At 65.2% G+C, this 113914-nt stretch carries 111 protein-coding genes (1 of these 111 cut by a window edge); 68 read left to right on the forward strand and 43 right to left on the reverse strand.

The window, feature by feature from the left end:
• The 15 genes from ISP25_RS08610 to tilS all read left to right on the forward strand — a co-directional run.
• A protein-coding gene (locus ISP25_RS08610) for a 1-deoxy-D-xylulose-5-phosphate reductoisomerase (protein ID WP_404613205.1) crosses the window boundary here: on the forward strand, positions 1 to 1038 show its 3' portion. It extends 138 nt beyond the left edge of the window; the window shows 1038 of its 1176 coding nt (coding positions 139–1176); its start codon lies beyond the left edge, outside the window; the stop codon is at positions 1036 to 1038.
• Between the two features lie 36 nt (positions 1039 to 1074).
• Positions 1075 to 2421, forward strand: a complete 1347-nt coding sequence (rseP, locus tag ISP25_RS08615; protein ID WP_404613207.1) for an RIP metalloprotease RseP — start codon at positions 1075 to 1077, stop codon at positions 2419 to 2421.
• Between the two features lie 143 nt (positions 2422 to 2564).
• A complete protein-coding gene (gene bamA / locus ISP25_RS08620; protein ID WP_404613209.1) occupies positions 2565 to 5003 on the forward strand; it encodes an outer membrane protein assembly factor BamA in 2439 nt (812 codons plus the stop codon).
• 100 nt (positions 5004 to 5103) lie between these two features.
• Complete coding sequence (gene lpxD / locus ISP25_RS08625; RefSeq protein WP_404613211.1) at positions 5104 to 6135, forward strand: UDP-3-O-(3-hydroxymyristoyl)glucosamine N-acyltransferase; 1032 nt, start codon at positions 5104 to 5106, stop codon at positions 6133 to 6135.
• Positions 6128 to 6601: a 3-hydroxyacyl-ACP dehydratase FabZ gene (gene fabZ / locus ISP25_RS08630; protein WP_192154312.1), complete on the forward strand. Its 474-nt coding sequence runs from the start codon at positions 6128 to 6130 to the stop codon at positions 6599 to 6601. Before lpxD ends, fabZ begins: the two co-directional genes overlap by 8 nt.
• Entirely contained in the window at positions 6598 to 7371 is a 774-nt protein-coding gene (gene lpxA / locus ISP25_RS08635) for an acyl-ACP--UDP-N-acetylglucosamine O-acyltransferase (RefSeq protein ID WP_192154310.1), read from the forward strand. Before fabZ ends, lpxA begins: the two co-directional genes overlap by 4 nt.
• Positions 7372 to 7422: 51 nt before the next feature.
• Complete coding sequence (gene lpxB / locus ISP25_RS08640) at positions 7423 to 8652, forward strand: lipid-A-disaccharide synthase (RefSeq protein ID WP_404613213.1); 1230 nt, start codon at positions 7423 to 7425, stop codon at positions 8650 to 8652.
• Between the two features lie 147 nt (positions 8653 to 8799).
• Positions 8800 to 9426, forward strand: a complete 627-nt coding sequence (gene rnhB / locus ISP25_RS08645; protein ID WP_404613215.1) for a ribonuclease HII — start codon at positions 8800 to 8802, stop codon at positions 9424 to 9426.
• A 193-nt stretch (positions 9427 to 9619) separates the two neighbouring features.
• Entirely contained in the window at positions 9620 to 9826 is a 207-nt protein-coding gene (locus ISP25_RS08650; RefSeq protein WP_404613217.1) for a hypothetical protein, read from the forward strand.
• A 67-nt stretch (positions 9827 to 9893) separates the two neighbouring features.
• Positions 9894 to 10412: a TlpA family protein disulfide reductase gene (locus ISP25_RS08655; protein ID WP_404613219.1), complete on the forward strand. Its 519-nt coding sequence runs from the start codon at positions 9894 to 9896 to the stop codon at positions 10410 to 10412.
• 145 nt (positions 10413 to 10557) lie between these two features.
• Positions 10558 to 14106: a DNA polymerase III subunit alpha gene (dnaE, locus tag ISP25_RS08660; RefSeq protein ID WP_404616290.1), complete on the forward strand. Its 3549-nt coding sequence runs from the start codon at positions 10558 to 10560 to the stop codon at positions 14104 to 14106.
• 301 nt (positions 14107 to 14407) lie between these two features.
• Positions 14408 to 15364 carry an acetyl-CoA carboxylase carboxyltransferase subunit alpha gene (locus ISP25_RS08665; RefSeq protein ID WP_404613220.1) on the forward strand — a complete coding sequence of 319 codons (957 nt, stop codon included), beginning with the start codon at positions 14408 to 14410 and terminating at the stop codon, positions 15362 to 15364.
• A gap of 32 nt (positions 15365 to 15396) precedes the next feature.
• Positions 15397 to 16680 (forward strand): hypothetical protein, encoded by a 1284-nt coding sequence (locus ISP25_RS08670; RefSeq protein ID WP_404613221.1) that lies wholly within the window; start codon positions 15397 to 15399, stop codon positions 16678 to 16680.
• Positions 16681 to 16722: 42 nt separating this feature from the next.
• Positions 16723 to 17457: an NYN domain-containing protein gene (locus ISP25_RS08675; RefSeq protein WP_192154297.1), complete on the forward strand. Its 735-nt coding sequence runs from the start codon at positions 16723 to 16725 to the stop codon at positions 17455 to 17457.
• 62 nt (positions 17458 to 17519) lie between these two features.
• Entirely contained in the window at positions 17520 to 18755 is a 1236-nt protein-coding gene (gene tilS / locus ISP25_RS08680) for a tRNA lysidine(34) synthetase TilS (RefSeq protein ID WP_404613223.1), read from the forward strand.
• Positions 18756 to 18801: 46 nt separating this feature from the next.
• Here the strand turns inward: tilS and ISP25_RS08685 are convergent, their stop codons facing one another.
• Entirely contained in the window at positions 18802 to 20094 is a 1293-nt protein-coding gene (locus tag ISP25_RS08685) for an MFS transporter (RefSeq protein WP_404613224.1), read from the reverse strand.
• 198 nt (positions 20095 to 20292) lie between these two features.
• Between ISP25_RS08685 and ISP25_RS08690 the strand changes: the two genes are divergently transcribed.
• A complete protein-coding gene (locus ISP25_RS08690; protein ID WP_404613226.1) occupies positions 20293 to 20550 on the forward strand; it encodes an exodeoxyribonuclease VII small subunit in 258 nt (85 codons plus the stop codon).
• A complete protein-coding gene (locus tag ISP25_RS08695; RefSeq protein ID WP_404613228.1) occupies positions 20534 to 21430 on the forward strand; it encodes a polyprenyl synthetase family protein in 897 nt (298 codons plus the stop codon). Before ISP25_RS08690 ends, ISP25_RS08695 begins: the two co-directional genes overlap by 17 nt.
• 57 nt (positions 21431 to 21487) lie before the next feature.
• On the opposite strand, the gene ISP25_RS08700 is transcribed toward ISP25_RS08695, so the two are convergent.
• Together ISP25_RS08700 and pmbA are read right to left on the reverse strand one after the other, a co-directional pair.
• A complete protein-coding gene (locus ISP25_RS08700) occupies positions 21488 to 21865 on the reverse strand; it encodes a DUF4870 domain-containing protein (RefSeq protein ID WP_192154289.1) in 378 nt (125 codons plus the stop codon).
• Between the two features lie 71 nt (positions 21866 to 21936).
• Positions 21937 to 23304: a metalloprotease PmbA gene (gene pmbA / locus ISP25_RS08705; RefSeq protein ID WP_404613230.1), complete on the reverse strand. Its 1368-nt coding sequence runs from the start codon at positions 23302 to 23304 to the stop codon at positions 21937 to 21939.
• Positions 23305 to 23425: 121 nt separating this feature from the next.
• Between pmbA and ISP25_RS08710 the strand changes: the two genes are divergently transcribed.
• Complete coding sequence (locus ISP25_RS08710) at positions 23426 to 23680, forward strand: DUF1653 domain-containing protein (protein WP_404613232.1); 255 nt, start codon at positions 23426 to 23428, stop codon at positions 23678 to 23680.
• A complete protein-coding gene (gene yjgA / locus ISP25_RS08715) occupies positions 23677 to 24210 on the forward strand; it encodes a ribosome biogenesis factor YjgA (protein ID WP_192154283.1) in 534 nt (177 codons plus the stop codon). Before ISP25_RS08710 ends, yjgA begins: the two co-directional genes overlap by 4 nt.
• 43 nt (positions 24211 to 24253) lie before the next feature.
• On the opposite strand, the gene ISP25_RS08720 is transcribed toward yjgA, so the two are convergent.
• From ISP25_RS08720 to ISP25_RS08745, 6 genes are all read right to left on the reverse strand, one after another.
• The gene (locus ISP25_RS08720; RefSeq protein WP_404613234.1) at positions 24254 to 25912 is read right to left on the reverse strand and encodes a sensor domain-containing diguanylate cyclase; all 1659 of its coding nucleotides are present in this window, start codon (positions 25910 to 25912) and stop codon (positions 24254 to 24256) included.
• A gap of 129 nt (positions 25913 to 26041) precedes the next feature.
• A complete protein-coding gene (locus ISP25_RS08725; protein WP_404613236.1) occupies positions 26042 to 26344 on the reverse strand; it encodes a hypothetical protein in 303 nt (100 codons plus the stop codon).
• Positions 26345 to 26686: 342 nt separating this feature from the next.
• Positions 26687 to 28447, reverse strand: coding sequence for a tetratricopeptide repeat-containing diguanylate cyclase (locus ISP25_RS08730; RefSeq protein WP_404613238.1), 1761 nt, complete (start codon positions 28445 to 28447; stop codon positions 26687 to 26689).
• A gap of 19 nt (positions 28448 to 28466) precedes the next feature.
• The gene (locus ISP25_RS08735) at positions 28467 to 28775 is read right to left on the reverse strand and encodes a hypothetical protein (protein WP_404613240.1); all 309 of its coding nucleotides are present in this window, start codon (positions 28773 to 28775) and stop codon (positions 28467 to 28469) included.
• A 55-nt stretch (positions 28776 to 28830) separates the two neighbouring features.
• Positions 28831 to 29667, reverse strand: coding sequence for an SAM-dependent methyltransferase (locus ISP25_RS08740; protein ID WP_404613242.1), 837 nt, complete (start codon positions 29665 to 29667; stop codon positions 28831 to 28833).
• A gap of 78 nt (positions 29668 to 29745) precedes the next feature.
• Positions 29746 to 31515 (reverse strand): GGDEF domain-containing protein, encoded by a 1770-nt coding sequence (locus tag ISP25_RS08745; protein WP_404613244.1) that lies wholly within the window; start codon positions 31513 to 31515, stop codon positions 29746 to 29748.
• Positions 31516 to 31735: 220 nt separating this feature from the next.
• Between ISP25_RS08745 and ISP25_RS08750 the strand changes: the two genes are divergently transcribed.
• Together ISP25_RS08750 and ISP25_RS08755 are read left to right on the forward strand one after the other, a co-directional pair.
• Positions 31736 to 33238, forward strand: coding sequence for a S10 family serine carboxypeptidase-like protein (locus tag ISP25_RS08750; RefSeq protein WP_192154271.1), 1503 nt, complete (start codon positions 31736 to 31738; stop codon positions 33236 to 33238).
• Positions 33239 to 33345: 107 nt separating this feature from the next.
• On the forward strand, positions 33346 to 33795 hold the full coding sequence (locus ISP25_RS08755) for a DUF6491 family protein (protein ID WP_404613246.1): 450 nt from the start codon (positions 33346 to 33348) through the stop codon (positions 33793 to 33795).
• A gap of 60 nt (positions 33796 to 33855) precedes the next feature.
• On the opposite strand, the gene ISP25_RS08760 is transcribed toward ISP25_RS08755, so the two are convergent.
• From ISP25_RS08760 to ISP25_RS08770, 3 genes are all read right to left on the reverse strand, one after another.
• A complete protein-coding gene (locus tag ISP25_RS08760; RefSeq protein ID WP_192154267.1) occupies positions 33856 to 34236 on the reverse strand; it encodes a hypothetical protein in 381 nt (126 codons plus the stop codon).
• A gap of 69 nt (positions 34237 to 34305) precedes the next feature.
• Complete coding sequence (rlmKL, locus tag ISP25_RS08765) at positions 34306 to 36492, reverse strand: bifunctional 23S rRNA (guanine(2069)-N(7))-methyltransferase RlmK/23S rRNA (guanine(2445)-N(2))-methyltransferase RlmL (protein WP_404613248.1); 2187 nt, start codon at positions 36490 to 36492, stop codon at positions 34306 to 34308.
• Positions 36489 to 37007 carry an alpha/beta hydrolase gene (locus tag ISP25_RS08770; RefSeq protein ID WP_404613250.1) on the reverse strand — a complete coding sequence of 173 codons (519 nt, stop codon included), beginning with the start codon at positions 37005 to 37007 and terminating at the stop codon, positions 36489 to 36491. The genes rlmKL and ISP25_RS08770 overlap by 4 nt, the downstream gene beginning before the upstream one ends.
• A gap of 63 nt (positions 37008 to 37070) precedes the next feature.
• On the opposite strand from ISP25_RS08770, the gene ISP25_RS08775 reads away from it, so the two are divergent.
• From ISP25_RS08775 to ISP25_RS08815, 9 genes are all read left to right on the forward strand, one after another.
• Positions 37071 to 37655: an N-acetylmuramoyl-L-alanine amidase gene (locus ISP25_RS08775; RefSeq protein WP_404613252.1), complete on the forward strand. Its 585-nt coding sequence runs from the start codon at positions 37071 to 37073 to the stop codon at positions 37653 to 37655.
• Between the two features lie 2 nt (positions 37656 to 37657).
• Positions 37658 to 38494: a helix-turn-helix domain-containing protein gene (locus ISP25_RS08780; RefSeq protein WP_404613254.1), complete on the forward strand. Its 837-nt coding sequence runs from the start codon at positions 37658 to 37660 to the stop codon at positions 38492 to 38494.
• Between the two features lie 84 nt (positions 38495 to 38578).
• Positions 38579 to 38716 (forward strand): hypothetical protein, encoded by a 138-nt coding sequence (locus tag ISP25_RS08785; RefSeq protein WP_404613256.1) that lies wholly within the window; start codon positions 38579 to 38581, stop codon positions 38714 to 38716.
• Entirely contained in the window at positions 38713 to 39750 is a 1038-nt protein-coding gene (locus ISP25_RS08790; RefSeq protein WP_404613258.1) for an alpha/beta fold hydrolase, read from the forward strand. Before ISP25_RS08785 ends, ISP25_RS08790 begins: the two co-directional genes overlap by 4 nt.
• Positions 39747 to 40787: a saccharopine dehydrogenase NADP-binding domain-containing protein gene (locus tag ISP25_RS08795; protein ID WP_404613260.1), complete on the forward strand. Its 1041-nt coding sequence runs from the start codon at positions 39747 to 39749 to the stop codon at positions 40785 to 40787. The genes ISP25_RS08790 and ISP25_RS08795 overlap by 4 nt, the downstream gene beginning before the upstream one ends.
• A gap of 65 nt (positions 40788 to 40852) precedes the next feature.
• The gene (locus ISP25_RS08800; protein ID WP_192154256.1) at positions 40853 to 41719 is read left to right on the forward strand and encodes an acyl-CoA thioesterase; all 867 of its coding nucleotides are present in this window, start codon (positions 40853 to 40855) and stop codon (positions 41717 to 41719) included.
• A gap of 274 nt (positions 41720 to 41993) precedes the next feature.
• On the forward strand, positions 41994 to 42386 hold the full coding sequence (locus ISP25_RS08805; protein WP_192154255.1) for a putative signal transducing protein: 393 nt from the start codon (positions 41994 to 41996) through the stop codon (positions 42384 to 42386).
• Positions 42387 to 42445: 59 nt separating this feature from the next.
• Positions 42446 to 43150 carry an arginyltransferase gene (locus ISP25_RS08810; protein WP_192154254.1) on the forward strand — a complete coding sequence of 235 codons (705 nt, stop codon included), beginning with the start codon at positions 42446 to 42448 and terminating at the stop codon, positions 43148 to 43150.
• A 51-nt stretch (positions 43151 to 43201) separates the two neighbouring features.
• A complete protein-coding gene (locus ISP25_RS08815; RefSeq protein ID WP_404613263.1) occupies positions 43202 to 44083 on the forward strand; it encodes a diguanylate cyclase in 882 nt (293 codons plus the stop codon).
• Here ISP25_RS08815 and ISP25_RS08820 read toward each other — a convergent pair.
• The 4 genes from ISP25_RS08820 to ISP25_RS08835 form a co-directional block, all read right to left on the reverse strand.
• Positions 44073 to 45599: an FMN-binding glutamate synthase family protein gene (locus ISP25_RS08820; RefSeq protein ID WP_404613265.1), complete on the reverse strand. Its 1527-nt coding sequence runs from the start codon at positions 45597 to 45599 to the stop codon at positions 44073 to 44075. The genes ISP25_RS08815 and ISP25_RS08820 overlap by 11 nt on opposite strands.
• A gap of 59 nt (positions 45600 to 45658) precedes the next feature.
• Entirely contained in the window at positions 45659 to 46840 is a 1182-nt protein-coding gene (gene purT, locus ISP25_RS08825; protein ID WP_404613267.1) for a formate-dependent phosphoribosylglycinamide formyltransferase, read from the reverse strand.
• Positions 46841 to 46963: 123 nt separating this feature from the next.
• Positions 46964 to 47290: a PQQ-binding-like beta-propeller repeat protein gene (locus ISP25_RS08830; RefSeq protein ID WP_192154243.1), complete on the reverse strand. Its 327-nt coding sequence runs from the start codon at positions 47288 to 47290 to the stop codon at positions 46964 to 46966.
• Positions 47291 to 47339: 49 nt separating this feature from the next.
• Positions 47340 to 47720: a DUF423 domain-containing protein gene (locus ISP25_RS08835; protein ID WP_404613269.1), complete on the reverse strand. Its 381-nt coding sequence runs from the start codon at positions 47718 to 47720 to the stop codon at positions 47340 to 47342.
• A 151-nt stretch (positions 47721 to 47871) separates the two neighbouring features.
• Between ISP25_RS08835 and ISP25_RS08840 the strand changes: the two genes are divergently transcribed.
• Together ISP25_RS08840 and ISP25_RS08845 are read left to right on the forward strand one after the other, a co-directional pair.
• Entirely contained in the window at positions 47872 to 48486 is a 615-nt protein-coding gene (locus ISP25_RS08840) for an SCO family protein (RefSeq protein WP_404613271.1), read from the forward strand.
• Complete coding sequence (locus ISP25_RS08845) at positions 48483 to 48926, forward strand: copper chaperone PCu(A)C (protein WP_192154239.1); 444 nt, start codon at positions 48483 to 48485, stop codon at positions 48924 to 48926. Before ISP25_RS08840 ends, ISP25_RS08845 begins: the two co-directional genes overlap by 4 nt.
• A 78-nt stretch (positions 48927 to 49004) precedes the next feature.
• Here ISP25_RS08845 and ISP25_RS08850 read toward each other — a convergent pair whose 3' ends face one another.
• The 7 genes from ISP25_RS08850 to ISP25_RS08880 form a co-directional block, all read right to left on the reverse strand.
• Positions 49005 to 49859 (reverse strand): cytochrome c oxidase assembly protein, encoded by an 855-nt coding sequence (locus ISP25_RS08850; protein WP_404616291.1) that lies wholly within the window; start codon positions 49857 to 49859, stop codon positions 49005 to 49007.
• Between the two features lie 64 nt (positions 49860 to 49923).
• Positions 49924 to 51843, reverse strand: coding sequence for a GldG family protein (locus ISP25_RS08855; protein ID WP_404613273.1), 1920 nt, complete (start codon positions 51841 to 51843; stop codon positions 49924 to 49926).
• 1 nt (position 51844) lies between these two features.
• Positions 51845 to 52579 (reverse strand): ABC transporter permease subunit, encoded by a 735-nt coding sequence (locus ISP25_RS08860; protein ID WP_404613275.1) that lies wholly within the window; start codon positions 52577 to 52579, stop codon positions 51845 to 51847.
• Complete coding sequence (locus ISP25_RS08865; RefSeq protein WP_192154233.1) at positions 52576 to 53511, reverse strand: ABC transporter ATP-binding protein; 936 nt, start codon at positions 53509 to 53511, stop codon at positions 52576 to 52578. Before ISP25_RS08865 ends, ISP25_RS08860 begins: the two co-directional genes overlap by 4 nt.
• 194 nt (positions 53512 to 53705) lie before the next feature.
• On the reverse strand, positions 53706 to 55061 hold the full coding sequence (locus ISP25_RS08870) for an SRPBCC family protein (RefSeq protein ID WP_225578097.1): 1356 nt from the start codon (positions 55059 to 55061) through the stop codon (positions 53706 to 53708).
• A gap of 243 nt (positions 55062 to 55304) precedes the next feature.
• Positions 55305 to 55946: a response regulator gene (locus ISP25_RS08875; protein ID WP_192154231.1), complete on the reverse strand. Its 642-nt coding sequence runs from the start codon at positions 55944 to 55946 to the stop codon at positions 55305 to 55307.
• A 121-nt stretch (positions 55947 to 56067) separates the two neighbouring features.
• Complete coding sequence (locus ISP25_RS08880) at positions 56068 to 57297, reverse strand: sensor histidine kinase (protein WP_404613278.1); 1230 nt, start codon at positions 57295 to 57297, stop codon at positions 56068 to 56070.
• A gap of 187 nt (positions 57298 to 57484) precedes the next feature.
• On the opposite strand from ISP25_RS08880, the gene ISP25_RS08885 reads away from it, so the two are divergent.
• The 20 genes from ISP25_RS08885 to parC all read left to right on the forward strand — a co-directional run bounded on the left by ISP25_RS08885 (position 57485) and on the right by parC (position 74431).
• Positions 57485 to 58102 (forward strand): GNAT family N-acetyltransferase, encoded by a 618-nt coding sequence (locus ISP25_RS08885; protein WP_192154227.1) that lies wholly within the window; start codon positions 57485 to 57487, stop codon positions 58100 to 58102.
• A gap of 8 nt (positions 58103 to 58110) precedes the next feature.
• The gene (gene minC, locus ISP25_RS08890; RefSeq protein WP_404613280.1) at positions 58111 to 58866 is read left to right on the forward strand and encodes a septum site-determining protein MinC; all 756 of its coding nucleotides are present in this window, start codon (positions 58111 to 58113) and stop codon (positions 58864 to 58866) included.
• 55 nt (positions 58867 to 58921) lie between these two features.
• On the forward strand, positions 58922 to 59740 hold the full coding sequence (minD, locus tag ISP25_RS08895; protein WP_192154223.1) for a septum site-determining protein MinD: 819 nt from the start codon (positions 58922 to 58924) through the stop codon (positions 59738 to 59740).
• A gap of 4 nt (positions 59741 to 59744) precedes the next feature.
• Entirely contained in the window at positions 59745 to 60020 is a 276-nt protein-coding gene (gene minE / locus ISP25_RS08900; protein ID WP_192154221.1) for a cell division topological specificity factor MinE, read from the forward strand.
• Positions 60021 to 60057: 37 nt separating this feature from the next.
• A complete protein-coding gene (locus tag ISP25_RS08905) occupies positions 60058 to 60585 on the forward strand; it encodes a hypothetical protein (RefSeq protein ID WP_404613283.1) in 528 nt (175 codons plus the stop codon).
• 24 nt (positions 60586 to 60609) lie between these two features.
• Positions 60610 to 61689, forward strand: a complete 1080-nt coding sequence (locus tag ISP25_RS08910; protein ID WP_404613285.1) for a glycosyltransferase family 9 protein — start codon at positions 60610 to 60612, stop codon at positions 61687 to 61689.
• A 93-nt stretch (positions 61690 to 61782) separates the two neighbouring features.
• The gene (locus ISP25_RS08915) at positions 61783 to 63555 is read left to right on the forward strand and encodes a DUF885 domain-containing protein (RefSeq protein ID WP_404613287.1); all 1773 of its coding nucleotides are present in this window, start codon (positions 61783 to 61785) and stop codon (positions 63553 to 63555) included.
• A 37-nt stretch (positions 63556 to 63592) separates the two neighbouring features.
• Entirely contained in the window at positions 63593 to 64696 is a 1104-nt protein-coding gene (locus tag ISP25_RS08920) for a DUF2235 domain-containing protein (RefSeq protein WP_404613289.1), read from the forward strand.
• A 193-nt stretch (positions 64697 to 64889) separates the two neighbouring features.
• Entirely contained in the window at positions 64890 to 65282 is a 393-nt protein-coding gene (gene crcB / locus ISP25_RS08925) for a fluoride efflux transporter CrcB (RefSeq protein ID WP_404613291.1), read from the forward strand.
• Positions 65283 to 65309: 27 nt separating this feature from the next.
• Positions 65310 to 65711: a fluoride efflux transporter CrcB gene (gene crcB / locus ISP25_RS08930; RefSeq protein ID WP_404613293.1), complete on the forward strand. Its 402-nt coding sequence runs from the start codon at positions 65310 to 65312 to the stop codon at positions 65709 to 65711.
• A 15-nt stretch (positions 65712 to 65726) separates the two neighbouring features.
• A complete protein-coding gene (locus tag ISP25_RS08935; RefSeq protein WP_404613295.1) occupies positions 65727 to 66074 on the forward strand; it encodes a DUF190 domain-containing protein in 348 nt (115 codons plus the stop codon).
• On the forward strand, positions 66071 to 67189 hold the full coding sequence (gene cfa / locus ISP25_RS08940) for a cyclopropane fatty acyl phospholipid synthase (protein WP_404613297.1): 1119 nt from the start codon (positions 66071 to 66073) through the stop codon (positions 67187 to 67189). Before ISP25_RS08935 ends, cfa begins: the two co-directional genes overlap by 4 nt.
• Positions 67190 to 67694: 505 nt before the next feature.
• Positions 67695 to 68129: a hypothetical protein gene (locus ISP25_RS08945; RefSeq protein ID WP_404613299.1), complete on the forward strand. Its 435-nt coding sequence runs from the start codon at positions 67695 to 67697 to the stop codon at positions 68127 to 68129.
• Positions 68130 to 68557: 428 nt separating this feature from the next.
• On the forward strand, positions 68558 to 68785 hold the full coding sequence (locus ISP25_RS08950; RefSeq protein WP_404613301.1) for a hypothetical protein: 228 nt from the start codon (positions 68558 to 68560) through the stop codon (positions 68783 to 68785).
• A gap of 432 nt (positions 68786 to 69217) precedes the next feature.
• Positions 69218 to 69646 carry a hypothetical protein gene (locus tag ISP25_RS08955; protein WP_404613303.1) on the forward strand — a complete coding sequence of 143 codons (429 nt, stop codon included), beginning with the start codon at positions 69218 to 69220 and terminating at the stop codon, positions 69644 to 69646.
• Positions 69647 to 69720: 74 nt separating this feature from the next.
• Entirely contained in the window at positions 69721 to 69948 is a 228-nt protein-coding gene (locus ISP25_RS08960) for a hypothetical protein (protein WP_404613305.1), read from the forward strand.
• 206 nt (positions 69949 to 70154) lie between these two features.
• The gene (locus ISP25_RS08965; protein ID WP_404613307.1) at positions 70155 to 70316 is read left to right on the forward strand and encodes a hypothetical protein; all 162 of its coding nucleotides are present in this window, start codon (positions 70155 to 70157) and stop codon (positions 70314 to 70316) included.
• Positions 70317 to 70391: 75 nt separating this feature from the next.
• On the forward strand, positions 70392 to 70823 hold the full coding sequence (locus tag ISP25_RS08970; RefSeq protein WP_404613309.1) for a WapI family immunity protein: 432 nt from the start codon (positions 70392 to 70394) through the stop codon (positions 70821 to 70823).
• Between the two features lie 477 nt (positions 70824 to 71300).
• Positions 71301 to 71825: a hypothetical protein gene (locus ISP25_RS08975; protein ID WP_404613311.1), complete on the forward strand. Its 525-nt coding sequence runs from the start codon at positions 71301 to 71303 to the stop codon at positions 71823 to 71825.
• A gap of 368 nt (positions 71826 to 72193) precedes the next feature.
• Positions 72194 to 74431, forward strand: coding sequence for a DNA topoisomerase IV subunit A (gene parC / locus ISP25_RS08980; RefSeq protein WP_404613313.1), 2238 nt, complete (start codon positions 72194 to 72196; stop codon positions 74429 to 74431).
• Positions 74432 to 74516: 85 nt separating this feature from the next.
• Here the strand turns inward: parC and ISP25_RS08985 are convergent, their stop codons facing one another.
• The gene (locus ISP25_RS08985) at positions 74517 to 75470 is read right to left on the reverse strand and encodes a Nudix family hydrolase (RefSeq protein ID WP_404613315.1); all 954 of its coding nucleotides are present in this window, start codon (positions 75468 to 75470) and stop codon (positions 74517 to 74519) included.
• A gap of 27 nt (positions 75471 to 75497) precedes the next feature.
• Positions 75498 to 75986, reverse strand: a complete 489-nt coding sequence (locus ISP25_RS08990) for a dihydrofolate reductase (RefSeq protein ID WP_192154193.1) — start codon at positions 75984 to 75986, stop codon at positions 75498 to 75500.
• A 102-nt stretch (positions 75987 to 76088) separates the two neighbouring features.
• On the opposite strand from ISP25_RS08990, the gene ISP25_RS08995 reads away from it, so the two are divergent.
• Positions 76089 to 77114, forward strand: a complete 1026-nt coding sequence (locus ISP25_RS08995; RefSeq protein WP_404613317.1) for a hypothetical protein — start codon at positions 76089 to 76091, stop codon at positions 77112 to 77114.
• Here ISP25_RS08995 and ISP25_RS09000 read toward each other — a convergent pair.
• Positions 77092 to 77886, reverse strand: a complete 795-nt coding sequence (locus tag ISP25_RS09000; RefSeq protein WP_404613319.1) for a thymidylate synthase — start codon at positions 77884 to 77886, stop codon at positions 77092 to 77094. The two genes, ISP25_RS08995 and ISP25_RS09000, sit on opposite strands and share 23 nt — an antisense overlap.
• A complete protein-coding gene (gene lgt / locus ISP25_RS09005; RefSeq protein ID WP_404616292.1) occupies positions 77883 to 78785 on the reverse strand; it encodes a prolipoprotein diacylglyceryl transferase in 903 nt (300 codons plus the stop codon). The genes ISP25_RS09000 and lgt overlap by 4 nt, the downstream gene beginning before the upstream one ends.
• A 151-nt stretch (positions 78786 to 78936) precedes the next feature.
• Here lgt and ISP25_RS09010 point away from each other — a divergent pair, with 151 nt between their 5' ends.
• Both ISP25_RS09010 and ISP25_RS09015 read left to right on the forward strand, forming a co-directional pair.
• Positions 78937 to 80886, forward strand: a complete 1950-nt coding sequence (locus tag ISP25_RS09010; protein ID WP_404613321.1) for an alpha/beta hydrolase family protein — start codon at positions 78937 to 78939, stop codon at positions 80884 to 80886.
• Positions 80887 to 81165: 279 nt separating this feature from the next.
• Positions 81166 to 84153: a TonB-dependent receptor gene (locus ISP25_RS09015; protein WP_404613323.1), complete on the forward strand. Its 2988-nt coding sequence runs from the start codon at positions 81166 to 81168 to the stop codon at positions 84151 to 84153.
• Between the two features lie 155 nt (positions 84154 to 84308).
• Here the strand turns inward: ISP25_RS09015 and ISP25_RS09020 are convergent, their stop codons facing one another.
• From ISP25_RS09020 to ISP25_RS09035, 4 genes are all read right to left on the reverse strand, one after another.
• The gene (locus ISP25_RS09020) at positions 84309 to 84812 is read right to left on the reverse strand and encodes a TPM domain-containing protein (RefSeq protein ID WP_192154185.1); all 504 of its coding nucleotides are present in this window, start codon (positions 84810 to 84812) and stop codon (positions 84309 to 84311) included.
• Position 84813: 1 nt separating this feature from the next.
• Positions 84814 to 85698, reverse strand: a complete 885-nt coding sequence (locus ISP25_RS09025; RefSeq protein ID WP_192155359.1) for a TPM domain-containing protein — start codon at positions 85696 to 85698, stop codon at positions 84814 to 84816.
• 7 nt (positions 85699 to 85705) lie between these two features.
• Positions 85706 to 86326, reverse strand: a complete 621-nt coding sequence (locus ISP25_RS09030; protein ID WP_192154184.1) for a LemA family protein — start codon at positions 86324 to 86326, stop codon at positions 85706 to 85708.
• 61 nt (positions 86327 to 86387) lie between these two features.
• Positions 86388 to 86756 (reverse strand): diacylglycerol kinase, encoded by a 369-nt coding sequence (locus tag ISP25_RS09035; RefSeq protein ID WP_192154182.1) that lies wholly within the window; start codon positions 86754 to 86756, stop codon positions 86388 to 86390.
• A gap of 208 nt (positions 86757 to 86964) precedes the next feature.
• Here ISP25_RS09035 and ISP25_RS09040 point away from each other — a divergent pair, with 208 nt between their 5' ends.
• From ISP25_RS09040 to ISP25_RS09065, 6 genes are all read left to right on the forward strand, one after another.
• A complete protein-coding gene (locus ISP25_RS09040; protein WP_192154180.1) occupies positions 86965 to 88515 on the forward strand; it encodes a peptide MFS transporter in 1551 nt (516 codons plus the stop codon).
• Between the two features lie 54 nt (positions 88516 to 88569).
• Complete coding sequence (locus ISP25_RS09045; RefSeq protein ID WP_404613326.1) at positions 88570 to 89844, forward strand: ATP-binding protein; 1275 nt, start codon at positions 88570 to 88572, stop codon at positions 89842 to 89844.
• 51 nt (positions 89845 to 89895) lie between these two features.
• Positions 89896 to 90486, forward strand: a complete 591-nt coding sequence (locus tag ISP25_RS09050) for a response regulator transcription factor (protein ID WP_192154176.1) — start codon at positions 89896 to 89898, stop codon at positions 90484 to 90486.
• A gap of 109 nt (positions 90487 to 90595) precedes the next feature.
• Positions 90596 to 92842, forward strand: coding sequence for a TonB-dependent receptor (locus ISP25_RS09055; protein WP_404613328.1), 2247 nt, complete (start codon positions 90596 to 90598; stop codon positions 92840 to 92842).
• Positions 92843 to 92882: 40 nt separating this feature from the next.
• Positions 92883 to 94052: a sialidase family protein gene (locus tag ISP25_RS09060; protein ID WP_404613330.1), complete on the forward strand. Its 1170-nt coding sequence runs from the start codon at positions 92883 to 92885 to the stop codon at positions 94050 to 94052.
• The gene (locus ISP25_RS09065) at positions 94052 to 94516 is read left to right on the forward strand and encodes a thioredoxin domain-containing protein (protein ID WP_192154171.1); all 465 of its coding nucleotides are present in this window, start codon (positions 94052 to 94054) and stop codon (positions 94514 to 94516) included. Before ISP25_RS09060 ends, ISP25_RS09065 begins: the two co-directional genes overlap by 1 nt.
• 612 nt (positions 94517 to 95128) lie before the next feature.
• Here the strand turns inward: ISP25_RS09065 and ISP25_RS09070 are convergent.
• Genes ISP25_RS09070 through ISP25_RS09080 form a run of 3 tightly spaced genes read right to left on the reverse strand, consistent with a single transcriptional unit; the run spans position 95129 to position 98154 of the window.
• Complete coding sequence (locus tag ISP25_RS09070; protein WP_404613332.1) at positions 95129 to 96193, reverse strand: isoaspartyl peptidase/L-asparaginase family protein; 1065 nt, start codon at positions 96191 to 96193, stop codon at positions 95129 to 95131.
• A gap of 49 nt (positions 96194 to 96242) precedes the next feature.
• Complete coding sequence (locus ISP25_RS09075; protein ID WP_404613334.1) at positions 96243 to 97796, reverse strand: M56 family metallopeptidase; 1554 nt, start codon at positions 97794 to 97796, stop codon at positions 96243 to 96245.
• Positions 97789 to 98154: a BlaI/MecI/CopY family transcriptional regulator gene (locus ISP25_RS09080; protein ID WP_367855803.1), complete on the reverse strand. Its 366-nt coding sequence runs from the start codon at positions 98152 to 98154 to the stop codon at positions 97789 to 97791. The genes ISP25_RS09075 and ISP25_RS09080 overlap by 8 nt, the downstream gene beginning before the upstream one ends.
• Before the next feature lie 143 nt (positions 98155 to 98297).
• Here ISP25_RS09080 and ISP25_RS09085 point away from each other — a divergent pair, with 143 nt between their 5' ends.
• Positions 98298 to 99656, forward strand: coding sequence for a 3-oxoacid CoA-transferase (locus tag ISP25_RS09085; protein WP_192154165.1), 1359 nt, complete (start codon positions 98298 to 98300; stop codon positions 99654 to 99656).
• A gap of 42 nt (positions 99657 to 99698) precedes the next feature.
• Here ISP25_RS09085 and ISP25_RS09090 read toward each other — a convergent pair whose 3' ends face one another.
• Together ISP25_RS09090 and ISP25_RS09095 are read right to left on the reverse strand one after the other, a co-directional pair.
• A complete protein-coding gene (locus tag ISP25_RS09090) occupies positions 99699 to 100427 on the reverse strand; it encodes a response regulator transcription factor (protein WP_192154164.1) in 729 nt (242 codons plus the stop codon).
• A gap of 75 nt (positions 100428 to 100502) precedes the next feature.
• The gene (locus ISP25_RS09095; protein WP_404613336.1) at positions 100503 to 101120 is read right to left on the reverse strand and encodes an arylesterase; all 618 of its coding nucleotides are present in this window, start codon (positions 101118 to 101120) and stop codon (positions 100503 to 100505) included.
• On the opposite strand from ISP25_RS09095, the gene ISP25_RS09100 reads away from it, so the two are divergent.
• The 5 genes from ISP25_RS09100 to ISP25_RS09120 all read left to right on the forward strand — a co-directional run bounded on the left by ISP25_RS09100 (position 101119) and on the right by ISP25_RS09120 (position 106609).
• Positions 101119 to 101811, forward strand: coding sequence for an ABC transporter ATP-binding protein (locus tag ISP25_RS09100; protein ID WP_192154160.1), 693 nt, complete (start codon positions 101119 to 101121; stop codon positions 101809 to 101811). The two genes, ISP25_RS09095 and ISP25_RS09100, sit on opposite strands and share 2 nt — an antisense overlap.
• A complete protein-coding gene (locus tag ISP25_RS09105; RefSeq protein WP_404613338.1) occupies positions 101808 to 104288 on the forward strand; it encodes an ABC transporter permease in 2481 nt (826 codons plus the stop codon). The genes ISP25_RS09100 and ISP25_RS09105 overlap by 4 nt, the downstream gene beginning before the upstream one ends.
• 301 nt (positions 104289 to 104589) lie before the next feature.
• Complete coding sequence (locus tag ISP25_RS09110) at positions 104590 to 105219, forward strand: glutathione S-transferase family protein (protein ID WP_404613340.1); 630 nt, start codon at positions 104590 to 104592, stop codon at positions 105217 to 105219.
• A 62-nt stretch (positions 105220 to 105281) separates the two neighbouring features.
• Positions 105282 to 105482, forward strand: a complete 201-nt coding sequence (locus tag ISP25_RS09115) for a hypothetical protein (RefSeq protein WP_404613342.1) — start codon at positions 105282 to 105284, stop codon at positions 105480 to 105482.
• The gene (locus ISP25_RS09120; RefSeq protein WP_404613344.1) at positions 105479 to 106609 is read left to right on the forward strand and encodes an SLC13 family permease; all 1131 of its coding nucleotides are present in this window, start codon (positions 105479 to 105481) and stop codon (positions 106607 to 106609) included. The genes ISP25_RS09115 and ISP25_RS09120 overlap by 4 nt, the downstream gene beginning before the upstream one ends.
• A 693-nt stretch (positions 106610 to 107302) precedes the next feature.
• Here the strand turns inward: ISP25_RS09120 and ISP25_RS09125 are convergent.
• From ISP25_RS09125 to ISP25_RS09155, 7 genes are all read right to left on the reverse strand, one after another.
• Entirely contained in the window at positions 107303 to 108076 is a 774-nt protein-coding gene (locus ISP25_RS09125; protein ID WP_192154152.1) for a DUF4097 family beta strand repeat-containing protein, read from the reverse strand.
• Positions 108077 to 108237: 161 nt separating this feature from the next.
• Entirely contained in the window at positions 108238 to 109044 is an 807-nt protein-coding gene (mazG, locus tag ISP25_RS09130) for a nucleoside triphosphate pyrophosphohydrolase (protein ID WP_192154150.1), read from the reverse strand.
• A complete protein-coding gene (gene cysQ / locus ISP25_RS09135) occupies positions 109041 to 109862 on the reverse strand; it encodes a 3'(2'),5'-bisphosphate nucleotidase CysQ (protein WP_404613346.1) in 822 nt (273 codons plus the stop codon). Before cysQ ends, mazG begins: the two co-directional genes overlap by 4 nt.
• On the reverse strand, positions 109859 to 110416 hold the full coding sequence (nudE, locus tag ISP25_RS09140; protein ID WP_192154146.1) for an ADP compounds hydrolase NudE: 558 nt from the start codon (positions 110414 to 110416) through the stop codon (positions 109859 to 109861). Before nudE ends, cysQ begins: the two co-directional genes overlap by 4 nt.
• Before the next feature lie 19 nt (positions 110417 to 110435).
• Positions 110436 to 110774: a hypothetical protein gene (locus ISP25_RS09145; protein ID WP_404613348.1), complete on the reverse strand. Its 339-nt coding sequence runs from the start codon at positions 110772 to 110774 to the stop codon at positions 110436 to 110438.
• Positions 110775 to 110788: 14 nt separating this feature from the next.
• On the reverse strand, positions 110789 to 111583 hold the full coding sequence (locus tag ISP25_RS09150) for an inositol monophosphatase family protein (protein ID WP_404613350.1): 795 nt from the start codon (positions 111581 to 111583) through the stop codon (positions 110789 to 110791).
• Complete coding sequence (locus tag ISP25_RS09155; RefSeq protein WP_404613352.1) at positions 111580 to 112368, reverse strand: type II secretion system protein N; 789 nt, start codon at positions 112366 to 112368, stop codon at positions 111580 to 111582. Before ISP25_RS09155 ends, ISP25_RS09150 begins: the two co-directional genes overlap by 4 nt.
• A 65-nt stretch (positions 112369 to 112433) precedes the next feature.
• Here ISP25_RS09155 and ISP25_RS09160 point away from each other — a divergent pair, with 65 nt between their 5' ends.
• A complete protein-coding gene (locus ISP25_RS09160; protein ID WP_404613354.1) occupies positions 112434 to 113810 on the forward strand; it encodes an adenosylmethionine--8-amino-7-oxononanoate transaminase in 1377 nt (458 codons plus the stop codon).
• The last annotated feature ends 104 nt before the right edge of the window (positions 113811 to 113914 follow it).

A 113914-nucleotide genomic window follows, 5' to 3' on the forward strand; every position in this document is an offset into this window, starting at 1 on the left:
GAACGCTTCCGCCCCGATCTGGCCGTGATCGCCGACTCCACGCTGGAGGGCGAACTGGCGCGCAGACTCGCTGCTGCAGGCGTGCGCTGCACGGTGGCCAGCGGCCACCATGCGCTCACAGCCGCCACCGCAGGCACGTCGTGTGACATCGTCGTGGCCGCCATCGTCGGCGCCGCAGGATTGGATTCCACCCTCGCCGCGGCGCGAGCCGGCAAGCGCCTGCTGCTGGCGAACAAGGAATCCATCGTGCTTGGCGGTCCACTGCTGCTGGAAGCATTGCGCGCGGGCGGCGGGGAACTGATCCCGGTCGATTCGGAACACAACGCGATCTTCCAATGCCTGCCCGGCGGTCGCCCCGACCTGGCGAAAAGCGGCGTGCGCCGGCTGGTCCTCACCGCCTCCGGCGGCCCGTTCCGCGGTCGTTCGCGGGCCGAGCTGGCCGCAGTGACGCCCGACCAGGCCTGCAAGCATCCGAAATGGTCGATGGGCCGCAAGATTTCGGTGGACTCGGCCACGTTGATGAACAAAGGCCTCGAAGTGATCGAGGCGCATCACCTGTTCGGCGCGCCGCCGGACGCGATCGACGTACTGGTGCACCCGCAGAGCCTGGTGCATTCGCTGGTGGAGTACGTGGACGGCTCGGTGCTGGCCCAGCTCGGCAACCCCGACATGCGTACCGCCATCGCCCACGCCTTGGCATGGCCGGAACGCATTGAGGCAGGCGTGCCCCGGCTGGACCTCGCCGATGGCGGTGCCCTGCAGTTCGAGGCACCGGACCTGGACACCTTCCGCTGCCTCGCCCTCGCCTTTCAGGCGCTGCGCGCCGGTGGCGATGCACCCGCGATCCTGAATGCGGCAAACGAGGTGGCGGTGGAGGCCTTCCTGGCCGGCACCCTGCCCTTCCTCGCCATCGCCGAGGTGGTGGAGGCCGTGCTCACGGAACTGCCGGCGCAAGCCGTGGTCGATGTGGAGTCCCTTGTCGCGCGCGACGGCGAGGCGCGGGCTGCGGCCCGGCGCCTGCTGCGGCGGCCTTGCTGATATCCTTCCCAGATAGATTCCTGTCCTCGGCGTTTGATGACTTCCTTCTTCGGCTCGGTGTTCTGGTTGCTGGTCACGCTGGGCGTGCTGGTGACTTTCCATGAGTTCGGCCACTACTGGGTCGCGCGCCGCTGTGGTGTGCGGGTACTGCGCTTCTCTGTGGGCTTCGGCAAGGCGTTGTGGAAACGCACCGGCCGCGATGGCTGCGAGTACCAGATCGCCGCGATCCCGCTGGGCGGCTACGTAAAGATGCTGGACGCGCGCGAAGGCGCCGTGCCACCGCAGTTCCGCGACCAGGAATTCACCACCCAGCCGGTGTGGAAGCGCATCCTGATCGTGCTGGCCGGGCCGGGCTTCAACCTGATCTTCACCGTGGCCGCGCTGTGGCTGATGTTCATGCTGGGCCTGCCCGACAGCGCCCCCATCATCACCGCCAAGCCGCAAAGTATGGCGGCTGTGGCGGGTATACGGCCGGGCGATCGCATCCTCAGCATCGACGGTCGCAACGTTGACACTCTGGGCGATTCCCTGGACGCGATGGCCAATGCCTTGCTCGGCCGCACGCCACTGCCGCTGACCGTGCGCGACCCCGACGGCACGCAAAGGCAGTTGCTGCTGCCGCTGGACAAATTGCCGCCTGGCCAGACCATTGACGACTACTTCACGACCCTGGGCTTGCAGCCGATGCCTCCGCCGCCGGTAGCCGCCACCGTGATGCCTGGTCAGCCTGCCGCACTGGGCGGCATGCAGGGTGGCGACCGCATCGTCAGCATCAACGGCAGTCCGGTGCCGGATTTCGATACGGTAGGGAAGCTGATACGGCAGGATGCCGATGTCTCGCCGAAACTTGCCATCATGGTCGAACGCAACGGCAAGACCATGCCGTTGCAGGTCGTCGCACGCCATGAGTCGCTGCAAGGCCAGCCAATGGCATGGGTGGTCGGCATTACCCCGCCGGCACCGGAAGCTGCCACGTTGCGCTACGGTCCGCTGCGTGCCCTGCATGAGGCACTGGTCGGCACCTGGCGCAACGTCGCGCAAACCTTCGGCATGATCGGCAAGATGCTGCGCGGCGAGGCCTCGCCAAAGAACCTATCCAGCGTGATCGGCATCGCGCAGGTGGCCAGCGCCAGTGCCCAATTGGGCGTTGCCCGGTTTCTGCAATTCCTCGCCATGGTGTCGCTGAGCCTGGCGGTACTGAACCTTCTGCCCATCCCCGTCTTGGATGGAGGGCACCTGCTGTATTACCTTATCGAGTTGCTCAAGGGCAGCCCGCTCAGCGAACAGGCCATGGCTATCGGCCAGTACATTGGATTGGTGCTGCTGTTCAGCCTGATGGGTTTGGTGTTCTACAACGACATCCATCGCCTGTTGCTGTCGTGACGTCGACGATCCACCCCCATGGTTCGCCGGCGCCACATTCGGTGCCCTCGCGGGCCCCTGTTTTTTCTCGCGGCGGGGCCCAACCCTGCCGCGTGCCTTGATCGGGCCGACGGCCTGATCGAAACCACCCACCGGAACCGACGATGAAGCGTATCGCCGCCCTGCTGCTGCTTGCCTCCCTCTCTGCCAAGGCGCTCGCCTTCGACCCGTTCGTCATCTCGGACATCCGCATCGACGGCCTCACCCGCATCTCCGCGGGCACCGTGTTCAACTACCTGCCGGTCAGCCGCGGCGACCAGATGACCGATGCTATGGCGCAGCGGGCGGTTCGCGCGCTGTACCAGACCAAGTTCTTCAGCGACGTGGAACTGGAGCGCGACGGCAACATCCTCGTCATCAAGGTGGTGGAGCGTCCCTCGATCGCCAAGCTCACCATCCGCGGCAACAAGGACATCAAGACCGAAGACCTGCAGAAGGGCCTGAAGTCCATCGGACTGGCGGAAGGCGAGACCTTCGACCGGCTGGCGCTGGACAACGTGCAGCAGGAGCTGATCCACCAGTACTACAACCGCGGCAAGTACAGCGTCACGGTGCTCCCGCACGTGGTGAAGCTGGACCGCAACCGCGTGGCCATCGACATCGAGATCCGCGAAGGCCAGGTGGCGAAGATCAAGGAGATCAACATCGTCGGCAACCACGCGTTCACCGACAAGGCGATCCGCGACGACTTCGAACTGGGCACGCCGAACTGGATGTCCTGGTACTCCAAGAACGACCAGTACTCGCAGGAAAAGCTCTCCGGCGACCTGGAGAAACTGCAGTCCTACTACATGAACCGCGGTTACGCCGACTTCGGCGTCGATTCCACCCAGGTGACGATCGCTCCCGACAAGCAGTCGATGTACATCGCCGCCGACGTGAAGGAAGGCGAGATCTACAAGATTTCCGACGTGAAGCTGCTCGGCACCCTGGTGCTGCCGGAAACCACGCTGCGCCAGCTGGTGTTCGTCAAGCCGGGCGACGTGTTCAACCGCGGCCTCATCGAAACCAGCACCAAGACGATCAAGGCGCTGCTGGCCAACATCGGCTATGCCTTCGCCAAGGTCACGCCGTACCCGAAGCTGGACAAGGAAAAGCGTACCGTCGATCTCACGCTCTACATCGAGCCGGGTCCGCGCGTGTACGTGCGCCGCGTGATCTTCGAGGGCAACACGCTCACCGAGGACAACGTGCTGCGCCGCGAGATGCGCCAGCTCGAAGGCGCCTGGTACTCGCAGGGCATCATCGACCGCTCCAAGAACCGCCTGCAGCAGCTGGGCTACTTCAAGAAGGTCGACATCGACAAGAAGAAGGTGCCGGGCTCCGACGATCAGGTGGACGTCACCGTCAAGGTCGAGGAGCAGTCCGCGGGCAGCCTGCAGTTCGGCATCGGCTACTCGCAGTATTCGGGCATCATCCTGTCCGCCTCGGTCTCGGAGCGCAACCTGTTCGGCAGCGGCGACACCGTGTCGGTGGGCGGCGAGCGCAGCGCCTACTACACGCGCTACAACGCCAACTACTACAACCCCTACCTCACCGACAACGGCGTGGGCATCGGCTACAACCTGACCTACTCCAAGACCGACTACAACAACGTCGACAACGGCGAGTTCGCCGACTACTCCACCAGTCAGCGTGCGTTCTCCACCTACCTCGGCTTCCCGATCACCGACTTCCAGAGCCTGCGCGCCGGCATCGGCCTCAGCAGCAACAAGGTCAACTCCATCCCCGGCTATACGCCGCAGCAGCTGATCGACTACCAGGACGAGATCGGCCACTACACGATCCATTCGACGATCGGCACCTTCGGCTGGAACATGAACACCCAGAACGGCTACTGGGCCCCCACCCGCGGCGGCCAGCTGTCGTTGAACACCGAAGTGGGCCTGCCCGGCTCCACCGTGAAATACTGGAAGGCGACCGGTCAGGCCGACCATTACTGGCCGGTCGGCGGCGGCTTCGTGCTCTACCTCAAGGGCGTCCTCGGCTATGGCAAGACCTACGGCCAGAACGGCATCAGCGACACCGCTCTCGACGCGCTGCAGAAGGCCAGCCTCGCGGCCGACCCCACCCATGTCGTCACCGACATGCGCAACGACTTTCCGTTCTGGGACAACTTCTACTCCGGCGGCGTGAGCGACGTGCGCGGCTTCCAGGACAACACCCTGGGTCCGCGCCTCTGCGGCGGCACCGGCACAGTCGCTGCGAACACCGGCAGCTACTGCAACAACAGCTACTACAACTATGCGCAGCCCGTCGGCGGCGCGATGAAGGTGCTGGGCACGGCCGAGCTGTACCTGCCGCTGCCTTTCCTCAAGGACATCAACACCGCGCGCGTCTCCTGGTTCGTGGACACCGGCAACGCCTACGCGAACTGGAACAGCTTCTCCGCCAGCACGCTGCGTGCCTCCACCGGCCTGTCGCTGCACTGGCAGTCGCCGATGGGGCCGATGATCATCAACTTCGCGCTGCCCTTCCGCACCCAGCCGGGCGACGGCTATTACGAGGAGCGCATCCAGTTCACCTTCGGCTCTACCTTCTGACCGGAAGCGAATCTGCGGCATGACGAAAAGCGCGGCTTGCCGCGCTTTTCGCGTTTTGGCGCCTGGCCGATACAATGGCCGACCCGCCGAGGAGCACCGCTTGAGCCAGCCACCCAGCCATACGCTTGCCGAACTGGCCGAAAGCTTCGGCCTGCGCCTGCGCGGCGACGGCAATCGCCGCATCGAAGGCATCGCCACGCTGGCGAACGCCGGCAACAGCCAGCTGGCCTTCCTTTCCAACAGCAAGTACGGCGCGCAACTGGCCGCAACCGCCGCCGGCGCGGTGATCCTGCGCGAAGAAAACCTCGCCGATTGCAAGGTCGATGCCCTCGTCGCCGCCGATCCCTACGTGGCTTACGCGAAGGTCGCCGCCCTGTTCGAACGCCTGCCGGCCGCCGCACCCGGCATCCATCCCACCGCCGTGGTGGACAGCGGTGCGAAGGTCAGCGCAAGCGCAAGCATCGGGCCGTGCTGCGTGATCGGCAACGATGCTGTGGTCGAGGATGGCGTCGTGCTCGGTCCGCACTGCATCGTGGGCGAAGGCTGCTCGGTTGGCGCGCAATCGCGTCTGGTGGCACGGGTGACGCTGGTCACGCGCGTGATGCTGGGCAAGCGCGTGCTGGTGCATCCCGGCGCGGTGATCGGCTCGGACGGCTTCGGCCTCGCCTTCGAGCGCGATCACTGGGTGAAGATCCCCCAGCTCGGCGGCGTACGCATCGGCGACGACTGCGAGATCGGCGCCAACACCACCATCGACCGCGGCGCGCTGGACGACACCGTGCTGGAAGAAGACGTGCGGCTGGACAACCAGATCCAGATCGCCCACAACGTACGCATCGGCGCGCACTCTGCGCTTGCCGGCTGCTCCGCCGTGGCAGGCAGCGCCAGGATCGGCCGTTACTGCATGATCGGCGGCAACGCCGGCGTGCTGGGCCATCTGGAACTGGCGGACCGGGTTACCATTACCGCCAAGAGCCTGGTAACGCATTCGATACGCGAGCCGGGCGAGTATTCCTCCGGCACGCCGCTGCAGGAGAACCGCAGCTGGCGCAAGAGCGCCGCCCGCTTCAAGCACCTGGATGATTTCGTGCGCCGCCTCGCGGCGCTGGAGAAGGACAAGAACGATGAGTGACGCCCCCGCCCCTGTGACCTTCCCGGTGACCGTGGAGCAGATCCAGCAGCTGCTGCCGCACCGCTATCCGTTCCTGCTGGTCGACCGCGTGATCGAACTGGTGCCCGACCAGAGTGCCGTGGCGATCAAGAACGTCACCATCAATGAGCCGTTCTTCAACGGCCACTTCCCCGGCCATCCGGTGATGCCGGGCGTGCTGATCGTGGAAGCCATGGCGCAGGCCGCCGGCTTGCTTACCCAGCTCAGCAATCGCATCAAGGGCAACACCGGCAGTCCGCTGTTCTATCTGGTCAAAGTGGACAATGCGCGCTTCAGCGCACCGGTGGTGCCGGGCGACCAGTTGCGACTGGAAGTTTCGGTGAAGCGCGTGATGCGCGGCATGGGCCTGTTCGCCGCGCGCACCCTGGTGGACGGCAAGGAAGTGGCCAGTTGCGAGTTGATGTGCGCGGCGAGGTCGGAGAAATGATCCACGCCACCGCGCAGATCGACCCGTCGGCAAGGATCGGCGCCAATGTCAGCATCGGCGCCTACAGCGTGGTCGGTGCCGACGTGGAAATCGGCGACGGCACCGTGATCGGTCCCCATGTAGTGATCGAGGGACCCACCAGGATCGGCCGCGACAACCGCATCTCCCAGTTCGCCTCGATCGGCGGCGATCCGCAGGACAAGAAGTGGCAAGGCGAGCGCACCGAACTGGTGATCGGCGACCGCAACCTGATCCGCGAATTCGTCACCATCAACCGCGGCACCGGCGACGGCGGCGGCATCACTCGCATCGGCGATGACAACTGGTTGCTCGCCTACGTGCACATCGCGCACGACTGTCAGGTCGGCAACCACGTGGTGTTCTCCAACTATTCGGCGCTGGCCGGGCATGTGGAAATCGGCGACTGGGTGATCATCTCCGGCTACGCCGGCGTGCACCAGTTCGGCAAGGTGGGAGCGCACGCCTTCATCGCGATGGGCTGCCTGGTAGGTGCCGACGTACCCCCGTTCCTGATGATGGCGAACGAGCAGACCGGCCGGCCGCGCGGCATCAACAGCGAAGGCCTGAAACGCCGCGGCTTCGACGGCGCGCGGGTCGCCGCGATCAAGCGCGCTTACCGCACGCTGTACATGGCAGGCCTGTCGCAGGCCGAGGCGCGCGAGCAACTCGCCACGCAGGCACAGGACAGCGCCGACGTACGCGCGATGCTGGAGTTCATCGAACGCAGCGAGAGGTCGCTCGCCAGATAAGCGCCCCGCTTGTCTGGCAATCAGGCACGAGCTCTTGCTCCCGCTCTCCACATGAACGAAGCACAGTACCCAACCATTGCCCTCCTTGCCGGCGAGGACTCCGGCGACCAGCTCGGCGCCGACCTGATCGACGCGTTGCGCGCCCGCTACCCGCAGGCACGCTTCGTCGGCATCGGCGGCAAGCGCATGCAGACACAGGGCTTCGAGTCCTGGTACGACATCCACGAACTGTCGCTGTTCGGCTTCGCCGAAGTGGTGACGCATCTGCCTCGCCTGCTCAGACTGCGCAAGGAACTGGTCGCGCGCCTGGTCGCCGCACAGCCGGCGCTGGTAGTCGGCATCGACGCACCGGATTTCAACCTCGGCGTGGAGGAGCGACTGCGACAGGCCGGCTTGCGCACCGTCCACTACGTCAGTCCTTCGGTGTGGGCGTGGCGCGAAAAGCGCGCTGAAAAAATCGGCCGCTCGGCCGACCGGGTGCTGTGCCTGTTCCCGATGGAACCGGCGATCTACTCGAAGCACGGTGTCGACGCGCGTTTCACCGGCCACCCGCTGGCCGACCGCTTCCCGCTGGTGTCCGACCGCGCCGCGGCGCGCGAGGCCCTGCAACTGCCGCAGGACGCACCGGTGCTGGCCGTGCTGCCCGGCAGCCGCGGCAGCGAACTGGCGCGCCTGGGCGAACCTTTCCTCGATGCCGCGCGGCGTGTCGCCGCTGCCTTGCCCGGCCTGCGCGTGGTGATACCGGCTGCCAATCCGCGCATGCTGGAACAGTTGCGCAGCTTGCTCGCCAAGGCGCCGCAAGGCGTCGCCACGCTGCAGTTGCTGGATGGTCACGCGCATGAAGCCATGCAGGCCGCCGACGTGGTGCTGCTTGCTTCCGGCACCGCCACGCTGGAAGCGATGCTGGCCAAGCGCCCGATGGTGGTGGGCTACCGCGTTTCGCCCGTGAGCTACCGTATCGCGAAGCTGCTGCGCATGCTCAAGACCGACGTCTATGCCCTGCCCAACATCCTCGCCCGTGCCTGCGGCTTGGGCGAGCACGTCGTGCTGGCACCCGAGCTGATGCAGGATGACTGTACCGCCGCGAAGCTCGCCGACGCCGTACTCGCCCTGTTCAACGACAGCGAACGCCGCGGCGCCATCGTGGCGGCGTTCGAGCAATTGCACCGGGCCTTGCGCGCCGACCTGGATGGCAGCGCGGCGGATGCGGCGGCAGGAGCGATCGCGGAGTTGCTGGAGCCGCCTTTCTCCCTCCCCGTCCGCGGAGAGGGCCGCGGGTGAGGGACAAATGCTCGCGCTGAGGCTGAATCGAAGCACCCTCTGAACAACGTGACCGCAAGTCTTGGCCCTCACCTCAATCCTCTCCTCGGAGGGAGAGGAGGCGAACGTGCCGTGCGGATCAGTACTCATCGAGATTTTCTGGCGCACATGAATAATTCGACTTCGGCCAGCGCAGTTTATTTAAAAGCGGGCGTTGACGAAGCCGGTCGCGGCCCGCTCGCCGGCCCGGTGGTGGTGGCCGCCGTGATCCTCGACCCGGCACGCCCCATCCCCGGCCTCGACGACTCCAAGAAACTCAGCGAGAAGAAGCGCGAAGCGCTGTACCCGCAGATCGTCGAGCGCGCGCTGGCGCATTGCATCGTGGTGGTGGAAGCGGAAGAAATCGACCGCCTCAACATTTTCCAGGCCACCATGGCCGGCATGAGCCGCGCAGTGGCCGGCCTCGCACCTGCCGCGCACGAGGCCCTGGTGGACGGCAACAAGCTGCCGAAGGACTTGCCCTGTCCCGGACGCGCCATCGTGGGCGGCGACGCGCTGGAACCGGCGATCAGCGCCGCCTCTATCCTCGCCAAGGTGACCCGCGACCGCCTGATGGTGGCGCTGGATGCCAGCCATCCCGGCTACGGCTTCGCCGTGCACAAGGGTTACCCCACGCCCGCTCACCTGGCCGCGCTGCAGCAGCTGGGACCTTGTGCGCAGCATCGGCGCAGCTTCGCCCCAGTGCGCCTTGCGCTGGATCAGGTGGCGCCGCTCCGGGAAGGTCACGATTGCTGATTGCCCCCCGGCAAGGCTGCCGGCATGGGCCATCGGTCTATGCAACTTTTTCCCGCGCGGGAGCATCATTCACTACAGGAAACCATGTCCGCATGGACGCGTCCGCAGCAGCGGCGACGTCCCGCCAGACCGGCCCAGCCGGCCGCTGCCACCGTTGCGCATAGCGCGCATCGCCGATCGCAGGAGCCGTGCCATGATGCCCACGTCCAACCCTCCAAGCATTCCCCCCGTACCGGCCGACATGTCTCCGCCGATGCGAACCGAACCTGCCGCCGGCAGCGTCGAAAAAAGCGCCCTGCCGCATGCCGACTACAACCTCCTCCCGCTGAAAGTGGACAGCCTCGGCCATTACCTGTCGCCCAGCGAGGAACAGGAGGAAGGACGCTTCCACGTGCGTTGAATGACGATGCTTCCCTCGCCCTGCTCCGCTCGATACGCTGGCGGCACTTCATGGGGGGAGGGACAGCATGCGCCGCATCGCCGCCGTATTGCCCGGGCTGCTGTTCTGCCTGGTGGTCCACGCTCACGTGCAACCGGGCGACACGCCGCCGGATGCGCTGGGCACGACCCAGGAAGGCAAGGAGGTCACGGTTTCGTCGTTGCGCGGCAAGGTCGTGGTGGTCAGTTTATGGGCCACCTGGTGCGGCTACTGCATGAAGGAGATGCCGGTGCTGGCAAAGTTCCAGTCATTGGCCACGCAGCGCGGCCTGCCATTGCAGGTAGTCTCCATCAACTATCGCGAAGATCGGCACGTCTTCGTGAACACCGTGCGCGTCTTACGCCCGCTGCTGCCCGGCTTGCTGATGACCTGGGACCGCGACGGCACACTCGGCAAGCCCTATGGCACCGCCCGAGGCATCCCGGTGATGGTGATGCTGCATCGCGACGGCACGATAGCGCACGTCCACGTCGGCTACGGCGAAGACATGCTCGACAGAGATCAACGAGCTGCTGGCCTAGAAGCAGTCCCCTTCCGTCACCGATAACGCAAGCGGCCTGTAAGAACTCCTCCGACGGCGTTCGACGACCAGAATCCAGCTGCGCGCCCGTTCCGGGCGGAGCACGCGGAAGTCAATCTTGCCGCTGAATCGGGTGCCGGTTAGCCTGCATGGATTCACCGCATCCATCCGCATGCCCGCACGCTTCGTCCACACCCACCTGCACAGCGAGTATTCGCTGGTCGATTCGACCATCCGCATCAAGGCGATGGTCGCCGCGTGCGCGCAAGCCGGCATGCCTGCCGTGGCGCTCACCGATGAAAGCAACATGTTCGCGCTGGTGAAGTTCTACAAGGCGTGCAGCGCAGCAGGCATCAAGCCGATCTGCGGCGGCGACGTATGGATCGGCGCACCTGACGACCCGCGCCCATGGCGGCTCACCTTGCTATGCCAGCACCGAGAGGGTTACCTCAACCTGTCGCGTCTCGTCTCGCGCGCATGGCAGGAAGGCCAGCACGGCGGTCGCGCCCTGGTCGAGACGGCCTGGCTCACCGCCGTCGCGACGGATGGCCTGATCGCCCTGCTCGGCCGCGAGAGCGAAACGGCGCGCACCGCATTGACGCAGGGCCACGACGCCGCACTGGCGAAGCTGCGCCCGCTGATGCGACTGTTCCCGGATCAGCTGTATCTCGAACTCACCCGCTGCGGCCGCGAAGGCGAGGAAACCTGGAACTCGGCCGCACTGGCACTGGCCGCCGAACTCGAACTGCCGGTGGTCGCCAGCAACGACGTGCGCTTTCTCAAGCGCGACGACTTCGAGGCGCACGAGGCGCGCGTGTGCATCCACCAGGGCCGCGTACTGGCCGACCCCAAGCGCCCGCGCGACTACAGCGACCAGCAGTACCTGAAATCCCCCGAGGAAATGCTCGAGCTTTTTGCGGATATTCCAGAAGCGCTGGAAAACACCGTCGAGCTGGCGAAGCGCTGCAACCTCGAACTGAAGTTCGGTGAGTATTTCCTGCCCGACTTCCCGGTGCCGGACGGCTACGACCTCAACAGCCACATCCGCGAACTGTCGCGGCACGGCCTGGAAGAGCGCCTCGCCGCCGCGCCGCTGGCCGAGGGCTACAGCCGCGCCGACTACGAGACACGGCTGGAACGCGAGCTGGACGTCATCATCAAGATGGGTTTCCCCGGCTACTTCCTGATCGTGGCGGACTTCATCAACTGGGGCAAACAGAACGGCATCCCGGTGGGCCCGGGCCGCGGCTCGGGCGCGGGCTCGCTGGTGGCGTGGGTGCTGAAGATCACCGATCTCGATCCGCTGCAGTTCAACCTGCTGTTCGAGCGCTTCCTCAACCCCGAACGCGTGTCGATGCCCGACTTCGACATCGACTTCTGCATGGATCGCCGCGACGAGGTGATCGACTACGTGGCGCGCAAGTACGGCCGCGACCACGTCAGCCAGATCATCACCTACGGCTCGATGGCGGCGAAGGCGGTGCTGCGCGATTCCGGCCGCGTACTGGGCATGGGCTACGGCGCGGTCGACAAGATCGCCAAGCTGATCCCGCCGCGCCCACTCGACCTCACGCTGTCCGATGCACTGGGCCGCACGGAGAAGTCGAAGAAGGAGCCCGAGCGCGTCGTCAAGGAATTCTGCGAGCTGTACGAGCAGGACGAGGACGAGGCGCGTCCGCTGATCGACCTCGCGCTGAAACTGGAAAGCCTCACCCGCAACGTCGGCAAGCACGCGGGCGGCGTGGTGATCGGCCAGAAGACGCTCACCGAATACGCGCCGCTGTACTGCGAAGCGGGCGGCGGGGGCGTGGTCACCCAGTACGACAAGGACGACGTGGAAGCCGTCGGCCTGGTGAAATTCGACTTCCTCGGCCTGCGCACGCTCACCATCATCGACTGGGCGGTGAAGGCGATCAACGTGCGCCGCGCGCAGAGCGGCGAGGAGCCGCTGGACATCGCCAAGCTGCCGCTGGACGACGCCGCCACCTACGCCGAGGTCTTCGCCAAGGCGAAGACGGTCGCCATCTTCCAGTTCGAATCGTCAGGCATGCAGCGCATGCTCAAGGACGCGAAGCCCGACCGCTTCGACGACCTCATCGCGCTGGGCGCGCTGTACCGACCCGGCCCGATGGACCTGATCCCCAACTTCGTGGCGCGCAAGCACGGCCGCGAGGAAGTGATCTACCCCGACCCGCGCGTCGAGCCTGTCCTGAAAGAGACCTACGGCATCATGGTCTATCAGGAGCAGGTGATGCAGATGGCGCAGATCGTGGGCGGCTACACGCTCGGCGGCGCCGACCTGCTGCGCCGCGCGATGGGCAAGAAGAAAGTGGAGGAGATGGCGAAGGAGCGCGCCAAGTTCCGCGAGGGCGCGGCCAAGGACGGCGTGGGCGGCGACAAGGCCGACGAAATCTTCGACGTGATGGAGAAGTTCGCCGGCTACGGCTTCAACAAGTCGCACGCCGCCGCCTACGCGCTGGTCTCCTATCAGACCGCGTGGCTGAAGGCGCACTACCCTGCCGAGTTCATGGCTGCGACGATCTCGTCGGACATGGACAACACCGACAAGGCGGTGACCTTCATCGACGAGTCCAAGGCGATCGGCCTCGACGTGCTGGCGCCGGACGTGAACGCCTCGGACTTCATGTTCGTCGCCGTCGAACCCAAGGTGATCCGCTACGGTCTCGGCGCGATCAAGGGCGTAGGCCAGGGCGCCTGCGAGTCCATCGTCGCGGAACGCCAGCGCAGCGGCGTTTACAAGGATCTCGCCGACTTCTGCCGCCGCGTCGACCCTACCAAGCTCAACCGGCGCGTGCTCGAGGCACTGATCCTCTCCGGATCGCTCGACGCGCTGGCGCCGAACCGCGCCAGCCTGATGCTGCAGCTTCCCGACGCGATCAAGGCCGCTGAACAGCACCTGCGCGATCGCCAGTCCGGCCAGAACGACATGTTCGGCGCCGCCATGGGCACGGCCGCGACGGTGGTGCAGATCGACCTGCCCACTGCGCCCGACTGGCCGCTGGAGCAGACGCTGCAGGGCGAGCGCGACACGCTGGGCCACTACCTCTCCGGCCACCCCGTCGACCCCTGGCGCGAGGAACTGGCCCAGCTCGCCACCTGCCCCCTGGGCGAGATCGTCGACCGCTACCAGCCGCCCAAGCCGCGCAAGAGCGACGGCGACGACGGCAACCGCTTCCGTCGCGGCCCCGACACGCCGTGGACGGCCGCGGGCATGGTGGTGGCCGTGCGCAAGCGCGGCGACAGCGATGCCTTCGTACGGCTGGATGACGGCACCGGCGCGATCGAGGTGAGCTTCTTCGGCGAGCTGTACCAGCAGGTCGCGCCGCTGCTGGTACGCGATGAAATGCTCATCGTCGAGGGCGGTCTGCGCATCGACGAATTCTCCGGCGGCGGTTTCCAGATCCGTGCCCGTAGCGCCATGACCCTGGCCGATGCCTGCCGTCGCCACGCGCGGCTGCTGCAGTTGAAATTGAACGGCATCGACGCCGGTTTCGCCGCGCAACTGCGCCAGACGCTGGCCGGCTTCCGTGGCGGCAGGGCCAGCGTCACCTTGCACGGCTACCACAATGCCAATGCCCAGGCCGACCTGGAACTGGGCGAGGAATGGCGTGTGGAGGCCATTCCCGACCTGCTGCGCGCAGTGCGCGCGTTGCCGGGGGTGCAGGCCGCCAGAGTACGGCTGGTGCGCAGCGAGGGCTGAAGATGCTCAGCCCGTGGTTCCTGCGCAGGCAGGAGCCCACCGACTTCGCTGAGGCACGCCAGAATCGAAGCCTTTACTGATCTCCAAAACCGCCTTCCTGGCGGTCCTGGAGTCGGCTTGACCGGTCACAGACCGGCCAACCCTCCGCTGCGCAGGCGCAAAGCGCCTGCACACGGGCGGCGCATCCCTGCGCCGCGTATGGCCGCCGCACCACACATGGTGCGCCCGCCATACGCCCCCGTTCTCCCGTTTTCCCCGCGCCAGCTATACTTCCGCGCTTCCATGCCATGAACCTCGGCGAATGAATCCCAACTTCCTCGAATTCGAACAACCCATCGCCGAACTCGAAGCGAAGATCGAAGAGTTGCGCCATACCAGCCACGGTCAGGCGCTCAACATCGACGAGGAAGTCGGTCGGCTGCGCGAAAAGCTCAAGCTCAAGACCAACGACATCTTCAAGAACCTCAGCCCGTGGCAGATCGCGCAGATGTCGCGCCATCCCGCGCGGCCTTACACGCTCGATTACATCGGCGTGATGTGCGAGGAGTTCCACGAGCTGGCCGGCGACCGCATGTACGCCGACGACGGCGCCATCGTGGGCGGCCTCGGCCGCATCAACGGCCGCCCGGTGATGATCGTCGGCCACCAGAAGGCGCGCGATACCAAGGGCAAGCTCAGGCGCAACTTCGGCATGCCGCGCCCCGAGGGTTACCGCAAGGCGCTGCGCCTGATGAAGATGGCCGAGCGCTTCGGCCTGCCCGTGCTCACCCTGATCGACACCATGGGCGCCTACCCCGGCATCGGCGCCGAGGAGCGCGGCCAGAGCGAGGCCATCGCCCGCAACCTGCTGGAAATGGCCGATCTCAAGACGCCTATCATCTGCACCGTGATCGGCGAAGGCGGCTCCGGCGGCGCGCTGGCGATCGGCGTGGGCGACCGCGTCAACATGCTGCAGTACTCCACCTACTCCGTGATCACCCCGGAAGGTTGCGCCACCATCCTCTGGCGCAGCGCCGAGCGCGCCAAGGACGCCGCCGAGGCGCTGGGCCTCACCGCGCCGCGCCTGCTTGAGCTGGGCCTGATCGACAAGATGATCCGCGAACCGCTGGGCGGCGCCCATCGCAATCCGCGCTCGATGGCGATCCGCCTGAAGGCCGTGCTGATGAACCAGCTCGACGAGCTCGCGCCATTGCCGGTCGATGCCCTGCTTGAGCAGCGCTACCGGCGCCTGCGCAGCTACGGGGCATATCAGGAATAATTTCGCGCCCGGCCAGCGCGTGGGAGGTTTGAATGAAAGCCCTCTTGTTCCATGCGTTGTTGATGTTGCCTGTCGCTGCGGGAGCGGCCGTCATGGCTGCGCCAACGGGTACCCATCCGGGCCAGACGACCGCTAACTCGTTGCTCCCGATAAAGTCCAAGGCGGAGCTGACGCATTACCTGCGTGACACACCAGCCGGGACCTCGCCGCTGGACAAACTGTCACCGTGGGCGCGCAGGCGATTTCTTGCCCAGTTGGAATTTGGCCAGCGGGGAGTAACGACCATCAATTTCGGCGAACCCATGGCCGAATTGACCCACCCGCAAATCGTCCAGCTCTTCGCACTGTTTGGTGCCGAACAGGAAAAACTGGCTCAAGGCCTAGATATCGGACTGACGCCAACCGAACAATCCCGTATCGAGCGGGAGCATATCGAAGATGCCAAAGCGCGCGGCTGCGCCCCGGAAGATTGTCCTGAGAGTGAGATCGAGCGACGTTATGACGAGCTGATCCTGCAGGAGCCCCCTCTTTCCATACCGGCTGCAAAACGGCTCGCTCTTGATCGCCAGCGCTATGGTCGTCTGTTCGCCGATTACCAAGTGCCGGGACGGTTGAGCACTACCAGCAAGCCGGATCTGAGATTACTTGTGCGCGCGGTCAACGAAGTATTGCGATCGCCTTCCGCTATGAGCGGAACGTACATTGCCCAGTTGCGAATGGATCTAACCGAAATGCAACGGCGCGGCATGACCGAAGACAAGGATTACGCGCAACTGTACGAATTGTTGCTCTCAGCCCGTCAATTCGCGGAGGCAACGGCCCTGTTGCATCAGCACCCAGGCCTGGGTGAAAGCGCAATGCCGACTGTGCGTGACAGCACTGCCAACTCTTCACATGGAACACCCAGCGCGCTTGTTGTCGACACGCAGGGCAGTCTGATCCGCGAATCAGTCGACCTTTCGCGCGAGGTTCAAATCGTGGCACTTAGCGGCGATGGGTGTCATTTCTGCGACGAAGCCGCGCAGGCCATCGAAACGGATGCACAGCTGCGACCGCTGTTTACCCATCGCGCAATCTGGCTGGCCAGCCAGGGAGACGATTTCGCATATGCCAAGACGTGGAATCGCCTGTTCCCCGATCAGCCCATGCATATCGCCTGGCAGAACTCGGAATGGTCGATGCTCGGCAATGACGCATGGGCGGCACTGCCAGCGTTTTATGTCTACCAGAACGGAAAGTTGACCAAGAAATTTCTTGGCTGGGACGGCATCAAGAAATTCAAGCAATCATTGCGCGAAGCTGGCGCGCTTCACTGACAGTCGCTGTTGACTCACGCAACATCGCAGACAGGAAAAGCCATGGCCCACGACAAGCTCGCCGTACTGATCGACGCCGACAACGCCCGTCCGGCCATCGTCGAGGGGCTGCTCGCCGAAATCGCCAAGTACGGCACCGCACACGTCAAGCGCATCTACGGCGACTGGACCAAGCCCGACCTCAACGGCTGGAAGGATGTGCTGCTGCGCCACTCGATCCAGCCCATCCAGCAGTTCCGCTACACGGTTGGCAAGAACGCCACCGACTCGGCGATGATCATCGACGCGATGGACCTGCTCTATGCCGGCCGTTTCGACGGCTTCTGCATCGTCTCCAGCGACAGCGACTTCACCCGGCTCGCTTCGCGCATCCGCGAGTCCGGGCTCACCGTGTACGGCTTCGGCGAGCGCAAGACGCCCGAGCCGTTCCGCACCGCCTGCGACAAGTTCATCTACACCGATGTGCTGGTTCGCGCCGACGAAGGTGAAGCGGAGGCAGCGCCCAAGCCTCGTTCGGCCAAGGAACTGCGTGGGGATACGCGCCTGATGAACCTGCTGCGCGGGGCCATCGAGGCGGCCTCCGACGAGTCCGGCTGGGCCGGCCTCGGTCCAGTCGGCAGCATCCTCAACAAGCAGTCGCCCGACTTCGACTCGCGCAACTACGGCTACGCCAAGCTCAGCGGGCTCATCAAGGGCATTGGCCTGTTCGAGACCGAAGAGCGGCACATCGGCAATGGCAAGCACATCTACGTGCGCCCCCAAAGCGGCAAGAAGTGAAGCCTTCGCTGTCCGGCCACCTCCGCACTGCACTGACGGACCTGCCCGGAGCTGCGCTCTGCGTGGCCTACAGCGGCGGCCCCGACTCCACCGCCCTGCTGCATGCGTTGGCACAGTTGCCGGCAGCACGCGCGCGCGGCTTGCGCGCGCTGCATGTCGACCACGGCCTGCACGCGGAGAGCGCAGCGTGGGCCGAACAGTGCCGGCGCTTCTGCAGTGACCTCGGCGTGGATTGCGACGTGGTGCGCGTGCAGGTTGAAACGCAGCGCGGCGAGGGCGTGGAAGCTGCCGCGCGCCATGCGCGTTACGCCGCCTTCGTGGCACAGGTCCGCGACGGCGAGCTCCTGTTGATGGCGCACCACCGCGACGACCAGGCCGAAACTGTTTTGCTGAAATTGCTGCGCGGTGCCGGCCCGGAGGGCATGGGAGGCATGCGCGAGCGGCGCACACTGGGTCGTGGCGAATTGTGGCGGCCGCTGCTGGGCACCGTCACGCGCGCGCAACTGCGCGACTACATTGCCTCGCATGGCCTCGCCTGCATCGATGACCCTACGAATTCCGACACCCGGCTTGCCCGCAACCACCTGCGCCACGACATCCTGCCGCGTCTCGCAGCGCACTGGCCCCAGGCGGTGGACTCCATCCTGCACAGCGCTGCGCTCAGCCGCGCCGCCGCGGACACGCTGCGCTCGGAATGGCTGACGGCCTACGCAACATTGCATGACGATGCGAATGGCTGCCTTGATGCGACTGGCTGGCTGACGCTCGCGCCCGCGTTGCGCGAGCCGCTGCTGGCCCACTGGCTGCACGGGCGCGGGCTGACCGCCCCCACCACCGCGCAGCGCGCGCAGATAGAGCGGCAGTGCGGTGCGCGCGCCGGCCAGTTGCCCTGCATCCGCTGGCCTGGCGTGGAACTGCATGTCTGGAAAGGACGACTGTGGGCACGCATTCCGCGCCCCGCCGTCGCTGCGGGCTGGCAGGCTACCTGGCAAGGCGAACTGCTCGTCTTGCCCGACGGCGGGAAGTTGAGCCTCGAACCGCCTTCCCGGCTTCCCTTCGCGCTGAGCGTGCGCATGCGCAGCGGCGGCGAACGCATCAAACCTGCCGGCGATCGCCATACCCGCGAACTGCGAGCACTTTTCCAGTCCGGCGCGGTCCCGCCATGGCAGCGCGACGCCTGTCCCCTGCTCTACGAAGGCGAGAAACTGATTGCCGTAGCCGATCGCTGGCTGGGCGAACGCGCGGAAACGCTCTTCGGCCAAGTGGGCGTGCGCCTGCGCTGGCAACCGGCTGGATAGGCCTGGCAATCCAGCGGACCCGGAGCCTGTTCACGATCTCAGGCCGTCACGACTCCTGGCCAGCTTTCTGCACTAGGCCCGGAGCGGGCGACATCGTGGCGCCGCTCACCCGACGGTTGACGAAATACATCAGCACGAGCGACAGCAGCGTGGTGCATACCAGCACGTCGCCGAGCACCTCGAAGCGCAGCAGGCGGCCGTCGCTGGCTTCCTTCACCACCATGCCGCCAAGCATGGCCGCAAAGCCGCCCGACATCTGCTGCAACGACGAGCTGATCGACATGTAGGCGCCACGGTCGGCCGGCTTGGGCAACGCGGACATCAGCGCGGAGGAGGAAATCATGCGCGAGAAGATGCCGATCTGCAGCAGCGCGCTCACCACGATCAGCATCCAGAGGCCAGCGTTGGAGAGGCGCGTGTAGATCAGCACCATCACGATGGTCATTGCGCAACCGAAGACGAATACGCGCAACTTGCCGAACGCATCGCTGGCCCGGCCGATCAGCGGCCCCATGACCGCCGACACCAGCCCCGTGATCAGGTACACCAGCGACAACTGTTCCACCGGAATGCCGATGTTGTGCACAATGAACAGCGTGGAATACGGCATCAGCAGGAAACCGCCGACTGTCAGCATGGCGGTGGTGACGAAGCCGATCAGATAGGAACGTTCCCGCAAGGTGTGCAGCAGGTGATGCAACGGATGGCGATCCGGCAGCAATGCCAGATGCGCGTTGACCGGACGCAAGCGCCCGAGGATCGCCACCCCGACCACCGAACACACCGCCACGACCATGAAGAAAGGCGCGTTCCAACCCCAGCGGCTGGAGAGCTCCAGCCCCATCGGCAAGCCGAGCACGGTGCTGGCTGCGAAGGCCGATTGTATGAAGCCCATCACGCGGCCACGCATCGACAGGGGGAACAGGTCGGTGACGATCGCCATCGACGCGGCACCGACGACGCCGGCGAACAAGCCGGTCACCATGCGTGCCAGCAGCAACGCGACATAGCTGTGCGCCAGCGCGCAGCACAACGTGCCGACCATGAATCCCGCATAGAAAACCAGCAGCAGCTTCTTCCGGTCGAAACGATCGGCGAACCCCGCGGCGGCGATGCCCGAGACGCCCGCGGCAAACGCATAGGCCGAGACGACGTCGCCGAATTGGCCCGGGGTGATCTTGAGCGCCGGAATGACGATGGCGCCCAGCGGCGCCAGCAGCATGAAGTCCAGCACGATGGTGAATTGCAGGAAAGCCAGCACGGCCACCACGAATTTCTGGTAGCCGGAAAAGCCCATGCCGGTCGTGTCGCCGGCATGCGATGTGGAGGGTTGGGGCACAGGAACTCCGTTGCCGGACCTTATCCGTGGTCCGAGCGGTTCGTGGGATGACCCATAAGATAGTATTTAGATATATCGAAATCAAGCCTACCCAAACGCGTGGCGCCATATCGAAGGCTCTTGCGGGCCGGAGGCAGCATCGCGAGGCATCGTGCCGGCGATTGATTCGAGACCTGCGCTGCGCTAGCTTTGCGGCCCATGGCCAAGACCGCTTCCCCCGCCGCCAAGACGCCGCCAGCTGCCGATTTCGAGCAGTCGCTGGACGAACTGGAACAGTTGGTGGCGAAGATGGAAGGCGGCCAGCAAAGCCTGGACGAATCGCTGGCCTCCTTCGAGCGCGGCATCGGCCTGTACCGCCACTGCCAGCAGGCGCTGGAGCAAGCCGAACTGCGCGTGCGCCTGCTGCTCGACCCCGAAGCCCCTGACCGCGCCGAACCGTTTGAACCCGAACACTGAACTGGGGCCGGCACTGCAAGCGCTGATCCGTCGCGCCGAACAGGCGCTGGACGCGCGGCTGCCCAACGCCGAACAAGCACCCGTCGAACTGCATCGCGCCATGCGCTACGCCGTACTGGGCGGCGGCAAGCGCCTGCGCCCGTTGCTGGTCTATGCCGCTGCCCATGCACTGGGCCGCGAAGACGCCGCGCTCGACGCATCCGCCTGCGCGGTGGAACTGATCCACGCCTACTCGCTGGTGCACGACGATCTGCCCGCGATGGACGACGACGACCTGCGTCGCGGCCGTCCCACCTGCCACATCGCGTTCGGCGAGGCGATGGCGATACTCGCCGGCGATGCTCTGCAGGCGCTGGCCTTCGAGCTGCTGGCCGCACCCGATGCGTCGCCCGGCGCAGCCATCGGCATGCGCATGCTGCACGCACTGGGCCGTGCCTGCGGCGCCGAAGGCATGGCCGGCGGCCAGGCGCTGGACCTCGCCGCGGTAGGCAGGAAACTCACGCTGGCCGAGCTGGAACACATGCACGCCTGCAAGACCGGCGCGCTGATCCGCGCCTCGGTGCAGCTCGGCGCACTGGCCGCCGGCGCGGATGAAGCCACGCTCGCCTCGTTGGACCGCTACGCCGCCGCCGTGGGCCTGGCTTTCCAGGTGCGCGACGACATCCTCGACGTGGAAGGCGAATCCGCGGTGATCGGCAAGACCGCCGGCAAGGACGCCGCCGCCGACAAGCCCACCTTCCCCTCGATCATCGGACTCGACGCCTCGCGCGCGCGCCTGGCCGAACTCACCGTCATGGCGCTCGATGCCGTCGCGCCATTCGGCGCACGCGGCGGACTGCTGGTCGAGCTGGCGCACTACGCTGCGCAACGGCAACGTTGAGCCGAAACGAAAAGGCCCGCCAATGGCGGGCCTTTTCGTTTCGGCGGAACCAGTGGCTCAGTTCACCAGGCGCAACGCGAACGGATAGCGATAACTGCCGTCCGAGCTGACCTTGACCGCGGCCACGATGCAGAACACCAGGTTCGCAATCCACACCAGCACGCCAAGAAACGCGCCAATCACGATGAAGACGAGGATCCAGCAGACCAGGTGGGCAAGCAGCATGGTGATCTGGAAGTTCAGCGCCTCCTTGGCCTCGCGCACCAGGTAAGCCTTGTCGGCGCGATCCTTGTGCACCAGCCACACGATCAACGGCACAATCACGCTGAGCAGGAAGCCCGACAGGTGGGTGATCATTGCCAGGTTGCGGTCGTCACTGCTGGCCTCGGTGGTTGCGGGCGGCGATGGCGGCATCTGATCCGACGGTGTACTCATGAGCAATCCTCCCGGTTAATGGAATGCGCGCATCGCGCATGGACCAAGCGCCTGAGAGCATGCCGCAGGAATCAGCCGCCCGCCACTGTCATCCGGTCCACCAGGATCGAACCGCAAAGGATGTGCGAACGCGGATCGACATCCGCACCGACAGCGCGGATGCCGGCGTACATGTCGCGCAGGTTCGCGGCGATGGTGATTTCCTCGACCGGGTAGGCGATTGCGCCGTTCTCCACCCAGAAGCCCGCCGCACCGCGCGAGTAATCGCCGGTGATGGTGTTCACGCCCTGCCCCATCACCTCGGTGACCAGCAAGCCCGTGCCCAGCCGGCGCAGCATGTCCGCGAAGTCGCTGGCCTCGCCGTCGTCCGCGCCTGGCGCCACCCGCAGGTTATGGATGCCGCCGGCATTGCCGGTGGATTGCAGGCCGAGCTTGCGTGCCGAATAGCTGCCCAGCACGTAGCGCGCCAGCACGCCACCCTCCACCAGTGCGCTTTCGCGCGTGGCCACGCCTTCTGCATCGAAGTTGCCCGAGGCATGACCTCGCTGCAAATGCGGCTTTTCGTCGATATGCAGCCATGCCGGCATGATCGCCTTGCCGGCATGGTCGAGCAGGAAGCTGGCGCGGCGATACAGCGCGCCGCCGCTCACCGCGCCGACCAGATGGCCGACCAGCCCGCGCGCGATCTCCGGCGCGAACAGCACCGGGCATTCGCGGGTGGTCAAGCTGCGTGCGTCCAGGCGCGCCAGCGTGCGCTCGGCGGCCTTGTCGCCCAGCGCCTTGGCGCTCATGAAATCACCGGCGTCGCGCGCGCTGTCGTACCAATAGTCGCGCTGCATGCGCTCGCCTTCACCTGCGATCAACGACAGCGACAGCGAATGCCGCGTGCCGCGCTCGCGGCCCAGGAAGCCATGCGAGTTCGCGTATACCGACAGACTCTCGCCTGCCTGCACGCCGGCACCATCGGAGTTCGCGATGCCCGCATGCGCGCGGCCGGCATCCTCGATGCGCCGGCCCAGCTCGATGGCATCTGCGGTATCGATGGCCCAGGGGTGCCAAAGGTCGAGGTCGGGGAAATCCCTGGCCATGCGCGCGGCATCGGCCAGACCCGCGGCCGGATCCTCTTCGGTGAACCTGGCGATGGCGCAGGCCTGGTCCAGCGTGGCCTGGATCGAATCGGGGTTGAGGTCGGCCGTGCTGGCCGAGCCCTTGCGCTGGCCGAAGTAGACGGTGAGACCGAAGCCACGGTCGCGGGTGTGCTCCACCGTCTCCACCTCGCCCAGTCGCACGTTCACGTTGAGGCCGGTATCGATGCTTGCGGCCACCTCGGCGGCGCTGGCGCCGGCCGCGCGGGCGCGACGGATCACGTCCTCGGCGAGGTTGGCGAGGCGGTCCAGTTCCTCAAGGCTGCGGTCGGTGCTGGCGGCAATCTCGCTCACGGGAAGCTCTCAGGCAAGTCAACGGGTTGGATACAAACGGGTAGAATGCACGATCCGCGCCGTGCCGTCTCCACATGGGGGCGCCATGGCCCACCCGCAACGTACCGCGGAGCCACAGCGCATGTCGGTCGTCCCCGGCCTCTACCGCCACTACAAGGGCCAGCGCTACCGCGTGCTGGGCACCGCACGCCACAGCGAGACGGAAGAATCGTTGGTGGTGTACCAGGCGCTGTACGGCGAGTACGGCCTGTGGGTGCGCCCCGCGGCGATGTTTGCCGAAAGCGTCACCGTGGACGGCGCGCGCCTGCCCCGTTTCGCGCTGGAACAGGCCGAACCTGGCTTGCTCGAAAGCCCGCGCCTGCTGGAAAACCAATGAACCGCAATTACACCGACGACCCCGATCACGACTACGGCCCCACCCGCACGCAACAGCGCCGCGACGCGCTGGCCGTGCTGGAGCTGGCCAACCAACTGGTCGAGCTGCCGCCGACACGACTGGCGAAGCTGGACCTGCCCGACGACGTGCGCGACGAGATCGCCCATTTGCGCCGCATCACCTCGCACATCGCGCGCAAGCGCGAGCTGGCCTTTCTCGCCAAGCTGATGCGCCGCCACGACACCGAGGCCTTCGACTCGGTGCGCGCCGCACTGGGCGAGAACCGCGACCGCCAGCGGCAGGAGACGGCCGCGATGCATCGCATGGAAGCGCTGCGCGAACGCCTGTTGGGCGACGATGGCGATGCGGCGGCTTCGGAACTGATCGAGCAGCATCCCGGCGTGGACCGTCAGCACCTGCGTGCCTTGATCCGCCAGGCACGCGTCGAAAAAACCACGCCGAACAAACCGCCACGTGCATATCGCGAGCTGTTCCAACTGCTCAAGTCGATGCAGGGCGACGAAACGTAAAAACGCACCAGCCGGCGCACGCCGGCCGAACCGTCACGACGGATCAGACCGCGGCGAGGTCCTCAGCTCCGGCCATCACGCGATTGCGGCCGCCGCGCTTGGCGCCGTACAGCGCGGCATCGGCGGCGGTACAGAGGTTGCGCAAATCATGGCCGTCGGTGTCGGTGAAAGCGAGGCCGACGCTGGTGGACACCGCCACCACGACACCGTCGAGCTCCACTGCGGTGGCTTCGATGGTGGCGCGCATGCGCTCGGCAATGGCAATACCCTGCTCGCGCGAACAGTCCACCAGCAGGATGCCGAACTCCTCGCCGCCGAGGCGGCCGAACAGATCAACGATGCGCAGATGCTGTTTGCAGGCACCTACCACGCGGCACAGCACTTCGTCGCCCATGGCGTGGCCGTGGCTGTCGTTGATGCGCTTGAAGTGATCGAGGTCGATGATGGCCAGGCAAGCCATGCCCTTGCGGCGCTCCAGTTGATGCAGCAGGCGCCCGGCCTCGTCCATGAAATGCTGGCGGTTGTAGATGGAGGTGAGGCCATCGAGATGCGACAGCCGCTTGAAACGTAATTGCGAGTGCTTGAGCCGGAGCATCAACACCACCGCGAAGCCCAATGCCATCAGCAGCAGCACGAGATAGAGCCGATTGGCCTCGGCCGTCTTGGCATCCAGCTTCTGTTGCGCAAGCAACCCGGTGTTCTGCTCGCTCAGCTTTTCCGTATCCAGCTTCTGCGCCAGCACGTGCTGCTGCACTGCTTCGTAAGCCAAGGCACGCGCATGAATGTCGTCGAGGTAGGCCTTGTCCAGTGCGGCGAACTTCTCGTGATAGTCGAGTGCGGCGGCGGCGTGGCCCTGCTTTTTCTCGATGCGGTAGAGCACCTCGTAGGGTTCTTTCAGGAACTCACCGAAATCGCCTGATCGCGCTTGAGCAACGACGGCCAACGCCGCCTGCCGAGCGGCATCGTTCTCGCCCAGTTCGGCCAACGCCCACGCCCGATCCCCCAGCGCGCTCAGTTTGCTGGGGACGTAGCCGTTGGCCTCGACGCTGGACTGGAGTCGGTCGAGCAAGGCCAGCGCCTCGCGCGGCTCACCGTCGTGGGCACACAGATCGGCAAGCATTAGCATGAGGTCCGTGTGGTACACCGGCTCAGAAGCCGCGGGGCAAGCAGCCAGTGCCTGCTGCAGTTCCGGGCTATTGGGCTGGAGCCTGTGGCCGTTGAAGAGCACATCGACCAGTTCGGAGACGGGATAGCACATATGGCCATCAACCGGAACGGCAGCCATTGCCATGTGCGCATAGTGCACGGCCAGATCGATCTGCCCGGCAGAGCCCATCGCTTGCGACAGGTTCAGCAATAGCGAGAAGCGCACTTGAGCATCCGTAATCTGCGGCAGGCGTGTTGCAAGGTGATCAGCCAGCTCGAACGCCTCTGTGTAGCGGCGGGTGAGTCCATACTGGCTCAACAGCATGGACGACGCGCGATCCGCCAACCGCGGATTGCCGGAGTGCTGGATGATGTCCTGAAACAACTTCTCCGACCTGGCGTAATCGCTCTCGTACATGGCCTCCCACGCGTTGAGATAGCGCAGGCGCCATTGCTGATCCGGCGTCAAACTGGCGGCCTGCTGGTTAAGCTTGGCCAGTACCAGCAGGGAGCGTTGATGGTCGGTGAGCTGCAGATCCCAAGCTTGCTTTAACAAGGCATTGGGGTCCGCAACAGGCATGGCTGCATGAGCTGCCTGAAACCACAAGCAACTTGTGAGAGCCACGCCTGCGAGCCATCGCCTCAGGCTGTTCGGCCACCGAGGCATGCATTACACCTGCCTGCTTCAGTGAGACTTTTTGGCAGGCGGATGTGACGGTGCCTTGTCAGGATGCCGCTCCCTTTGCGGAACATCACATTCGCCGTCATCGTCATCCTGATGGCCAGGCGCATGCGTCTGAGGGGTCTGCGGCATCTGCTGAAGCCCGAATTCATCGCGCAGTGGCGCACCGTCACCCAAGGTCACCGCCACCCTTAGTTCGACGCTGGCCTGCGTCTGTTTCAGCACCGCATTCAACTCGTCCGCCTGCGCGTAACGCAGCGATGCATCACTGCCGATGGCTTCCAGCAACTCGATCGTATCGGTCATGTCGTCCCCCTGTTCCTCTTGGTCACGTCGGCGCCTTCCTATCGCGCCGCCCCTGGATTCAAGCCGCTGCGGCGTCCAGCGCCTGCAACCGCCCCAGCATCGCACGGTTCGGTTGCAAGGTCACGGCATGCGGCAGCACCACGGTTCCCCGGCCACCAAGGGTACTTCAGCCAGCCTGTGCAGCGAAGTGAGGCGGGGAACCGGCGTCATGCCCGGCCTCGCGCGGACAAGGCGCCCGCGGGCGGGGCGCGTCCGGGGAAGAGAAGGTGACGCTTGGCCATCCGGCGGCCTCGACTGGCTCCAACTGCATGAGGCCGGGAAGCCCCCAGCACGCCATGCGCATCAGGCCATCGCGAGATCTTCGACACCGGCCATCACGCAATTACGGCCACCACGCTTGGCGCCGTACAGCGCGGCGTCGGCTCCGGTGCACAGGCTGCGCAGGTCGTAGCCGGCGGCATCGGTGAAGGCGAGGCCGATGCTGGTCGATATCTTCACGACCACGCTGTCGAGCTCCACGGAAGTGGCTTCGATGGCCGCACGGATCCGCTCGGCGATCGCAATGCTCTGCTCGCGCGAGCAATCCACCAGCAGGATGCCGAACTCCTCGCCGCCGAGGCGGCCGAACAGGTCGACGGTACGCAGGTGCTGTTTGCAGGCAGCCACCACGCGACGCAGCACCTCGTCGCCCATGGCATGTCCATGGGTATCGTTGATGCTCTTGAAGTGGTCGAGGTCGATGATGGCCACGCAGGCCGCGCCCCTCCGCTTCTCCAACTGGTACAGCAGGCGCCCGGCCTCGCCCATGAAGTGCTGGCGGTTGTAGATGGCAGTCAAACCATCGAGGTGCGACAAGCGCTTGAAGCGCAGCTGTGAACGCTTGAGCCGGAACATCGCCAATGCACCAAAGCCCAGCGCCATGAGCAGCAGCACTAGGTAGAGCCGGTTGGCCTCGGCCGTCTTGGCGTCCAGCTTCTGCTGCGCGCGCAGCCCGGCGTTCTGCTCACTCAGCTTTTCCGTGTCCAGCTTCTGCGCCAGCACGTGCTGCTGCACTGCTTCGTAGGCCAGCGCGCGCGCATGGATGTCGTCGAGGTAGGCCTTGTCCAGTGCAGCGAATTTTTCGTGATAGTCGAGGGCGGCGGCTGTATTACCTTGCTTTTTCTCGATGCGGTAGAGCACCTCGTAGGCGTCTTTCAGCCAGTCGCTCGATGGGTCCATAGCGACGACGGACAAGGCCACCTTCCGTGCAGAGCCATCGTTACCGATAACAGCCAACGCCTGCGCCCGGTTCACCAGGGCTTCCAGCTTGTTGGGAACGTAGCCGTCGACATTGATGGCAGGTGCAATCTGGTCGAGTAGGGCCAGCGCCTTGCGAGGCTGACCTTCGTTTAGATACAGCGCGACAAGCGTAAGTTGCAAGTCTGTGCTGTACACCGGCACCTTCGCCGCGGTGCAGGCATCAATGGCTTGCTGAAGCTCTGGACTGTCGAGTTTGAGCCGATGACCATTGGAAAGTGCTTGAACAAGACTGGAAGCGGAATAGCATGAGCCCTTGCCAGCAGGAGCAACTGCCATCGCCATACGCGCATAGTGCACGGCCAAGTCGGTCTGGCCAGCCAAACCCAATGATTGCGAGAGGTTCAATAGAATCGCGAAGCGGCCCTTTGCATCCGTGACTTGTGGCAAGCGTGCTGTAAGGTGATTGGCCAGCTCAAACGCGTCCGTGTAATGCCGGGTGATGCCAAACTGGCTTAGCAGCAACGCGGAAGCACGATCAGCCCAGATCGGATTGCTGGAATGCCGAATGATGTCCTGAAATAGTGTCTCCGACTTCGCGTAATCGCTCTCATACATGGCCTCCCATGCATTCAGATAACGCAGGTGCCACTGCTGATCCGGTGTCAACAGGGCAGTCTCCTGATTAAGCGATGCCAGCTGCTGCAGGGATTGCGGATGATCCGTGATCTGCAACGTTTCGGTTAGGTCGAGAGTTTCACCTGTATCAGCAATAGACGTGTTGGCATAACTGACCTGCCAACACAGGCCACAGACGAAACCCACACAGACGGTATATCGCTGCAGACTGCGTGACCACCGGGACATGTCGTTACACCTGTCATGCTCAGTGCGAGGAGTCCCGCTTAGCGGAGGAAAGTGAAGAGCGATCCGGCTCGGGCTGATCCGGCATGGGAACGTCAGTTTCTTCTTCCTCTTCGTCCCCATGGCCCGGCGCTTGCGTTTGGGGCGTTTGTTGCACTTGCTGGATTCCCAGCTCATGACGCAATGGCGCACCATCGCCCAACGTCACCGCGGCGCTGAATTCAGCACTCGCATTCACCAACTCCAGCACGTCCTTCAACTCGTCAGTCTGCGCATAACGCAGCGACGCATCGCTGCCGATAGCTTCCAGCAACTCGATCGTATCGGTCATATGTTCCCCCTGTTCTACATGTTCGGCTGGCATCGACGTGCCACACCGCTTCGCTTCAGGCCACAGCGCCTTCCCTTTCCCTTGCATCCAGCGCCTGCAGCCGCTCCAGCATCGCACGGTTCGGCTGCAAGGTCACGGCTGGCGGTAGCACCACGGTTTCCTCGGCGGTCAACAATACCTCGGCCAGTTCGCGCAGGGTGATGCGCTGGATGCGCGGCCGCTCGATGGGCAGGGTGGCGCCGCGGTAGACGATGACCTCGTGATCGGACGGATAGTCCTGCTCCAGCCGTTCCACCAGCAAGGCACGATAGGCGGCCGCGGTGTCGAAACGCCCCACCGACCGGTTGCCGATTACCCCAACCTGCCACAGCACCAGGTAACCGGCGGGATCGATGCGCCGCTCGCAGTACAGCAGCTGGCTGGCCTCGAAGTGCTGGCAACCGTATCGCCCGGGGTCGAAGCCGAGGTCGGCGTACAGGCAGTCCTCGGCGGAGATGCCCGGCTCCATATGCGCCTCGTAGCCTTCCGCGCGGGCCTGCTCAATGACCTTGTGCGGCGACCACGCGAAGATGCCGGGATGACCATAGAACACGCCACAGACCTGCTTGCCGGCGCGCAATTCGTCCATCATCAGCGCCACCCACTCGCGGTAGGTCTTCATGCGCGGCTTGCCCTCGGCGTAGTAGGGCTGCAGGCTGCGCACGTCCGGGTGCATGCGTTTCAGCCACTCCTCCGCGATGGCGTCGGAGAGTGCGGCGAACACCACGTCAGCCTGCAGAATGTGGCTGCGTGCCAGCGGAGTGAGGTGGGAGCCCAGCGTCATGCCCAGGCCCACGCATGCAAGGCGGCCACGGCCGGGAATGTTCAGGGAAGGAAGAATGGAATGGGTCATCTGGCGATCTTAGCGAATTTTCCTCCCTGCGCTCGCGGCAGCATGGGAGGGACACGGCGTTTCAACGCATCGCGTACCTCAGGCCATCGCCAGGCTTTCCACGCCAGTCATCACGCAGTTGCGCCCGTCATGCTTGGCCCGGTACAGCGCGGCATCGGCCTCGGTGCAGAGACGATGCAGGTCGTGGCCGATGCCATCGGTAAAGGCCAGGCCGATGCTGGTGGAAACCGTCACGATCACGCCATCGAGTTCCACCACGGTGGCCTCGATGGTGGCGCGGATGTGTTCGGCAATCGCCACACCCTGCTCGCTAGAGCAGTCCACCAGCAGGATGCCGAACTCCTCGCCGCCGAGACGGCCGAACAGGTCGGCGATGCGCAGGTGTTGGCGGCAGGCGTCCACCACGCGGCGCAGCACCAGGTCGCCCGTGGCGTGGCCGTGGCTGTCGTTGATGCGCTTGAAGTGATCCAGGTCGATGAAGGCCAGGCAGGCCGCGCCCTTGCGCTTCTCCGACTGGCGCAGCGCGCGATCGGCCTCACCCATGAAGTGTTGGCGGTTGTAGATGGCGGTCAGTCCATCGAGGTGTGACAGTCGCTTGAAGCGCAGCTGCGAGCGTTTGAGCCGGAACATCCATAGCGCGCCGAAACCCAGCGCCATGAGCAGCAGCGCGAGGTAAAGCCGGTTGGCCTCGGCCGTCTTGGCGTCCAGTTGCTGCTGCGTGCGCAGGTCGGCGTTCTGCTGGCTCAGCTTTTCCGTCTCCAGCTTCTGCGCCAGCACGTGCTGCTCCACCGCTTCGTACGCCAAGGCGCGTGCATGGATGTCGTCGAGGTAGGCCTTGTCCAACGCGGCGAACTTCTCGTAGTAGCCGAGCGCGGCGGCGGCATTCCCCTGCTTTTTCTCGACGTGGTAGAGCACCTCGTAGGCCTCTTTCAACCATGCGTCGATGTCGCCCGATTTCCCCTCGGCGACGACCGCCGACGCCAATCGCCTGGCGGCATCGTCCTCGCCCAAGGCAGCCAGTGCGGATGCTCTGTCAACCAACGCCGACAATCTGGCTGGAACATAGCCATTGGTGTCGATTCTGGGCTGGATCCGGTCGATCAGCGCAAGCACCTTGCGCGGCTGCCCTTCCTGCAGGAGCAGGTCGGCGAGTATGAGTTGCAAGTTGGTGTTGTACAGCGACACCGTGGTCACCGGGCAGGCCTCGAAAGCCTGTTGCAGCTCCGGGCTGTCGGATTTGAGCCGCTTGCCGTAGTACAGCACCTCGACCAGTATCGAAGCGGGGTAGCACTGGCTTTCGCCGGCAGGAACGGTCGCCATCGCCATGCGCGCGTAGCGCACGGCCAGATCGGTCTGACCGGCGGATCCCATCACCTGGGACAGGTTGGACAGCAGCAGGCGGCGATCCTTGGCATCCGTGACCTGGGGCAGGCGCGCCGCGACACGATTGGCCAGCTCGAACGCCTCGGTGTAATGCCGGGCAGCCCCGAGTTGGCTCAGCAGCGCGGCAGAGGCATGGTTCGCCAACTGCTGATTGCCGGAACGCTCGATGACATCACTGAGCATGGCCTCCGACTTGGCGTAGTCCCCCTGGTACATGACCTCCCAGGCGTTGAGATAGCGCATCTGCCATTGCTGGGCGGGCGTCAGGTTGGCGGCCTGCTGGTTGAGCTGGGCCAGCACTTGCAAGGATCGCGCGTGATCTGTGACCTGCAGTGCATAGATCTGCTTGATCAGAGCATCCGGATTGGCCAAGGCCGCAACGGCCAGGCCGGTCTGCCAGCACAGGCAGCCTGCGAGGCCCGCCCACACGAGCCGCGTTCTGGTGCTGCCGAATAGCCAAGCCATGCCCCACCCCCATGAACTCGCACAACAACAGGTCACATCCGGCCTCCGCCCGCGGCACCTGTCCGTTGCCCGTTCCATCCTCCACAGCCCTACAAGCATGGCATGGTTCGCCTGCGAGGTCACCGTGGCGCTCGTAGCGCCTCGCCATCCATGCCATCAGGCACGGTTGCGCCGCAGCGCGGCTCGCTAGGCTAGGGCTTTTCCACGCGAGGACACACCCGTGCGCAAGCCGCTGCAAACGAGCCTGCTGGCAGCCCTGCTGTTGGCCGGTTTCCACCACTCGGCACTGGCTGCCGACAAGAAGCCGCCAGCGGCGGAAGCACCAGGTACCGGCAATGGCTTCCAGTTGCCACCTTTCCCAGCCGACGCGCATGTTGCGCAATCCGCCACGGCCGGCGGCCATACGTTGTCGTACACCGCCACCGTGGGCTCGCTGCCTGTGCGCGACGACACGGGCAAGGTGATCGCTCAAGTGATGTTCACCGCCTACACCATGCCCGGCAAAAATCGCCCGGTGACCTTCGCGCTGAATGGCGGCCCTGGCGCCTCCTCGGTGTACCTCAACCTCGGCGCCATCGGCCCGAAGAAGGTGAACTTCGGCGTGGAAGGCGACAACCCGTCCGACCCCGCCATGCTGCATGACAACCCCGGCACCTGGCTGGGCTTCACCGATCTGGTGTTCATCGACCCGGTAGGCACCGGCTTCAGTCGCGCGCTGGTGGACGACAAGGAAGCCACCAAGGATTTCTACAGCACCAACAGCGACATCCATTACCTCTCGCGCATCATCTACGACTGGCTGCTCAAGAACGGCCGCATGGAGTCGCGCAAGTACCTGGTGGGCGAGAGCTACGGCGGCTTCCGCGGCCCGCGCATCACCGACTATCTGCAGACCCAGCTGGGCGTGGCGATGAACGGCGTGGTGCTGCTGTCGCCCTATCTCGATCCAGCAGCGTCGGACGACGAGAATGTCTCGCCGCTGCCGTGGATGCTCACCCTGCCGTCCATCGCCGCCGCGCACCTGGAGCGCGAGGGCAAGCTCGACGCGCAATCGATGCAATCCATCATCGACTACACGCGCACCACCTATGCCGACACGCTGATGCAGGGTCGCAGCAACCCGGCTGCTACCGACGCGATGATTCGCAAGGTGACCGCACTCACCGGCCTCGACCCGTTGTTCGTACAGCGCTCGGGCGGCCGGCTGGAAACCCAGGCCTACCTGCGCGAGGTGTACCGCGCCGAAGGCAAGCTGGGTAGCCGCTACGACTCCAACGTCACTGCCTGGGATCCCTTCCCCTACGCGCCGCATCAGACCTCGGGCGACCCCATCCTCAATGGCATCATCGCCCCCACCACCACCGCGATGGTGAACTTCGTCACCCAGACCGTGGGCTGGAAATACGACGGACGCTACAGCGCGCTGAGCTACGACGTGGGTCGCATGTGGCACGACGACGAAGACGCCAACAACGGCTCGGTGGCGCAACTGCGCGAAGCGGTAGCGAACGACCCCGGCCTGCGCGTGCTGATCGCCCACGGCTGGGACGACCTCTCCTGCCCGTTCATGGCTTCGGTGCTGATCGTGGACCAGATGCCTGCGATGGGCGACCCGACCCGCGTACAGGTGAAGGAATACCCAGGTGGCCATATGTTCTATGCGCGGCCGTCGAGCCAAGCAGACCTGCTGCGGGACGTGAAGACCTTGTACGGGGTGAATTGAGAACGCCTTGCCCGTTCCCGCAAGCGGGAGCGGGCGCCTTTCACGCCGTCCACCACGCTTTCGCACCATAATCGCCATCCACATCCACGTCGGCGATGAGGTGCACCATGAAGACCGTCACAGCCAGTCTGCTTGCATTGTCTCTCGCGGCAATCTCGACCGCTGCATCCGCACAGACGCCGCCGCATGCGCCCGCCTATACGCCCATGCGTCCGGTTTCCGACTGCCTGCGCACCGACCGCATCACCGAGTGGCACCTGGTGGACTCGCGCACGATCACCGTGCGCAACGGCCCCAACCGCTTCCTTGTGAAGCTGCAAGCCTCTTGCCCGCAGCTGAGCTACGGGCCGCCCACCCTGCGGTTCGGGACCAGCAAGGCAAACCAGGGGACCGCTCCCTTCAGCATCTGCGGCGAGGCGGGCGAATCGGTGCGTTCGACGCAGCCACCGCCCTGCCCGATCCAGTCAGTGCGCCAGCTCGACAAGACCACGTTTGACAAGCTCAGCGCACATGCCAAGCGCAACGGCAGCGGTGCGGATCAACCCACGCAGCCCTGAGTACCTGAAAGCAAAGAGCCCGGCAGATGCCGGGCTCTTTGTTTACCTTGCTACGAACGGTCAGTTGCCGTAGTAGGGCGCGCTGCCCACATACTGTGTGGGATAGCCGTTGCTGTAAATCACCGTGGTCTGCGGCGGCGGAGCAGCCTGATACACCACCGTGGCAGGCGGCCCGTACACCACCGGCGCCGGCGCGTAATACACCGGGGGCGGCGGCGCCAGGACACTTCCTACGACGCCGGCCACTGCACCTGCGACGATTGCACCGGCGATCCAACGGCCACCCACCCAGTGACCACCACCGTGGTAGTAGCCGCCATGGTAACCGCCGTAGTAACCGCCATGGCCCCAGTCATGCGCGGACGCGCTCAGCGGCAACGCCACCGCCGCGGCAACAGCCATACCGATAGCCAAAACCTTGCCGACATTACGCTTGGACATGGGGAAAACCCTCCTGTTGATCTGCGGAACAGATGCTCGGACTTCCGCACTTAATCCGAACTGAAGGGTTCAAGATTTCGGCCGGGCCTCGCTCCACGGATTGAACTCGCCTTCAGGCTTGCGATGGCGCAGCAGCCAGCAGCCGTGGATGTCGGCGCGGCGGGCGAAGTCGAACGGAATGCTGGCGGCACTCCAGTCTTCGATGTCGAAGCGTTCCGCCAGCGTGGCTTCGTCCAGCTTGAAGCGACGGAAGTTGTTGGAGAAAACGATCACGCCATCGTTGGTCAGCCGCTCGGCGCAGGCCTCGAGCAGGGCGACGTGATCGCGCTGCACGTCGAAATCGTCGGCGCGCTTGGAGTTGGAGAAGGTCGGCGGATCGACATAGATCAGGCCGTAGTGCGCACGATCCTGGCGCAGGAAACTCACCGCATCGGCCTGCATCAGCCGGTGCCTGGCGCCGGTGAAGCCGTTGAGCGCCAGGTTGCGCGAAGCCCATTCGAGATAGGTGGCCGACAGGTCCACGCTGGTGGTATCGCGTGCGCCGCCCGCCGCCGCGTATACGCTGGCGGTGGCGGTATAAGCGAACAGGTTGAGGAAGCGCTTGTTCGCTGCCAGCTCGCGCAACCTGGCTCGCACCAGCCGGTGGTCGAGAAACAAGCCGGTGTCCAGGTAGTCGGTGAGGTTGACGCGGAATTGCAGGCCGCCCTCCTCCACTTCCAGGAACTCGCCACGCTGGTCGAACTGCCCGTACTTGGAGCCCCCCTTGCCGCGCTCGCGCGTCTTGAGTGCGATGCGCTCGCGCGGCACCGCGAACACTTCGCCGGACACGCGCGCGATCTCGCGCAAACGCTGGCGCGCCACCTCGGCCGGCACGTCGGCGGGGGCGCGGTATTCCTGCACGTGCAGCCAGGTGTCGCCGCCTTCGCGGGCGTAGACGTCGACGGCGGCGGCGTATTCGGGCAAGTCCTGGTCATAGGCGCGCCAGCAATGAATACCCTCGCGCGCTAGCCGCTTGCGCAGATGCTTGAGGTTCTTCTCGAGCCGGTTCTTCAGCATCTGCGCGCCGGCAGAGAGCGGCTTCGGTTCGCGCGGCGCCTCGTCACGCGCACGAATTTCGAACGTGAGCAGTTGGGTTTCCAGCGCGCCGTTGTAGAGCGCGTATTTCTTTTCGGCATGCAGGCCCAGTGCACGCCCCAGCTCCGCATCGCCTGCCAGCACGGCGGCGCGCCAGCCTGCGAATTGCGTGCGCAGGCGTTCGCCCAGCGCATGGTAAAGCGCAGGCATCTGCGCGCGTTCGCCCAGCCGCTCGCCATACGGCGGATTGGTGATCACGAGGCCGCGCGCCACGCCTGCCGGCGGTTCGGCATGCGCCATGTCGCGCTTTTCCAGCGTGAAGAAACCGGCCACAGCCGCCTCCTGCGCGTTGCGCTTGGCGGTCTGCACCATGCGCGGGTCGGCGTCGCTGCCGAAGAAGCAGGGACGCAACTGCTTCAGCCCCGTTTCGGCGCGCTGGCGCGCCTCGTCCAACAGCCCGCGCCACAGCGCGATGTCGTGCTGCTGCCAGCCGAGGAACCCGTAGTAGTCGCGACGCCAGCCCGGCGCCACGTCGGCTGCCATCAGCGCAGCCTCGACCAGCAAGGTGCCCGAGCCGCACATGGGGTCGAGCAGTGCGCCGCCATCGGCGTAGATTTCCGGCCAGCGCGCGCGCAGCAGCATGGCGGCAGCAAGGTTTTCCTTCAGCGGCGCTTCGCCCTGCAATTCGCGCCAACCGCGGCGATGCAGCGGGGAACCGGCCAGGTCCAACGACAGCGTGGCGCGGTCGCGCTTCAGTCGCAGGTTGAGGCGCACGTCCGGTTCTTCGGTGTCCACGCCGGGACGGGTGCCGCCCTGCTGGCGAAACTGGTCGACTACCGCATCCTTCACCCGCTGGGCGAGGAACTGGCTGTGTGTGAGCTTGCTCAGCGCGGTGTGCGCATCCACCGCCAGCGTGGCGTGCGCGGCGAGGTGCTTCGACCAATCGGTGGCCTGCACGCCGGCATACAGCGCATCGTCCGTGGCCGCGTCGAACTCGGTCAGCGGCAACAGGATGCGACTGGCGAGGCGCGACCATAGACAGGCGCGATAGGCGGTTTCCAGTGGGCCGGCGAAATGCACGCCAGCCAGCGCCTCGCGAACTTCCTCTGCGCCCAGCGCCGCCAGTTCGTCGCGCAGCAGGTATTCCAGGCCCTTGGGACAGGTGGCGAACCAGCGGCTCATGCCAGTGCTCCCAGCAGGACATCGAACTGCGCGGCGATCGCGTCCATGCTCGCCAGCAGCCGGTGGTCATCGTCCAGCAACAACAAGGGCAGCCGGCGACGCTCGGCAAAAGCCTGCACGCCCGCCACTGGGCAAAGCTCGTCGCGCCAGCCATGGACCATCAGCGTGGGCACACCGGCGCGAAGGTCCAGCGCCTGCGGGCAGGCAGGAATCGCGGGCGGCGTGGCGAGCAGGAACAAGGCAGCCACCGGTGCCTCCAGCGAAACCAGCGCCGAAGCGAACGCCCCCATGCTGGAACCCACCAGCACGGGCGGTGCATCGCAAGCCGCGATGGCGGCGCGCAGGCGGGCCACACGCGGCGTCACCGCGCTGGCGTAGCCCGAGGCGTCATCCGCGCCGAAATCGGGGCGTTCGGTGCGCCAGCCCCGCGCCTCGGCCCGGGCGGCCAGCGCGCTGATCTTGGTGGCGCCCGGACCGGAATCCGAACCGTGCGAAAGGATGATCTGGCCGCGCATGGCGGTCTCCGGTACAGGCTGCAGGACGCCCATGATAACTGGCCGCCATGCGAGACTAGTCGCATGTCTGCGCTTTCCATCAATGACCAACCCCTGTCCTATGCGGCGAAACTGCCCGAGCGTCCCGCCAGCGCGGTGACCCTGGTGGTGATCCACTGCACCGAGCTGCCCGACCTCGCGACCGCGCGCGAGTACGGCGAAAAAGTGCTGTACGACAGCGGCGCCGGCAACAGCGGCCACTACTACATCGACCGCGACGGTGCCGCCTACCGCTACGTGCCCGGCACCCGCGTGGCCCACCACGTGCGCGGCCACAATGCCGAGTCCATCGGCATCGAACTGGTGAACTCCGGCCGCTTCCCGCACTGGTTCGACTCGCGCCGGCAGGCCATGGACGAGCCATACACTGCCGCCCAGATCACCACGTTGCGCGAACTGCTGGCGGCGCTGCAACGGGAATTTCCGAACCTGCACCGGATCGCCGGCCACGAGGATCTCGACACCGCGATGGTGCCGGCCAGCGACGATCCGGCCAGACAGGTATGGCGCAAGCGCGATCCCGGGCCGCTGTTCCCGTGGGATGCCGTCGTACCCGACAGTGGACTGCAGCGGCTGCGCCAGACTGCGGCGATATCCATCGACCCGTAACCATGTCGGAGTTCAAGGTCCAGTCCTTGCTGAAGTCGACCACCGTTGCGGTGCACGACGTGTGCTGCCGCGGCGAGTGCCGTCATCGCAGCGCCGAGGAATGCGCATCTTCCACCCAACTGGTGTTCCCTTATCGCGGGCTGTATCTGCGCCATGTCGGCAGCGTCCAGTCGGTGGCCGACGCCAATCATGTGCTGTTCTTCAATGCCGGCGAGGGTTACCAGGTCAGCCATCCGGCGACCGGCGGCGATGCCTGCCTGTCGCTGACGGTGTCGCAATCGCTGCTGCGCGAGCTCGCGCCCGCCGCGATGTTGCAGCGGCGCGACCAACCCGTGTTTCATCACCAGGCACTGCGCATCGACGAACGCGCCCAGGTGCTGGTGGCGCTGCTGCGCCACAGTCTGCGTCACGGCGGCATCGAGCCGCTGGAAGCCGAGAGCCTCGCCCTGACCCTGGTCGGCCGCAGCCTCGGCCCGCGCACCACCCACGCGCCCGGTGCGACTCCTGCGCGACGGCGGCTGGTGGATCGGGTGAAGCTGCTGCTCGCCAGCGACCTCACCCGACGCTGGACGCTGGCGGAGATCGCGGCGGAAATCGGCGGCTCACCGGTCTACCTCACCCAAGCCTTCCAGCAGGTCGAAGGCATGCCGTTGTACCGCTACCACCTGCGCCTGCGCCTGGCGCGCGCGCTGGATCTGATCGCCGACTGCGAGGATGTCGCTGCACTGGCACAGGACCTGGGCTTCTCCAGCCACAGCCATTTCAGCTCGGCGTTCCGCCAGGCCTACGGGCGCACGCCCTCGGAATTCCGCCAGGCCGTGGTCGCCGGCATGCTGTGAATCGCTAAAGATTCTGACAGCCGCCGCCGGCGGCTGGTGGTCTCCTATCCCTGCCCGATCGTGGGCATCTGCCGGAAACCCGCCATGAAAGAAACCACCTGTGCCGCCTGCGACTACCCGCTCGACGGCAACGCCATCGCAGTCACCATCGGGGGCCGCACCGTCGAAGTTTGCTGCGAGGAATGCGCGCAGAAGCTGCGCGAAGCGGAGGTCCGCTCGTGAGCAGCGAAACGTCGATATTCGCCAATCGGCAGGCGCCGGGCATCTCCCGGCGCCGTTTCCTTGCCCTCTCCGCCGGCGCGCTGGCCGGCGTATGTGCCGGCAGCTACGCCAGCGGCATCCGATTGCCATCCCCGCGCGCCGACAAGACGGCGATGGATGCAGCGCGCTTCCATGCCCTGCGTCGCTACACGCAAACGGCGTTCGGCCGCATCGCCCATGTCGAACAGGGCAGCGGACCGGCGGCGTTGTTCCTGCACGGCTTTCCGCTCAATGGCTTCCAGTGGCGTGGTGCGCTCGACCGGCTCGCCGCGTACCGGCGCTGCATCGCGCCCGATTACCTCGGACTGGGCTATACCGAGGTTGCCGACGGGCAGTCCTGTGCACCGCAAGCGCAAGTCGCCATGCTTGTCGCCCTGCTCGACGCGCTCGGCGTCGAACACGCCGATGTGGTCGCCAACGACAGCGGCGGCGCAATTGCGCAACTGCTGCTCGCGCATCATCCCGAACGCGTGCGCAGCCTGCTGCTGACCAATTGCGACACCGAGCTGGACTGTCCGCCGCCGGCGCTTCTTCCGGTGATCGCGTTGGCGAAGCAAGGGCGCTTCGTCGACGACTGGCTGGGCAAGTGGCGCCACGACCACGTGCTCGCGCGATCGGCGGCCGGCATCGGTGGCATGTGCTATGCCGACCCCGCTGACCCCACCGATGAAGCCATCGAGACGTACTTCGCGCCGTTGCTGGCCTCGCAGCGCAGCCGCGACTGCGCGCATGCCTATGCCACTGCCTTGGAACACAACTCACTGTCCGGCATCGGCCCCGCGCTTGCCCGGTCCCGCGTGCCCGTGCGCATTGTCTGGGGCGATGCCGACACGATCTTTTCCGCCAACAATGCGGACTATCTCGCCCGCGCCTTCGGCCATTCGCTGGGTGTGCGCCGGCTGAAGGACAGCAAGCTGTTCTGGCCCGAGGAACGCCCGGACGTGATCGCCGAGGAAGCCCATCGACTGTGGACCACGCAAGGAGACAAAGCATGACGACGCAAACTTCCCGCCGCATTGCGGTATATGGCGCCTATGGCCATACCGGCCGCTTCGTGGTGACCGAGTTGCTTCGCCGCGGCTTCGTACCGGTCGCCTGCGGCCGCGATGCGGCAGCCCTCGAGGCGCTCGCCACGGCCACCGGCGCCGAAGTGCACACAGCTTCCGCCGACGATGCGGCCGCACTGGATGCCGCCTTCGCCGGCACCGCCGCGGTGCTGCATTGCGCCGGCCCCTTCCTCGACACCGCCAAGCCCGTGCTGGACGCGGCACTGCGCGCGCGCATCCACTACCTCGACGTGGCGGCGGAGCAGCGCGCCGTGGCCGACACGCTGGCACGCGATGCCGAAGCCAGGGCCGCGGGCGTGACCGTGGTGCCGGCGATGGCCTTCTACGGCGGCCTTGCCGATCTGCTGGCCACCGCTGCGCTCGACGGCGCCACCGACGCGGATGCGATCGACGTCGCCGTGGCGCTCGACGGTTGGCACCCCACGCGCGGCACCCGCCTCACCGGCGACCGCAACCACTATCCGCGTACCTATATCGAACACGGCGAAACCCGCACCCTGCCCGATCCCGCACCGGTGCGCGAAACCGATTTTCCGGCCCCGTTCGGGCGACAGGAAACGGTACTGCTGACCTTGACCGAGGCTGTCGTGATTCCTCATCACCTCGCCTGCCGCAACCTGCATGCATGGATGAACCTGGCTCCGCTGCGCGACCTGCGCGACCCGGCCACGCCGCCGCCGGTCGGGGTCGACGACAGCGGCCGTTCGGCGCAGCGCTTTGTGATCGACGTGCGCGTGCGGCGCGGTCGCCATACCGGACGCGCCACCGCCAGCGGACACGATATCTACGCCGTCACCGCGCCACTGCTGGTCGAGGCGCTGCAGCGCATCCTCGACGGCCGGGTCCTTGGCTGCGGGGTGCTGGCTCCTGGGCAGGCATTCGACGTGCGCGACTTTCTGGCTGCGCTTGCGGCAGCCGGCGTCGCAGTGGCATTCGAGGCCGACGAGGAGAAGGAAATGGCCTAGGCACTCCCTGACGCAGTCTCCGAGGGCACCCCGGTATACTGGCGAACCCCCGCCAAGGACCCACCATGCGCGAAGAGCACGTCAACGAACTGGTCGAGCTGCTGCAGCTCGAACGGTTGGAGGACAACCTGTTCCGCGGCCAGAGCCGCGACATCGGCACGCGTTTCGTGTTCGGCGGCCAGGTGCTTGGGCAGGCGTTGTCGGCGGCACAGCAGACCGTCGATCCCTCGCGCGAGGCGCATTCGCTGCACGCCTATTTCCTGCGCGCCGGCGACATCGACGCACCGATCGTCTACAGCGTGGAGCGTGCCCGCGACGGCGGCACGTTCTCCTCGCGGCGGGTGCTGGCGATCCAGCACGGCCAGCCCATCCTGAACGGCTCGATCTCGTTCCAGGTCCCCGAAAAGGGCTTCGAGCACCAGACTGCCATGCCGGAAGTGCCCGCGCCGGAAGACGTGGAGACAATGCGCCCGCTACCGCCCGACGAACTGGCCAAGCTGCCGGTGAAGCTGCAGCGCTGGCTGGGCATCGACGGCCCGTTCGAGTTCCGCCTGGTATGGCCGCGCGACGAGATGCACCCGGTGAAACGGCCGCCGATCCAGCACATCTGGTTCCGCCTGGCCGCGCCGATCAGCGACTCGGCGATCCTGCATCGCGCCCTGCTCGCCTATGCTTCGGACTTCCACCTGATCGGCACTGCCACCCTGCCGCACGGCATTTCCTATCTCACGCACAACGTGCAGATGGCCAGTCTCGACCACGCATTGTGGTTCCACCGCCCGTTCCGGGTGGACGAGTGGCTGCTGTACTCCTTCGACAGCCCCACCGCCCAGGGCGGCCGCGGGCTGGCGCGGGGTCAGATCTTCGACCGCACCGGCCGACTGGTGGCCTCCACTGCGCAGGAAGGCTTGATCCGACTGCGCAGTGAGTGAGAACAAGAACCTGCGTATGGCCCCCAAGTACCCCGCGTTGTCATCGAATGGCCGTCAGATGGTGGCGCGTGGCGCCAGCCTGACCGGCCGTCAGGTCAAGCGGCGCACTGCCGCATGGCGGCCGCTCGATGACAACCCGAAGGGCCGGGACTGTTCGCCCCCGGCCCCGCGTCATCACTCACTCGTGGACCGACGTCCACTCCTTCGTTCTTCCTTGGCCTGCGCGCAAACAGCTTCCGGCGTGGGTACTTGGGCGTCATAAACAGGCTCTGACATGCGCCAGATCTACACCTCGCCCCGCCCCGGCAACATCGACCGAGTGGTCGCCCTGATGGCCGAGCACGGCATCGCCACCCAGGTGGAGAACCGCTCCAGTTGGCGCACGCAAGGTCATCGGCGCTTCAGTTACCAGGAGCCGGACAGCGCACGCGACCATTGGGAACAGGTGTGGATCACCCATGCCGACGACTACACCCGCGCCCGCGAGCTGATGCGCGGGCTGGGCATCGAACCGGTGGTGCGCTTCGGCCAGGAACTGGCTGCGGCACGCAACCAATCCCCGCAGGCACGTCGCAAGTACACCGTGGCACGCGTGCGCCGTATCGTGATGCTGGCCATATTGGGCGCCTTTGCGCTGCTGGTGTTGCGTTATACGGGAGTGCTCTGAGCACTCCGTTCCGTGACGCGGCATGCGCACCGCGCGATTTTCCGGCCTAGAATCGGGCCATGCGCTCCGAACAAGTCCGGCTGTTCCAGACCCTGCCGCACGCCTGCGGCTACTACGCCGAACGCACGGCGCAGAACCTGGTGCTCGACCCGGCGGCGCCTCAATTGGATCGGCTGTACGGCCCTGCGCTGGAACGCGGTTTCCGCCGTGCCGGTGGGCACCTGTACTTCCCGCACTGCCCGGAATGCCGCGCCTGCACCCCATGCCGCATCGACGCGCTGCACTTCGCGCCGGATCGTTCGCAGCGGCGCTGCCTGAAGCGCAATGCCGACATCACGGTCACCGAATGCCAGGCCGGTTACAACGCCGAGCGCCATGCGCTGTACGAAAAATACCTGCGCCATCGCCATCCCGGCGGCGGCATGGACGAGGCTGACGCCAGCGACTTCCGCCGCTTCCTCACCGCTCCGTGGAGCCCCACCGTGTTCCTGGAGTTCCGCCTGCACGGACGCCTGGTCGGCGTGGCAGTCACCGACGTCTGCCGCAGCGCCCTCTCCGCCGTCTATACCTTCTACGACCCCGACGACGAAGCCCGCGGCCTCGGCACCTTGGCCATCCTCCAGCAGGTGGAACTGGCACGGCAACGCCGCCTGCCCTGGGTTTACCTCGGCTTCTGGATCGAAGGCCACCCAAAGATGGATTACAAGCGGCGCTTCAGGCCCCTGCAGTTGCGCACGGCTGAAGGTTGGACGGTGATGCCTTGAAGGCGACAGCGCAACTCTTGCCCATTAACCGCGCCGCTCACGTGGACAACCATGGTTGACGACAAGACCACCATTGCACGCCCGAACGGCACCGCCGCCCATCCTCAATGGCAATCGACCGCCTGCCTCGTGCAATACAGCGGCACGAATCTCGGCAAGCGCTACGTGCTCGAGCACCCGGAAACGATCATTGGCCGCGCGCCGACCGTCGACATTTTCGTCAACGACCAGAGCGTGTCGCGCTCTCATGCCCAGTGCGTCCAGCAGGGCGACGAAGTGGTCATGGTCGACCTCGGCTCGTCCAACGGCATCTACATCAACGACCAAGAAGTCAGGGACCGCCAAAGCCTGCACGACGGCGACATCGTTCGCCTCGGCAACATCGTGTTCAAGTATTTCGCGCACGGCAATGTCGAGAATGTATTCCTCGACAAGATCTACCGCATGGCGACCATCGACGAAGGCACCGGCACCTTCAACAAGAAGTACCTGCTGGAATCGCTGGACAACGAGTTCAAGCTGGCGCGCGCCAGCGCGCTACCGCTTTCAGTCATCTACTTCGACCTCGACTTCTTCAAGAAGGTCAACGATACCTACGGCCATGGCGTCGGCGACGGCATCCTGCGCGAAACCGCGGCCATAGTGAAATCGACCATCCGCGCCACGGACATCTTCTGCCGCTTCGGCGGCGAGGAGTTCGTCATCCTGCTTCCCGGCACCGACGACAAGACCGCCGGCGAGATCGCCGAGCGCATCCGCGGCAATTTCGAAAGCCACACCTTCGACATCCAGGGCAACCTCATCCGGCAAACCGCGTCACTGGGCGTGTCGCAACTGGGCCCGGAAATGCCGACGCCGGAGTCCCTGCTCGAAGACGCCGACAAGAAGCTCTACCAGTCGAAGAGTGGCGGCCGCAACCGGGTCACGAACTGAGCCTTTCGGCGGCGCCCGGCGCTACCGGATACGGAAACAACTCCACCAGCGGCACGGAGATGCCGTCGTCTCCTACGACGCGGCAATGTGTGCGATCGAGCTGGCGCGGGTCGTCCACGCCGCAGCTGTGGGCGATGATGCCCACCTCGTACATCACGTTCTTCGCGTAGTTCGCCACCTTCTCGCTCTTGTCGGTGACCACCAGGCCGCGCTGCAACTTTGGGTTCTGCGTAGTGATGCCGGTGGGGCAGGTGTTGCGGTTGCACTGCAGTGACTGGATGCAACCCAGCGCCAGCATGAAGCCGCGGGCGGAGTTGACGAAGTCCGCGCCCATCGACAAGGCCCACGCCACGTCGTAGGCGGTGATGCGCTTGCCGGAGCAGATCACCTTGACGCGCTCGCGCAACCCCTTGACGACCAGGGTGTCAACCAGCGCGGGCAACGCCTCGTGCAAGGGCAGGCCCACGCCCTCCATCAAGGTCTGCGGTGCGGCGCCGGTGCCGCCCTCGGAACCGTCCACGATGATGAAGTCCGGCGCGCTCTCGATGCCGCGCCTGCGCACCTCGTCGCACAGTTCCTCGATCATGGCCATGTCGCCGAACACCGCCTTGAAGCCGGTGGGCTTGCCGGTGAGCTCGCGGATGTGATGGATGGCAGCCAGCAGTTCCGCCACATTGCCGATATCCAGGTGCCGGTTCGGGCTCTGCGAATCCTCACCCACGGGGATGCCGCGGATCTCGGCGATCTCCGGCGTCACCTTGGCCGCCGGCAACAGGCCGCCCATGCCGGGCTTGGCGCCCTGGCCGAGCTTGATGCTGACCATCTTCACCTGCTTGTGCGCGCAGATCGCAGTGAGCTTGGTGTCGTCCAGCTTGCCGTCCGGCGTGCGCACGCCGTACTTGGCGGTACCGATCTCGAACACGATGTCGCAGCCACCCTCGAGGTGGTAGGGCGCGAGGCCGCCTTCGCCGGTATCCATCCAGATGCCGGCCTTGGCGGCGCCACGCGACAGCGCGCGCACCGCAGGCGCACCTAGGGCGCCGAAGCTCATCGCGGAGATGTTGAAGAACGCGGCGTGGTCGTAGGGTTCGCGCGCATACGGGCCGATGCGCACCGGCTGCGGCTCCACATGGTGGTCGCCCAGAGCGGGAAACGCCGCGTTGACGAAAAACGGCACACCTTCGCCGCGCAGGTCGCGGGTGGAGCCGAAGGCGTTGGTGTTGTCCGCGTTCTTCGCGGCGCGGTACACCCACACGCGCTGGGCGCGGTTGAACGGCATTTCCTCGCGATCGCTGGAAAACAGGTATTGGCGGAAGAATTCGCCCAGGCGCAGGAAGCCGTAACGGAAGTGGCCGATCACCGGGAAATTGCGCAGCACAGCGTTGCCGGTCTGGTTGCGGTCCAGTACCCACACCGCCGCGATCACCACCACAACCACCGCCACCAGCAGCAGGAACAGCACCGCGAACGTCTGTACCAGCATCACCAGCCAGGGTGAAAAACCCGTCGATTCCATAAGCGCCTCCCGTGCGTTGCGAACCGGTCGAAGCCTAGCGCATCAGGCATGTCGCATGCCTACAGCTCCACGCGCAATTGCGCCGCCACGCGCACGGCCTTCGCGCGCGCCGCTTCGATGTCGCCATCGCGCGCCAACGTCACCGCCATGCGCCGCCGCCCCTTCACCTCGGGCTTTCCGAACACGCGCAACTGCGTGTCCGGTTCGGCGAGCGCCGCCGCCACGCCGTGGTAGCGCGGGGCGCAGCCCTCGCCCTCCACCAGCACCGCGCACGAAGCGGACGGCCCAAACTGGCGGATAACCGGAATCGGCAGGCCGAGAATCGCCCGCGCGTGCAGCGCGAACTCCGACAAATCCTGCGAGATCAGCGTGACCAGACCGGTGTCGTGCGGGCGCGGACTGACCTCGGAGAAGATCACCGCGTCGCCCTTGACGAAGAACTCCATGCCGAAGACGCCCCAGCCACCCAGCGCGTTCGACACTGCTGCGGCCTGGCGCTGCGCCTCGGCCAGTGCCTTGTCGCTCATCGGTTGCGGCTGCCACGACTCGCGGTAGTCACCATCTTCCTGCCGATGGCCGATCGGCAAGCAGAAGCTGGTGCCGTCCCTGTGGCGCACCGTGAGCAGGGTGATCTCGAAATCGAAATCGACGAAGCCTTCGACGATCACCCTGCCCTTGCCGGCGCGACCGCCGGACTGCGCGTAATCCCAGGCATGCTGCAATTCGGACTCGTCGCGCACCACGCTCTGGCCCTTGCCGGAGGAGCTCATCACCGGCTTGATGACGAACGGATAGCCGATGTCGGCCACCGCGCGGCGGTAGTCCGCTTCGTTGTCGCAGAAGCGATACGGCGACGTGGGCAGCTCCAGCTCCTGCGCGGCGAGCCGGCGGATGCCTTCGCGATCCATCGTCAGCCACGCGGCGCGCGCGGTGGGGATTACGTGCAGGCCCTCGCGCTCCATCTCCACCAGGGTGGGCGTATGAATCGCCTCGATCTCCGGCACCACGAGGTCCGGCTTCTCCTGCTCGATCAGCGCGCGCAAGGCGTTGCCGTCGAGCATGTCGATCACATGGCTGCGATGCGCCACCTGCATCGCCGGCGCAGCGGCGTAGCGATCCACCGCGATCACCTCCACCGCGTAGCGCTGCAGTTCGATCGCCACCTCTTTGCCCAGCTCGCCGGAACCCAGCAGCAGCACGCGCAGGGCATGATCGGAATGGGGCGTGCCAAATGGCTTCATCGGATTCTCCGGCGCGGGCAAAGCAGCATTGTAGCGGGCCGGGAAACGGTGTTCGGGGCCGCTCGGCAGGCCGGGCGGCGGCGTGGATTCGACTCAATGATCGCTGCCGGCTGCTGGTCGCGATTACCGCAACGCGGGGCCGCTGCGCGTGCCGTCACCGGCCATCACGAATACGCGGCCGTCGTGCCGGACCAGCACGGCAGCCGCGGCGTTGGCGTCGAAGTGGCGCAGCGGGCGTCCATCAGTCGCATCGTAGACAGTCAATCGCTCGCCCTGATCGTCGACAACAAACAGGCGATCGTAGCCGGCGTCGCCTCCGCCCAAGAACGTGCCGGATCCCGGCTGCGGTCGAATCAGGCCAAAGCCGTTCAATACGGTCACGACCAGCGCCGTCAGCATCACGGCAACCAGCCACCGCGGATGGGAATGCGGGATCGTGGCGAGCCTCATGGCCGCCATGTTCACCTGGCGGGATGACAGACGAGTGACGGGCCGACGGTCAGTCCGCGCGCCGACGCAGCGCCAGGCCGAGTGCGATCCATCCGATCACGAAGGCCACGCCACCGAACGGTGTGACGATGCCCGTCCAGTGCGGTGCGCCCAACGCCAGCGCGTACAGGCTCCCGCTGAACAGCACGATGCCCAGCGCGAACGCATACGCCGCGCAGCGGCCTGCGCGCCCGCGGCCCAGACCCACTGCCAGCACCAAGGCCAACGCGTGCCATGCGTGGTATTCCACCGCCGTGTGCCACAACTCGCGATGCGCCGGGTCGAGCACGTCGCGCAAGGCATGCGCACCGAATGCGCCGGACAACACTGCGCTGGCGCCGGCGATACCGGCAAGCAGGCCGGCACGGGATCGGACAGTTTGTCGCAGCATGGCAGGCTCCGAAAATGTGTGGCGCATTGCGCGAAGGCCGCCAGCCGTGGTTTCCGACGGCATGTCGGCGCCGGTGCGAGTGGCGAACACCATGGACGGTGCCCACCATCGCTGGCGTATGCTTGCGCGGTTGCAGTCCACGGATTCTCACATGAAGCTACCGCGTACTCCGCGCCTTGCGCTGTTCCTGCTGTCGCTGGCCGGCATCCTGCTGCTGTCCGCCTGCCACCACGGCAGCGACCTGCCGTTCAAGCTCACCGACATCGGCGGCCACATGCCGGACCTGCAGTTCCAGCTCACCGACGACAACGGCAAGCCGGCGAGCGCCGCCGACTTCCGCGGCAAGGTGGTGCTGCTGTACTTCGGCTACACGCACTGCCCCGATATCTGCCCGCTGACGCTGGCGCAACTGCACGCGGCGCTGCAGAAGCTGGGCAACGCGGCGGACGACGTGCGCATCCTGTTCGTCAGCGTCGACCCGGCCCGCGATACACCGGCCGTGATGCATGCCTACGTAAACGCCTTCGACAAGCGCGCGGTGGGCCTCACCGGCAGCGCGGGCGCGATCGAGGCATTGAGCAAGCGTTACCGCTCGGGCTTCACCCGCGAGCCCGCAAGCGATGGCGGCAACTACGAAGTCACCCACAGCTCGGCGATCTACGTGTTCGACCGCAATGGCCATGCGCGCGTACTCGACGCCAATGCGCCGCAGGAAGACCTGGTGCACGACCTCGGCCTGCTGCTGAGCAACGGAACTTCGCCATGAAGCGCATTGCTCTGCTGCTGGTCGGCTTGCTCGGCGCGGGTCTCGTGCATGCAGACACCACCCGCATCAGCGCCAGCCACGCATGGATTCGCGTGCTGCCCGGCGCACTGCCGGCCGGCGCCTATGTCGTGCTGCGCAACGACGGCGACAAGCCCGTCGCCCTGACCGGGGCAAGCACACCCGACTACGGCATGGCGATGCTGCACCGGAGTACGCAGTCCGGCGGCAGCAGCCGCATGGCGATGGTCGACGCGCTGCCAATTCCCGCCCATGGCACCCAGGCGCTCGCACCCGGCGGCTATCACCTGATGCTGATGGACGCCAGGCACCCGGTGCAGCCCGGCGACACGGTGCGCATCACGCTGAAGTTCGACAACGGCGTCACGCTGCCGGTGGATTTCATCGCACGGCCGGCAGGCGCGCTGGGCGATCAAGGTTAACCCGGTTGGAGCGCACCCTGTGCGCGATTGCCTTGCACTTCGATCGAGGCGTAAGGCAACGGCGCACAGGGTGCCCTCCTACGACACCGCTGCCGTGCGTGCCGGCCAGGTTTTGCGCGGCAAGCGCCCGCTGCGCGACAGGCGCAGCCACTGCCGCAGCGCCAGCAGCGCGCCGATGGACTCCAGCAGCGCCGCCGGCACCCAGGTGATCACGCCACCGACCATCTGTCCGGTGAGCACGTTGAAGGTGAAGGCGCGGCCGCAGATCTCGAAGATGGGATAAAGGTCGCTGCGCGAGAACGTGACGATGGCGCCAGCCAGGATCTGCGGCGCCATCGTGATGCCCGGCGACAGCACGCGCAGGCCCGCGCCCATGCGTCCCGGCGGATGCGGGCGATGGTCGAGGATCAACGACCAGTAGACGAAGCCGCTGAGCAGCATCGTCCAGTTCATGAAGCGATAGACACGCCAGTCCAGCATGGCCAGCGTCTGCATCGACGGCACCAGCCAGACCAGCACGAAGAACACGAACAGCAACGACGCCAGCACGGGCTGGAACAGCACGCCGCTGACGGCACGCCACGGCCACGAATGCCGCAACGGCTTCAACCAGCGCAGCCGCCAGCGCAATGGCAAGCCTGCACGCAACACACCGGCCGGGTACGAGGCACAGATCAGCAGTGGCGCCAGGTGATGCAGCAGCAGCTGCTGCAGGCGGTGCACGAGAAATTCGTGCTCGGCATAGAAATCGAGATAGGTCTGCAGCGTGAGCCAGATGATCGCCATGCCGGTCCAGAACGCCACGCGCCGGCCGATGCCCACATGGATGCACCGGGTGCCTCGCCAGTACAAGCCGGCGACCACAAGGAAACTCGCGAGGAACACCCACGAGAATTCCCACGGCACGATCCATTTGAGCAAGGTCGCCATCAGCCTAGTCTAGCCCTGGCCATGACACGCGCCTTGCGGCGGTTCGCCGCCTGAGCCGCCGTTACCATCACCTGCGCTGTCGATTGCGGCGCGTCCGGCGCCAGCCGTAGAGCAGCCCCAGCAGGGCCACCAGTACGGGCACCAGCACGATGTTGATGACCTTCAGGCGCACGCCCAACGCATCGATCTCGGCGTTGAGCTGGTGCTGCACGTCGCGCAGTTCCTTGTTGATCGCCAGCTGGCGTTGGCGGAACTGCTCGATCTCCTGCCGCTGCTCGGCGCCGACGCTGCCGGCATGGGCGCCGCTCTTGCCGGGTTGCAGTTCCTCCAGCCGCTGCCGCGTCTCGGCCAGCTCGCGTTCCAGCTCCTGTTCCTTCTGCAGGAACTTCTGGTCGGCCACGTTGCGCAACGCATCCACGCGCGTGAAAGCCCGCTGCGAGGTGGAACGCCCACGGATGGAGAGCAGCGCCGAGGAGCCGCTGAGATTGTCGACCAGGTTGCCGAGGAAATCGCCGTTGTTGGCGAACGGACGCATCATGGTCTGGCCCAGGATGGCCTGCGGTTCCACCCACAGGCGATCGCTGAGCAGGTCGGTGTCGGCGACCAGGATCACTTCATCGCCCGCTGCGGACTGCGCCAGGTGACCCGGCTGCTTCGCGCGCTCCGGAAAGGCACTGGCAAAGCTGCCGCGCAAACGCGCGGCAAACACGTAGTTGATGTTGTCCGGCTTGTAGTCCTGCAACAGCAACGAGGGATTGTCGCCTGCCTGCAGCACGCGCTGCACCGGCACTTCCTCCGCATCGTTACTGCTCTGCAACAGAGGAATCAGCCGCGTGTTCGCGTTCGGCGCAAGATCGAAATGTCCGGCGGTGGAGAGGTCGAGCCGTTGCAGGCTGGCGGTGACCACGTCGTCATGATTGAGCTGCTGCGCGTCCAGCCAGAGCATGGCGGGATGGCTGACGCTGTTGCCACCCAGCTCGATGCTGAGCGCATGCGAACGGTCCAGCACCACCTCGTGCGGGTCGTAGCGCACGCCCCAGGCCGCGAACAGCCGCGGCAGGTCGGAACTGTGGTCGGGCGGCAGTGCGGTGGCCGGGTCGCCCTGCGTATCGTCGAGTTCCGCGTAGGGATCGACGAACACCACCAGATGGCCGCCGCGCAGCACGTACTGGTCGATGGCGTACAGCGCATCGTCCGACAGGTGCTTCGGGTGAATCAGCAGCAGCACGCGGATGTCGGCCCCGATCTGCTTGAGGCTGCCGGGATCGATCGTTTTCACGTCGAACAACTGTCCCAGTTGCTGCAGCGCCAACCACGGCTGCTGGCCCAGCACCGGGTTGCCCTCCACCGGCAGCGAGCTGATGACGCCGATGCGCGGCTTGCTGCCCTGGTTCAGTTCATACAGCAGCTTGGCGACGTCGTACTCGAGGAACGACTCGCGCTTGGGGTCGAAGAACGCGATCGCCAGCGAGCGCTCCGGCGCCACGCTCTCGGCCACATCGCCCTCGATGCCAGGGGGGAACGCGCTGCCGGCAAGTCCGAAGAACACGCGCTCGCCGTTGCTGCCGCCGCTGGCCGGGGTGAGGCCGGCACCCTCGGCGCTCGCCTCGTCGTCGGAATACGGCACAGGGTCGATCACCGAAAGCTGCACGCGGCCGTGCGAACGGGCGGCGATTTCCTGCAACATGTCGCGCACGCGCTGCTCGTAGCTGCGCAGCACGGGCAGATCGCGGGTGGCGTGCTCGGAAAAGTACAGCGTGAGCCGCAGTGGCCGCTGCAAGCCGTCGACGATCTGCAGGGTGCCGGGCGAAAGCGTGTACAGCTTGTCGGCGGTCAGGTCGACGCGTCTCGCGCGCAGCCAGTGCCCGCTGGACACGACCAGCGAGACGACGGCCACGGTCAGCAGCGCCAGCGCGACATAGATCACCGCGCGCCGGCTCACGCGCCATGGCGCGGTGAATGCCCTGGACAGTCGTGGGCGAGGCATCTCAGCGCACCCGTTTCAGTTCGAGCAGCAGCACACCGGCGGCCAGCCACCCCAGCGTGCTCAGCAGGAAGTAGGCCAGGTCACGCAGGTCCAGCACGCCACGTGCGATCGCCTCGAAATGCCGCAGCATGCTGAGGTAGGCCAACGCGTTGATGAGCCGGCGCGGAAGAGCGCCGGAGAAGAAGTCCAGCACCTGCGGTTGCCCGGCCAGTATCAGCAACACGCAAACCACCGCGGTGAGCACGAAGGCCACCACCTGGCTGCGGGTGAGCGCGGACAGGCAGGCGCCGATCGCCACGAAGCTGCCCGCCATCAGCCAACTGGCGAGGTAGCCCGCGAAGATCACACCGTTGTCGGGCGTGCCGAGGTAGTTCACCGTAAGCCAGATCGGGAAGGTCAGGGCCAGCGCCAGCCCGATGAACAGCCATGCGGCGAAGAACTTGCCCAGCATGGCCTGCCACAGCGTCAGCGGCAGCGTGAGCAACAGTTCCAGCGTGCCGCCCTTGGCCTCCTCCGCCCACATGCGCATGGTGACCGCCGGTACCAGGATCAGGTACAGCCACGGGTGCATGGTGAAAAACGGCTGCAGGTCGGCCTGGCCACGCTCGTAGAAGTCGCCCGCGTAAAACGTGAGGATGCCCGCCAGCACCAGGAAGATCACCAGGAACACCCAGGCCATCGGCGTCACGAAAAAGCTGCGCAGCTCGCGCCGCATCACCGCGCTGACCGGGCTCATGCACCTGCTCCGTTCGGCGCCGTGGTTATCTGGCGGAACACCTCGTCCAACCGGCCGCGCTCAAGCTGGATCTCGGAGACTTCCAACCCCTGCTCGCGCAGCAGCTGCTCCACCGGTTCGAGGATGCGTACACCGGGCTTCGGGAACACGGTGATGCGCCCATCCAGCGGATCCACCTCGATCGCCGCCACTTGCGGCAGCCGCCCCAGCATTTCCTGCGACACACCACTGCCCGGCGCACTGAACGACACCGCGCCGTGGTAACGCGAACGCGCCTCCAGTTCGGCCGGTGTGGCATCGGCCTGCAGACGGCCATGCGCGAGGATCACCACGCGATTGCACAGCGCGTGCACTTCCTCCAGCAAATGCGTGGAGATCAGGATGGTGCGTTCGCGCGCCATCGCGTCGATCAGCTGGCGCACCGTGTGCTTCTGGTTGGGGTCGAGGCCGTCGGTGGGTTCGTCCAGCATCAGCACCGGCGGATCGTGCAGGATCGCCTGCGCCAGGCCCACGCGCCGGCGCAGCCCCTTGGACAGCGTGTCGATGCTGGTCTCCAGCACGTCCTCGAGTTGCAGCCAGCCCACTACCTCGTCGAAACGGCGACGCCCCATGTCGGCGCCCAGCTTGCGCATGCGCGCAATAAATACCAGGAACTCGCGCACCGTCATCTCGCCATAACTGGGCGCCCCTTCGGGCAGGTAGCCCAGTGCGCGGCGCGCAGCCAGCGGCTCGCGCTGCACGTCGTACCCGCATACCCGCGCGGTGCCCTCGCTGGGTGCGAGGAAGCCCGCGATCATGCGCATCGCCGTGGACTTGCCCGCACCGTTGGGGCCGAGCAGACCCAGCACTTGCCCGGGCTCGGCGCGGATGCTCAACGCGTCGACCGCGGTGAGGTTGCCATAGCGTCGGGTGAGTCGTTCGGTTTCGATCATGGATGGGCGCGCGGAGATATCAACGCAATGTACCGCATGAAGGCCGGAAGGTTCCTTCGCAAGCATGGGTACGGACATAAAACGGCAGGACCGTCCTTTTGTCCGCTGCTTGATGCCAAGGATTGCACACAGGTGACGCGCAATAGAAAAGGCCCTTCCGGAGAAGGGCCTTTCGATGGAACGGCAACCGTGGATCAGTTGCTGGCAGCGGGGGCCGCGGCGGTACCCGCAGGCGTCGGCGCGGTACCCGCGCTGGCCGGAGCCACGTCCAGTGTCGGCTGCTTCATGCCGGCGGCCTGCTCCGGGGTCTGGTCCGGCGCATTGCTGAGCGGCAGGTACACGTCGAACTCGGCGTAGCTGGTGATGTTGCCCTGCGCGTCCTTCACCTCGGGCTTGGCGAGAATGTCGTAGCTGCGGTTCAGCACGTCGTCGTACTTGTAGCCGTGGGTCAGCGCATAGGCCTTCAGCTCGTCGCGCGTCTGCGGCACGCCGGCGGCGGTGCCGTTCCACACGCCTTCCAGCGCGGCGCCGCCGAATGCCAGCGTGGCGCGCACGTCGCCGTCCACCACGAGGCGGCCGTACTTGTCGTGGTCGCCGGGGTTCAGCGCGGGAGCAGCCGGGGCGGCGGCAGTGCTGGCGTCGGCCGGCGCATTGGGGTCCAGCGCCGGCGTGGTCGGCGCAGTGAGCTGCTGGGCCTGGCCATTGACGTTGACGCTGCTCGAATCGATCGGCATCGCCACGTCGAAGGTGTACGTGGTGTCGCCGTAGTTGGTGGTGAAGATAATGCGCGGGCCCGTGACGTTCACGCCCAGCTTCTTCGCCGTAGCCAGGATCTGCGCCACCGACTTGTTGATGGTGTCGTTCAGGCCGTCGATGCCGTCCTTGCGCTGGATCGAAGTCGACACCAGCAGTACCGGCGCCTGTTCGGTCTGGCGGATGTACGGGACCAGGTCGCCATAGCTGACGTTCGGCACCGCGGCCAGCACGTTCTGCAGGTTGTTCAGGCCGAACTCGATGAAGGAATCGGGATCGCCGTGGATATACAGGTTGGCGAAACGGTTCACCAGGTTCCAGCCGTACTTCACGTCGTACGACCAGGTGATGTTGGTGAGCTGGTTGCGGTTGCCCTGGCGCTCCAGCGCGAAGGTGAAGGTCTTGTCGTAGCCCTTCCAGCCGTTGTCGATGTCCCACACGACCTGCGCGGTCTTGGCGGTGCCGTCGACCTTGTTGAAGTCCGGGGTGGCACTGTCGATGGTCAGCGAGCCGTTGCCGATGGCGGGTTCGCCGCTGGCCCAGCTCACCTCGGCGCCGGGGCCGAAGGCCTTGCCGGAATAGGTGTACTTGATCTGCGGATCGCGCGAGGTCAGCACCGAGAACTCGGGCAGGCGGCGGAGGTTGTCCACCACGTCGTAGACCTGGCGCATGTCCTTGCCAACCACCAACGAACGCTCGATATGGCCACTGCCAGGCATCACCACCGCGGCAACCACGCCGATACCGACGACGATGGCGCACGCCGCCAGGAATTCAAGAACACGAACACGCATCATTACAGGGTCTCCGAGCGTTTGTTACGCGATACTCAGGTATGGCCCCAGCCATCGCGTGAACCAGACGGCAGCTCGTCCGCAGGGATGATGGCGGGGGTCGGCAAGCGCCGAAGGCTTGGATGTTACTTGTTCAGGCGCAGGAACGCTATCGGGTTCCCGCAAGCCGCCTAGACGGCCATAAAAGCCTTGCAGCAAGGGGCGCGGCGCAGCATCCGCCGGCGCATGGAGGCGCATCCGCCTTGCTCAGACGATGCCAAGCTCCAGCGCCTTGAGCACAGCGCGTGTACGGTCGCGCACGCCGAGCTTGGAAAGGATATTGGAGACGTGGTTCTTCACCGTGCCCTCGGCCACCTTGAGCGAGTTGGCGATCTCCTTGTTGGAGTAGCCGCCGGAGAGCAGGCGCAGGATCTCCGTCTCGCGCTCGGTCAACGGATCGGGCTGCTCCAGGCTGGTGAACTGGTTCTGCATACGACCCACGCCGGCCAGCAGGCGCTGGGTAACCATCGGCGCCACCAGCGAACCGCCGGCAGCCACGGTACGCACCGCCTCCACCAGTTGCTCCAGCGAGACGTCTTTCAGCAGATAGCCGCGCGCGCCGGCCTTCAGACCCTGCAGCACCAGCTGATCGTCGTCGAAGGTGGTAAGGATGATGGTGGGCGGCAACTCGTTGCGGGCGGACAACGCCTGCAGCACCTCCAGTCCGCTCATGTTGGGCATGCGCAGATCGAGCAACACCACGTCGGGCTTCACCCGCGGGATGTCCACCACCGCCTGCGCGCCGTCGGCGCATTCGGCCACCACACGGATGTCCTGCGCCAGGTCGAGCAGCGAGCGCACGCCTTGGCGTACCAGGTTCTGGTCGTCGACGAGACAGACGGAAATCATCGCGTACCCTCGAAGCGGTCGTCGTTGCGGCGAACCGGCACACGACAGGGGAAACAAGGTGGAATCCGAACCGGGCCATTCTGGCATGGCCCGGGCGGGCGGCACATCGGCAAAACGCACATTACGGCATGCTCAACGCTGGCGGCACACCGCGCGACGGCGCATGGGCCAGCTCCGGCTGCTCGCCCAGCGGCAATCGCACGGTAAGCGCGAAACCCTCGCCCGGCGCGGTTTCCAGCGCCAGGCTGCCGCCGAATTCGGCCAGCCGCTCGCGCATGCCGGAGAGGCCATTGCCCGCCGCCGGCCGGGTGGCGCCGCGGCCGTCGTCGCGCGCATGCAGGCCCAGCAGGCTGGGCCCGGCGTAGGCGAAGGTCAGCCACAGGTTGCGCGCGCTGGAGTGTTTGGCGGCGTTGGTGATGATTTCCTGCGCGCAACGCAGCAACACCTGGGCCCGGCGCGGATCCTCCACGCTGAAGCGCGGCGGCATCGACACCTGCACATTCAGCCCCGGCACGCCTTCGGTGAGGCTGCGCAACGCCTGGGTGAGGTCGATCGCGTCGTCCTGGCGCAGTTCGCTCACCGCCTCGCGCACGTCGGCCAGCAAGTGTTTGGCGGTGGCCTGCGCCTTGCGCACGTGCCCGACGGCATCCTCGTTGCAGACGTGGCTGGCCACCTCGAGGTTCAAGCTCAACGCGGTGAGATGGTGGCCGATCAGGTCGTGCAGCTCGCGCGCGATGCGCATGCGCTCGGCCAGCCGGCTGGATTCGGCCAGCAGCGCGCGGGTGGCGCGCAGCTCGGAATTGAGCCGGCGCAAGGCCTCGCGTTCGTCGGTCTGCTGGCTCGCCACCACCGACGCGACGAAGGCCAGCGCGCAGATGCCCAGGTAGATGATGGTCTGCAGGAAGGCCAGCGCCAACGAGGGAAATTCCGGAAAGCGCGAAAACACCGCCACCAGGCAGGCGTTCTGCAGCACCATGCACAGCACGCCCAGCCAGAACGGCAGCAGCCATGGCAGCACCATCGCCATCAACGCCAGAAACATCGCGGTGAGGCCGCTGTGGCTGTACCAGCCGATCGCCAGCGACGCCAGCGTCATCAGCATCAGGCCAAACAGGCGCAGGCCGAGGTGGCGCCGCGAGCCGAGGTCGTAGGTCACCGCCCAATACAGCACGCCGAACACGAGGTAGCAGATCGACCATAACAGCAAGGCGAAATCCGAACGGTGCAGCAGGTTCAGGCGATCGGTCGCCCAATGCGTGAGCAACGGCGTGCCCACGCAGAGATAGGTGAACAATCCGGCAAAGCGCAGCAGCCGGATATGGCTGAAATTGACTTGGAACATGTCGCGCATGATTGGCCACGCGCCAGGCGCGCGCAATGCGCGGGAAGTCATCCATGCCGAAAGGCAGGGGAGCTTCGTTTTACGGCGTCTTTACATGTGGCGGCGCGAGGTGTGCCCCCGGCGGGTGCATGCCATAATACGTACTTGACGCGAGGCCATGCCGGCCTTGACGCATCTTCATCCTGCGGAGCAACGAATGGCCCTCGCCATCCGCGACGTCAGCGAGCACGACCTGGACGCCGTGCTGGCCCTAAACAACGCCGGCGGTCAATCCATCATCGCCCTCGACGCCGTGCAGCTGCGCTACTTTTTCGAGCGCGCCGATTACTTCCGCGTGGCCGAAATCGACGGCCACCTCGCCGGCTTCCTGATCGGGCTGCGCGAAGGCGGCGACTACCAGAGCCCGAACTACCGCTGGTTCGGCGAACGCTATCCGTCATTCCTGTACATCGACCGCATCGTGGTCGCCAACGCCTACCGTCGCCACGGACTGGGCCGAATCTTCTATTGCGATGTGACCAGCTACGCCGAGGTGCGCGTGCCGCAGCTCACCTGCGAGGTCTTCCTGGAGCCGCGCGACGACGTGATCGTGCTGTTCCATGGCACTTACGGCTTCCAGGAAGTGGGACAGCAACGCATGGGACCGAAGGGCCGGCAGGTCAGCCTGCTCGCCAAGGAACTGCCGAGCTACGCCTATGTGCGCGAGACCTGGCTGGCGCACGGCGGCCTCCCCGACGTGCCCTGGCTGGCCGAGCGCCTGCATTCCACCCCGACATCCGACCCGCGCCGTGTTGCCGGGGAGCGCCACGCTTGAACGCAAAAATGGATACCTCCGACGCCTGCGACCTGCGCTTCGGCCAGGTCGGCATCGCCAACGTGCGCATCAAGCGCGTGGACGCCGCCGCACTCTGCGAAGAACTGGAACGCCGTGTACGCACCGCGCCGCAACTGTTCGCCCGCGCCGCCGTGGTGCTGGATCTCAGTCCGCTGCTGAAGCTGCCCGACGACGGCACCGTCGACGCGCTGCTGGAGGCCGTGCGCAGCGCCGGCATGCTGCCGGTGGGCCTGGCCTACGGCACCAGCGAGACCGAAGCGCTGGCCAGGCGCATGGGCCTGCCGCTGATCGCGAAGTTCCGCGCCGCCTACGAACCGGCTGACGGCGACGTTGCCGTTGCACCGGCCTCCGCCCCGGCGCCGGTGCGCGAAGTGGTGCGTGAAGCGGCGCCGGTTGAACCCGCCGCCGAACGCGTGGCAAGCACGCTGCATCACGATGGCACCGTGCGCTCCGGTCAGCAGGTCTACGCACGCGACCGCGACCTTGTGGTCACTGGCACCGTGGCCAATGCTGCCGAGGTGATCGCCGACGGCGACATCCACATCTACGGCAGTTTGCGCGGCCGCGCCATGGCCGGCGCGCAGGGCGACACCGACGCGCGCATCTTCGTGCACGACTTCCGCGCCGAACTGGTGGCCATCGCCGGCCACTACCGCGTGTTCGAGCAGATTCCTAAAGACCTCGAAGGCCAGTCCGTGCGATGCTGGCTGGAAGGGGAAAAGCTGCTGCTGGCCAAGCTGTAACCTGCCGCAAACGCAACTACCATAACGACAATAAACGTAACCGGGAGATGGTTCCTTGACCGCTGAAATCATAGTTGTCACCTCGGGCAAGGGCGGCGTCGGCAAGACCACGACCAGTGCCTCGCTCGCCACCGGCCTTGCGATGGCCGGCAAGAAGGTCGCGGTGATCGACTTCGACGTCGGCCTGCGCAACCTCGACCTCATCATGGGCTGCGAACGCCGCGTGGTGTACGACTTCGTCAACGTCGTACACGGCGAGGCCACGCTGAAGCAGGCGCTGATCAAGGACAAGCGCCACGAAAATCTCTTCGTGCTGGCTGCCAGCCAGACCCGCGACAAAGACGCGCTGACCCAGGAAGGCGTGGAGAAAGTGCTCGACGGCCTCTCCGAAGAAGGCTTCGACTACATCGTGTGCGACTCGCCCGCCGGCATCGAGAAGGGCGCGCACCTGGCGATGTACTTCGCCGACATGGCCGTGGTGGTGGTCAACCCGGAGGTGTCCTCCGTGCGCGACTCCGACCGCATCCTCGGCCTGCTCGCCAGCAAGACGCGACACGCTGAACGCGCCGATGGAACCACCGTCAAGCAGCACCTGCTGCTGACCCGCTACAACCCCTCCCGCGTGGCCAGCGGCGACATGCTCAGCGTGAAGGACGTCGAGGAAATCCTCGGCATCACCGTGGTCGGCGTGATCCCCGAATCGGAACAGGTGCTGGCTGCCTCCAATTCGGGCGTACCGGTGATCCTCGATCAGGCCTCCAATGCCGGCCATGCCTACCACGACACCGTGGCCCGCATCCTCGGCGAGGAGCGTGCCCTGCGCTTCCTCGAGGTGCCGAAGAAGGGTTTCCTGCAGCGCGTATTCGGAGGCTGAGCCGATGGGCATTCTCGACTTCCTGAAACGCAAGCCCGAACCCACCGCCGGCGTCGCCAAGGAACGCCTGCGCATCATCGTGGCGCAGGAACGCTCCACCCGCGGCGGCCCGGACTATCTGGCGACCATGCGCAACGAGCTGCTCGAGGTCATCAAGAAGTACGTGAACGTCGACATCGATGCCATCAACATCAACGTCGAACGCGATGGCGGTCACGAAGTGCTGGAACTCTCGGTGGCGCTGCCAGAGGGCAAGGCCGTGTCCACGCCAGCCGGCTGATCGCAACGCCGCCCGCCAAGGTGGGTAACGTTTTGCCATGACCGACGCCCACTCAGAGCCTGGCGTGCTGCGCCTCGCCGACACCGGCGAAGCGCAGCCTGCCGCCCTGCTCGCCCGCTATGGCCTTGCGTTGCGGCGCGTGGCCGACGCCGCGCCGATTCCCGGCAGCTACTGGGGCGACGAGGAGGCCGGCATCATCGGCCATACCGTGTACGCGCGCGGCGACACGCCGGTGCATTCGCTGTTGCACGAGGCCTGCCACCTGATCGTGCTGCCATCGGAACGGCGATCCGCCGTGCACACCGACGCCACCGATTCCATCGAGGAAGAAGACGCCACCTGCTACCTGCAGATCGTGCTGGCCGACGAGCTGCCCGGTGTCGGGCGTGCGCGCCTGATGGCGGACATGGACGCCTGGGGTTACAGCTTCCGGCTTGGTTCCACCCGCGCGTGGTTCGAGCAGGACGCGGAGAACGCGCGGTGCTGGCTGGTCGAGCGCGGGCTGCTCACGTACGAAGGCAAGCCTTCCGCTCCGCCTGACGTTACGATGCGCGCTGCCGACTGACTCCCTATCATTTGCAGGCACACCGTGGCGCGATCTACGCACGACTCTTTCGACCTCGACCATCTGCGCCGTCGCATGGCGCGCGGCCTGATGCGTCTGCTGTACGGCAAGGGCGCCGAGCCCAGCGGCGAACCGCTGCCGCGACGGGGCATCTATCGCATCCTCGTCTGCCACGTCAGCCACACGCTGGGCAATGCGTTGCTGCTGACGCCGCTGATCCAGGAACTGGAGGCCACGTATCCCGGCGCCGAGATCGATATCGTCACGCGCAGCCAGGTAGGCAAGCTGCTGTACGGCCATTACGACCGCGTAAGCCAGGTGTTCCAGCTGCCGGCGCACGGTTTTGGCCATCCCATCCAATGGCTGCGCGCCACGCGCGGCATGCGCAAGGCGCATTACGACCTGGCGATCGATGCCGACCCGCAATCGCAGACCGGCCGCCTGCTGCTGCTCAAGGCGCGCGCCACCTGGACACTGGGTTTCAGCGGCCGCAAGAAAAGCGGCAGCGTGACGCATGCGGTCGAAGTGCCCGAACACGTGCAGAACAAGGGCCAGCGTCCGGTGTACCTGCTGCGCAAAGCACTCGATGTCGGTACCGAAACCGACTACCCCGTGCCCGACCTCCGCCTCGACGATGCAGAGCTCGCGCAAGGCCGACGCATGCTGGATCAAGTGCTCGCCTCCGCTCCCGCCGACGCTGCGCATCGCAAGGTCGTCGGCGTGTTCGCCAACGCCACCGGACCCAAGCTGCTCGGAACGGACTGGTGGAACCCCTTGCTGGCTGCGCTGGAACGACTGCGACCGGACTGCCGGCTGGTGGAAATCGTGCCGATGACCGGCCGCTCCATGCTGGACTCGCGTTACCCCAGCTACTTCTCCACCGAACTGCGCCAGCTCGGCGGCGTGCTCGCCAACCTCGACGGCTACCTCAGCCTGGACTGCGGCATCATGCATCTTGCCTGCGCCTCGCGCGTCCCTACGCAAGGCATCTTCACCACCACGCGCGCCGACGAGTGGGGACCCTACGGCCCGGGCAACCATGTGATCGCTGCGTACGGTCTCGCACCCGAAGCGGTGGCGCAGGAGCTTGCCGCGCATCTGTGATTCCCGCGCACGGGGCTTCCCGCTGCGCTAGGCTTCCCCTGTTGCCGTGCCGCTCAATGCGGCGCGACTCATCAACGCCACAGGGAGCCTCAGATGAAACCAATCAGCCGGATCGCTTGCGCCATTGCCCTCGCGTTGCCGCTGGGCAGCACCGCCTTCGCGGCGCAGCCTGCACCCGCCAATACAGCGGCTGCCGACCAGGCCTTCACGCACCTGTCCGACCAGTACTTCGACACGTACTACTTCCCCACCAATCCGAGCACCGCCACCTCCGATGGTTTCCATCAATGGGACGGCAAGCTCGAGGATTATTCGCGCGCGGGCGTGGATGCCAACATCAAGGCGCTGCAGCAGTGGGAAGCGCGTGTCTCGGCCGTCGATCCGAAAACGCTCGGCCAATTCGCGCAGGGCGACCGCGAACTGGTGCTCAACAACATCCACAGCACCCTGCTCACGCTGCAGACCATCAAGCCGTGGCAGAAGAATCCGGACAATTATTCCAGCGGCATCACCAGCAGCGCGTTCACCCTGATGGAGCGCAAGTTCGCCGCCCCCGAGACACGGCTGCGCGCGCTGATCGCCCGCGAAAAGCAGATGCCTGCGGTCCTGGTCGACGCACGCAAGAACCTCGACAACCCGCCGGAGATCTATACGCAGATCGCGCTGGAACAGTTGCCTGGCCTGGTGGACTTCTTCCAGCACGACGTGCCTTCGGCCTTCGCCGACGTCACCGACAAGGATCTCAAGCAACAGTTCGCGGCCAGCAACGGCGCAGTCATCAAGGCCTTGCAGGATTACCAGAACTGGCTGAAGACCGACCTGCTGCCGCATTCGCATGGCGACTTCCGCCTGGGCGCACAAGCCTATCGCGACAAGCTGAAGTACGACGAGATGGTCACCTTGCCGCTCGACCAGCTCATCGCCATCGACACCGCCAACATGCACGCGAACCAGCAACAGTTCGCCAAGGTGGCGCACGAACTCGATCCCACGAAAACACCACAGCAGGTGCTGGCCGAACTGGCCGCCGACCATCCCGCGCCGGACAAGCTGCTGACCGTATTCCGCGACAGCCTCGGCAAGCTGGTGTCCTTCATCCGGCAGCAACACATCATCACCATTCCCTCGGACGTGCTGCCCCTGGTGGAGGAAACGCCGCCCTTCATGCGCGCCACCACCTTCGCCTCGATGGACACGCCCGGGCCCTATGAAACGGTGGCGAAGGAGGCCTATCTCAACGTCACCCTGCCCGACCCGTCGTGGGACAAGCAGCACACCGACGAATTCATGGCGCAGTTCAGCTACCCGGTGATCAACAGCGTGGCGACGCACGAGGCTTATCCAGGCCACTACGTGCAGTTCCTGTGGATGCACCACCTGGACGATCGCGTGCGCAAGCTGCTGGGTGCCAACACCAACGTGGAAGGCTGGGCGCACTACTGCGAACAGATGATGCTGGACGAGGGCCTGGCGCAATACCTCTACCCGAACGACCGCCACCAACAGCTGCTGCTGCGCCTCGGCCAGCTGCAGGACGCCCTGCTGCGCAATGCGCGCTTCATCGTCGGCATCAAGCTGCACACCGGCCAGATGACGATGGACCAGGCGATCGACTTCTTCGTCAAGGAAGGCTACCAGTCGCGCGCCGTGGGCGAAGTGGAAACCAAGCGCGGCACTTCCGATCCCACCTACCTCTATTACACGCTGGGCAAGCTGGAGATCCTCAAGCTGCGCGCCGACGTGGCGAAGAAGCAGGGCAAGGACTTCAACCTCGAACGTTTCCACAACGCCTTCATGCAACAGGGCTTCGCACCCATCGCCATCGTGCGCAAGGCCATGCTGGGAGACGACTCGCCGGTACTTTGACGCGGCACGCCGCACCATCACGGAGGACGATCAGGGCATGCGCAGGCTGGTCGCACTGTTCGACGGCACCTGGGAAAAACCGGAGTCGGATACCAATGTGGAGCGGCTGAGCCGGCTGATCGCACCTCGCGATGCGGCCGGCGTCGAGCAACGGGCCGAATACTTCCCGGGCGTCGGCGCAGGCGTGACGTCCGGCCTGGCGCACCTGCTGGGCGGCGCGTTCGGCTACGGCTTCTCCGGCACCGTGAAGGACGGCTACCGCTGGCTGTGCCGGCAGTGGCAGGCCGGCGACGAGATCTGGTTGTTCGGCTTCAGCCGTGGCGCCTACACCGCGCGCAGCCTCGCCGGGATGATCCGCAAATGCGGACTGTTGCGCCGCGATGCGAACGGCGTCGTAGGCAACAATGCCATCGCCGGCGCCTATGCGTTCTACCGCGATGCCGGGACCAAACCGGGCGACGCGCAAGCCGTTGCCTGGCGCGCCGGACACTCGACGGAAACGGACATCCAATTCATCGGCGTGTGGGAAACCGTGGGCGCGCTCGGCATCCCGCATACCGCCGCATGGTTCCCGTTCGCCCATGCACGCTACGGGTTCCACGACACCGAACTCAGCCGCATCATCAAGCATGCCTACCAGGCACTTGCGCTGGATGAGCACCGCGCCAGCCTCGCCCCGGCCAAATGGACGCGCAATCCCGACACGCTGGCGCCCGGCGAATCGTGCACCGACTGGAAATCCGGGCAGGTCGAGGTGGAGCAGCGCTGGTTCGTGGGCTCGCACACCGACGTGGGCGGCGGCTATCGGCACGATGGAACCCACCGGGCGCCCGACCTGCTGCCGGACCTTACGCTGGCATGGCTGCAAGGCAAGGCGATGGCCGCTGGACTGGGCTGCACGGAACGCTTCCTACCGCCATCCGGCGCCGACCTCGGGATGCCGCGCCGCTCCTATGACGAGTTCATGCATGGCCTCTACAAGCTTTTCAGCCTGCCATACGACCGGGTGATCGGTGGCGGCATCAACGAGACGGTGGACGAATCGGTGTGGCGACACGCCAGGCTCACCGACTACCGCTCGCCCACGCTGGCGCGGGCGCTGCGCGACGACGTGATCGCCGCTCCGCCGGGCGTCGCCTGATGGGCATTCCGCCTGCGCATCGGCTAGCATGCCGGTCCATTGGGGAGATGGCATGCCTCCCGTTCCGTCGCTGCGTTGCCTGCGGAACGAACCGCCCACGTGCGAAAGCACCGAAGCTGATGATGCCTGCACCACCGGATTCCGGCGGCGCAGGCGTGCCTGTTGTCGCGGGTCATTGCCACGCAGACAGGAGATGCCCGACGTGAGCTTTGCTGGATTCGTTGCCGTGGGCCTGGGCGGCATGCTGGGTTGCTGGCTGCGCTGGATGCTTGGCGTGCTGCTGAACCCAGTGTTCCCGACCCTGCCGCTGGGCACGCTGGCTGCCAACCTGATCGGCGGCATCGTCATGGGGCTGGTGATGGCCGTGTTCAGTCACTACCCGGCGATACCGCAGGCGGTGCAGCTGTTCGCGACCACCGGTTTCCTCGGCGGCCTGACCACCTTCTCCACCTTCTCCGCCGAGGCCAATACGCTGCTGCTGCGCAGGCAGTCGCTATGGACCTTCATCCACGTGACAGCACATCTGGCCGGCACGCTGGCCCTGACCATGCTCGGCATCGTCCTCGTCCGCAGCGTATTGCACTGACATGCACCAACCACGGGAGACTGCAGCGTGAACTTCCCCGGATTCCTCGCCGTGGGCCTGGGTGGCCTGCTGGGCTGCTGGCTGCGCTGGATCCTGGCCGTGCTGCTCAACCACCTTTTCTCCAACCTGCCGCCCGGCACGCTCGCCGCCAACCTCATCGGCGGGCTGCTCATGGGTTGTCTGATGGGCGTGTTCGAGCGCTTCCAGACCCTGCCGCCGACGGTGCGGCTGTTCGCGGCCACCGGCTTCCTCGGCGGCCTGACCACCTTCTCAACCTTTTCCGCCGAAGCCAACACCTTGATCCTGCGTGGACATTACGTATGGTTTGGTTTGCACGTAGCGGCCCATCTCTTCGGCAGCCTGCTGCTGACCCTGTTCGGTATCTTCCTTGTCCGAAGCATCCTGCGTCGATCCGCTGGCGCCTATTGATTCGAAGGAAACGGTATGACCCCGGAAACCCTGATCGAAGGAGTGCAACTGCGCTTCTACGTGCACATGCATGCGCGCCACGACGGCATGCTGGTCTCCGAGTGGCTGCTGGAACTGGCGAAAGAGCACAAGCTCGGCGGCTGCTCGGTGTTCCGCGCCATCGCAGGCTTCGGCCGGCACGGCGTATTGCACGAAGAAGCCTTTTTCGAACTCGCCGACGACCTGCCCGTGGTGGTGGAATTCCTGTTGCGCGAAAACGAAGTCCAGATCCTGCTGCAGCGAGTACGCGACGCCGGCACGGCGCTGTTCTATTCGCTCGTACCAGCGCGTTTCGGGCTGCTCGGCAACGAGGAACATCAATGAGCCAGGATTCGCTGAGGCAGCGCGCCACCGAACTGCTGGAGCTAGCCGGCGTGCATATCGATGGCGACGCGCCCACCGACATCCGGGTGCATGACGAGCGCATCTACGCGCGTGTTTTTGCGCATGGCTCGCTGGGTCTCGGCGAGGCCTACATGGACGGCTGGTGGGATGTCCGCGACCTTCCGGGCTTCTTCACCCGTCTGCTCGATTCGCACGTTGACGAACACCTCCGGACACTGGACACGGTGATTGCGCACCTCAAGGCGCGCTTCGTCAACCTGCAACGCGGCGAGCACGCATTCGAGATCGGCAAGGCGCATTACGATCTCGGCAACGACCTGTTCCAGGCCATGCTGGGCAAATGGCTGGTGTATTCCTGCGGTTACTGGGCACAGGCGGACAACCTCGACGACGCCCAGGAAGCCAAGCTCGACCTGGTCTGCCGCAAACTCGGACTGCAACCCGGCCAGCGCGTGCTCGACATCGGCTGCGGCTGGGGCGAGGCATTAAAATACGCCGCGGAACGCTATGGCGTCAGCGGCGTGGGCATCACCGTATCCGAGCAACAGGCCGAATTCGCCCGCGAGCTGTGCAAGGGCCTGCCCATCGAAATCCGTCTGCAGGACTACCACGAGATCGACGAACCGTTCGATGCCGTGTATTCCATCGGCATGTTCGAACACGTGGGCGGCAGGAACTACCGTGCTTATTTCGAGACCGTGCGGCGCTGCTTGAAAGCGGAAGGCCTCTCGCTGCTGCACTGCATCGGCAGCAACAACACGCCCGCGCGCCCCGATCCGTGGATCGAGAAATACATCTTCCCCAACTCGATGATCCCCGCCGCCAGCCAGGTGACGGCCGCGCTGGAAGGCTTGTTCGTGGTCGAGGACTGGCACAACTTCGGCGCCGACTACGACCGCACGGTCACCGCCTGGCGCGCCAACTTCGACAGCGCGTGGCCGCAACTCGCGCAGCATTACGACGAACGCTTCCGTCGCATGTGGCACTACTATCTCGCAGCCTCCGCCGCGGTGTTTCGCAGCCGGCGCGACCAGTTGTGGCAACTGGTGTTGAGTCCGAATGGCGTACCGGGCGGCTTGCGGGTGGCGCGCTGAGCCCAAGGTCTTCTCGATACTCTCCGCAAGGTTCAAGGCGTTTTCGTGCGCCTGCCGGCGCCTGAGTTACTTTTCTCTTGCGTGGCCAAGAGAAAAGCAGCCCAAAGAGAAGGCCACCCCGGGGCGTCGCTTTCCGCCCATCCATGGACGGAACGTCCGTGAGGCGTGGCCCTCCACGGCAACGCCAGCCATGCGGCCTGATCGTCCACGCCTCACCGCCACCGAGGGGCCCGAAGAGCAGGCGCGCATCCTGCGCGCCAGAAGCCAAGCGGCACGCACCGCATGCATCGGCATGATGTGCATATGCGATTTTTCGAGGTGATAAGACATACAAGCCTCGTTTTGCGAGATACGCACACGAACGTGCCGCTGCGCGGCGGCCGAAAGGAACCGGGCAAGTGCATGATTGCTTGCAGGATTTCCTTGCTTGACGAGATAAGTGCAAGCGTGGAGCATCCGTGCGTATGCCCCGATCCGGGGTCTACTAAGCGTTAGGGGACAAAACTTGTCATCGCCGATTGGACCGGAAGATCTAGAAGCTCACCTAGCGGCCGCGTGCAGCGTGTTGAACGATGCGGCTGGCATTCAAAAAGATGTCGCGGTTCCGCCCGGAAAAGAAATTCTGCTCAAGATCGCCGAAGCGCTGGCATGCTGCTGGGAAGCTCGAGAGAAGATTCATGCATATCGTCCAGATCTCGTGCCATCTTTCGTCGTAGAGCACGAGAAGTCGCCAGAGATCTACGGCCAATTCATCTCACTATGCTCACGAGCGCATCAACTAGAGTCTGCTGGCGACCTCGCCGCGACACTCGCGGAGTACGACGCGTTCGTTGCTTCTACTCCATCAGGCTATTGTCGACGTGTCATACAGCTGCGCAGCAACCTGCTACGGCTGTCCCCTAACAATTCGTTCAAGGCGGACGCCTCCGGCGCCGCTTAACTCCAGCGTTAGGGCCCTATGGACAGAACCTCGTACATCCTACAAACCAGAGTCGCCTTGGCGCATACGCGCCGCAAGTTGGTTTTGTACGGCGCACCTCTTTCCGTTGTTCAACTATCCATCGCCATCGCTGGCTTTATCGTTTTTCAGTCATACCCTGAGCACGCTCCTATGTACTTTGCCATCGCTGCACCCGTGTGCATCGCAGCGATATGGCTCTGGGCAATCCCCATGCGCAGAGCGTTTGCCCACAATGCACCTTCTTGTTCTGCATGCCACAAGCCCGCAGGGTTGTTCACATGGCGCAAGGCAACGGCCAGCGGTCTATGCCCACATTGCCACGGGGCGTTGTTCGGGCCCTAACCACTCGTTCAAGGCGGACGGCTTCGCCGCCGCTTAACTCCAGCGTTAGGCCAAAGGAGAAGAACATGGAGCGTTACAGGAACCTTGGCGGCGACTCCAACGTGGCGGCATACGAACTCGGTAACGGCTCAATCACCGTTCAATTCAACGACGGCTCTGTTTATCTCTACACCAACCAGAGTGCCGGGCCGGCCAACATCACCGAGCTACAGCGTTTGGCGCAGGTCGGGCAAGGGCTCAACAGTTTCATCAATCGGTACGTTCGCAAAGGCTATGCGCAAAAGCTTCGCTAATCCGAGCTATGTCGTCAGCGCCTAACAACTCGTTCAAGGCGGACGGCTTCGCCGCCGCTTAACTCCAGCGTTAGGCCCGCAAGGAAGATCTACGAATGCTTGTGTATACGGAGCTGAGCAAGCAAGAGACCCGGCGCATGCAGCTACTCGGCATCCCGATGTTCATTGTTGTTGTCGCTTGCTCCATGACCATGGGGTGCACTCTGGAGCATTCTCTTCGCATTCGTTGCACTCATTCCTTACTCGTTCTTCTACAGCAAGGCGTACGCTGTGGTGGCTTCGCGCAATTCATCGCTGCCTGGCTGGAAGTTCTACGCTAGCGTGGTTCTGGTACAACTTGCCTTCATCGCAACACTGGTGGCTCGCGCGCGGGCCTAACATCTCGTTCAAGGCGGACGGCTACGCCGCCGCTTAACTCCAGCGTTAGGGTTCATGGTCAAGTTATCTGAATATCGTGAATATCTAGAGGCAATTCCTGCTGCCACATCAGGAGACCTTGTGTCTGCCCGCTCAAACCTCGAGTCGCTCCTCGCAAAAATCGAGCTACATTCCAGCTCAGAGCAGCTTGCCTACGTTCTTCAACTCCTAGCTGACGTCGAGGCACAAGCTGGCAACGCTGAAAAAGCGTTGTCGCTTCACGAGCGTGCACTGGTCACTGATAGCGCCAATCCGCTTACGCCGCTCAATTGCGCAAAGAGCTTGTTAGGTCGCCTCAATCAGCCCGCGCTTGCACTCGCACGCCTAAAAGTCGCCGAGGCTTTGCTGGCATCCGGCACTTGGCAACCCAACTCAAACGACATGCCTCGCGAGTGGTATCAACATCAAATTCAATCCGTTCGGGTGCAAGCTCTGCAAGCATGAGCCCTAACAATTCGTTCAAGGCGGACGGCTTCGCCGCCGCTTAACTCAGGCGTTAGGCGCACATGGAAAGTTCTATGGGCACGAAAGAGAAAGATTCATCCGCCAGAGAGCTTGTTCGCGCCCTGAGCGCTGAGAACAAGCGCTTACACTCACAGATCGCGCGCCATGAAGCTAAGGAAATCACATACAAGAATCGAATCGCGGCGCTCGAGGCAGAGATCAAATCGGGAAACAATCGCGAACTCAAGAAGATCCTCAATGAAATATCTAATGCCGGCAGCAGCTTGCCTGTTCAAAAATAAGGCTTGCGCGCCTAACAATTCGTTCAAGGCGGACGGCTACGCCGCCGCTTAACTCCAGCGTTAGGGCTCAAATGGAAGTTTCCCAAACGATCGAGACAAATGTTCGAGCCGCGTTCTCATCACAAGACGCGAGCGTGGCGCTCCATGCACTTGCCAGCATGCAGCAACCGCCTTCCACACCTGAGTGGGCTGCATCAAGAGCTCGCGTGCAAATTGCAGTTCTCATGCTCGCCAAAGGCGATGTCGAGTTGCTTCGCAAGACAATCAAGCAGGCCCAAGTAGACTGGCGCGACACTCTTATGGCTGCAGGTCTCGGCAATGCAAATTGGCCATCTGTTGCAAATGCAGCCGGCTTTGCAGTTTCCTAGGGCCGCAGTTGAGCCCTAACATTTCGTTCAAGGCGGACGGCTTCGCCGCCGCTTAACTCTAGCGTTAGGTTCGAAATGAAGTCCATCGCATTTGGCGGCAAAGAGCATGAACGCCTAGAGATCAACGTCTTCGGCTATGGCTGTGCAGCATCCGGCAACTATCACGATGTCAACTGGCTTTCTGTAGAAACATTCATCTGCTGCGGCGGCTTTCACGGCAAGTTCCCGGCTACGTTCTTTACCGGCGATCTTCAATCCTTTCATTCCCAGCTCGCTTCGCTCTATCAAATACTTACCGGCACCGCTAAATTCGAGACTCTCGAAGGGCAGCTCAAGTTGGAGGCTACCGGTGATGGCTTGGGCCATATCAAGATTTCCGGCGAGGCGCTTGACCAGGCCGGCATCGGTAACAAGCTCATCTTTGAAATTGGTATTGACCAGACTCAGCTTCAAACTTCGGTGCAATCGTTGGCAGCGGCAACGTCAGCTTTCCCTGTTCGCACCTAACATCTCGCTCAAGGCGGACGGCTTCGCAGCCGCTTAATTCCAGCGTTAGCCGTCAAGGAAGGTATGCGCAAAATATCAGCCATCATTATCGTGCTTTGCCTGTTCCTTCCATTGCATTCGTGTACTTATCACGGTCAAATCGAGGTCTTTTATCCACTATCGGGTGACTTGCTTGGCAAGCTAGTCATTGTCGCAATTTATTTTCTTCCTCTGGTCACTTTCTTGCGGCTCAAGTATCGAATTGCCACCATTCTTGTTGGCATTTCGGCGTGCTTGGCCGGCCTGTATTTCGTGATGTACGCCGCGATCATGTGGGCAACCAACCTGTTGGTGGGTTGGTACGTGTACTCGACTGCCTCACTAATCTACCTAGTTGCCTCCGCACTCGAGCTTAGGCGCGCGATGGCTGCTAACAAATCAATCAAGGCAGACGCCTCCAGAGCCACCTAACTCAAGCGTTAGCACTTCTAGGCGAAGATGAAATCAACTGAGGTGTATTCCCAGCTACGCGCCGAGCTAGGCCCATGGCTCAAGTCTTTAGGCTTTAAACGGGCCAAGGGCCTTCTCAGCTGGTCTCGCCAATACGGAGAGATGCAAACAGTTGTTTGGTTTCAAATCTCTCAAAGTGGCTGGGAGGCGTACAGCGGTTCACAGTTTGTCGTAGAGTTTCAGCGTTCGTTAGAGCCAAGGGGCGGAACCATAGGTGGTCGCAGGCAAAGGCTTGCAGCCTTCCTTTCCGAGCTAGAGCGCGAAGAAGTCCGCAGTATTCAGAATTCCATAATCGCCAGCTTGTCCCACCCGCCACACAATCATCCTTTTCTCCATGTTTCACCTACTGTTTCAGAGCACTACCTGAAACAGTTCAGGCCTGTCACTACGCCGTACTCTGAAGGGCAAGACATATGGTTTCGCTATGCGTCACCTGAACACGTTGGCACTTGGAGCAAATTTTTCTTGCGTAAGCTTCCCCAATGCTTTGAAAAAATCGAGGCAATGGGCTAACAATTCGTTCAAGGCCGACGGCTGCGCCGCCGCTTAACTCCAGCGTTGCAATCGTGTATTCGGCCTTGGGGTGAGCGCATGGCGCTCGGGCCATCTTGGAGCCCACGAGTCGAAAGCCTATCGTTCGAAGCTGCCCCACGGTCGATTCGGGACCGACACACTTGCCCTGACATCGGCCGCCATGGCAACTCAGAGCAATAAACGGCTGCCTGGTGGCGAGGACAAGGACGGCACGCTGCGCGAGCCGCCTGCTTCGGCCTATGCCCGCTGAAATGCCTGCTTCGCGTCGATTCACCGCTCCCGTCAAGCTGTCCCCCGCCCTCCCGATCTGGCACCATCCTCCGGTTACCCGCGCCAGAATCCCCTGCATGAACCTGCAAGCCAACTACGAACAGATCCCGCTCAAGGAATACGCCGAGCGCGCTTACCTCGACTATTCGATGTACGTGGTGCTGGACCGCGCCCTGCCCTTCGTAGGCGACGGCCTGAAACCGGTGCAGCGGCGCATCGTGTATGCGATGAGCGAACTGGGCCTTGCCGCCACGGCCAAGCCGAAGAAGTCCGCGCGCACCATCGGCGACGTGATCGGCAAGTTCCATCCGCACGGCGACACCTCGTGCTACGAGGCGATGGTGCTGATGGCGCAGCCGTTCTCCTACCGCTACCCGCTGGTCGACGGCCAGGGCAATTTCGGCTCGCCGGACGACCCGAAGAGCTTCGCAGCGATGCGTTATACCGAGTCCAAGCTCAGCCCGATCGCCGAGGCGTTGCTGGGCGAGTTGGGCCAGGGCACGGTGGACTGGGTGCCGAACTTCGACGGCACGCTTGAGGAGCCTTCGTGGTTGCCCGCGCGCGTACCGCACGTGCTGCTCAACGGCTCGATGGGTATCGCGGTGGGCATGGCCACCGACATCCCGCCGCACAACCTGCGCGAGCTTGTCACCGCGTGCATCCGCCTGCTCGACGAACCCGACGCCACGGTGGCCGACCTCTGCGAACACGTGAAGGGCCCGGACTATCCCACCGAGGCGGAGATCATCACCTCGCGCAGCGAACTGCTGGCGATGTACCAGAACGGCATCGGCTCGGTGCGTGCCCGCGCGGTGTATGTGCGCGAGGAAGGCAACATCGTCATTACCGCGCTGCCGCATCAGGTCAGCCCGTCGAAGATCCTCGAGCAGATCGCCGCGCAGATGCGTGCGAAGAAGCTGCCGATGATCGAGGACCTGCGCGACGAGTCCGACCATGAGAACCCGATCCGCCTCGTGCTGGTGCCGCGTTCCAGCCGCGTCGACGCCGACGAGCTGATGCCGCATCTGTTCGCCACGACGGATCTGGAGAAGAGCTTCCGCGTCAATCTCAACATGATCGGGCTGGACGGCCGCCCGCAGGTGAAGGATCTCAGGAAGATCCTCACCGAATGGCTGGTGTTCCGCACCAATACGGTGACCCGCCGCCTCAGCCACCGCCTCGCCAAGGTCGAGCGCCGCCTGCATCTGCTGGAAGGCCTGCGCATCGCCTACCTCAATCTGGACGAGGTGATCCGCATCATCCGCACCGAGGAGGAGCCGAAGGCCGTGCTGATGGCGCGCTTCGGCCTCAGCGAGGAACAGACCGACTACATCCTCGAAACCCGCCTGCGCCAGTTGGCCCGTCTCGAGGAAATGAAGATCAATGCCGAGCGCGACCAGCTCGAAGAGGAGCGCGCGCGCATCAACGTGCTGCTGAAATCGCCGGCCAAGCTCAAGAGCCTGATCAAGGACGAACTGCGCGCCGACGCCGAGAAATATGGCGACGCGCGCCGTTCGCCGCTGGTCGAGCGCGAAGCCGCGCAGGCGCTGGACGAAAGCGCGCTGGTGGCCAGCGAACCGGTCACCGTGGTGCTGAGCCAGAAGGGTTGGATCCGCGCCGCCAAGGGCCACGACATCGACGCCGAGGGCCTGAGCTACCGCGAAGGCGACGGCCTGCTCGCCACGGCGAAGGCGCGCACTACCCAGCAGGTGGCGGTGATCGACTCCACCGGCCGCAGCTATTCCACGCCCGCACACACGCTGCCCTCGGCACGCGGCAACGGCGATCCGCTCACCGGCCGCTTCACGCCGCCGCCGGGCGCCAGCTTCGACACGCTGGTTGCTGGCGACAACGACACGCGCCTGATCCTCGCCACCGACTTCGGCTACGGCTTCGTCACCCGCTTCGAGGCGCTCACCGGCCGCAACAAGGCCGGCAAGCAGATCATCTCGCTCAGCGACGGCGCCAAGGTACTTGCGCCGCAGGCCAGCGCCGACCCGGCCCGCGACCGCATCGTGGTGGTCACCACCGAAGGCCACCTGCTGATGTTCTCCGTGGCAGAGCTGCCGGAGCTGGACAAGGGCAAGGGCAACAAGTTGATCGACGTGCCGAAGAAGCAGCTCGCGGAAGGCGAGCGAGTGGCCGGCATCGCCGTGGTCGCCGAGGGCAAGGGCGAGGTCACCATGTACGCCGGTGCGCGCAAGCTGACCCTGCGCTGGGCCGACCTGGTGGAATACGGCGGCAACCGCGCCACCCGTGGCGGCCTGCTGCCGCGCGGCCTGCGTCGCGTGGAGCGCATCGAGACCACGGGCTGAAGCGCACATCCGTAGGAGCGCACCCTGTGTGCGAATGCTTTTGACTCTGATCGAACATCAAAGCATTCACGCACAGGGCGCGCTTCTACAGCTCAGCCCAGAACCCACGTATCCCCGCCACGCCCTGCGCAACCGCCGCACGCGCGCGCGGCGACTGTGCTGGTGACAATCCGCCCAATGCATACACCGGCATCGCGGCGGCTTCGGCCAGCGACTGGAAAACATCCCAACCCAAGGGTGCCGCATCAGGATGGCTGGCGGTCGCCGCCACCGGCGACAGCGTGGCGAAATCCACGCCCATCTGCTGCGCCCTCGCCAGCTGCGCGGCATCGTGGCAGCTGGCGCCGATGATTTGCTGCAACGGCAAGGGACGTGCATCGAGTGCAGCCAGTTGCGCGCCCGTCAGATGCACACCGACACCGAGTGCCAGCGCACCTTCCACGTCCGCATTGAGCAGCAGTTGGGCGCCATGCGCGCGCGCCGACGGCAACAGCGTCGTGGCAAGTTCACGCACGGCCTCGCGTGGCCAGAGCGGCAGGCGCAATTGCACCAGCCGCTCACCGGATTCGATGGCGCGCACGATGCGCCCGAACCATGCATCGCACTCCAGCGGCGACACATCCGCGGGCGTGATGAGGTAATGCGGCGGCAGACGCAGCGCCTGCAGGATGGCACGATCGGCAGGCGCCAGCGTGGCCGGATCCGCCTGCGACGGCAGGCACCACTGCAGGCCCTGCCCCTCCAGCGAACGCGGCTCACCTCGCCACTCAGTCACGCACCACGCATCAAGCAGCAATTCGCGTTCGTGATAGCGCCAGGGCACGCGGATCAGCGGCGTGGCTTCGACCAGCTCGATGCCGAGCTCCTCGACCAGTTCGCGCGCCAGCGCCACCAGCGGTGTCTCGCCAGGCTCGCGCTTGCCGCCGGGGAACTCCCACATGCCCGCTAGGTGCTTGCCGGCGGGCCGCTCGGCCAGCAGCACGCGACCCTCGCGGTCGCGCAACGCGCCGGCCAGCACATGCAACGGCGCGTCACTCATGGGGAGGCACGGAACAGGTTTTCGGGCTCAACTGCCGCGGACGTACTCGACCATGTCAAAGTCGTAGGCGTGCTCGGCGTCCTTCTTGTGATGCACGCGCGAGACTTCGGTCCACTCGCTGAAATGCACGCCCGGGAAGAAGGTGTCGGCACCATCCACGGCCGCACCGACCCAGGTCAGGTACAGCCGGCGCGCCAGCGGCAGGGCTTCGCGGTACACCTGTCCGCCACCGATCACCATCAGGCCGGTGCTGTTGCAGCGGGCCTGCGCCTCGTCGATCGAGCGCACGGTGACCTGGCCCGGAAACGGCGCCTCGTGCTTGCGCGACAACACGTAGTTGGTGCGCTCCGGCAACGCGCGCCCCACCGACAACGCGGTGTTGTAGCCCATCAGGATGTTCTTGCCCATGGTGAGCTGCTTGAACCAGCGCAGGTCGTCTGGCAGGTGCCAAGGAAGTTGCCCCTTGCGGCCAATGGCGAAGTTCTCGTCCAGTGCGGCGATCAGCGAAATGGCCATCGGTGCTCCAGGGGCAAATGTGGCAGATTGGGCGGTGCATGAGCGGCGCGATGTCCTGCCCATGCTGACCGTACATTGTAGCCACTTGGGGGGACGACGAGCATGGCGATCATCATGGAATTTCTGGCCACCGCACTGGCCTCTGCTACGGGAGGCGCAGCGCCGGCCACGGTGCAGGTGCTGCCCACGGTGTACGAGGCGGGGCATTTCTATGCGGTGCCGGAGGCGGTGAACGGGCAAAAGTTGAAGCTGGTGGTAGATACCGGCGGCGGGGGCGGATTCGGCATGTACTGGATTACTGCTGAAGCCGCGAAGCGCCTGCACCTGAAAACCCATACCTGCAAGCTCGACGATGACCCCATCGCCGTGGCCGACTTGCCCGAGTACAAATCAGGCCGAGATCTGCCCCCACCGGCATCGAGCCCCTGCGGCAACGTGGCGATGGTTCAGGACGTTCCCGAAGGCTATGGCTGGAATGCCCATGACGAGGGCCAGTTCAGCGGCAGCTACCTGTATTCGCAGGGCATCTGGACCTTCGATTACCCCGGTGAGCGCCTGACGTTGCAAGGCCATTCATGGCGGCCCGATTCCACCGCCCATGCAATCCATCTTGGATTCCAGCGGGATGATCATGGACGCGCGACCCACGGCTATGCCCGCCTGACCATCCGCGTCGACGGGCAGCCGCTGGACATGTTGCTCGATACTGGCGCCACTGCCCATCCCACCGCCGAAGGCGAGAAGGCCAGCAGCACGCCCACGGTCAAAGGTATTGGCGTAACGAGTTATGTGGTCGCCAGCCTATTTGAGCGCTGGCACAAGGCTCATCCGGAGTGGCGGGTCGTGGTAGACGGCGACGCCGCTTCTCCCAAACACCCGATGCCAATGATCGAAGTGCCGCGCGTGGACATCGCCGGCTGGTCGGTTGGCCCGGTATGGTTCACCGAGCGCCCGGATCCCGCTTTCCACGACATGATGTCCAGCATGATGGACAAGCAGGTGGAAGGTGCGGTGGGCGGCAACGTCTTTGAGCACTTCGTGCTGACCATCGACTATCCGCACGACGCGGCCTATTTCAGCTGCGTAACCGGCTGCAAGGCCGCCGCTATACCGCCACCGGCGCCTTGATCGCCGGATATGGGTCATAGCCCTCGATGGCGATGTCCTCGTAGCGGAATTCCTCCAGCGCACGCACGTCGGGATTCAGCACCAGGCGTGGCAAGGAGCGCGGCTCGCGAGATAGCTGCAGCCGCGCCTGCTCGACGTGGTTGTTGTACAGGTGCGCATCGCCCAGCGTGTGGACGAAGTCGCCCACACCCAGCCCGCACACTTGCGCCACCATGTGGGTGAGCAGCGCGTAGCTGGCAATGTTGAACGGCACACCGAGGAAGATGTCACCGGAGCGCTGGTAGAGCTGGCAGCTCAGCTTGCCGTTGGCGACATAGAACTGGAACAGCGAATGGCAGGGCATCAGCGCCATCTTCGGCAGCTCGCCCACGTTCCACGCACTGACGATCAGCCGGCGCGAATCGGGATTGCGCCTGATCTCGTCCACCACCCAGCGGATCTGGTCGACAGCTTCACCGTCGGCGGCAGGCCATGCACGCCACTGCTTGCCGTAGACCGGACCGAGGTCGCCGTCGGCATTCGCCCACTCGTCCCAGATGCTGACACCGTGCTCCTTGAGGTAGGCGATGTTGGTGTCGCCTTTCAGGAACCAGATCAGCTCATGGACGATGGACTTGAGATGCAGCTTCTTGGTGGTGACCAGCGGGAAGCCTTCGGCGAGGTCGAAGCGCATCTGCCAGCCGAACACGCTGCGTGTGCCGGTGCCGGTGCGGTCCGCTTTCTCGGTGCCGTGGTCGAGCACGTGGCGCAGCAGGTCGAGGTAGGCCTTCATTTGCCGTCCTTCGCGGGCATCGCCACGTCGTACAGCCGCAGTGTGGGCGCCTTGCGCGAAAGCCACAGCAACCACAGGCCCACGGCGATCAGCGGCAGCGAGAGGATCTGCCCCATTGTGACCCAGCCGAAGGCGAGATAGCCCAGCTGGATGTCAGGCAGGCGCACGAATTCCACTGCGAAGCGGAAGCAGCCGTACATCAGCGCGAACAGGCCGGACACGAGATAACGCGGCCGCGGCTTCATCGATACCAGCCACAGCACGGCGAACATCACCACGCCTTCCAGCGCCAGCTCGTACAGCTGCGACGGCTGGCGCACCAGGCCGCCAAACTGCTGCAGCTGCGCCTGCCATGCCGGGTGCGCGGCAGCATAAGCCACGTCCTCGGCATGCGCGTTGGGGAAGATCATGCCCAACGGCAACTGCGTGGGCTTGCCCCACAGCTCGCCGTTGATGAAGTTGCCCAACCGGCCAAGACCCAGACCGATCGGCACCAGCGGCGCCACGAAATCCACCGTGTCGAAGAAATGCAGCTGCTGCCTGCGCGACCACCACAGCCCCGCCGCCAGCACGCCGAGCAGGCCGCCGTGGAAGCTCATGCCGCCATCCCATACCCGGAACAGCGCCAGCGGATCGGTCCAGATCCAGCGCGGGCCGCCCGCGTAATAGAACAGCATGTAGCCGATGCGGCCGCCCACGATCACGCCCATCATGGCGTAGAAAAACAGGTCGCTCAGCGCATCGCGGGTCACCGGCAGACGTCCCTGCCGTCGCCGGTATTCGCCGAGCAATGCGCCACTGAAGAACCCCACCAGATACATCAAGCCGTACCAGTGCACCTGCACCGGGCCGAGGTGAAAGGCGACGGGGTTGATATCGACGACGAAGGGTTGCGTCATGCGGTGCGGAATCAGACAGGCAAGGCCGCCAGTGTAGCGGGACACGCCCCGATCCGCCGGATAAACTGCCGGACACCCGGTCGGCGCTGGAGCAGGGGAGTAGCCGTCGCGACCGGGCCACACCAACAAGGGGAGAGCAAGGATGATGTCGATGCGCAAGCTGCATGCCGCGCTGGTCGCGGCGTGCCTGTGTTCGCCTGTCGCCGCGGCCGCGGCGGATTCGATTCCGGTGGAAACCTTCGCCCGTCACGCCAGCATGTCGATGCCGCGGCTGTCGCCCGACGGCAAGCACATCGCGCTGCGCGTGGACGACGGCGGCAACCATGCGCTGGTGGTCTATGCAGTAGACGACATGAGCCATCCGCTCAGCATGCTGCGCATGCCCGTCAATGAAGTGCCGGCAGGCGTGTACTGGGTCAGTCCGACCAGGCTTATCGTGGAAAAGGGCAAGCAGTTCGGCTCCATCGATGCGCCCCAGCTCACCGGCGAGATCCTTGCCACCGACGTGGATGGAAGGCATCAGGACTATCTGTTCGGCTACCAGTCCGGCTATGGCACCCGCGGCGACACCCGCCAGGGCGATGATGGCTGGGGTGAAGTGGATGGCTTGCCCGACAAGGCCAACAACCATTTCTACCTCGGCGCCCATCCGTGGAATGACAACAACCGGAACCGCAGCCAGATCTACGACATCGACGCGGTGAAAAACGTACGCCACCTGATCGGCGATATCGGCGTAGGCCAGATGAGCTTCATGGTAGGCCCGGATGGCAAGGTGGGCTTCGCCTACGGCACCGACAACAACTTCGACTACGTGGCCTACCAGTTCATGGCTGGTCGTTGGGTACAGCTGCAGGCTGGCAAATACTTCGCCCCGTTTGCCACCGCGCCCGATGGCCAGCACGTCTACGCCATGTACAGCGCCAATGGCGGCCCCATCCAATTGATCGAACAAAGCCTCGATGGCAACGATCGCAAAGCGCTGGCCAAGGATGATTTCGGCAACGTCCACAACGTGCAATGGACCGCCCCACCGCTGCAGCCATTCGCGGTAATCACCGCCACCGGCACGCCGCGCCCGATCTACGTCGACCCCAACCTCCCGTCAGCCAAGCTGTACATGGCGATCAGCCAGAAATTCCCCGGCGAGTTCGTCGATTTCATCAACTTCAGCGAGGACGGTCGCGAATTGCTGTTCAGCGTGAGCAGCGACCGTGACCCGGGCACCTGGTACCTGATCGATACCGAGCATTACAAGGTGGTCAAGCTGTTCGAAGGGGCACCGTGGATCGACCCGGCGAAAATGGCCGAGCGCGTACCGATGCACTTCAAGGCCAGCGACGGCACGGAACTGGAAGCCATCCTCACCGTGCCCAACGGCGTGCCGATGAACAATCTGCCGATGGTCCTGCTGCCCCACGGCGGCCCGCATGGCGTCAGCGACGACTGGTTCTTCGACAACGACGCGCAGTTCCTCGCCAGCCGCGGCTACCTTGTGCTGCAGGTGAACTACCGCGGCTCCGGCGGCCGCGGGGAGAATTTCACGCAGGCCGGCTACCTCAAGTGGGGCACCCGCATCCAGCAGGACCTGATCGACGGCGTGCGGTGGGTCGAGCAGCAGCAATACGCCGACCCGAACCGGGTCTGCGTGTACGGCGGCAGCTTCGGCGGCTACTCGGCGCTGATGTCGGTGATTCGCGCCCCGAAACTGTTCAAGTGCGCGATCGGCTACGCCGGCGTCTACGACCTGGCGATGATGTACAAGAAGGGCAGCATCGGTTCGGACACACTCGGCAAGAATTACCTGACCGCCGTGATCGGCAAGGACGATGCCGCACTCGCGGCCAATTCGCCCGACAAGCTGGCCGACCAGATCGACGTACCCGTGCTGCTGATCCACGGCGAGGCCGACGAGCGCGTACCGATCGCCCAGGCCAAGGCCATGCGCGCGGCGCTGGATGCCGCCCATAAGCCTTATGAATGGATGAGCAAATCCGGCGAAGGGCACGGCTTCTACAGCGAGGCCGACAACGTCGATCGCCTGGACCGCATGCAGGATTTCCTTGCCAAGTACATCGGCAGCGGCGCCACGCCACCCTGACCCCTTCCAAAAATCCGAAATCTCAAGGCGGGCCCGAAGGGTCCGCTTTTTTTTGCGAAATAACGCGTTATGAAATTGTTGACTGACGGATTTTCTTACTATAGCTTCACAATTTCTTGCGTCTCGCCTGACGGCTGAAAGGACCTCCCAAGCCAGCCACCCAGCAAGTTGCAAGAAAGCCTGGACGACCTCTTTTTATCACGCAGGTCTTTGATTTTTTAAGAAATTAAACGCTTAACCAACTTTTAGAAGCTGCTCAACCATTTGGGGAGATTGATGATGGTCAACAATCACACTCGGCGCCGGATCACCTATCGTCGAACAGCCCTCGCCCTGGCGCTGGGCATGGGTTTCAGCGGCTTGGCCTTCGGCCAATCCACCACGGGCAACATCTTCGGCCAGGCGCCTGCGGGCGATACCGTGGTAGCAACGAGCGCAACTGGCGTGCAACGTTCCGTCACAGTGGACGCAGACGGCCGCTACACCATCAACGGCTTGCCGGTTGGCTCCTATTCGGTATCGCTGCAGAAGGACGGGCACGAGGTCAGTTCACGCTCGAACGTCACGATCCAGGTGAGTGCGGGCACTGATGTGTCTTTCTCTGCCGCCAAGAATCTGGAAAGCGTGACCGTCACGGCCAATGCCCTGCCGGCCATTGACGTCACTAGCGTCGATTCGCGCACGGTGATCACCGCGCAACAACTCAAGACCCTCCCGCTGGCACGTTCGGCGGAAGCCATCGCCCTGCTGGCACCGGGCGCAACCCAGGGCAGCAGTTGGTTCACTGGCCCGACCGGCAATGCACTGGTGTCTTTCGGCGGTGCATCAGTGACCGAGAATGCCTACTACATCAATGGCATGAACGTCACCGACCCGCTCAACGGCCTCGGTGGCATCGATCTTCCTTATGGTTCGATCGAGCAGCAGGAAACGCTGACGGGCGGCTACGGTGCGGCCTATGGTCGTTCCGATGGCGGCGTGATCAACCAGGTCGGCAAGCGCGGAACCAACGAATGGCACTTCGGCGGTCAAGCCCTGTGGGCCCCCACCAGCCTGCGCTCCGACCCCAAAAACATCTACAACCCGGCCAACGGCAAGATCTATCAGTACCGCAACGACAACAAGGGTTGGAACACCACCTATGACGCCTACATCGGCGGCCCGCTGATCAAGGACAAGCTGTTCCTGTTCACGTCGGTGGAAGCCTCCAAGTCAAAGGACACGCTCGTCTCCACGGCATCGTCCAATACCGCCTATAAGCGGGACTTCCACGATCCCAAGTGGTACACCAAGCTGGACTGGAACATCAACGACAGCAACATCGTCGAGTTGACGGCGGCGTCGACCAAGCACCAGTACAACGGTGACGTCTACGCCTACGACACCAGCACCAGGACATTGGGTGACTTCGAAGGCACGGACACAAGCACCAAAACGTCGGCCCAGATGTGGATCGCGAAGTACACCGGCTACATCACCGACAACCTGACGGTCACCGCCCAGTACGGCAAACAGAAAACCGAAATCTTCACTTCGGCTGGCGCCAGCATCGATCCCTCGATCATTCCGATTGCCGGCGCGGACAGCGAGAACCCTGCGTACACGGGCGGCACGCCCATCACCAATTCGCAGCTCTCGGGCACCATCGGCGATCCCGCGCATCAAACCAAGGGCGCGAACTACCGTATCGACCTGACCTATGTCCTCGGGGATCACACGATCACGGCCGGCATCGACAACCAGCGCACCCAGGATCTGCATGACGGTGAATACATTCCCGCCGGCTACAACTGGGAATATGGCAAGGTCGACCCGGGTTCGTTCATCAGCGAAACCCCGTCCGGCGAAATGCAGGTGGATACGCCGTCCAACTATCCGGGAGGGGCGCAGGGCTATTACGTAGATCAGTACAAGTATCAGACCGCTGCATCGGTTCGAGTGGAGCAGCGTGCCCAGTACATCGAGGACTCCTGGCAGGTCAGCGACCGCTGGTTGCTGAAACTGGGCCTGCGCAACGACCAGTTCACCAACTTCAACAGCAACGGTCAGCCCTACATCAGGCAAACCAAGCCGCAGTGGGCCCCCCGCCTCGGCTTCAGCTGGGATGTGAATGGCGATTCCAGCTTCCGTGTCTACGGCAATGCGGGGCGTTATTACCTCGCACTGCCGACCAGCGTGGCGCTGCGTGGCGCGTCAGGCTCGCTGTTTACTCGTACCTACTACACCTACACCGGCATCGACGCGAACGGTTACCCTACCGGCCTGACTCCGATCAATACGGTCAACGGGCCGGGCCAACCGTACTCCGAGAACCTCGAGTACGGCCAATCGCCCGATCCGAAGACGGTCACCGCCAAGTCGCTTACGGCGCAGTATCAGGATGAGTACATCCTTGGCTTCGACAAGCAGCTCAACAGTGCATGGACCTACGGTGCCAAAGCGGTCTACCGCAGCCTGAAGAACGAGATCGACGATACCTGCCAGGTTGAATTGTTCACGGCGAAGGCCTTGGAAGCAGGACTCGATCCGTCGAATCTGCGCGGCTGCTATTTCTTCAACCCGGGACGTGCGGCCACTTTCACCATACCGGATGGCAAGGGCGGCTATGGCGAAATTCACCTGAGCAACGAAGAACTGGGCTTCCAGCACGCGAAGCGCAATTACTATGCATTGAACCTCTACCTGAACCATCCGTTCGACGGTACGTGGTGGGGGCGCCTCGACTACACGTTCTCGCGCAGCTACGGCAACTCCGAAGGCCAGGTGAAGTCGGATACCGGCCAGTCCGATATCTCGGCTACCCAAGACTGGGATTATCCGTCGCTGATGGAATACCAGAACGGCCTCCTGCACAACGATCACAAGCACCAGTTGAAGGTGTCCGGCGGTTACCAGATCACCCCGGAGTGGAATGTATCTGGCGTCATCTCGATGATCTCGGGTGCGCCGTACGACTGCTTGGGTGCTTATGGCCCCAACGGCACCTATCCGGCATACGCCGGCCCGTATTACCACTGGTGCAGCGGCAAGCCGGTGCCATCCGGCTCGGCAGGCCGACTGCCATGGCAGAAGACCGTTTCGCTCAACGTGGAATATCGCCCGGCATTCGCCGACAACAAACTGGCCTTCAACGCGGATGTGTTCAATCTGTTCAACTCGCAGAAGCCGACCTACATCTACGAATACCAGAATGCTGGTCAGTTCGGCCGTGTCCGTGGTTACACCACCCCGCGCTACGTGCGGCTTGGCGTCACCTACGATTTCTAAGCCCGGCACGGGTTCGCTGAATGCAACAACGGCGCCGGGAGTGATCCCGGCGCCGTTGTTCTTGTGCACGTCTTCCTGGGGAGAGTCGATGCGGCCGCAACATGGCTGCGCACACACGCATCAGGCACTGAATCAGCCGTAGCCGTTGCAATGGATCAGAGCAGCACCGGCCTGTCCGGCAGTTCGTCTTGCCGCGACTTGCTATCGGCAGGGAAGTGCAGTTCAAGCAGCGCATGCACAGCTTCGATACCGCGCAGACTGCCTTCCCTCCACTGATTCCTGGCATAGGCTTCGCGCATGTGGTCGCAAACCGTGGTCCACTCTCCGGCTGAAACACGACTGGCAATGCCGCGATCGGCCACGATCTCGATACGGTGCTCGGCCAACAGCACATAGACCAGCACGCCGTTGTTGTGCTCGGTGTCCCACACTTGCAATTGCCTGAAGATCTGATGCGCGCGCGTGGGTGCGTCCAGCCCGGCAAGCACGGCCAATGGCGACAACCTGGACTCCACCGCAAGGCGAACTTCGCCCCGATGCCGGCGCTCGCCTTGCGCAACAGCAGCCGTGATTTCGTCAAGCAGGCTTGAGGGAAAGCGGCGATGCAACTGGAACCAGCCTTCGCCGAGGTTCATCAGTAGACGCTGCAATCGCCCCATGTCACCAGCTCCCCGAGGCGCCGCCGCCGTTGAAGCTGCCGCCACCGCCGCTGAACCCGCCGCCCCCACCGCCAAAGCCGCCGCCTCCACCGAAACCGCCGCCGCCCCAGCCGCCAAAACCACCCCAGCCGCCACCGCCGATAGAGCGACCGGCGCCCGCCGGCAGCAGCATCAACAAACCGCCTGCGATGCCGCCAAAAATGCCAACGCCAGCCGAAGCCAGCAGCCAGAACAGGCCCCCGATGACCAGGCCGCCCACGGGCACGCGCACGAACGCATGCGCACTCCCCAGGATGCCCCGCAGGAAGAGCCATGCGAAGAACCCCACGGTGAGCAGGGTCTGCAGGTCCAGGCCATGACGCTCGTGCGGCGCTCCCTGCACGGGTGGCGGCAGGGATTCGCCGTTGATGAGCAACGTCAGCGCACCCACGGCATCGTTGATGCCGCCGTAGTAATCGCCACCGCGGAATTTCGGCGCGATGTACTCGCGGATGATCCGCGCGCAGGCCGCATCGGGGATCGCACCCTCCAGACCTGCGCCTACTTCGATGCGCACGGCATGGTCGTTCTTGGCGACCAGCAGCAGCACGCCATCGTCGATGCCCTCGCGTCCTACCTTGTTCGCCATCGACACATCCAGCGAATAGGCATCGATGTCCTGCGGCTGGGTGCTGTCCACCATCAGCACTACCAGTTGCGCGCCCTTGGATTTCTCCAGAGCCACCAGTTGCGCGTCGAGCTGATCCACCTGCTGTGCGCTCAACGTACCGGTGAGATCGGTGACGTGCCGCGCGAGCTTCGGCATGGCGACATCGGCGTGCGACAACGCCGGCAATAGCAAGGCAACTGCCAGCAGCCACACGCACAGCGCCCTGGGGCTGCGCATTGTCATGTCAATGGGCCGAGGCCGCGTGTGCTGGGGTGGCGGTGCCGAAATCCACCGTGGGGGCGGTGGAGATCGCCTGCTCGTTCTGCACGCTGAAGTTCGGCTTCACGGTGTAGCCGAACATCTTGGCGGTGAGGTTGTTCGGGAAGGTGCGGATCATCGAGTTGTAGTCCTGTACCGCCTGCACATAGCGCTGGCGCGCCACGGTGATGCGGTTCTCAGTGCCTTCCAACTGCGCCTGCAGATTCTGGAACAGGCCGTCGGCCTTGAGGGTCGGGTAGTTCTCGCTCACCGCCATCAGGCGCGACAGCGCATTGCCGAGCTCGCCCTGCGCTGCCTGGAATTTCGCCAGCGCCTGCGGATCGTTCGCCAGTTCCGGCGTCACCTGGATGCTGCCCACCTTGGCGCGCGCGTCGGCTACCTCGGTGAACACCTTCTCCTCGTGCTGGGCATAGCCCTTCACCGTGGCGACCAGATTCGGCACCAGGTCGGCGCGGCGCTGGTACTGGTTGAGCACTTCGGACCAGGCGGCCTTGACGGCCTCGTCCTGGCGCTGCATGGCGTTGTAGCCGCATCCGCCAAGTCCGATGGCGAGCACCAACAGCACTAGATTGCGCAACAGCTTCATGGCGGAACTCCGTTCGGATGAGGGCGGCATTGCAGCATTCCGGACATGGCGGCGCAATCGGCTAACGCAAGCCCAGTACCAGCCCCCAGCTCAGCACCATCAGCACCACCAGGAGAAACACTGCGGCCGAACCCATGTCCTTGGCGCGGCCGGCCAGCTCGTGGAATTCGGGGCTGACCTTGTCCACCACGGCTTCGATGGCGGAGTTCAGCAACTCGGCCGACAGCACGAGAAAGGCCGGTGCCACCAGCGCAACTTTTTCCAACGCCCCTTGCCCCAGCCACAAGCCCAACGGAATCAGAACCACGGCCAACATGGCTTCCAGCCGGAACGAGGCCTCGTGCCGCCATCCGGCACGCAGGCCCAGCATCGACCAACGGAAGGCTTTCCATAGCTGGCGCGGGTCGCCGCGAAAACCGGGACTGGGCATGGGACGCGAATCTCCGACAAGTGTCGCCCCGCCTTGCGGGGCCAAAAGACGATTTTGCCATACGCAAGCGTCGCGCCCATTGCATATTGCGCTGCAGCGGGGGCAATGCGGCGGATGGGGTAGGCTTCGACGGTTTGGCACCGCCAGGAGCCACGACATGCCGGCCCGCTTACGCGGCCGTTGTAATCCTCAAGCACGGAACAGTTGTATGGCAATCCAGAATCCACCCGTTTCGCAAACCCGGTCGTTCAGCACCGTCTTCCTGATCGAGATGTGGGAGCGCTTCGGCTTCTACGGCATGCAGGTGTTGATGGTCACCTACATGATGAAGAAGCTGGGCTTCGTCGATACCAAGGCGAACCTGGTGTGGGGCGCGGCGGCGGCGTTGATCTACGCCACCCCGGCCATCGGCGGCTGGGTGGGCGACAAGTTGCTGGGCACCCGCCGCACCATGCTGATGGGCGCGGTGATCCTCGCGCTGGGTTATGGCCTGTTGTGGATGCCTTCCGACAGCGCAGGGGCCACCTATTTCGCGCTCGGCGTGATCGTCGTCGGCAACGGCTTCTTCAAGCCCAACGCCGGCAATCTCGTGCGCAAGATCTACGAAGGCGACGAAACGCGCATCGACAGCGCATTCACCATCTACTACATGGCGGTGAACGTGGGCTCGATGATCTCCATGACGGCGACGCCATGGATCCGGGATTACATCGCGGGCAAGTTCGGCGACTCGATCGGCTGGCACACCGCGTTCGGCGCCTGCTCGGTGGGTCTGGTCGCCGGCCTCATCAATTACTCGTTCATGCGTCGCACGCTGTCGCACATCGGCTCGCCGACCGACGACCGCCCGATCGATTTCAAGCGCCTGGCCCTGGTGCTGCTGGCCGGGCTTGCCACGGTATTCATTTCCGCCTTCATCCTGCAGAGCGAAGCCGTGGCCCGGTGGTGCGTGTACGGAGCCGGCGTGGTCATCCTGGGCATCTTCGTGCACCTGATCCGCAGCAGCCAGTCCAGCGAACGTGCAGGTCTGATCGCCGCCCTGGTGCTGACCGTGCAGACCATTTTCTTCTTCATCTTCTACGCGCAGATGGCGACGTCGCTGAACCTGTTCGCGCAGAAGAACGTGGACCTCGACTTCAATCTGTTCGGCTGGCACATGCTCACCTGGATCCCCGAGCAGTACCAGAACCTCAACGCAATCTGGATCGTGGTACTCAGCCCGGTACTGGTGTTCATCTACAACTCGCTGGGCCGCATCGGCAAGGATCCGTCGGTGGCTGCCAAGTTCGCATGGGGCTTCGCTGCCGTGGCGCTGGGCTTCTTCATGTACGGGTTCGGCGCGAATTGGGCGGTGGACGGCAAGATTTCTTCCTGGATCATGGTGTGGGGCTACGGCCTGTACTCGCTGGGTGAGCTGCTGGTGAGCGGCCTGGGCCTGGCGATGATCGCGCGCTACGTGCCCGAGCGCATGGGCGGCTTCATGATGGGCGCGTACTTCGTCGCCGTGGGCATCTCGCAATACCTGGGCAGCGTGGTGGCCAACATCGCGCACATCCCGGACAACATCACCTCGCCGCTGCAATCGCTGGCGATCTATACGCATCTGTTCAACATCCTCGGCGTTGTCGGCATCGGGTGCACGGCCGTCGCGCTGGCCATGCTGCCGCTGATGAAGAGGCTGTCGTCCAGCCATGCCGACATGGCGAAGCACAACGAGCCGCTGCCCGCCGTGCGCAGCGAGGAATTCGACACGCCCTGATCCTCATCGCCGATCCGCCGGATGCGGCGGATCGGCGGCGCCGGACGGCAGCCCATGCCGCATCGCTCCCTCAAGAACCGCATCGGCCCGTTCGCGCTGGCACGCACGCTGGCCTGGCTGCGCCTGTGCGCCATCGGCGGCCAAAGCATCGCCGTGCTGGTCTGCGCGCTGTGGTTGCAGTTGCCGATACCGCTGCTGCCGCTGCTGACCTGCATCGGCCTGCTCTCGGTGTTCTCGGTGCTGGCGGCATGGCGGCTGCGCCAGCCGTGGCCGATGCACGAACTGGAGACGATTGCCCACATCTGCGTGGATACGCTGGTGCTAGGCGCGCTGCTCTACTTCACCGGCGGCGGCAGCAACCCCTTCGCCACCCTGCTGGTGGTTCCCATCGCGCTTTCTGCCGCCGCCCTGTCGATCCGCACCACGCTCGCGGTGGCGGCGATCGCCGGCACCGCGTACCTGTTGCTGATGCGCTGGCATGTGCCGTTGCCGATGCTGGACGGCATGCACGACGACGGCTTCGGGCTGCACGTGGTCGGCATGGGCGTGAACTTCGTCGTCACCGCCCTGCTGCTCGGCTTCTTCATCAACCGGCTGGCGCGCGCACTGCGCATGCAGCAACAGGCCATGCAGCGGGCGCACGAGCGCGCCTTGCGCGACGAAGGCATCCTCGCCATCGCCACGCAGGCCGCGGGCGCGGCACACGAGCTCAACACGCCGCTTTCCACCATGCGCACGCTGCTGCCGGAGCTGCGCCGCGAACACGCCGCCGATATCGCGCTGACCGAGGATCTCGGCCTGCTCGAAGGCCAGGTGGACCGCTGCCGCGACATCCTGCGCGAGATGGTGGCCTTCGGTCAGGCCCAGCTCTCGCAGGAGCCGGAACAGCTGGACGTGACGCAATTCCTGCACGGCTGCACCGAACGCTTTCAACTGTTGCGCCCCGAGGCGGAACTGCAACTGCAACTGGATGAAGACATTGCGCACCTGCCGTTGCAAGTACCGGCCGGTCTTCGCCATGCCTTGCTGAACCTGCTTCACAATGCCGCCGAAGCCTCCGCCGAGCACGACTCGCGCGATGTACTGCTGCAGGTGGCGTGCGAAGGCGACTGGCTGCAGCTTGCGGTGATCGACCGCGGCCCCGGCTTCGCCAGCACCGAAGGCAATGCGCGGCTTGGCCACACGCAAAAGCAGGCGGGCCTCGGCATCGGCCTCACCCTCGCCGAAGCCACGGCGGAGCGCCTTCATGGGGAATTGCTGACGCGCAATACCAGCGACGGCGCGATGGCATGCCTGCGTCTGCCGCTGGCGACTGTCTTGCGGCATTGAGTCGCACCCCCAGCGTGTGCAACCGATGCTGCCTGCGACGAAAATACGCACATGAATGAGCCAACCTCGTCCGCCGCCGTGCGTCCGCTGCTGCTGGTGGACGACGACGCCACCTTCGTTCGCGTGCTGAGCCGCGCATTGACCTCGCGCGGCTTCGAGGTGATCGCGACCACCACCCCAGGCGACGCGCGCGCGCAGGCGCGCCATCGCCTGCCGCGCTATTGCGTGCTCGACTTGAAACTGGGCGACGAGAACGGCCTGCGGCTGATCCCGGAATTGCACGCGCTTGTACCGGACATGCGCATCCTGCTGCTCACCGGCTATGCCTCCATCGCCACGGCGGTGGAGGCGATCAAGCGCGGCGCGCACGACTACCTCGCCAAGCCGGTGGATGCCGATGCCGTGGTACGTGCCCTGCTCGACATCGATGGCCATGCGGATGGCGACGACGAAGCCCTGCCCGAAGCCCCCGAGGTGCCACTGGCACTGCGCCGGCTGGAGTGGGAACACATCCAGCGTGTGCTCACCGAGTGCGACGGCAACATCTCGGAAACCGCGCGCCAGCTCGGTATGCACCGCCGTACCCTGCAACGCAAGCTGGGCAAGCACCCGGTGCGCGAACGACCCAGCGACAACGACTGAGAGTCTGCTCAATATCTCCGCATGGCCAGCGACTGCGACAACACGCCGTCTGGCGCCGTCATGAAAGGCGTCTAAGCTCGCAAGCCTCGACCCTGGTCCAGAGTTTCGCTTGAACCCACGACTTTCCATCGCCCTGCTGCTGTGCGCCGCAAGCACAACGGTTTTTGCCGGCGATCCGCCGCAAACCACCACCCTGACGCCCGTGCAGGTGCACGCCAGCGACAGTGCAGTGATCGACACGCCCAGCGTGAAGGTGCACATCGACCGCAAGCAGCTGCAGCAACAGAACATCGTCGGCAGCACCGACGTGGTGCGCTACGCGCCCAACCTGCAGGTGCGCGAACGCTACATCGGCGACCCCAACGCCACCCTCAGCGGCCGCGACAGCGGCACCCTGCAGAGTGCGCGCAGCCTGCTCTACGCCGACGGCCTGCTGCTCTCCGACCTGATGGACAATGGCTGGGACGGCGCGCCGCGCTGGGGCATGGTGCCTGCCGAGGAAATCGGCGCGGTGGACGTGTTGTACGGCCCCTATTCCGCGCTGTACCCCGGCAACTCGATGGGCGTCACGGTACTGATCCACACCCGCCTGCCCGACAAGCTGATCGCCAGCGTCGATTCGCAATATTTCAGCCAGGACTACGGCGACCACTACGGTGCGGGTGGCCACTACGACGGCCATCGCCTCGCCGGCGTGCTCGGCGACAGACAGGGCCGCTGGCGCTGGCTGCTTTCGCTCAACCAGCTCGACAATCACGGCCAGCCGATGCAGTACGCCACCGCGCAGGCCGGCGGCAATGCGGCCGGTGCGGTGCCGGTGGACGGCGCCACGCTGGACCGCAACCCCAACGGCACGCCGCGGCTGGTCTATGGCGCCAACACCATCGAACACACCAGACAGACCCAGGCCAACCTGCAACTGGGCGTGGACATCACCGATCACGTCAATGCGCTGTTCACTCTCGGCTGGTGGCACAACGATGCCTTCGACGCCACCCGCAGCCTGATCCGCAACGCCGCCGGCCAGCCGGTCTACACCGGCAGCATCCTCGCCGACGGTCAGCTCTGGAGCCTGCCCGCCAGCGGCCTTGCGCCGAGTTCCTACGAGCAGACCCACGTGCTGTACGGCGCCGAGCTCGACGGCCGTTTCGACAACGACTGGCGCTGGGAAGCCGTGGCCAGCCACTACGATTACCAGCACGACCTGCAACACGATGCCGCGGCCGCATCGCCGACCAGCGCCTATGGCGGCCCCGGTTCGGTGGCCGACATGGGCGGCTCCGGCTGGAGCACCTTCGATTTGCGCAGCTCCGGCCCGCTAGGCGACGCGAACATGCTGTACGCCGGCGCGCACCTCGACCGCTACGTGCTCGACTCGCACGTGCAAGCCGCCAGCGACTGGCTGGGCCCGGCCGACGGCGCACCGATCAGCACCTACGCCGGCCGCACGCAGACGCGCGCGCTCTACCTGCAGGACGTGTGGAGCTTCGCCCAGGCCTGGTCGCTCACCGCCGGCCTGCGCTGGGAACAGTGGCGTGCGTACGATGGCCTGCTCGCCAACGCCAGCAGCGTGCTCGCCTACCCCACGCGCCAGCGCAGCGACTTCTCGCCCAAGTCTTCGCTGAACTGGGACGTCGCCGAGGACTGGCAACTTCGCCTGTCCTTCGGCAAGGCCGTGCGCTATCCCACCGTGGAAGAGCTGTTCCAGGGCTCGATCTCGAACGGCGCCATCGTCAACAACGACCCGAACCTGCAACCGGAACGCGACTGGTCCACCGATCTCAGCCTGATCCGCACATTGCCGCAGGGTCACTGGCGTGTGTCGCTGTATCAGGATCGCGTGGCCGACACCCTCTACACGCAGACCGACATCACCTTGCCCGTGCCGGTCACCAGCGTGCAGAACATAGACAGCGTGCGCACACGCGGCATCGAAGGCGAGCTGGTGCTCACGGACGTCTGGACACCCGGACTGGACATCAGCGCCAGCGCCGCGTGGAACCAGGCGATCACCCTGCGCGACCAGCAATACCCGGTAGCCGACGGCAAGGATTTCCCGCGTATCCCGCGCCTGCGCGCCACCGTGTTCGCCGACTACCGCTTCGCGCCCGGCTGGGACGCCTCGCTGGGCGTGCGCCGTTCCGGCCGCCAGTACAGCAACCTGAACAACAGCGACACCATCGACACCTATGGTGCCGTCAGCAGCTTCACCGTGGTCGATGCGAAGCTGCGCTGGCGCTTCGCGCCACAATGGACAGCGTCGCTGGGCGTGGACAATCTCACCAACGAGCACTACTGGGTCTACCATCCCTACGCCGGCCGCACGTGGTTTGGCGAGCTGCGCTGGGAGCTATAGCCGTGCAGCGTTGCCGACAAACCCAACCACCCGATCCATCATGCGCAACCTGATCACCATCCTGCTCTGCCTGCTTTCCTTCACGGCCGTCGCCCACGACATGCCCGGCATGGCCATGGCCGGCGGCCCCGCACTCGGCGCCAGCGCCTCGTTCGACGCGCATGGCCGCCTGTGGGTGGTGGATGCCGCGAACGGCCATGTGCGGCTGCGCCGCTCCGACGATCTGGGCAGGACGCTGAGCCTGCCCGTGGACGTCAATGCCGTCGCCGAGCCGATCTATGACTCCGGCGAGAACCGGCCAAAGATCGCGTTCGGCCCCAAAGGCGAGTTGTACGTGAGCTGGTCGCAGCCGCGCGCGAAGCCGTGGACCGGCTTCGTGCGCTTTGCCCGTTCGCTGGACGATGGCGCGCATTTTTCCGCGCCGCTCACCGTGCACCACGACACGGCCGAAATCACCCATCGCTTCGATGCCCTGGCGGTGGACGGGCAAGGCCGTGTACTGCTCGCATGGATCGACAAGCGCGATCTTGAAGCAGCGAAGGCGCGAGGCGAGCCTTACCTTGGCGCCGCCGTGTACTACAGCTGGTCGAGCGACGAAGGTCGGACCTTCGTGCCCGAGCGCAAGGTGATGGACAACAGCTGCGAATGCTGCCGCATCGCGCTGGCACGCACGCCGGACGGCGGAATTGCCGCGCTCTTCCGTGGCGTATTCGGCGACAACATCCGCGACCATGCCTACGCCCTCCTACCCACCAACGATGGTCCCGTACATGCCGCACGCACCACCTTCAGCAACTGGCACATCGCCGCCTGCCCGGAACAAGGCCCCGGCCTCGCCGTCGGCGAAGACGGCACACGCCACGCCGTGTGGTACGAAGCCAGCCACGGCCCCGCAATCTGGTATGGCCAGCTCGATCCAGGCCACCCACCGCAGCACGTGCTGAAACTCGCCGGCCCCGGCGCCAGCCATGCCGACGTGGCCGTGCGCGGCAAGACCGTGTGGCTGGCATGGAACCAGGTAGCTGCGAATGGCTATGCGCTGATATTGCGCGTGTCCACCGATGGCGGCCTACACTTCGACGCCCCGCGTGCCGTCGCCACGTCCGTCGCCGCGACGGGTTCACCGCAACTGCTGGTGTGGCACGATCAAGCCTTCATCGCATGGAACACTGCAGACGGCTTCCGCCTGGTTTCCAGCGGGGCGCGCTGATGCGTCGCACCCTCTTCGTCGCCCTGCTCCTGCTGGCGCTGCCCGCCTTCGCGCGCGCCGGCAAACTTGTGCCGCTTTCCGCCGCCGATGTTCCTGCGCTGCTCAAACCGCCCGCTCACGGCATGCGCATCCTCGCGATCTGGTCGCTGGACTGCGCCTATTGCGAGGCGAACATGCAGACGCTGGCTAAATGGCAGCGCACGCATCCGCATGACATCGAACTTGTCACCGTGGCTACCGACGATGTAGCGCAGGGCGCCGCTCTCGAAGCGCGCCTCAAGGCCGCGCACATGGAAGCCTATCCGGCCCTGGCCTATGTCGAGGGCTCGCCTGAGCGCCTGGATTTCCTGATCGATCCCGACTGGGGCGGCGAGACGCCACGCACCGAGATCATCCGTTCCGATGGCACCCGGCAAGGTATCAGCGGCGAGATCACCGCGGCGCAGTTGCAGGGACTTCCGTAATACCTTGTTCAAAGCTTCCAGCTTTCCACCGCTCCCGGCTTGTCGGAGTAGAGAAGACTGCTTCCGCCGTCACAAGGAACAGGGCGGCTCCGGTCGACCGTCAGGGGCCGGGTTCCTTCCCTCTGCCGATCTAGCCACCGCAGGAGCCGTGGCGAACAGCGAAGTCGAACCCTGAGGCTGAGAGCAGAACGCCTGGAGTCAAGAGAGGCAAAGAGGAACGGCCTGGCTCAATCCGTCGGGACCAGAAGCCGGCCGCGTCGAGGGTCTAGAACCACTCCCTGCTACGCGATAGACAGTGCAGCCACGCCGCGCCGTATCCGAGATACTGAGGATCTCCCGTATCCATCATTCCGGCGAAGGCCGGAGGTGCCTCGCAACAGCGAAGCTCGTCATCCCGTGACTGTATGGCTTGAGCACGCGTGATCGCTACTGGACGACTCGCTACGCCACGCGCTCGTGCGGCCGCCCTGCGAGCATAGTGCGCAATGCGTGCCTATCTGGCCTACACCAGGAATGGCGGGCAAAGCCGCGGATGCTTCGCGCCGCCCTGCTCTGCTTGCGATTGCCATGACTCCGGCTTGGCACAAAAAAAGCCGCGCACAAAGTGCGCTCCTACGGCTGTTCGTCGGGATCGTCCGTGCTGTCGGCCGGTGCCGGCGCCGGGGGCGCGGAAGTGCCGTCATCCTCGTCGCCATAGATCGCCACGTGCGGCACGCCGCTGGCATCGATCCAGCCACGGTACATGCCGTCGGTATTGAACGGGATGGCGATGTCGCCGTGTACGTCCAGCGCGATGGCGCCGCCGTTGCCGCCCAGCGCAGGGATATCCTGGTTGATGACCACCGCCGCGGCACGCTTGATCGGCACGCGCATCTCGCTCACCTGCATGCAGATCGCATGCGCCGCCACGGTGCGGATGTAGTACTCGCCCCAGCCGGTGCCCGACACCGCGCAGTCGCTGTTCGCATAGGTACCCGCGCCGATGATCGGCGAATCGCCGATGCGCCCCCAGCGTTTGTCGGTCATGCCGCCGGTGGACGTGCCGGCCGCCAGATGGCCCTGGGCATCCAGTGCCACCGCTCCCACGGTGCCGAAGTGTCTGGCCGTCTCCTCGTCCTCGTGCGACTTGCCGGCCGCATCTTCCTTGAGCGCCTTCTGCAACTGCTGCCAGCGTTCCTGGGTGCGAAAATACGAGGGATCGACCAGCGGCATGCCGATGCTCTGCGCGAACGCCTCGGCGCCGGTGCCGGAGAGCATCACGTACGGCGTCCTTTCCATCACCGCACGGGCCAGCAGGATCGGGTTCTTGATGCGCATGACGCCGGCCACCGCACCGGCGACCTGGCTGTCGCCGTCCATGATCGCGGCGTCCAGCTCGTTCCTGCCGTCGTGGGTGAACACCGCACCTTTGCCGGCGTTGAAGTCCGAGTCGTCCTCCAGCACCACGATCGCGGTGCTCACCGCGTCCACCGCGCTCTTGCCCGCCTTGAGTTGCGCGTATCCGTCCTGCAAGGCCTTGGTCAGCGCCGCACGTATCGCCTTCTCCTTTGCAGGAGTGAGATCACGCTTGATGACACCGGCACCGCCGTGGATCACCAGCACGGGCGGCACGGCGGCGTGACTCATCGCGCTGACGCCGAGAGCGGCAAGGACAGGCAACAGGTAACGCGGCTTCACGGAGCTCTTTCCCTGAGGACAACGGGGGAAGTATAGCGAGCCGTTTCCGTCACTTGGGTTCGAAGCGCACCTGCTTGCTCTCGAATATCGGCTTCATGCCGGCGAGATCAGCCAGTCGCTGCATGGCCGTTCCTGCAGGCATGTCCTTGAACGACAACGTGACGGAGCCATTGCCCAATGCATCCGGATTCACGAGCGTCCAGGCCGCTGCGGCCGCCACCGCCTCCGCCACCACGCGTACTGAAGCATTCTTGGCGTGCTCGGTGACCCTGGCCGGAGAAGCTTCAGCGGCCACGCGCGCCGGACAGCCAGCCAACGAAGTCACCTCGATGGTGTAGTCGTGAACGCCATCCGGCCCTTTGTCAGTCACATGTGCCAGTTCGCCAAGTTTGGCATCCATCCGGTGCTTAGCCACCAGCTTCCCAGCCACCATCACTGCCACGTCGATACGAAGCCGATTGCCGCCTTCAGGCGACGGCGTGGCATCGATTTGCCAGCCATGATCACGATTGGCCACCGTGCCGGTCTTGCCTGGCGCCATGCACAGCTCCACCGACATGCCTTCGGGTTGGCTGGCATGCCCATCGTCCGCGTTTTGCTCCACCTTCAAGTTCAACTGGTACACGGTGGTCGCTTTCGCGCTGTCTTCCGCGCCTTTCACCGGGGTACTGGCGGCATAGACGGAACCGGCCACGGCCATCGTCAGCCCGCAGATGGCAATAATGCCGGTGTGGCGACGCTGACGATTTGGTGGGGGCAGTTTCAGCATGGCGATACGCTCCGTAAGTGGGTGACGAGGGGACCAGGTGCAGCCCACCGGCAACGCGAACGCAGCCGACTGGGTTTTCAACATCGCATTCGCATAGCTGCGGCGCTGCGTGCCGTGCTCGCGCAGCACCGCGGCATCGCAGGCCAGCTCCTGGTCATGGCGCAGCGCGACAAGCGCCCACCATGCCAGCGGATGGCACCACAGCAGTGCAACGAACATCTGCGCAAGCAGACACCACCAGCCATCGCCACGGCGCGCGTGCATGGTCTCGTGGGCAAGGATCAGCGCCTGCTCGGTGGCGTCGTAGCGCTGGCGGAAATCCGCGGGCAGCACGATGCGGCTGCGCCACACACCAACCAAGGCCGGGCCGACGCCGGCGCTCGCAGCACGCACTACCGGCCGGGATGTCGACACTTCTGCCATCGGTGTGGCGCCGTGCAAGCGCTCGCGGTAACGGCGCTGCGCCACGACAGCGAACCCAAACGCGACGGCGACGCCCGCCAACCACAGCGGCAAGGCGGTAGCGCGCCAGTCGAAACTACCCGTGACGTCCGCATGCGGCGCCGCTGCGCCGACCGCCGAGGTGATCGTGTACACCAGCGGCGGCAGTTGCACCGGCGATGCGGTGACATGCGGCAACTGGCTGGTCAGCAAGGCCAGTGGCGGCAGCAGCCACAGCTGGAAGGCGCGCTCCGCGCCGAACCAGCGGCGACACGGCTTGCGCAACGCGGCGACGACCAGCACCGCTGCGGTGAACGCCAGCAGCGCCAACCAGCCGTGCGCGGCCCAGGTCATCGTCAACGACTCAATGCCCGGCAATGGAAGGTCACTCATCGTCGAGCTCCTTGAGCAGCTTGCGCAGTTCGGCGACATCCTTCTTGGTCAGCTTGCGCTGCTCGCTGAAGTGCGCCACCAGTGGCGCCACGCGGCCGTCGAACAGGCGGTCGAGCAGGCCCTTGCTCTCCTGCGACACGTACTTCTCACGACTCAGCAGCGGCGTGTAGAGATAGCGGCGGCCATCGCGCTCGGCCTTCACCGCCTTCTTCTTCAGCAGGCGGTTGAGCAGGGATTTCACCGTACCCTCCTGCCAGTCCTGCGCCGGCCCGACCTCGGCGAGGATCTCCTCGGCGCTGCGCGGCGCCGCACGCCACAGCACCTCCATTACCACCGCTTCGGCTTCGCTGACTGCCATGGCATCACCGTTTACGCATGTAAGTGGATTTATGTTTACATGCGTAAATGACAATCGTCAAGCGCCCGAAACCTCGTACAAAACGGCGGAGCGACATTCCGTCGTATCCTTGGCAGCTGATTTCCCTGCACGAAGGCACGGCAATGGACAAGGTTCACGCAACGGCGGCCCAGGCGCTCGACGGCCTGCTGTTCGACAACATGACGATCGCGGCCGGTGGCTTCGGCCTGTGCGGTATCCCGGAGAACCTGATCGCCGCTCTGCTCGCGGCCGGCACCAAGGGCCTCACCATCGTCGGCAACAATGCCGGCGTGGACGACTTCGGCATGGGCCCGCTGCTCAAGACGCGGCAGGTGAAACGGGTGTACGCCTCCTATGTGGGCGAGAACAAGGAATTCGAGCGCCAGGTACTGGCCGGCGAACTGGAGCTGCACCTGGTGCCGCAGGGCACCCTGGCCGAGAAGCTGCGCGCCGGCGGCGCGGGCATCCCCGGCTTCTACACGCGCACCGCGTTCGGCACCCAGCTGGCCGAAGGCAAGGAGACCAAGGTGTTCGACGGCAAGGAATACGTGCTGGAGGAAGCCATCCGCGCCGACGTCTCCATCGTCAAGGCGTGGAAGGGCGACCGCCTCGGCAACCTCGTGTTCCGCGAGACGGCGCGCAACTTCAACCCGATGATCGCCACCTGCGGCAAGGTCTGCGTGGCCGAGGTGGAGGAACTGGTGGATGTCGGCACGCTGGACCCGAACAACATCCACGTGCCGGGCATCTACGTCGACCGCATCGTCCAGGGACCGTCGTATGAGAAGCGCATCGAGTTCCGCACCATCGCCGGCGCCAACACCGGCAAGGAAAGCCCGATGCGCACCGCGCTGGCGCAGCGCGCCGCGAAGGAGCTGCGCGACGGCTTCTACGTGAACCTCGGCATCGGCATCCCTACGCTGGTGGCCAACTACATCCCCGAAGGCATGGACGTGGTGCTGCAGTCGGAGAACGGCCTGCTCGGTATCGGCCCCTTCCCCACCGAGGCGCAGATCGACCCCGACCTGATCAACGCGGGCAAGCAGACCGTCACCACCCTGGCCGGCTCCAGCTTCTTCTCCAGCGCCGAATCGTTCGCGATGATCCGCGGCGGCCACATCGACCTGGCCATCCTGGGCGGCATGGAAGTGTCGGTCACCGGCGACCTCGCCAACTGGATGGTGCCGGGCAAGATGGTGAAGGGCCCCGGCGGCGCGATGGATCTGGTCAGCGGCGTGCGCCGCGTGGTGGTGCTGATGGAGCACTGCGCGAAGGACGGCTCGCCCAAGATCAAGGACCAGTGCGACCTGCCCGTCACCGGCAAGGAATGCGTGGATCTCGTCATCACCGACCTCGCCGTGTTCGAGGTGGAAAAAGGCAAGGGCCTCACCCTGATCGAGCTGCAGGACGGCGTGACGCTGGACGAGGTGAAGGCGAAGACGGGCTGCGCGTTCGCGATCAGCCCGTCGTTGCAGAAGTAACCGTCAGTCAGGATGCGCCGCGGAACGATCCCGCGGCGCGCGTCATGCCGTGCGCACCGATGCCACTTCCGCGTCGAGATCCGCAAGCCGGTAGCCGGCGGAATGGATGGTGTGCAGCAACGGCCGCTCGAAGGGTTTGTCGATGACGCGGCGCAGGTTGTAGAGGTGCGAGCGCAGGGTGTCGGAGTCGGGCAGCATGTCGCCCCAGATTTCACGCTCGATGTCGCGCCGGCTCACCACGCGCGGCGATTCGCGCATCAGGATCGCCAGAAGCTTCAGCCCGATCGGTGACGCGGAGAGTTCCTCGCCGGCGCGCGTCAGCCGCAACGTGGCGGTATCCAGCGTCATGTCGCCCACGCGCAACACCTCGGAGGACACCTGCCGGCGATCACGGCGGATCAGCGCATGCAGCCGCGCATCCAGTTCGCGCACCTCGAAGGGCTTGACGAGGTAATCGTCGGCGCCGGACTCCAGCCCGGCAAGCTTGTCTTCCAGCGTGCCGCGCGCGGTCAGCATCAGCACGGGCGTGGCTTTCTTCGCCTCGCGGCGCAGCTTGCGGCAGACTTCGAGGCCGTCCATGCCGGGCAGGTTGAGGTCGAGCACGATGGCGTCGTAACTGCTGGCCACCGCCAGATGCAGGCCACTGGGGCCATCGGCCGCGTAGTCCACGGAGTAGCCGCTGTGCTCAAGGGCAGCCCCCACGGACTCGGCAATCTGGCGGCTGTCTTCCACCAGCAGGATCAGGCCGGTCTGCTCAGTGTGTCCATTCATGTCGCTTCCTCCTCTTGGCTTCACAAATGTGAAGAGCTAAGCCGGCATCTGGTGATGATTGCGTGAAAACTTCGATCAACCGTTCAGCAACGGCTGCAGCACCGCCCAAACGTTGGCCAGCACCCTCGGCTCGCCGGCGGCGGTGGGATGGAGGCCGTCGTCCTGCATGAGCGCCGGTTGCAAAGCCACGCCATCGAGCAGGAACGGCAACAGCCCCACGTGCTTCTGCTTCGCCAGATCGGCATAGATCGCACGCAGGCCATCGCGGTATTGCGGGCCGTAGTTCACCGGCAGCTCGATGCCCAGCAGCAGCACCCGGGCATGCGTTGCCTGCGCGGCACTGACCATGGCGACGAGGTTATCGCGCAATTGCGCCAGCGGCAGACCCTGCAAGCCATCGTTCGCGCCAAGTTCGATCACCACCACGGCGGGGCGATACGTTGCAAGCAGTGCCGGCAGGCGATTGCGCCCGGACAGCGAGGTCTCGCCACTGATGCTGGCATTGACCAGAGCCCATGGCGGCACCATCTTGCCCAGACGGACTTCCAGCAGATGCACCCAGCCCTGCTCCGTCGCAATGTTGTGCGCGGCGGAGAGCGAATCGCCCAGCACCAGCACGCTACGTGCAGGGGCGGCTTGCACGGCGGCGGCACCAACAAACAGCAACAGCAGCAGACACAGGAAACGACGCATGAGCAATACGCCCCGGTTGGTTCTCGACGTGCGCGATGTTAGCAAGTCGGTGCACGGCCCCGAGGGGCGGCTGGACATACTCGACGGCGTCGGCCTGCAGGTGGCGGAAGGCGAAAGCTTCGCCATCGTGGGCGCCTCGGGCTCGGGCAAGACCACCCTGCTCGGTCTGCTCGCCGGACTGGACACGCCAAGCACGGGCAGCATCCGCCTGGCAGACCACGCACTGGAAAGCATGGACGAGGAAGCCCGCGCCGACCTGCGCCGTCGCCTGGTGGGTTTCGTGTTCCAGTCCTTCCACTTGCTGCCTGCGCTCAGCGCGGAGGAAAACGTGATGCTGCCGCTGGAACTGGAAGGCGACACCCAGGCACGTGCCAAGGCACGCGCGGCACTGGAGGCCGTCGGCCTCGCCGCCCGGCGCCGCCACTATCCGGCGCAACTCTCGGGCGGCGAGCAGCAGCGTGTGGCGATTGCCCGCGCCTTCGTCCACGGCCCGCGCCTGCTGTTCGCCGACGAACCCACCGGCAACCTCGACCAGCGCACCGGGCATCACGTCACCGACCTGCTCTTTGCGCTCAATCGCGACCACCGCACCACGCTCGTGCTGGTCACCCACGACGTGCAACTCGCCGCGCGCTGCGGGCGGCGCATCGAGCTGCAGGAAGGTCGCGTGGTCGCGGAAGCAAGAGCATGAACCTGCTGCGCCTCGCCTTGCGCAACCTGCGTCGCGAATGGCGGCTGCCCGAACTGCGCACCCTGGCCGGCTCCCTGCTGCTGGCGGTGCTGGCGATGGGCGTGGTGGCCACCCTGGCCGCACGGGTGGAACGCGGCATCCTCGCCAGCGCGGCGGAGCTGATCGGCGGCGACATCGGCATCTCGGCGCCACAGACCGTGCCGCCAGCCTTCGCCGCCGAAGCGCGCCGCGACGGTCTCGCCATCGCCCACGCCGCCGGCTTCCCCAGCGTGGCTTTCGCCCATGGCCACAGCCAGTTGCTCGACGTGGAAGCCACCGACGACGCCTATCCGCTGCGCGGCAAGCTGGTGCTGGCTGCTGCTGGACACGAGCGCAATGGCCACGGCCCTGCAGTGGGCACGGTATATCTCGACCATCGCGCCCTGGTGGCGCTGTCGCTGCAACCGGGCGATACATTGCAGCTCGGCGGCAAGGAGCTGCGCATCGCGGCGGAACTGGTACAGCAGCCCGATGGAGGCGCGCTGGTAGCCCTGGCGCCGCGCGCGCTGATGAGCCTGGCCGACGCAGAACAGTCCGGACTGCTCGGCATCGGCAGCCGCGCACACCATCGCCTGCTGCTGGCCGGCGCACCGCATGCCGTGCAGCGCTGGCGCACATGGGCAGAACGGCAAACCCTACCGCAGGGCGCGGAACTGGTTACACCGGAACAGACCCAGGAACGCATGCGGACGGCATTCGACCGCGCAGGTGCCTTCCTGCACCTTACCTCCCTGCTCGCCGCGCTGCTTGCCGGCGTGGCGATTGCGCTCTCCTCGCAGCGCTACGCGCGGCGCAAGACTCCCGAAGTGGCCCTGCTGCGCGCGCTGGGCACACCACGCCGGCGCGTGCTCGGCCTGCTGCTGCTCACGCTCGCCGCGCTGGCCTTGCCCACGGCGCTGATCGGCGCCTTACTCACCCTGGGTGCAGCACAACTGGCATGGCACTTCGCCAGCGTGCTGTTCGGTGGAATTCCCACCGAGCTGCCGCTGTTGCCCGTGCTGGGTGCCGGCATGATGGGCCTCGCCGTGCTGGCCGGCTTCGCATTGCCGCCGTTGCTGCGGCTGGCCGAGGTGGCACCCGTCGCCGTGTTCCGCCAAAGCCTCGCGCGCCGCGTGCGACGCTTCGACGCCTTGTACCTGCTGCCCGCGCTGGTGGCGCTGGCCTTGATCTGGAGCCAGAGCGGCTCGCTGAAGCTCGCCGCCATCCTTGCTGCCAGCCTTGCCGGCGTGGCGTTGGTGGCGGCATTGCTGGCGAGCCTGCTGCTGTGGCTGGCGCGGCACGTGGCACCGGGCGCGCATCCCGCCCTGCGGCTTGGCCTTGCCGCGCTGGCACGTCGTCGCGGGCTCAGCGTGGTGCAGGCTACCGCGCTCGCACTCGGCCTCACCGCCCTGCTGCTGTTGTCGGTGGTGGCACCTGCCCTGCTCGACGGCTGGCGTCGCGAACTGCCCGTCGACACGCCGAACTGGTTCGCGTTGAACCTGCAGGACGAGCAGCGCAACAACTTCACCCACGCACTCGCGCGCATCGGTGCCGACCAGCTCAACATGATGCCGCTGGCGGTGGGCAAGCTCACCGCGATCAACGGCAAGCCGGTGGACGACCTGCATTTTTCCGACCCGCGTGCGAAGGAATCGGCCGACCGCCAGTTGCGCCTGTCGTGGGCCGATGCGCTGCCGCCCGCCAACCGCGTGGTCTCCGGACAGTGGTTCGGAGCGCGGCCGGCGCAAGCCGAAGTCTCGGCGGACCGCATGTGGCGCGACATGTTTGCGCTGAAACTGGGCGACACGATGAGCTTCGACGTGGGCGAAGGCCATATCGATGCAACAGTCACCAGCTTCCGCCAGGTGGACTGGAGTTCGTTCCGCGTCAACTTCTTCCTGCTGCTCGACCCTGCACACGCGGGGGCGTTGCCGCATACATGGCTGGCCAGCTTCCACTTGCCGCAAGGTCACGCGCAGGCCATGGCGCAACTGTCGCGCGACTACTCCAACCTCAGCCTGGTGGACGTGGATGACCTGCTGGCGCGCATCCGCCAGATCGTCGACCGGGTGGGCGATGCGGTGCGTTGGATCCTGGCTTTCAGCCTGCTGGCCGGTGCGCTGGTGCTGGCCGCTTCGTTGGCTGCCAGCGCCGCCGAACGGCGCCACGAAGCCGCGCTGCTGCGCACGCTGGGCGCGCGTCGTGCGCAGTTGCGCGTGGCAGCTGCCTGCGAATTCGCCCTGCTCGGCCTGATCGCTGGGCTCACCGCCGTTCTGGGCAGCGCGGGCGCGGGCCTGTGGCTGGGCCATGCGGTGTTCCACATCGACAACTTCGTGCCGCCGCTCGCGCCATTGATGCTGGGCGCGCTGGGCTGCGCCTTCGTGGTGATGCTGCTGGGGTTGGCGGGCACGCGCAAGGTGGTGCGCACCTCGCCGATGCGTCTGTTGCGGGAAGGATAAGCGCCTGTCCAATGTCTCCGCATGGTCCGCTGTTTGCGCGCAGGCCGAGGAAGAACGAAGGAGTGGACGCCGGTCCACGCCTGAGTGATGACGCAGGAGTGCGCGCAAACAGACCCGGCCGGGAGGGTTGCCTTGCATTGGCCGCCATGCGGCAGCGCGCGGCTGGACCCGCCAGGCAGGCGCTGCGCCACGCGCCACCACCTGACTGCCAATGCGAGGCAACGCGGATCATGCGGAGACATTGAACAGGCTCTGGACAACCGTCACCATCGGCGCGTTCGCACCACGACGCGGGGAACCCATGTATACGCTCTACTACTCACCCGGCACCGCCAGCATGGTGGTGCATCTGGCCTTGCTGGAAATCGGCGCGCCCTACGAATTGCGGCTGGTCGATTTCGATCGTGACGCGCAGCACAGCGACGAATACCTCAGGCTCAACCCGCGGGGCATCGTGCCCACGCTGGTGATCGATGGCCGGCCCCGCAACGAATCGGCGGCGCTGCTGACTATGCTGGCCGAGCGACACCCTGAAGCAAAGCTGATTCCGCCATCGGGCACGCCGGAGCGCGAGGCGTGGCTGCAGTGGGTGGTCTATCTCAGCAATACGCTGATGTCCGCCTACCGCTTCTGGTTCTACCCGGCCGACCTGGGCATGGCGGAGCACACCCCGGACGTTCGCGCTGCCCTGCAGAAGAAAATCGAGGCGGTGTGGCATCTGCTCGACGCGCAGCTCGCGAAGGACGGCCCCTACCTGCTCGGGGCAACGTTCTCCGGTGCCGACCTGCTGCTCACCATGCTGATGCGCTGGTCGCGCAACATGCCCCGCCCCGCCACCGAGTGGCCTGCACTGAAACAACTTGCCGACCTGGTGCGCGCAAGGCCCAGCTGGAAGAAGCTGTACGAACTGGAGGGCTTGAGCGGGTGGTGATGCGCGCTTCCTTCACACCGTAACTGCGGAAGATCCACCCGCCCACTTCACGAGGACCCTCCATGGCTGACCACGATCCCTGCGGCAAACCCGATCCCGAACGCCAACGCAAGTTCCTTGCGGGCATCGCCATTGGCACTGCCATCGGCTGCGGCATCGGCGTGGCCATGCACAACCTGGCGCTGGGCATCAGCCTGGGCGTAGCCATCGGCGTCGCGATGGGTGCCGGCGGCCGCAAGAACGACAAGTCGGGTCGCGAGTGACGCTTGCCGATGCCATAGGCCGCTTGCGGGTCAAGCTGAAATCGGAATGGCTGTTGTTGCTGTTCGGCGCACTCGCACTCGTGCTGGCGCTGCTCGATCCGCATCCGTGGGCGAGCTATCGCCGCTGGCTACAGGTTCCGACGCTGGGCGGCCTGCTGGGCCTGATGCTCGCGATCCAGGGCATACGTGACAGCGGTCTGGTGCAGCATGCCGCGGGCGCACTGGTGGCACGCGTACACAGCCTGCGTGCACTGGGCCTGCTGCTGGTGACGACCACCGCGCTGCTCGCCACGGTGCTGACCAACGACGTGAGCCTGTTCCTGATCGTGCCGCTGACCTTGACGATAGGCACCCTGTCCAACCTGCCGGTGGCGCGCATGGCGGTGCTGGAAGCGCTGGCGGTAAATGCGGGCAGCACTCTCAGCCCCATCGGCAACCCGCAGAACCTGCTGCTGTGGCAGCACTCGCAACTGCCGTTCCTGCATTTCGCGCTGGCGATGCTGCCCGTGGCCACCGTGCTGTTTGCGCTGGTGGCAGTGCTTGCTCTGGCATGGCTGCCCAAAGGCCGTATGACCTTGCAACCTGCGCTGGTGGATGGCCACCCCGTAGGCGCCAGACTGGCTACCGGCTCGCTGCTTGCCCTGGGGTTGATGGTGCTGGCGATGGAGAATGGCCTGGCTCTGACGGGCGCGGTGACGCTCGTTGCGGCCTACGCGCTGGTGGCGCGGCAAGTGCTTGGGCGCATCGACTGGCTGCTGCTGGCCACGTTCGCGGCGATTTTCCTGGGCCTCGGGCATTTCGCTGCCCTGCCACTGATACAGCACGGCCTTGACCGGCTTGCGCCCGATCGTCCGCTGACGCTTTTCATCAGCGGCATCGCCATTTCCCAGGTCATCAGCAATGTGCCTGCCACTGTGTTGTTGCTGGGGCATGCACACGATGCCATCGCGCTGGCGGTGGCGGTGAACGTGGGCGGCGCCGGGCTGGCGATCGGATCGCTCGCCAACCTGATCGCCTTGCGGTTGGCGAAGCAGCCGCAAGGGCTACGGCTGTTTCATCGTGTGTCGGTGCCGTTTTTAGTGATGTCGGCGCCGCTGGCGTATGTGGTCTGGCGGTGGATGGGGTAAGGGGCATCTTTCCCCAGCACCGTCCGGATCGCTTATCGCGAGCGACAAAGCGGTTTCGGTCGCTTGCCGGTACCCTAGCTCCTTCTCTCTGCTGGCCCACGCTACCGCAGGAGCAGTGGCGAACGGCGAACTTACTCGATAGACAGCGCAGCCACGCCGCACCGTATCTGGGTACTGAGGGGAGCATCTTGCAGCAGTCGCCCTGCTTCTGGCTTGCCATCCCGGCGCAGGCCGGAGGAGCTTCATAACAGCGAAGCTGGTCGTCCAGTGACCGTGATGCTCGAACAGGCGTGATCGCTCCCGGATTCCGGCCTGCGCAGGAATGACGACTAGAGCCGTGGGGTGCCTCACCCTGCTTTTCTGGGCTCCGCTCTGGTTGTTGCTTCTGCACGCCAGGAGCGCCCTGCTTTTTCTGAGCCCTCATGCGGCGGTGAGGCATGGGCGATCAGGCTGTGCAGCGGGCGAGTCCATGAATGGACTCGCCTTTTCGACCTGGCACGATGCCCGGCGGAAGAACCCGGCCACGCCTCACGCGCTTTCCGTCCCGGGGTGGATGGAGAGCGCTGTCGCAGGATGCCCTTATGGGCACGCAAAAGAGACGTGGCTCGGCAACCGCCAGCCCGCCGGAACCGCTCTGTCATTTGCCAGGCGCAAAGAATAAATCCCTTGCGAAAAAAGGAAGGCGCAGAGAGATCAATCGTCATCCTGCGGCACGTTGACCTTCCCCTTCACGCCGCTCTGGCTGACGTCGCCACTGCCCTTGGCGCCCAGGCTGAGATCGCCGCCCACGTCGTGTACCCCGAGGTCGCCCGAACCCAGCGTGTCGGCATGCACGCTGCCGCCCACGTTGCGCAGGGTGACGTCGCCGGAACCGATGCTGCCGACCCTTGCGTCACCGCGGATGCCGCTGACCTTCAGGTCGCCCGAACCCACCGAACCCGCCTCCAGACTGCCGACGTCACTGGCGTCCACGTCGCCCGAGCCCACGCTGGTGTCGAACGCGCCGGAAATGCCGGACACGTGCAGGTCGCCCGAACCCACCGAACTGTGCAACTGCTGCACGCCGTTCACGCTGGCGTCGCCCGAGCCCACACGCACCGTCACCGGCAGGTCCGGCGGCAGTTGCACGTTGGCTTCGAGATTCGTGGAGTAATTGCCGAAGAGATGGAACGAGAAGGTGTTCTCCCCGCCCAGCTCGATGATGAGCTGGTCGCCTTCTCGGCGCTGGGTGATCTGCAGCTTGTCCAGCAACGACTGGTCGGAGGCGCAGGCGCGACCGTTCACCACCAGTTGCTTCGCACCCGGGGCGCCGTTCACGTGCAGGTCGTAGCTGTTGACGTCGATCTGCACGCCACGCACGCCGGCGAGGTCGACCTGCAGATTGCGCGGCGCCTGGTATTTGCAGTCGTCGGCGGCGTAAACGGCGAGCGGAGCAAGCAGCAACAGGGCAAATGCGGTGCGACGCATGGCGGAACTCCTGGTTGGGTATCGCCTGATCTGATGCAGCCCGACGGCAAAAGGTTGCAAGCCGCTTTCAGCAGGAGCGCACCCTGTGCGCGATTGCCCCAGGGTTTCGATCAGGGCCAAGGGCGTTCGCGCACAGGGCGCGATCCTACGCGAGGCCGACGTCAACCTTCTTCGCGCTTGGCCCGCCGCCACAGCGCTTCCTGTGCGGCGAGGTCGTGCCCGGCCAGCGTGCCGCCAGCCGCGGCGGCCAGTTGTTCCATGCGGCGGAAACGGCGCTCGAACTTGGCGTTGGCATGGCGCAGCGCGCGCGAAAAATCCACGCCCGCATGGCGGGCGAGATTGGCCACCACGAACAGCACGTCGCCGATCTCGTCTTCCAGCCGCACCGGGTCGGCGCCCGCATCGAACTCGGCCCGCACTTCGTCGATTTCCTCGGCCAGCTTGTCCAGCACCGGGCGATGGTCGGGCCAGTCGAAGCCCACCGTGGCGGCGCGCTGCTGCAGCTTGGTCGCACGCTTCCATTCGGGCAGGCCATGCGAGACACCGGCCAGCGTGCTGGCGTCATGCACGTCACCCCTGGCGGCGCGTTCGGCGGCCTTGAGTTCTTCCCAGGCCTGCTTCTGCGCGGCGAGGTCCGCGTAGCGTGCTTCGCCGAATACATGCGGGTGGCGGCGGACCATCTTGGTGCTGATCGCCTGCGCTACGTCGTCGAAATCGAAATGCCCCTGCTCGGCCGCCATCTGTGCGTGAAACACGATCTGCAGCAGGAGGTCGCCCAGCTCTTCGCGCAGGTCGTCGAGGTCGCCACGGTCGATGGCGTCGGCCACCTCGTAGGCCTCTTCGATGGTGTAAGGCGCGATGCTGGCGAAGTCCTGCTGCACGTCCCACGGGCAGCCGCGTTCGGGGTCGCGCAGGCGCGCCATGATCGCCAGCAGCTCGTCGATGCCGCGCCGCGGGGTGTCGTTCATGGCAGGCCGGCGTCGCGCAGCTTGGCCGTCCAGTCAAGACCGGCGTCGCCCACCGCGATGAACTCGGGATTGAGCACCGATTCGCCGCGGTCGTAACGCAGCGGCTTGCCGTGCAGGTCGAGCACGGCACCGCCGGCTTCTTCCAGCACGCATTGCGCGGCGGCGGTGTCCCATTCGCTGGTCGGTCCGCGACGCAGATAGACGTCCGCACCACCACGCGCGAGCAGGCAGAACTTCAGCGAGGAGCCCAGCGGCTGCAGCGTGTAATCCTCGCCGAGCAGGTGGCGCAGGGTGTCCTCCTGCGATCCGCCATGCGAGCGGCTGCCGGCAGCGATGGCTGGCTGCGCCAGCTCGCGTGTGCTGATGCGCTCCCAATCGCCGCCTGCCTCGGCCTGCCACCATGCGCCGACGCCACGCGCCGCAGCGTACAGATCACCCGTGACCGGTGCCAGCACCACGCCGAGCACGGATTCGTGGCTGTCGATCAGGGCGATGTTGACGGTGAACTCGCCGTTGCGCTTCACGAATTCGCGCGTGCCGTCCAGCGGATCGACCAGCCAGTGCAACGTCCAGGTGCGGCGCTGCTCCCACGGAGCCTGGCTGGCTTCCTCGGAAACCAGCGGCAACGCGGGCTCGATACGGGCCAGTCCCTCGGCGATCACCTTCTGCGCGGCAAGATCGGCGGCGGTGAGCGGGGAGCGGTCGTCCTTCAGCTCGACGTCGAAGTCCTGCCGATAGATTTCGAGGATGGCTTCGCCAGCACGACGCGCCAGCGTGGCGATGTCGAGCAACAGGGGATGATCAAACGGCAGGCTCACTTCAGCTGCATCCTTCCGGCAAGGTATTCGCGCGCCATGAACAGCGCGGCAATGGAACGGCCTTCGGTGACGTCGTCGCGCGCCACCAGGGTGTGCAGGTCGGCGAGCTTCCACGGCACCACTTCCAGGGGTTCCGGTTCGTCGCCTTCGAGGCGTTCGGGATAAAGATCCTGCGCCAGCACCGCGTGCGCCATGTGGGTCATGTAGGAAGGCGACAGCGAGAGTGCGTGCAGCGACGTCAGTCGGCGCGCACCGTAGCCCACCTCTTCCTTCAGTTCGCGGTTGGCGCCCTCTTCCACCGTTTCGCCTGGATCGAGCCGCCCCTTGGGCAGGCTCAGTTCGTAACGCTCGAGGCCCACACCGTACTCGCGCACCAGCAGTACGGTGTCCGCATCCAGCATCGGCACGATGATCACCGCGCCAAGGCCGCCCGGCTTCATGCGCTCAAAGGTGCGGCGCTCGCCGTTGGAAAACTCCAGATCGACCTGCTCGAGCCGCAGGAAACGGCTGTCGGTGACATCACGCGTGGCGTGGATGATGGGCGGTTTGGGCATCGGGCGATTGTAACGTGGCTCAAACCATGGGCGGCGGAATGCCCCGCACGCGCTGGGCGAACGCCGCCCACACCAGCAGCCCGATCACCACACCATGCAGAATGCTGCTGCACATCGCCCAGATGCCCATGAGCTGCGCGAAATGGACAATCGGCTCGCCTGCTGCCCTGGACGCAGGCAACCAGCAGCCCTGCAGCCAGGCACCGAACGACGTCACCGCAAACTGCAGGATGCAGGCGATCAGCACCAGCAGTGCCGGTCGCGGCGCACACCGCCACAGCACCAGGGCCACCACGCCACCGACCAGTGTGGCGAACAGCACCGGACTCGCACCCAGCAGGGCCATCAGGAAAACCATCGTGGATTCCACCGTCACGCGCCTCCGTTGCGATTGAGGGAGAGCCGCTGCAACGCCGTGGCGTGGATCGCCGGCGTGCCGGCCAGCACGCTGCGTGTTTCCAGTGTCGGTGCGTGGCCATCCAGATCGGTGAATACGCCGCCGGCCTCACGCACGATCACCGCCAGCGCGGCGATGTCGAGAATGTTCACATCCGACTCGACCACGAGATCCAGTGAGCCGCGTGCCAGCAGGTGGTAATGGCAGAAATCGCCGTAGCCCCGGATGCGGTTGCTGTCGCGGATCATCGCGCCCAGCGCGGCCCAGCGTGCGTCTCCGGTGAGCGTCTTCACGTTGCCGGTGGAGATCGATGCCTGCGAAAAATCCGCGGTGTCGGCCACATGCACGCGCTCGCCTTCGAACCACGTGCCGTTGCCCGCGCTGGCCCACATCGTCTCGCCATATACCGGCGCGCTGGATACGCCCAGCACCAGTTCGCCGCGATCCATCAGCGCGATCTGGGTGGAGAAGAACGGCGTACGGCGCACGAAGCTCTTGGTGCCGTCCAGCGGATCGACCAGCCAAAGCAGGCCGTCGCGCCTGCCGTCGAGGCCGAATTCCTCTCCATAGATCGCCGCTCCCGGCAACGCCGCGCGCAGTACCCTGCGAATCGCCTGCTCGGCCTCGCGGTCGGCCGCCGTCACCGGCGTGGCGTCACCCTTGATCTCCACATCCACGCCGCGCTTCCAGTAATGCAGGATCACCTCGGCGGCGGCGGCGGCGGCTTCGCGGGCGGCGGCGAGGGCCTGCGCGGCGGTTTCGGCGTTCATGGTGCGGTTTTTCCCGTGATTGCAGCGGCCATGCCGCCACTGCGTGCTATGTGGATGGTGCCGTCGGCATCAGGCCTGCCCAACGCGGCGAGCCAGCGTTGCAGCGCCGGGTCGGGCCGCCGTGCTTGCAACGCGGCTTCGAGACGCCAGCCCAGCAGGCTCAATTCGAAACGACCGGCAGTGCGCAGCGGCCCCTGGCCGTCGTCCTGCCATTGTGCATGGATGACACCGCCCTGCGCGGTGAGCGTGCCATGCAAATTGCCCAGCGGGGCATCGCCGTTTTTCATATGCATCGCGGCTTGCCGCCACTGCCAGTCGGCCTGCAGTTCCAGTGGCCAGCCGCCCTGCAGCACAGCGCGTTGCACGCCCAACACCAGTTCGCCACGCGGTTCGCCCAGGGGCAGACGAAGGCGCGGATCGGCCAATGCCGCCAGATCCGCATGCGCTTGCAGGTCGCTCCATTCCACCTGATCCGCCGACAGCTTCCGCATATGCCCACGCAAGCCGAACCGCGACCCCGTGAAATCGAGCTGCAACTCGGCCTGTCCGAGCAGTACGCGGCGCGACAACTGCCATTGCACGTGCCCTAGCTCGCTGCCGTCCGACGACTGCACGCGATCCGCATGGCCGTCCCACACGGTGCCGCCCACCTGCTGCAAGAGCAGGCCGTGCAGCGACGGCTGCAGCAGCGGCATCGCCCAGCGCGCAGGCAGCCACCACAGCAGCGCCGCGACGGCCAGTAGCAGGACGGCCACGACCGCAAGGATTTTCCTGAGGAGTTTCAAGCAGGCTTTCCGCAATTTTCATGCGCACACTTGAGCGCGCAGCTATGGACGCCGATCATAACGCGATGACGAATCCAGCCGACCGCAACACCGCGCTCGCCGCGCGCGACCTGAAACACATCTGGCATCCATGCACCCAGATGCATGACCACGCCATGACCGGCAAGGGCGGCGTCCCCATGCTGCCCATCGTGCGCGGCGAGGGTGCGTGGCTGATCGATGCCGAGGGGCGGCGCTACCTCGACGGCATCAGTTCGTGGTGGACCAACCTGTTCGGCCACGCCAACCCGCGCATCGCCGCCGCACTGGCGGAACAGGCGCGTACGCTGGAACACGTGATCTTCGCCGGCTTCACCCATCCGCCCGCGATCGAACTGGCCGAAGAACTGGTGCGCATCACGCCACCCGGGCTGGACAAGGTGTTCTTCGCCGACAACGGCTCGGCGGCCATCGAGGTGGCGCTGAAGATGAGCTTCCACTATTGGCTCAACCAAGGCCATGGCGAGAAGACCCGCTTCATCGCGCTCACCGGCAGCTACCACGGCGAGACGCTGGGCGCGTTGTCGGTGAGCGACGTGGCGCTGTACCGCAAGACCTATGCGCCGCTGCTGCTCACGCCCATTCTCGCCCCCTCGCCGGATGCCTACGAAGGCGAGCCCGGCGAGTCGCCGGCACAGGTCGCCGCGCGCCGCGTGGCCGAGCTGCGTGCATTGCTGGAATGCCATGCGCACGAAACCTGCGCGGTGATCGTGGAACCGCTGGTGCAGTGCGCAGGCGGCATGCGCATGTATCACCCGGACTACCTTGCGGGCCTGCGCAAGCTCTGCGATGAGTTCGCCGTGCACTTCATCGCCGACGAGATCGCCGTGGGCTTCGGCCGCACCGGCACGATGTTCGCCTGCGAGCAGGCCAGGGTCTCGCCCGATTTCATGTGCCTGTCCAAGGGCCTCACCGGGGGTACGCTGCCGCTGTCTGCCGTGCTCACCACGCAGCACGTGTACGAGGCGTTCTACGCCGAATACAGCGCCGGCAAGGCCTTCCTGCATTCGCACAGCTATACCGGCAACCCGCTGGCCTGCAGCGCGGCGCTGGCCACGCTGGCGATCTTCCGCGACGAACCGGTGCTGGAACGCAATCGCGCGCTGGCTGCCCATCTCGGCCGCCGCCTGGAACCGCTGCGCGATCACCCGCACGTGGCCGAGGTGCGCCAGACCGGCATGATCGCCGCGGTGGAACTGGTGGCCGACAAGGCGACGCGCTGTCCCTTCCCCGCCGAAGACCGCCGCGGTCTGCGCGTCTACCTGCATGGCCTGCGGCACGAAGCCCTGCTGCGTCCGCTGGGCAACGTGATCTACTTCATGCCGCCCTATGTGGTGAACGAGGCGGAAATCGACCATCTGGTTACGGTGGCCACGTCCGGCATCGAACAGGCCATGGTGTAGCGGGAGCCTGCCGATGATCTCCAAGCATCCCGCAAGGCCGGAGCCATTCGCCCACCTTCCAGCGCCGTCACCCAGTCGCGGACTGAGGCCCGCTCCTTCGTTCT

Source organism: Rhodanobacter hydrolyticus, assembly GCF_044904645.1.

Excerpts from the sequence above, each read along its gene's own strand:
- ISP25_RS08760 (WP_192154267.1), bottom strand. The coding sequence starts at position 34,236 with ATGTCCAAGCGTAATGTCGGCAAGGTTTTGGCTATCGGTATGGCTGTT.
- ISP25_RS08985 (WP_404613315.1), bottom strand. The coding sequence starts at position 75,470 with ATGAGTGACGCGCCGTTGCATGTGCTGGCCGGCGCGTTGCGCGACCGC.
- ISP25_RS08870 (WP_225578097.1), bottom strand. The coding sequence starts at position 55,061 with ATGATGCGTGTTCGTGTTCTTGAATTCCTGGCGGCGTGCGCCATCGTC.
- ISP25_RS08950 (WP_404613301.1), top strand. The coding sequence starts at position 68,558 with ATGGAGCGTTACAGGAACCTTGGCGGCGACTCCAACGTGGCGGCATAC.
- ISP25_RS08885 (WP_192154227.1), top strand. The coding sequence starts at position 57,485 with ATGGCCCTCGCCATCCGCGACGTCAGCGAGCACGACCTGGACGCCGTG.
- bamA (WP_404613209.1), top strand. The coding sequence starts at position 2,565 with ATGAAGCGTATCGCCGCCCTGCTGCTGCTTGCCTCCCTCTCTGCCAAG.
- ISP25_RS09145 (WP_404613348.1), bottom strand. The coding sequence starts at position 110,774 with ATGGTTTTCCTGATGGCCCTGCTGGGTGCGAGTCCGGTGCTGTTCGCC.
- ISP25_RS08880 (WP_404613278.1), bottom strand. The coding sequence starts at position 57,297 with ATGCGCGACATGTTCCAAGTCAATTTCAGCCATATCCGGCTGCTGCGC.
- ISP25_RS09105 (WP_404613338.1), top strand. The coding sequence starts at position 101,808 with ATGAACCTGCTGCGCCTCGCCTTGCGCAACCTGCGTCGCGAATGGCGG.
- ISP25_RS08805 (WP_192154255.1), top strand. The coding sequence starts at position 41,994 with ATGCGCCAGATCTACACCTCGCCCCGCCCCGGCAACATCGACCGAGTG.
- ISP25_RS08800 (WP_192154256.1), top strand. The coding sequence starts at position 40,853 with ATGCGCGAAGAGCACGTCAACGAACTGGTCGAGCTGCTGCAGCTCGAA.
- lpxB (WP_404613213.1), top strand. The coding sequence starts at position 7,423 with ATGAACGAAGCACAGTACCCAACCATTGCCCTCCTTGCCGGCGAGGAC.
- ISP25_RS08845 (WP_192154239.1), top strand. The coding sequence starts at position 48,483 with ATGAAGCGCATTGCTCTGCTGCTGGTCGGCTTGCTCGGCGCGGGTCTC.
- ISP25_RS09065 (WP_192154171.1), top strand. The coding sequence starts at position 94,052 with ATGCGTCGCACCCTCTTCGTCGCCCTGCTCCTGCTGGCGCTGCCCGCC.
- ISP25_RS08665 (WP_404613220.1), top strand. The coding sequence starts at position 14,408 with ATGAATCCCAACTTCCTCGAATTCGAACAACCCATCGCCGAACTCGAA.
- ISP25_RS08865 (WP_192154233.1), bottom strand. The coding sequence starts at position 53,511 with ATGATCGAAACCGAACGACTCACCCGACGCTATGGCAACCTCACCGCG.
- ISP25_RS09015 (WP_404613323.1), top strand. The coding sequence starts at position 81,166 with ATGGTCAACAATCACACTCGGCGCCGGATCACCTATCGTCGAACAGCC.
- ISP25_RS08675 (WP_192154297.1), top strand. The coding sequence starts at position 16,723 with ATGGCCCACGACAAGCTCGCCGTACTGATCGACGCCGACAACGCCCGT.
- ISP25_RS09125 (WP_192154152.1), bottom strand. The coding sequence starts at position 108,076 with ATGCGTCGCACCGCATTTGCCCTGTTGCTGCTTGCTCCGCTCGCCGTT.
- ISP25_RS08830 (WP_192154243.1), bottom strand. The coding sequence starts at position 47,290 with ATGAGGCTCGCCACGATCCCGCATTCCCATCCGCGGTGGCTGGTTGCC.
- ISP25_RS08815 (WP_404613263.1), top strand. The coding sequence starts at position 43,202 with ATGGTTGACGACAAGACCACCATTGCACGCCCGAACGGCACCGCCGCC.
- ISP25_RS09150 (WP_404613350.1), bottom strand. The coding sequence starts at position 111,583 with ATGAACGCCGAAACCGCCGCGCAGGCCCTCGCCGCCGCCCGCGAAGCC.
- ISP25_RS09100 (WP_192154160.1), top strand. The coding sequence starts at position 101,119 with ATGAGCAATACGCCCCGGTTGGTTCTCGACGTGCGCGATGTTAGCAAG.
- ISP25_RS08700 (WP_192154289.1), bottom strand. The coding sequence starts at position 21,865 with ATGAGTACACCGTCGGATCAGATGCCGCCATCGCCGCCCGCAACCACC.
- crcB (WP_404613291.1), top strand. The coding sequence starts at position 64,890 with ATGCCCGACGTGAGCTTTGCTGGATTCGTTGCCGTGGGCCTGGGCGGC.
- ISP25_RS08905 (WP_404613283.1), top strand. The coding sequence starts at position 60,058 with ATGACCGACGCCCACTCAGAGCCTGGCGTGCTGCGCCTCGCCGACACC.
- ISP25_RS08770 (WP_404613250.1), bottom strand. The coding sequence starts at position 37,007 with ATGCGCGGCCAGATCATCCTTTCGCACGGTTCGGATTCCGGTCCGGGC.
- ISP25_RS09030 (WP_192154184.1), bottom strand. The coding sequence starts at position 86,326 with ATGAAGCTGTTGCGCAATCTAGTGCTGTTGGTGCTCGCCATCGGACTT.
- ISP25_RS08920 (WP_404613289.1), top strand. The coding sequence starts at position 63,593 with ATGCGCAGGCTGGTCGCACTGTTCGACGGCACCTGGGAAAAACCGGAG.
- ISP25_RS08710 (WP_404613232.1), top strand. The coding sequence starts at position 23,426 with ATGTCGGTCGTCCCCGGCCTCTACCGCCACTACAAGGGCCAGCGCTAC.
- ISP25_RS09075 (WP_404613334.1), bottom strand. The coding sequence starts at position 97,796 with ATGAGTGACCTTCCATTGCCGGGCATTGAGTCGTTGACGATGACCTGG.
- nudE (WP_192154146.1), bottom strand. The coding sequence starts at position 110,416 with ATGCCCAAACCGCCCATCATCCACGCCACGCGTGATGTCACCGACAGC.
- ISP25_RS08970 (WP_404613309.1), top strand. The coding sequence starts at position 70,392 with ATGAAGTCCATCGCATTTGGCGGCAAAGAGCATGAACGCCTAGAGATC.
- ISP25_RS08725 (WP_404613236.1), bottom strand. The coding sequence starts at position 26,344 with ATGACCGATACGATCGAGTTGCTGGAAGCCATCGGCAGTGATGCATCG.
- ISP25_RS08745 (WP_404613244.1), bottom strand. The coding sequence starts at position 31,515 with ATGGCTTGGCTATTCGGCAGCACCAGAACGCGGCTCGTGTGGGCGGGC.
- ISP25_RS08755 (WP_404613246.1), top strand. The coding sequence starts at position 33,346 with ATGAAGACCGTCACAGCCAGTCTGCTTGCATTGTCTCTCGCGGCAATC.
- ISP25_RS09060 (WP_404613330.1), top strand. The coding sequence starts at position 92,883 with ATGCGCAACCTGATCACCATCCTGCTCTGCCTGCTTTCCTTCACGGCC.
- ISP25_RS08795 (WP_404613260.1), top strand. The coding sequence starts at position 39,747 with ATGACGACGCAAACTTCCCGCCGCATTGCGGTATATGGCGCCTATGGC.
- ISP25_RS09110 (WP_404613340.1), top strand. The coding sequence starts at position 104,590 with ATGTATACGCTCTACTACTCACCCGGCACCGCCAGCATGGTGGTGCAT.
- ISP25_RS08835 (WP_404613269.1), bottom strand. The coding sequence starts at position 47,720 with ATGCTGCGACAAACTGTCCGATCCCGTGCCGGCCTGCTTGCCGGTATC.
- ISP25_RS09160 (WP_404613354.1), top strand. The coding sequence starts at position 112,434 with ATGACGAATCCAGCCGACCGCAACACCGCGCTCGCCGCGCGCGACCTG.
- rseP (WP_404613207.1), top strand. The coding sequence starts at position 1,075 with ATGACTTCCTTCTTCGGCTCGGTGTTCTGGTTGCTGGTCACGCTGGGC.
- fabZ (WP_192154312.1), top strand. The coding sequence starts at position 6,128 with ATGAGTGACGCCCCCGCCCCTGTGACCTTCCCGGTGACCGTGGAGCAG.
- ISP25_RS09040 (WP_192154180.1), top strand. The coding sequence starts at position 86,965 with ATGGCAATCCAGAATCCACCCGTTTCGCAAACCCGGTCGTTCAGCACC.
- ISP25_RS08955 (WP_404613303.1), top strand. The coding sequence starts at position 69,218 with ATGGTCAAGTTATCTGAATATCGTGAATATCTAGAGGCAATTCCTGCT.
- ISP25_RS08935 (WP_404613295.1), top strand. The coding sequence starts at position 65,727 with ATGACCCCGGAAACCCTGATCGAAGGAGTGCAACTGCGCTTCTACGTG.
- mazG (WP_192154150.1), bottom strand. The coding sequence starts at position 109,044 with ATGAACGACACCCCGCGGCGCGGCATCGACGAGCTGCTGGCGATCATG.
- ISP25_RS08650 (WP_404613217.1), top strand. The coding sequence starts at position 9,620 with ATGATGCCCACGTCCAACCCTCCAAGCATTCCCCCCGTACCGGCCGAC.
- ISP25_RS08670 (WP_404613221.1), top strand. The coding sequence starts at position 15,397 with ATGAAAGCCCTCTTGTTCCATGCGTTGTTGATGTTGCCTGTCGCTGCG.
- ISP25_RS09090 (WP_192154164.1), bottom strand. The coding sequence starts at position 100,427 with ATGAATGGACACACTGAGCAGACCGGCCTGATCCTGCTGGTGGAAGAC.
- rlmKL (WP_404613248.1), bottom strand. The coding sequence starts at position 36,492 with ATGAGCCGCTGGTTCGCCACCTGTCCCAAGGGCCTGGAATACCTGCTG.
- ISP25_RS09010 (WP_404613321.1), top strand. The coding sequence starts at position 78,937 with ATGCGCAAGCTGCATGCCGCGCTGGTCGCGGCGTGCCTGTGTTCGCCT.
- ISP25_RS08730 (WP_404613238.1), bottom strand. The coding sequence starts at position 28,447 with ATGTCCCGGTGGTCACGCAGTCTGCAGCGATATACCGTCTGTGTGGGT.
- lpxA (WP_192154310.1), top strand. The coding sequence starts at position 6,598 with ATGATCCACGCCACCGCGCAGATCGACCCGTCGGCAAGGATCGGCGCC.
- ISP25_RS09045 (WP_404613326.1), top strand. The coding sequence starts at position 88,570 with ATGCCGCATCGCTCCCTCAAGAACCGCATCGGCCCGTTCGCGCTGGCA.
- ISP25_RS08915 (WP_404613287.1), top strand. The coding sequence starts at position 61,783 with ATGAAACCAATCAGCCGGATCGCTTGCGCCATTGCCCTCGCGTTGCCG.
- ISP25_RS08740 (WP_404613242.1), bottom strand. The coding sequence starts at position 29,667 with ATGACCCATTCCATTCTTCCTTCCCTGAACATTCCCGGCCGTGGCCGC.
- ISP25_RS08810 (WP_192154254.1), top strand. The coding sequence starts at position 42,446 with ATGCGCTCCGAACAAGTCCGGCTGTTCCAGACCCTGCCGCACGCCTGC.
- ISP25_RS09035 (WP_192154182.1), bottom strand. The coding sequence starts at position 86,756 with ATGCCCAGTCCCGGTTTTCGCGGCGACCCGCGCCAGCTATGGAAAGCC.
- ISP25_RS08975 (WP_404613311.1), top strand. The coding sequence starts at position 71,301 with ATGAAATCAACTGAGGTGTATTCCCAGCTACGCGCCGAGCTAGGCCCA.
- ISP25_RS08995 (WP_404613317.1), top strand. The coding sequence starts at position 76,089 with ATGGCGATCATCATGGAATTTCTGGCCACCGCACTGGCCTCTGCTACG.
- ISP25_RS08775 (WP_404613252.1), top strand. The coding sequence starts at position 37,071 with ATGTCTGCGCTTTCCATCAATGACCAACCCCTGTCCTATGCGGCGAAA.
- ISP25_RS08860 (WP_404613275.1), bottom strand. The coding sequence starts at position 52,579 with ATGAGCCCGGTCAGCGCGGTGATGCGGCGCGAGCTGCGCAGCTTTTTC.
- ISP25_RS09025 (WP_192155359.1), bottom strand. The coding sequence starts at position 85,698 with ATGCGCAGCCCCAGGGCGCTGTGCGTGTGGCTGCTGGCAGTTGCCTTG.
- ISP25_RS09095 (WP_404613336.1), bottom strand. The coding sequence starts at position 101,120 with ATGCGTCGTTTCCTGTGTCTGCTGCTGTTGCTGTTTGTTGGTGCCGCC.
- yjgA (WP_192154283.1), top strand. The coding sequence starts at position 23,677 with ATGAACCGCAATTACACCGACGACCCCGATCACGACTACGGCCCCACC.
- parC (WP_404613313.1), top strand. The coding sequence starts at position 72,194 with ATGAACCTGCAAGCCAACTACGAACAGATCCCGCTCAAGGAATACGCC.
- ISP25_RS08960 (WP_404613305.1), top strand. The coding sequence starts at position 69,721 with ATGGGCACGAAAGAGAAAGATTCATCCGCCAGAGAGCTTGTTCGCGCC.
- dnaE (WP_404616290.1), top strand. The coding sequence starts at position 10,558 with ATGCCCGCACGCTTCGTCCACACCCACCTGCACAGCGAGTATTCGCTG.
- ISP25_RS08655 (WP_404613219.1), top strand. The coding sequence starts at position 9,894 with ATGCGCCGCATCGCCGCCGTATTGCCCGGGCTGCTGTTCTGCCTGGTG.
- purT (WP_404613267.1), bottom strand. The coding sequence starts at position 46,840 with ATGAAGCCATTTGGCACGCCCCATTCCGATCATGCCCTGCGCGTGCTG.
- ISP25_RS09085 (WP_192154165.1), top strand. The coding sequence starts at position 98,298 with ATGGACAAGGTTCACGCAACGGCGGCCCAGGCGCTCGACGGCCTGCTG.
- ISP25_RS09050 (WP_192154176.1), top strand. The coding sequence starts at position 89,896 with ATGAATGAGCCAACCTCGTCCGCCGCCGTGCGTCCGCTGCTGCTGGTG.
- ISP25_RS08785 (WP_404613256.1), top strand. The coding sequence starts at position 38,579 with ATGAAAGAAACCACCTGTGCCGCCTGCGACTACCCGCTCGACGGCAAC.
- ISP25_RS09080 (WP_367855803.1), bottom strand. The coding sequence starts at position 98,154 with ATGGCAGTCAGCGAAGCCGAAGCGGTGGTAATGGAGGTGCTGTGGCGT.
- rnhB (WP_404613215.1), top strand. The coding sequence starts at position 8,800 with ATGAATAATTCGACTTCGGCCAGCGCAGTTTATTTAAAAGCGGGCGTT.
- ISP25_RS09115 (WP_404613342.1), top strand. The coding sequence starts at position 105,282 with ATGGCTGACCACGATCCCTGCGGCAAACCCGATCCCGAACGCCAACGC.
- ISP25_RS08735 (WP_404613240.1), bottom strand. The coding sequence starts at position 28,775 with ATGACCGATACGATCGAGTTGCTGGAAGCTATCGGCAGCGATGCGTCG.
- minE (WP_192154221.1), top strand. The coding sequence starts at position 59,745 with ATGGGCATTCTCGACTTCCTGAAACGCAAGCCCGAACCCACCGCCGGC.
- lgt (WP_404616292.1), bottom strand. The coding sequence starts at position 78,785 with ATGACGCAACCCTTCGTCGTCGATATCAACCCCGTCGCCTTTCACCTC.
- ISP25_RS09000 (WP_404613319.1), bottom strand. The coding sequence starts at position 77,886 with ATGAAGGCCTACCTCGACCTGCTGCGCCACGTGCTCGACCACGGCACC.
- ISP25_RS08875 (WP_192154231.1), bottom strand. The coding sequence starts at position 55,946 with ATGATTTCCGTCTGTCTCGTCGACGACCAGAACCTGGTACGCCAAGGC.
- ISP25_RS08690 (WP_404613226.1), top strand. The coding sequence starts at position 20,293 with ATGGCCAAGACCGCTTCCCCCGCCGCCAAGACGCCGCCAGCTGCCGAT.
- ISP25_RS08840 (WP_404613271.1), top strand. The coding sequence starts at position 47,872 with ATGAAGCTACCGCGTACTCCGCGCCTTGCGCTGTTCCTGCTGTCGCTG.
- ISP25_RS08820 (WP_404613265.1), bottom strand. The coding sequence starts at position 45,599 with ATGGAATCGACGGGTTTTTCACCCTGGCTGGTGATGCTGGTACAGACG.
- minC (WP_404613280.1), top strand. The coding sequence starts at position 58,111 with ATGGATACCTCCGACGCCTGCGACCTGCGCTTCGGCCAGGTCGGCATC.
- ISP25_RS08780 (WP_404613254.1), top strand. The coding sequence starts at position 37,658 with ATGTCGGAGTTCAAGGTCCAGTCCTTGCTGAAGTCGACCACCGTTGCG.
- cfa (WP_404613297.1), top strand. The coding sequence starts at position 66,071 with ATGAGCCAGGATTCGCTGAGGCAGCGCGCCACCGAACTGCTGGAGCTA.
- ISP25_RS09020 (WP_192154185.1), bottom strand. The coding sequence starts at position 84,812 with ATGGGGCGATTGCAGCGTCTACTGATGAACCTCGGCGAAGGCTGGTTC.
- ISP25_RS08990 (WP_192154193.1), bottom strand. The coding sequence starts at position 75,986 with ATGGCCATTTCGCTGATCGCCGCACTGGACGAGAACTTCGCCATTGGC.
- ISP25_RS08855 (WP_404613273.1), bottom strand. The coding sequence starts at position 51,843 with ATGCCTCGCCCACGACTGTCCAGGGCATTCACCGCGCCATGGCGCGTG.